Annotated in this window: 108 protein-coding genes and 3 pseudogenes (2 of these 111 only partly in view); 69 read left to right on the top strand and 42 right to left on the bottom strand. The window is 72.1% G+C overall.

The genetic code is table 11. The features are described from left to right. Window positions 1-379, bottom strand: the beginning of a protein-coding gene (gene glgX / locus JOD51_RS15685; protein ID WP_204610155.1) for a glycogen debranching protein GlgX. It extends 1,640 nt beyond the left edge of the window; 379 of the gene's 2,019 nt are visible here — the first part of the coding sequence; its start codon is at window positions 377-379; its stop codon lies beyond the left edge, outside the window. Between the two features lie 93 nt (window positions 380-472). Between glgX and JOD51_RS15680 the strand changes: the two genes are divergently transcribed. After that, entirely contained in the window at window positions 473-1,432 is a 960-nt protein-coding gene (locus JOD51_RS15680) for a helix-turn-helix transcriptional regulator (protein ID WP_204610154.1), read from the top strand. A 70-nt stretch (window positions 1,433-1,502) separates the two neighbouring features. On the opposite strand, the gene JOD51_RS15675 is transcribed toward JOD51_RS15680, so the two are convergent. The 3 genes from JOD51_RS15675 to JOD51_RS15665 are packed head-to-tail and all read right to left on the bottom strand — an operon-like array spanning window position 1,503 to window position 4,988. Then, on the bottom strand, window positions 1,503-2,273 hold the full coding sequence (locus tag JOD51_RS15675; protein ID WP_204610152.1) for a copper homeostasis protein CutC: 771 nt from the start codon (window positions 2,271-2,273) through the stop codon (window positions 1,503-1,505). Further along, window positions 2,270-3,811 carry a M81 family metallopeptidase gene (locus JOD51_RS15670; protein ID WP_259558475.1) on the bottom strand — a complete coding sequence of 514 codons (1,542 nt, stop codon included), beginning with the start codon at window positions 3,809-3,811 and terminating at the stop codon, window positions 2,270-2,272. The genes JOD51_RS15675 and JOD51_RS15670 overlap by 4 nt, the downstream gene beginning before the upstream one ends. Beyond that, on the bottom strand, window positions 3,804-4,988 hold the full coding sequence (locus tag JOD51_RS15665; protein ID WP_204610150.1) for an ROK family transcriptional regulator: 1,185 nt from the start codon (window positions 4,986-4,988) through the stop codon (window positions 3,804-3,806). The genes JOD51_RS15670 and JOD51_RS15665 overlap by 8 nt, the downstream gene beginning before the upstream one ends. Window positions 4,989-5,229: 241 nt before the next feature. Here JOD51_RS15665 and JOD51_RS15660 point away from each other — a divergent pair, with 241 nt between their 5' ends. The 7 genes from JOD51_RS15660 (at window position 5,230) to JOD51_RS15630 (ending at window position 12,915) form a co-directional block, all read left to right on the top strand. Then, a complete protein-coding gene (locus tag JOD51_RS15660) occupies window positions 5,230-7,026 on the top strand; it encodes a peptide ABC transporter substrate-binding protein (protein WP_204610148.1) in 1,797 nt (598 codons plus the stop codon). A 93-nt stretch (window positions 7,027-7,119) separates the two neighbouring features. Further along, the gene (locus JOD51_RS15655; RefSeq protein ID WP_204610146.1) at window positions 7,120-8,079 is read left to right on the top strand and encodes an ABC transporter permease; all 960 of its coding nucleotides are present in this window, start codon (window positions 7,120-7,122) and stop codon (window positions 8,077-8,079) included. Then, window positions 8,076-8,972 (top strand): ABC transporter permease, encoded by an 897-nt coding sequence (locus tag JOD51_RS15650; protein WP_204610144.1) that lies wholly within the window; start codon window positions 8,076-8,078, stop codon window positions 8,970-8,972. Before JOD51_RS15655 ends, JOD51_RS15650 begins: the two co-directional genes overlap by 4 nt. Next, window positions 8,969-10,669: a dipeptide ABC transporter ATP-binding protein gene (locus tag JOD51_RS15645; RefSeq protein ID WP_204610136.1), complete on the top strand. Its 1,701-nt coding sequence runs from the start codon at window positions 8,969-8,971 to the stop codon at window positions 10,667-10,669. Before JOD51_RS15650 ends, JOD51_RS15645 begins: the two co-directional genes overlap by 4 nt. Further along, window positions 10,666-11,610, top strand: coding sequence for an ROK family protein (locus JOD51_RS15640; protein WP_204610134.1), 945 nt, complete (start codon window positions 10,666-10,668; stop codon window positions 11,608-11,610). Before JOD51_RS15645 ends, JOD51_RS15640 begins: the two co-directional genes overlap by 4 nt. 56 nt (window positions 11,611-11,666) lie before the next feature. Beyond that, the gene (locus tag JOD51_RS15635; RefSeq protein WP_204610132.1) at window positions 11,667-12,401 is read left to right on the top strand and encodes a phosphatase PAP2 family protein; all 735 of its coding nucleotides are present in this window, start codon (window positions 11,667-11,669) and stop codon (window positions 12,399-12,401) included. 55 nt (window positions 12,402-12,456) lie between these two features. Next, window positions 12,457-12,915: a MarR family winged helix-turn-helix transcriptional regulator gene (locus tag JOD51_RS15630; protein ID WP_204610129.1), complete on the top strand. Its 459-nt coding sequence runs from the start codon at window positions 12,457-12,459 to the stop codon at window positions 12,913-12,915. Here the strand turns inward: JOD51_RS15630 and JOD51_RS15625 are convergent. Beyond that, a complete protein-coding gene (locus JOD51_RS15625; protein WP_204610128.1) occupies window positions 12,893-13,351 on the bottom strand; it encodes a hypothetical protein in 459 nt (152 codons plus the stop codon). The two genes, JOD51_RS15630 and JOD51_RS15625, sit on opposite strands and share 23 nt — an antisense overlap. A gap of 55 nt (window positions 13,352-13,406) precedes the next feature. On the opposite strand from JOD51_RS15625, the gene mgrA reads away from it, so the two are divergent. The 4 genes from mgrA to JOD51_RS15605 all read left to right on the top strand — a co-directional run bounded on the left by mgrA (window position 13,407) and on the right by JOD51_RS15605 (window position 18,427). After that, window positions 13,407-14,450: an L-glyceraldehyde 3-phosphate reductase gene (mgrA, locus tag JOD51_RS15620; protein ID WP_204610127.1), complete on the top strand. Its 1,044-nt coding sequence runs from the start codon at window positions 13,407-13,409 to the stop codon at window positions 14,448-14,450. A gap of 121 nt (window positions 14,451-14,571) precedes the next feature. Next, on the top strand, window positions 14,572-15,750 hold the full coding sequence (locus tag JOD51_RS15615) for a Fic family protein (RefSeq protein WP_204610125.1): 1,179 nt from the start codon (window positions 14,572-14,574) through the stop codon (window positions 15,748-15,750). A 178-nt stretch (window positions 15,751-15,928) separates the two neighbouring features. Beyond that, the gene (locus JOD51_RS15610) at window positions 15,929-17,152 is read left to right on the top strand and encodes an MFS transporter (RefSeq protein WP_204610123.1); all 1,224 of its coding nucleotides are present in this window, start codon (window positions 15,929-15,931) and stop codon (window positions 17,150-17,152) included. A gap of 84 nt (window positions 17,153-17,236) precedes the next feature. Next, window positions 17,237-18,427, top strand: coding sequence for an ATP-binding protein (locus tag JOD51_RS15605; RefSeq protein WP_204610121.1), 1,191 nt, complete (start codon window positions 17,237-17,239; stop codon window positions 18,425-18,427). 21 nt (window positions 18,428-18,448) lie between these two features. On the opposite strand, the gene mnhG is transcribed toward JOD51_RS15605, so the two are convergent. The 7 genes from mnhG to JOD51_RS15570 form a co-directional block, all read right to left on the bottom strand. Next, window positions 18,449-18,811 carry a monovalent cation/H(+) antiporter subunit G gene (mnhG, locus tag JOD51_RS15600; RefSeq protein WP_204610119.1) on the bottom strand — a complete coding sequence of 121 codons (363 nt, stop codon included), beginning with the start codon at window positions 18,809-18,811 and terminating at the stop codon, window positions 18,449-18,451. Beyond that, entirely contained in the window at window positions 18,808-19,218 is a 411-nt protein-coding gene (locus JOD51_RS15595) for an MrpF/PhaF family protein (RefSeq protein ID WP_204610117.1), read from the bottom strand. The genes mnhG and JOD51_RS15595 overlap by 4 nt, the downstream gene beginning before the upstream one ends. Then, entirely contained in the window at window positions 19,215-19,796 is a 582-nt protein-coding gene (locus JOD51_RS15590; protein WP_204610115.1) for a Na+/H+ antiporter subunit E, read from the bottom strand. Before JOD51_RS15590 ends, JOD51_RS15595 begins: the two co-directional genes overlap by 4 nt. After that, window positions 19,793-21,526, bottom strand: a complete 1,734-nt coding sequence (locus JOD51_RS15585) for a Na+/H+ antiporter subunit D (RefSeq protein WP_204610113.1) — start codon at window positions 21,524-21,526, stop codon at window positions 19,793-19,795. The genes JOD51_RS15590 and JOD51_RS15585 overlap by 4 nt, the downstream gene beginning before the upstream one ends. After that, window positions 21,523-22,005 (bottom strand): Na(+)/H(+) antiporter subunit C, encoded by a 483-nt coding sequence (locus JOD51_RS15580; protein WP_204610111.1) that lies wholly within the window; start codon window positions 22,003-22,005, stop codon window positions 21,523-21,525. The genes JOD51_RS15585 and JOD51_RS15580 overlap by 4 nt, the downstream gene beginning before the upstream one ends. Then, window positions 22,002-24,872, bottom strand: coding sequence for a Na+/H+ antiporter subunit A (locus tag JOD51_RS15575; protein WP_204610109.1), 2,871 nt, complete (start codon window positions 24,870-24,872; stop codon window positions 22,002-22,004). The genes JOD51_RS15580 and JOD51_RS15575 overlap by 4 nt, the downstream gene beginning before the upstream one ends. A gap of 164 nt (window positions 24,873-25,036) precedes the next feature. Next, window positions 25,037-25,915, bottom strand: a complete 879-nt coding sequence (locus tag JOD51_RS15570; RefSeq protein ID WP_204610107.1) for an SDR family NAD(P)-dependent oxidoreductase — start codon at window positions 25,913-25,915, stop codon at window positions 25,037-25,039. Between the two features lie 52 nt (window positions 25,916-25,967). Here JOD51_RS15570 and JOD51_RS15565 point away from each other — a divergent pair, with 52 nt between their 5' ends. The 5 genes from JOD51_RS15565 (at window position 25,968) to JOD51_RS15545 (ending at window position 30,655) form a co-directional block, all read left to right on the top strand. After that, on the top strand, window positions 25,968-26,720 hold the full coding sequence (locus JOD51_RS15565) for an SDR family oxidoreductase (protein WP_204610105.1): 753 nt from the start codon (window positions 25,968-25,970) through the stop codon (window positions 26,718-26,720). Window positions 26,721-26,810: 90 nt separating this feature from the next. Then, the gene (locus tag JOD51_RS15560) at window positions 26,811-27,434 is read left to right on the top strand and encodes a DedA family protein (RefSeq protein ID WP_204610096.1); all 624 of its coding nucleotides are present in this window, start codon (window positions 26,811-26,813) and stop codon (window positions 27,432-27,434) included. A 117-nt stretch (window positions 27,435-27,551) separates the two neighbouring features. Beyond that, window positions 27,552-28,454, top strand: a complete 903-nt coding sequence (locus JOD51_RS15555; RefSeq protein WP_204610094.1) for an SMP-30/gluconolactonase/LRE family protein — start codon at window positions 27,552-27,554, stop codon at window positions 28,452-28,454. A gap of 17 nt (window positions 28,455-28,471) precedes the next feature. Further along, complete coding sequence (gene rlmC, locus JOD51_RS15550) at window positions 28,472-29,623, top strand: 23S rRNA (uracil(747)-C(5))-methyltransferase RlmC (RefSeq protein ID WP_204610092.1); 1,152 nt, start codon at window positions 28,472-28,474, stop codon at window positions 29,621-29,623. 336 nt (window positions 29,624-29,959) lie between these two features. Next, complete coding sequence (locus tag JOD51_RS15545) at window positions 29,960-30,655, top strand: LysM peptidoglycan-binding domain-containing protein (protein ID WP_204610090.1); 696 nt, start codon at window positions 29,960-29,962, stop codon at window positions 30,653-30,655. Window positions 30,656-30,786: 131 nt separating this feature from the next. Here the strand turns inward: JOD51_RS15545 and JOD51_RS15540 are convergent, their stop codons facing one another. Further along, entirely contained in the window at window positions 30,787-31,806 is a 1,020-nt protein-coding gene (locus JOD51_RS15540; RefSeq protein ID WP_204610088.1) for an LCP family protein, read from the bottom strand. 55 nt (window positions 31,807-31,861) lie between these two features. Then, complete coding sequence (locus JOD51_RS15535) at window positions 31,862-32,299, bottom strand: MarR family winged helix-turn-helix transcriptional regulator (RefSeq protein WP_204610086.1); 438 nt, start codon at window positions 32,297-32,299, stop codon at window positions 31,862-31,864. 86 nt (window positions 32,300-32,385) lie between these two features. Between JOD51_RS15535 and JOD51_RS15530 the strand changes: the two genes are divergently transcribed. Beyond that, the gene (locus JOD51_RS15530) at window positions 32,386-34,521 is read left to right on the top strand and encodes an MMPL family transporter (RefSeq protein WP_204610082.1); all 2,136 of its coding nucleotides are present in this window, start codon (window positions 32,386-32,388) and stop codon (window positions 34,519-34,521) included. A 12-nt stretch (window positions 34,522-34,533) separates the two neighbouring features. After that, entirely contained in the window at window positions 34,534-35,184 is a 651-nt protein-coding gene (locus JOD51_RS15525) for a GntR family transcriptional regulator (protein ID WP_204610081.1), read from the top strand. 78 nt (window positions 35,185-35,262) lie between these two features. On the opposite strand, the gene JOD51_RS15520 is transcribed toward JOD51_RS15525, so the two are convergent. Next, the gene (locus JOD51_RS15520; RefSeq protein ID WP_204610080.1) at window positions 35,263-36,099 is read right to left on the bottom strand and encodes a YdcF family protein; all 837 of its coding nucleotides are present in this window, start codon (window positions 36,097-36,099) and stop codon (window positions 35,263-35,265) included. A gap of 136 nt (window positions 36,100-36,235) precedes the next feature. On the opposite strand from JOD51_RS15520, the gene JOD51_RS15515 reads away from it, so the two are divergent. The 3 genes from JOD51_RS15515 to JOD51_RS15505 all read left to right on the top strand — a co-directional run bounded on the left by JOD51_RS15515 (window position 36,236) and on the right by JOD51_RS15505 (window position 39,197). Beyond that, a complete protein-coding gene (locus tag JOD51_RS15515; RefSeq protein ID WP_259558544.1) occupies window positions 36,236-37,729 on the top strand; it encodes an LCP family protein in 1,494 nt (497 codons plus the stop codon). 74 nt (window positions 37,730-37,803) lie between these two features. Further along, window positions 37,804-38,418, top strand: coding sequence for a sigma-70 family RNA polymerase sigma factor (locus JOD51_RS15510; protein WP_204610077.1), 615 nt, complete (start codon window positions 37,804-37,806; stop codon window positions 38,416-38,418). Then, window positions 38,415-39,197 carry an endonuclease/exonuclease/phosphatase family protein gene (locus JOD51_RS15505; protein WP_204610075.1) on the top strand — a complete coding sequence of 261 codons (783 nt, stop codon included), beginning with the start codon at window positions 38,415-38,417 and terminating at the stop codon, window positions 39,195-39,197. The genes JOD51_RS15510 and JOD51_RS15505 overlap by 4 nt, the downstream gene beginning before the upstream one ends. 33 nt (window positions 39,198-39,230) lie before the next feature. Here the strand turns inward: JOD51_RS15505 and JOD51_RS15500 are convergent, their stop codons facing one another. Beyond that, window positions 39,231-40,070, bottom strand: a complete 840-nt coding sequence (locus JOD51_RS15500; protein WP_204610073.1) for a hypothetical protein — start codon at window positions 40,068-40,070, stop codon at window positions 39,231-39,233. 221 nt (window positions 40,071-40,291) lie between these two features. On the opposite strand from JOD51_RS15500, the gene JOD51_RS15495 reads away from it, so the two are divergent. Continuing rightward, a complete protein-coding gene (locus JOD51_RS15495; protein ID WP_204610071.1) occupies window positions 40,292-40,498 on the top strand; it encodes a hypothetical protein in 207 nt (68 codons plus the stop codon). Window positions 40,499-40,627: 129 nt separating this feature from the next. Next, complete coding sequence (locus JOD51_RS15490) at window positions 40,628-41,539, top strand: SDR family oxidoreductase (RefSeq protein ID WP_204610069.1); 912 nt, start codon at window positions 40,628-40,630, stop codon at window positions 41,537-41,539. Between the two features lie 100 nt (window positions 41,540-41,639). On the opposite strand, the gene JOD51_RS15485 is transcribed toward JOD51_RS15490, so the two are convergent. Then, window positions 41,640-41,960, bottom strand: coding sequence for a hypothetical protein (locus JOD51_RS15485; protein ID WP_204610067.1), 321 nt, complete (start codon window positions 41,958-41,960; stop codon window positions 41,640-41,642). Window positions 41,961-42,166: 206 nt separating this feature from the next. On the opposite strand from JOD51_RS15485, the gene JOD51_RS15480 reads away from it, so the two are divergent. After that, a complete protein-coding gene (locus JOD51_RS15480; RefSeq protein ID WP_204610066.1) occupies window positions 42,167-42,859 on the top strand; it encodes a TetR/AcrR family transcriptional regulator in 693 nt (230 codons plus the stop codon). A 35-nt stretch (window positions 42,860-42,894) separates the two neighbouring features. On the opposite strand, the gene JOD51_RS15475 is transcribed toward JOD51_RS15480, so the two are convergent. Then, window positions 42,895-44,397, bottom strand: a complete 1,503-nt coding sequence (locus tag JOD51_RS15475) for a threonine/serine exporter family protein (protein ID WP_204610064.1) — start codon at window positions 44,395-44,397, stop codon at window positions 42,895-42,897. A 126-nt stretch (window positions 44,398-44,523) separates the two neighbouring features. Continuing rightward, window positions 44,524-44,964 carry an OsmC family peroxiredoxin gene (locus tag JOD51_RS15470; protein ID WP_204610061.1) on the bottom strand — a complete coding sequence of 147 codons (441 nt, stop codon included), beginning with the start codon at window positions 44,962-44,964 and terminating at the stop codon, window positions 44,524-44,526. Between the two features lie 196 nt (window positions 44,965-45,160). Between JOD51_RS15470 and JOD51_RS15465 the strand changes: the two are divergent. The 5 genes and pseudogenes from JOD51_RS15465 (at window position 45,161) to JOD51_RS15445 (ending at window position 49,100) form a co-directional block, all read left to right on the top strand. Then, window positions 45,161-46,204 (top strand): annotated as a pseudogene (locus JOD51_RS15465) (NAD(P)-dependent alcohol dehydrogenase). A gap of 35 nt (window positions 46,205-46,239) precedes the next feature. Further along, window positions 46,240-47,199, top strand: a complete 960-nt coding sequence (locus tag JOD51_RS15460) for a GNAT family N-acetyltransferase (RefSeq protein ID WP_204610059.1) — start codon at window positions 46,240-46,242, stop codon at window positions 47,197-47,199. A gap of 57 nt (window positions 47,200-47,256) precedes the next feature. Beyond that, window positions 47,257-47,910: a type IV toxin-antitoxin system AbiEi family antitoxin domain-containing protein gene (locus JOD51_RS15455; RefSeq protein WP_204610057.1), complete on the top strand. Its 654-nt coding sequence runs from the start codon at window positions 47,257-47,259 to the stop codon at window positions 47,908-47,910. Next, window positions 47,903-48,451, top strand: a pseudogene (locus JOD51_RS17675) (nucleotidyl transferase AbiEii/AbiGii toxin family protein); the annotation flags it as partial. The gene JOD51_RS15455 and the pseudogene JOD51_RS17675, both read left to right, overlap by 8 nt. 247 nt (window positions 48,452-48,698) lie before the next feature. Beyond that, complete coding sequence (locus JOD51_RS15445; RefSeq protein ID WP_204610048.1) at window positions 48,699-49,100, top strand: VOC family protein; 402 nt, start codon at window positions 48,699-48,701, stop codon at window positions 49,098-49,100. A 66-nt stretch (window positions 49,101-49,166) separates the two neighbouring features. On the opposite strand, the gene JOD51_RS15440 is transcribed toward JOD51_RS15445, so the two are convergent. The 6 genes from JOD51_RS15440 to JOD51_RS15415 form a co-directional block, all read right to left on the bottom strand. Then, complete coding sequence (locus JOD51_RS15440; RefSeq protein WP_259558547.1) at window positions 49,167-49,850, bottom strand: GntR family transcriptional regulator; 684 nt, start codon at window positions 49,848-49,850, stop codon at window positions 49,167-49,169. A gap of 35 nt (window positions 49,851-49,885) precedes the next feature. Continuing rightward, the gene (locus JOD51_RS15435; RefSeq protein ID WP_372378237.1) at window positions 49,886-51,559 is read right to left on the bottom strand and encodes a dipeptide ABC transporter ATP-binding protein; all 1,674 of its coding nucleotides are present in this window, start codon (window positions 51,557-51,559) and stop codon (window positions 49,886-49,888) included. After that, on the bottom strand, window positions 51,543-53,369 hold the full coding sequence (locus tag JOD51_RS15430) for a gamma-glutamyltransferase family protein (protein WP_204611316.1): 1,827 nt from the start codon (window positions 53,367-53,369) through the stop codon (window positions 51,543-51,545). Before JOD51_RS15430 ends, JOD51_RS15435 begins: the two co-directional genes overlap by 17 nt. Window positions 53,370-53,445: 76 nt before the next feature. Continuing rightward, entirely contained in the window at window positions 53,446-54,333 is an 888-nt protein-coding gene (locus tag JOD51_RS15425; RefSeq protein ID WP_259558550.1) for an ABC transporter permease, read from the bottom strand. Continuing rightward, window positions 54,330-55,283, bottom strand: a complete 954-nt coding sequence (locus tag JOD51_RS15420; protein WP_204610046.1) for an ABC transporter permease — start codon at window positions 55,281-55,283, stop codon at window positions 54,330-54,332. Before JOD51_RS15420 ends, JOD51_RS15425 begins: the two co-directional genes overlap by 4 nt. Further along, the gene (locus JOD51_RS15415) at window positions 55,280-56,938 is read right to left on the bottom strand and encodes an ABC transporter substrate-binding protein (RefSeq protein ID WP_204610044.1); all 1,659 of its coding nucleotides are present in this window, start codon (window positions 56,936-56,938) and stop codon (window positions 55,280-55,282) included. The genes JOD51_RS15420 and JOD51_RS15415 overlap by 4 nt, the downstream gene beginning before the upstream one ends. 331 nt (window positions 56,939-57,269) lie before the next feature. Between JOD51_RS15415 and JOD51_RS15410 the strand changes: the two genes are divergently transcribed. The 8 genes from JOD51_RS15410 to JOD51_RS15375 all read left to right on the top strand — a co-directional run bounded on the left by JOD51_RS15410 (window position 57,270) and on the right by JOD51_RS15375 (window position 64,646). Continuing rightward, window positions 57,270-58,430, top strand: a complete 1,161-nt coding sequence (locus tag JOD51_RS15410; RefSeq protein ID WP_204610042.1) for a peptidoglycan DD-metalloendopeptidase family protein — start codon at window positions 57,270-57,272, stop codon at window positions 58,428-58,430. Between the two features lie 42 nt (window positions 58,431-58,472). Beyond that, the gene (locus JOD51_RS15405; RefSeq protein WP_204610040.1) at window positions 58,473-59,114 is read left to right on the top strand and encodes a DNA alkylation repair protein; all 642 of its coding nucleotides are present in this window, start codon (window positions 58,473-58,475) and stop codon (window positions 59,112-59,114) included. A 79-nt stretch (window positions 59,115-59,193) separates the two neighbouring features. After that, complete coding sequence (locus JOD51_RS15400) at window positions 59,194-60,042, top strand: cytochrome c oxidase assembly protein (protein ID WP_204610039.1); 849 nt, start codon at window positions 59,194-59,196, stop codon at window positions 60,040-60,042. Window positions 60,043-60,193: 151 nt separating this feature from the next. Further along, entirely contained in the window at window positions 60,194-61,399 is a 1,206-nt protein-coding gene (locus JOD51_RS15395) for a zinc-dependent alcohol dehydrogenase (RefSeq protein WP_204610036.1), read from the top strand. Beyond that, the gene (locus JOD51_RS15390; RefSeq protein WP_204610034.1) at window positions 61,396-62,421 is read left to right on the top strand and encodes an NAD-dependent epimerase/dehydratase family protein; all 1,026 of its coding nucleotides are present in this window, start codon (window positions 61,396-61,398) and stop codon (window positions 62,419-62,421) included. Before JOD51_RS15395 ends, JOD51_RS15390 begins: the two co-directional genes overlap by 4 nt. A gap of 154 nt (window positions 62,422-62,575) precedes the next feature. After that, a complete protein-coding gene (locus tag JOD51_RS15385) occupies window positions 62,576-63,304 on the top strand; it encodes a S1 family peptidase (protein WP_204610032.1) in 729 nt (242 codons plus the stop codon). A gap of 173 nt (window positions 63,305-63,477) precedes the next feature. Continuing rightward, entirely contained in the window at window positions 63,478-64,173 is a 696-nt protein-coding gene (locus tag JOD51_RS15380) for a helix-turn-helix transcriptional regulator (protein ID WP_204610030.1), read from the top strand. A 98-nt stretch (window positions 64,174-64,271) separates the two neighbouring features. Beyond that, entirely contained in the window at window positions 64,272-64,646 is a 375-nt protein-coding gene (locus JOD51_RS15375; RefSeq protein WP_204610028.1) for a VOC family protein, read from the top strand. A 13-nt stretch (window positions 64,647-64,659) separates the two neighbouring features. Here the strand turns inward: JOD51_RS15375 and JOD51_RS17670 are convergent. From JOD51_RS17670 to JOD51_RS17415, 4 genes and pseudogenes are all read right to left on the bottom strand, one after another. Next, window positions 64,660-64,800, bottom strand: a pseudogene (locus tag JOD51_RS17670) (hypothetical protein); the annotation flags it as partial. A gap of 135 nt (window positions 64,801-64,935) precedes the next feature. Then, complete coding sequence (locus tag JOD51_RS15370; RefSeq protein ID WP_204610024.1) at window positions 64,936-66,126, bottom strand: MFS transporter; 1,191 nt, start codon at window positions 66,124-66,126, stop codon at window positions 64,936-64,938. 647 nt (window positions 66,127-66,773) lie between these two features. Next, on the bottom strand, window positions 66,774-66,989 hold the full coding sequence (locus tag JOD51_RS15365) for a hypothetical protein (RefSeq protein WP_204610023.1): 216 nt from the start codon (window positions 66,987-66,989) through the stop codon (window positions 66,774-66,776). 289 nt (window positions 66,990-67,278) lie between these two features. Continuing rightward, the gene (locus tag JOD51_RS17415; protein ID WP_259558573.1) at window positions 67,279-67,401 is read right to left on the bottom strand and encodes a hypothetical protein; all 123 of its coding nucleotides are present in this window, start codon (window positions 67,399-67,401) and stop codon (window positions 67,279-67,281) included. 96 nt (window positions 67,402-67,497) lie between these two features. On the opposite strand from JOD51_RS17415, the gene JOD51_RS15360 reads away from it, so the two are divergent. Beyond that, window positions 67,498-71,238, top strand: coding sequence for an RHS repeat-associated core domain-containing protein (locus JOD51_RS15360; protein ID WP_204610022.1), 3,741 nt, complete (start codon window positions 67,498-67,500; stop codon window positions 71,236-71,238). A 359-nt stretch (window positions 71,239-71,597) separates the two neighbouring features. On the opposite strand, the gene JOD51_RS15355 is transcribed toward JOD51_RS15360, so the two are convergent. Further along, window positions 71,598-71,783 (bottom strand): hypothetical protein, encoded by a 186-nt coding sequence (locus JOD51_RS15355; protein WP_204610020.1) that lies wholly within the window; start codon window positions 71,781-71,783, stop codon window positions 71,598-71,600. A 261-nt stretch (window positions 71,784-72,044) separates the two neighbouring features. Here JOD51_RS15355 and JOD51_RS15350 point away from each other — a divergent pair, with 261 nt between their 5' ends. Then, window positions 72,045-72,356 (top strand): hypothetical protein, encoded by a 312-nt coding sequence (locus tag JOD51_RS15350; RefSeq protein WP_204610018.1) that lies wholly within the window; start codon window positions 72,045-72,047, stop codon window positions 72,354-72,356. A gap of 230 nt (window positions 72,357-72,586) precedes the next feature. On the opposite strand, the gene JOD51_RS15345 is transcribed toward JOD51_RS15350, so the two are convergent. Next, window positions 72,587-73,054, bottom strand: coding sequence for a MarR family winged helix-turn-helix transcriptional regulator (locus JOD51_RS15345; protein ID WP_307839497.1), 468 nt, complete (start codon window positions 73,052-73,054; stop codon window positions 72,587-72,589). A 207-nt stretch (window positions 73,055-73,261) separates the two neighbouring features. On the opposite strand from JOD51_RS15345, the gene JOD51_RS15340 reads away from it, so the two are divergent. The 7 genes from JOD51_RS15340 to JOD51_RS15310 all read left to right on the top strand — a co-directional run bounded on the left by JOD51_RS15340 (window position 73,262) and on the right by JOD51_RS15310 (window position 77,924). After that, the gene (locus JOD51_RS15340) at window positions 73,262-73,909 is read left to right on the top strand and encodes a COG1361 family protein (protein ID WP_204610016.1); all 648 of its coding nucleotides are present in this window, start codon (window positions 73,262-73,264) and stop codon (window positions 73,907-73,909) included. A gap of 95 nt (window positions 73,910-74,004) precedes the next feature. Further along, on the top strand, window positions 74,005-74,889 hold the full coding sequence (locus JOD51_RS15335) for a S26 family signal peptidase (RefSeq protein ID WP_204610014.1): 885 nt from the start codon (window positions 74,005-74,007) through the stop codon (window positions 74,887-74,889). Next, window positions 74,886-75,737, top strand: a complete 852-nt coding sequence (locus JOD51_RS15330) for a LamG domain-containing protein (protein ID WP_204610010.1) — start codon at window positions 74,886-74,888, stop codon at window positions 75,735-75,737. Before JOD51_RS15335 ends, JOD51_RS15330 begins: the two co-directional genes overlap by 4 nt. 42 nt (window positions 75,738-75,779) lie before the next feature. After that, window positions 75,780-76,445 (top strand): pentapeptide repeat-containing protein, encoded by a 666-nt coding sequence (locus tag JOD51_RS15325; protein WP_204610009.1) that lies wholly within the window; start codon window positions 75,780-75,782, stop codon window positions 76,443-76,445. Further along, window positions 76,442-76,906: a DUF6314 family protein gene (locus tag JOD51_RS15320; RefSeq protein ID WP_204610008.1), complete on the top strand. Its 465-nt coding sequence runs from the start codon at window positions 76,442-76,444 to the stop codon at window positions 76,904-76,906. The genes JOD51_RS15325 and JOD51_RS15320 overlap by 4 nt, the downstream gene beginning before the upstream one ends. Before the next feature lie 161 nt (window positions 76,907-77,067). After that, window positions 77,068-77,556, top strand: coding sequence for a fluoride efflux transporter FluC (locus JOD51_RS15315; RefSeq protein WP_204610006.1), 489 nt, complete (start codon window positions 77,068-77,070; stop codon window positions 77,554-77,556). Further along, the gene (locus JOD51_RS15310; protein ID WP_204609997.1) at window positions 77,553-77,924 is read left to right on the top strand and encodes a fluoride efflux transporter FluC; all 372 of its coding nucleotides are present in this window, start codon (window positions 77,553-77,555) and stop codon (window positions 77,922-77,924) included. The genes JOD51_RS15315 and JOD51_RS15310 overlap by 4 nt, the downstream gene beginning before the upstream one ends. Here JOD51_RS15310 and JOD51_RS15305 read toward each other — a convergent pair. Next, on the bottom strand, window positions 77,917-78,915 hold the full coding sequence (locus tag JOD51_RS15305) for an NAD(P)/FAD-dependent oxidoreductase (protein ID WP_204609995.1): 999 nt from the start codon (window positions 78,913-78,915) through the stop codon (window positions 77,917-77,919). The two genes, JOD51_RS15310 and JOD51_RS15305, sit on opposite strands and share 8 nt — an antisense overlap. A gap of 66 nt (window positions 78,916-78,981) precedes the next feature. Here JOD51_RS15305 and JOD51_RS15300 point away from each other — a divergent pair, with 66 nt between their 5' ends. Beyond that, window positions 78,982-79,587, top strand: coding sequence for a helix-turn-helix domain-containing protein (locus tag JOD51_RS15300; protein ID WP_204609993.1), 606 nt, complete (start codon window positions 78,982-78,984; stop codon window positions 79,585-79,587). A gap of 104 nt (window positions 79,588-79,691) precedes the next feature. Here JOD51_RS15300 and xylB read toward each other — a convergent pair whose 3' ends face one another. Both xylB and xylA read right to left on the bottom strand, forming a co-directional pair. Next, on the bottom strand, window positions 79,692-81,200 hold the full coding sequence (gene xylB, locus JOD51_RS15295; protein ID WP_259558595.1) for a xylulokinase: 1,509 nt from the start codon (window positions 81,198-81,200) through the stop codon (window positions 79,692-79,694). After that, window positions 81,193-82,386: a xylose isomerase gene (gene xylA, locus JOD51_RS15290; RefSeq protein WP_204609992.1), complete on the bottom strand. Its 1,194-nt coding sequence runs from the start codon at window positions 82,384-82,386 to the stop codon at window positions 81,193-81,195. Before xylA ends, xylB begins: the two co-directional genes overlap by 8 nt. Window positions 82,387-82,635: 249 nt before the next feature. On the opposite strand from xylA, the gene JOD51_RS15285 reads away from it, so the two are divergent. From JOD51_RS15285 to JOD51_RS15265, 4 genes are all read left to right on the top strand, one after another. Next, a complete protein-coding gene (locus JOD51_RS15285; protein WP_204609990.1) occupies window positions 82,636-84,807 on the top strand; it encodes a phosphocholine-specific phospholipase C in 2,172 nt (723 codons plus the stop codon). Between the two features lie 74 nt (window positions 84,808-84,881). Further along, the gene (locus JOD51_RS15280; protein ID WP_307839496.1) at window positions 84,882-86,621 is read left to right on the top strand and encodes a GrpB family protein; all 1,740 of its coding nucleotides are present in this window, start codon (window positions 84,882-84,884) and stop codon (window positions 86,619-86,621) included. A gap of 127 nt (window positions 86,622-86,748) precedes the next feature. Next, window positions 86,749-87,999: a Gfo/Idh/MocA family protein gene (locus tag JOD51_RS15270; protein ID WP_204609988.1), complete on the top strand. Its 1,251-nt coding sequence runs from the start codon at window positions 86,749-86,751 to the stop codon at window positions 87,997-87,999. 64 nt (window positions 88,000-88,063) lie between these two features. Beyond that, window positions 88,064-89,101 (top strand): LacI family DNA-binding transcriptional regulator, encoded by a 1,038-nt coding sequence (locus JOD51_RS15265; RefSeq protein WP_204609986.1) that lies wholly within the window; start codon window positions 88,064-88,066, stop codon window positions 89,099-89,101. A gap of 87 nt (window positions 89,102-89,188) precedes the next feature. Here the strand turns inward: JOD51_RS15265 and aqpZ are convergent, their stop codons facing one another. The 4 genes from aqpZ to JOD51_RS15245 form a co-directional block, all read right to left on the bottom strand. After that, window positions 89,189-89,980 (bottom strand): aquaporin Z, encoded by a 792-nt coding sequence (gene aqpZ, locus JOD51_RS15260; protein WP_204609984.1) that lies wholly within the window; start codon window positions 89,978-89,980, stop codon window positions 89,189-89,191. A 71-nt stretch (window positions 89,981-90,051) separates the two neighbouring features. Beyond that, on the bottom strand, window positions 90,052-90,252 hold the full coding sequence (locus tag JOD51_RS15255; RefSeq protein ID WP_204609982.1) for a hypothetical protein: 201 nt from the start codon (window positions 90,250-90,252) through the stop codon (window positions 90,052-90,054). Window positions 90,253-90,373: 121 nt separating this feature from the next. After that, window positions 90,374-90,820, bottom strand: coding sequence for an Asp23/Gls24 family envelope stress response protein (locus JOD51_RS15250; protein ID WP_204609980.1), 447 nt, complete (start codon window positions 90,818-90,820; stop codon window positions 90,374-90,376). Window positions 90,821-91,042: 222 nt separating this feature from the next. Next, the gene (locus JOD51_RS15245) at window positions 91,043-91,294 is read right to left on the bottom strand and encodes a hypothetical protein (RefSeq protein WP_204609979.1); all 252 of its coding nucleotides are present in this window, start codon (window positions 91,292-91,294) and stop codon (window positions 91,043-91,045) included. 173 nt (window positions 91,295-91,467) lie between these two features. Here JOD51_RS15245 and JOD51_RS15240 point away from each other — a divergent pair, with 173 nt between their 5' ends. From JOD51_RS15240 to JOD51_RS15210, 7 genes are all read left to right on the top strand, one after another. Continuing rightward, the gene (locus tag JOD51_RS15240) at window positions 91,468-92,025 is read left to right on the top strand and encodes an RNA polymerase sigma factor (RefSeq protein WP_204609977.1); all 558 of its coding nucleotides are present in this window, start codon (window positions 91,468-91,470) and stop codon (window positions 92,023-92,025) included. Continuing rightward, on the top strand, window positions 92,022-92,648 hold the full coding sequence (locus JOD51_RS15235) for an Asp23/Gls24 family envelope stress response protein (RefSeq protein WP_204609975.1): 627 nt from the start codon (window positions 92,022-92,024) through the stop codon (window positions 92,646-92,648). Before JOD51_RS15240 ends, JOD51_RS15235 begins: the two co-directional genes overlap by 4 nt. Then, a complete protein-coding gene (locus JOD51_RS15230) occupies window positions 92,645-93,016 on the top strand; it encodes a hypothetical protein (RefSeq protein WP_204609973.1) in 372 nt (123 codons plus the stop codon). The genes JOD51_RS15235 and JOD51_RS15230 overlap by 4 nt, the downstream gene beginning before the upstream one ends. A gap of 97 nt (window positions 93,017-93,113) precedes the next feature. Beyond that, window positions 93,114-93,962 (top strand): class I SAM-dependent methyltransferase, encoded by an 849-nt coding sequence (locus JOD51_RS15225; RefSeq protein ID WP_204609971.1) that lies wholly within the window; start codon window positions 93,114-93,116, stop codon window positions 93,960-93,962. A 129-nt stretch (window positions 93,963-94,091) separates the two neighbouring features. Further along, window positions 94,092-95,285, top strand: coding sequence for a Gfo/Idh/MocA family protein (locus JOD51_RS15220; RefSeq protein WP_204609969.1), 1,194 nt, complete (start codon window positions 94,092-94,094; stop codon window positions 95,283-95,285). A 35-nt stretch (window positions 95,286-95,320) separates the two neighbouring features. Next, window positions 95,321-96,013, top strand: a complete 693-nt coding sequence (locus JOD51_RS15215) for a ThuA domain-containing protein (protein ID WP_204609967.1) — start codon at window positions 95,321-95,323, stop codon at window positions 96,011-96,013. Window positions 96,014-96,084: 71 nt separating this feature from the next. Next, window positions 96,085-97,140 carry a Gfo/Idh/MocA family protein gene (locus JOD51_RS15210; protein WP_239540627.1) on the top strand — a complete coding sequence of 352 codons (1,056 nt, stop codon included), beginning with the start codon at window positions 96,085-96,087 and terminating at the stop codon, window positions 97,138-97,140. 402 nt (window positions 97,141-97,542) lie between these two features. Here JOD51_RS15210 and JOD51_RS15205 read toward each other — a convergent pair whose 3' ends face one another. Beyond that, complete coding sequence (locus tag JOD51_RS15205; RefSeq protein ID WP_204609957.1) at window positions 97,543-98,874, bottom strand: cation:dicarboxylate symporter family transporter; 1,332 nt, start codon at window positions 98,872-98,874, stop codon at window positions 97,543-97,545. A 142-nt stretch (window positions 98,875-99,016) separates the two neighbouring features. Between JOD51_RS15205 and JOD51_RS15200 the strand changes: the two genes are divergently transcribed. Further along, window positions 99,017-99,535, top strand: a complete 519-nt coding sequence (locus JOD51_RS15200; RefSeq protein ID WP_204609955.1) for a tetratricopeptide repeat protein — start codon at window positions 99,017-99,019, stop codon at window positions 99,533-99,535. Window positions 99,536-99,606: 71 nt separating this feature from the next. On the opposite strand, the gene JOD51_RS15195 is transcribed toward JOD51_RS15200, so the two are convergent. Further along, the gene (locus JOD51_RS15195) at window positions 99,607-100,875 is read right to left on the bottom strand and encodes an MFS transporter (RefSeq protein ID WP_204609953.1); all 1,269 of its coding nucleotides are present in this window, start codon (window positions 100,873-100,875) and stop codon (window positions 99,607-99,609) included. A gap of 247 nt (window positions 100,876-101,122) precedes the next feature. On the opposite strand from JOD51_RS15195, the gene JOD51_RS15190 reads away from it, so the two are divergent. Further along, window positions 101,123-102,310 carry an ROK family protein gene (locus tag JOD51_RS15190; protein WP_204609951.1) on the top strand — a complete coding sequence of 396 codons (1,188 nt, stop codon included), beginning with the start codon at window positions 101,123-101,125 and terminating at the stop codon, window positions 102,308-102,310. A 359-nt stretch (window positions 102,311-102,669) separates the two neighbouring features. Here JOD51_RS15190 and JOD51_RS15185 read toward each other — a convergent pair whose 3' ends face one another. Next, complete coding sequence (locus JOD51_RS15185) at window positions 102,670-103,437, bottom strand: glycosyltransferase family 2 protein (RefSeq protein WP_239539894.1); 768 nt, start codon at window positions 103,435-103,437, stop codon at window positions 102,670-102,672. 99 nt (window positions 103,438-103,536) lie between these two features. Here JOD51_RS15185 and JOD51_RS15180 point away from each other — a divergent pair, with 99 nt between their 5' ends. From JOD51_RS15180 to JOD51_RS15165, 4 genes are all read left to right on the top strand, one after another. Further along, window positions 103,537-104,211 carry an HAD family hydrolase gene (locus JOD51_RS15180; RefSeq protein WP_204609949.1) on the top strand — a complete coding sequence of 225 codons (675 nt, stop codon included), beginning with the start codon at window positions 103,537-103,539 and terminating at the stop codon, window positions 104,209-104,211. Between the two features lie 82 nt (window positions 104,212-104,293). After that, entirely contained in the window at window positions 104,294-104,776 is a 483-nt protein-coding gene (locus JOD51_RS15175) for a GNAT family N-acetyltransferase (RefSeq protein WP_259558610.1), read from the top strand. Window positions 104,777-104,844: 68 nt separating this feature from the next. Beyond that, window positions 104,845-105,468: a TetR/AcrR family transcriptional regulator gene (locus JOD51_RS15170; protein WP_204609947.1), complete on the top strand. Its 624-nt coding sequence runs from the start codon at window positions 104,845-104,847 to the stop codon at window positions 105,466-105,468. Next, window positions 105,465-107,210, top strand: coding sequence for an MDR family MFS transporter (locus JOD51_RS15165; protein WP_204609945.1), 1,746 nt, complete (start codon window positions 105,465-105,467; stop codon window positions 107,208-107,210). Before JOD51_RS15170 ends, JOD51_RS15165 begins: the two co-directional genes overlap by 4 nt. Before the next feature lie 88 nt (window positions 107,211-107,298). Here JOD51_RS15165 and JOD51_RS15160 read toward each other — a convergent pair whose 3' ends face one another. Continuing rightward, entirely contained in the window at window positions 107,299-108,309 is a 1,011-nt protein-coding gene (locus JOD51_RS15160; protein WP_259558613.1) for a LacI family DNA-binding transcriptional regulator, read from the bottom strand. Window positions 108,310-108,602: 293 nt separating this feature from the next. Here JOD51_RS15160 and uriH point away from each other — a divergent pair, with 293 nt between their 5' ends. The 4 genes in view from uriH to JOD51_RS15140 are tightly spaced (at most 34 nt apart) and all read left to right on the top strand, a layout consistent with a single transcriptional unit that may run on beyond the window. Beyond that, window positions 108,603-109,574 carry a uridine-preferring nucleoside hydrolase UriH gene (gene uriH / locus JOD51_RS15155; protein WP_239540624.1) on the top strand — a complete coding sequence of 324 codons (972 nt, stop codon included), beginning with the start codon at window positions 108,603-108,605 and terminating at the stop codon, window positions 109,572-109,574. Window positions 109,575-109,579: 5 nt separating this feature from the next. After that, window positions 109,580-111,064: a uridine transporter UriT gene (gene uriT, locus JOD51_RS15150; RefSeq protein ID WP_239539893.1), complete on the top strand. Its 1,485-nt coding sequence runs from the start codon at window positions 109,580-109,582 to the stop codon at window positions 111,062-111,064. Further along, complete coding sequence (locus JOD51_RS15145; RefSeq protein WP_204609943.1) at window positions 111,061-111,921, top strand: ribokinase; 861 nt, start codon at window positions 111,061-111,063, stop codon at window positions 111,919-111,921. The genes uriT and JOD51_RS15145 overlap by 4 nt, the downstream gene beginning before the upstream one ends. Window positions 111,922-111,955: 34 nt before the next feature. Then, a protein-coding gene (locus tag JOD51_RS15140) for a Ppx/GppA family phosphatase (RefSeq protein WP_204609941.1) crosses the window boundary here: on the top strand, window positions 111,956-112,790 show its 5' portion. Its footprint extends 101 nt past the window's final position; the window shows 835 of its 936 coding nt (coding positions 1-835); the start codon lies at window positions 111,956-111,958; its stop codon lies beyond the right edge, outside the window.

Below are 112,790 nucleotides of genomic sequence, written 5' to 3'. Positions count from 1 at the left end.
TGGCGGCGGCCGAGTCGGACTCGTCCATCTGCTCCGGCTCGTCCATGTCGTGGCCGAACAGCTCCTGACCCCAGCGGTACTCGCCGTCGATCGCGGTGGCGTACGGGTCGAGCAGGAGCTTCGCCGGGTTGTGACGCAGGCCGTTCGCCGGGTCCCAGGCGCCGTGCACGCGGAAGCCGTAGCGGGTGCCGACGGTGACGTCCGGCACGACGTCGTGGAAGGTGTAGCCGGTGCGGTTCGTCAGCTCGGTCCGGTGCTCGGTGCCGTCGTCGTCGAACCGGCAGAACTCGATGCGCTCGGCGGTGCTGGAGAAGACGGCGACGTTGGCGCCGCCGTCGACGAGGGTGACGCCGAGGGGGTTCCGCGTAGAGGAGGTCATGACTCCTTCTACCGGTCGGCGACTGTGCCCCGCGCCGATCGGCGTACCCCGCAGGTACTCGCGCAGGACGGACAGACATGGGAACATCAGGGCGTGACCCATCTGCGCCCGAGCTCGGGGACCCCCGACGGCTTCCGAGCCGTCCGGTTGGCGGGGACCAGTGCGACCCGACCGACGAGTCTCAGCGACACGTACGGTACCGGCGGGGGCATCGGTGACGAGCGCTCCGCCTTCCGGTACACCGGCGCCGGCGACGCCGACCTGTCGCTCCGTGGGTCCGCGGTGGAGGGCCGCCGCGCCGGCACCATGCAGCCCCGCGCCGACCACATCGTCTTCTGGATCGGCGACGGCAGTGCGGTCATCACCGCCGAGGACGGCGTCCGCACGACGATCCGCCCCGGTCAGCCGTTCCTGATCGCCGCCGCGCTCCGGTACGACTTCGACGCCGCCACCAGCCGCGTGTCGATGCTGCACCTGTCCGACCGGCTGCTGCGGTGGGCGCTCGCCGCCGAGGGCGTCCAGGTGGCCGGCCCGCTGCGGTTCCGGCGGACCGAGTCCGACGCCGACCTCGCCGAACTGCGGTCGGTCCTGCAGTCACTCGGTGGGGCGATCACCGACGAGTCGGTCGTCGGCCGCGAGCGTGCCGAGCTGAACGCCCGGATCGCACGGACCGTGGTCGCCACCTTCCCGGTGGACGCCCCCGCGACGACGAGCAGCGAGCGGCTCCGCGTCGCCCTGGCCTACATCCAGCAGCACGCGCACCGCACCGTGACGCTCGCGGACATCGCCGCCGCCGCCGGGATGAGCCCGCGCGGGCTGCAGCAGTCGTTCAACCGGTCGATCGGGGTGTCCCCGCTGGCACACCTGCGGAACGTCCGACTCGACGCCGTGCACCAGGAGCTCCGGACCGCCGACCCGTCGACCGCCGCGGTCGCCGAGGTCGCCCGGAAGTGGGGGTTCGCCCACCTCGGCCGCTTCTCCGGCGCGTACCGGACGCGGTTCGGCGAACTGCCGAGCGCGACGCTGCGGAGCGTCGCGCTCCCCGCCGACTGACCCGGCTCGGCACGGCCGGGAGGCTCGGCACGGCCGGGAGGTCCGGTGCCGCCCCGCCCCGCCGCCCGCGTCAGCCGCGGTGCGCGTCCACCGCAGCCCGCGCTGCCCGCACCACCTCGGCGTCGGTCTCGAAGTGCCCGCTCCCGGCGTCCCCGGCGCCCATCGGCACCCCGGCGTGTGCGGTGTCCGCCCGGCGCTTCGCCGAGAGGTGCACGGCGGCGGCCCCGGTGCCGAGCAGCACGGGCACGTCCGCGGGGGTGACCCCGGCACCGGCCATCACCTGCACAGGGCCGGCTGCCGTGACCATCCGGGCGATGGTGTCGGCGCCGGCGAGGGCGGTCGGGGCGCCCCCGGAGGTGAGCACCCGGGTGAACCCGAGGTCGGCGAGTCCGGCCGCGGCGGCGACGGGGTCGTCGGCGTGGTCGATCGCCCGGTGCAGGGTGACCTCGGCGTCGGGCCGCTCGGTGCGGGCCGCGGTCACGAAGCGGGTGAGTGCGGCGGTGTCGAGCGTGTGGTCCGGGCGGAGGGCACCGACCACGACGCCGGTCGCCCCGGAACGCAGCACGGCGACGAGTTCGCGCACCATCAGGTCGACCTCGTCGTCGTCGTGCACGAAGCCACCCGGACGGCAGCGCACCAGGACGTGCACGGGCAGCCCGGTCGCGACGGCCGCCTCGACGAGCCCCTGCGACGGGGTGAGTCCGCCGAGCTCGAGGGCGCTGCAGAGCTCCACGCGGTCGGCGCCCCCGGCCCGGGCGGTCGCGGCCCCGGTGACCGACGTCACGGCGATCTCGAGCGAGCGGGCCGCGACACGGCCACCGACACCGACACCGTCGGTCATGCGTGCACGCCGAGTGGTCGGTCGGACCCCGGGATGATCCGGGCGGACAGGTCGGGCGGCTCCGGGAAGGTCCGGTCGAACGGGTACATCGGTCGCTCGATCCGGTGGTGGCCGAGTCGCTCGAGGTCCTGGTCGACACCGCCCGGGGTGAGCGCGAGCATCCAGTCGGCGGCCATGTCGTACAGCTCGGGTTCGAGGTAGCCGATCTTCACGACGACCAGGTCGGCGCTGCGCGGATCGAGGTCCAGGTCGGTGAAGTCGTGCTCGTGGTGGTACGGCTTCCGGAGCTCGGTGAGGATCGCGAAGACGCTGCCGACCTGCAGCACGACCTCGGTCCGGGCGTCCCGGTCGCCGGTCTTCACCGCGTGCACGCGTCCGGTCATGGTGAGCGGTCCGGCGTGCAGGTCGTCGACCTCGGCGCCCGCGGTGACCGTGACGGTGGCGCCGACGCCGGCCGCGACGCACGCGGCGACCGCGGCGGGGCCGGGGACGCTGGCGTACAGGACGACCGGGCCGTCGGTGCTCCGGAACTCGTCGCGCGCGAGCAGCTGCGTCAGCCCCCACGTCATGTCACCCGAGCCACCGGCGGTCGGGTTGTCGCCGGAGTCGGAGACGAAGTACGGGCGTGCGGCGCCCGGGGCCAGTGCGGCGGCCAGGCACTCGTCGAACGAGCCGGCCGGCGCGACGAAGGCGAAGTCGTCGCGGGCGTCCCAGAACGACCGGGCCAGGCGCTCGGCCCCGGCACGGACGGCGGCCTCGTCCCAGCCGGTGACGACCGTGACGGCACGGTTCCGCGGCTGGTCGGCCCAGGCGTAGCCGACCCAGATCGCGGCGTCGAGCACACCCTCGGTCGACTCGACCTCGGCGACCTGTCCGTACACCGACGCGGCGGGCTCGATGCGGGTCGAGGTCTTCTCGCCCGGCAGCAGCACCGGCACCGGGATCCAGGCCTTCACCGGGCGCTGCGAGCCGACCGGCCGGGTGGTGAGCACGTCGACGAGGTTGCGGACGGCGCGCTCCTTCGTCTCGAGGGCGTCCTCGTGCGGGGCGAGCCGGTAGCAGGTGATCAGGTCGCACTGGTGGGCGAGCCCGGGTGAGACGTTGCCGTGCAGGTCCATCGACGCCGAGACGACGACGTCCGGGCCGACCACCGCGCGGATGCGGTCGAGCAGCGTGGTCTCGGCGTCGTCGAGCCCCTCGACCACCATCGCGCCGTGGATGTCGAACCACAGGCCGTCGATCGTGGTGTCGGCGGCGATCGCGGACAGCCGGTCGGTGATCTCGGCGCTGAGCTCCTCGAAGGACTCGCGGAGCACGACCCCGCCGGGCAGCGCGTGGCCGATCAGGGCGCCCCGGAAGTCGGCGCGGTCGGCGAGCGGCGCCAGGAAGTCGTAGCGGGCGACGACCTCGTCGCCACGGTCCGGGTGGAACGCGGCGGCCGGGGTCCGGGTCGGCGTGAACGTCGAGGTCTCGATGGCCAGCCCGGCGATGGCGATGACCGGACGTCGGGTGTCGGCGGTGGTGCCGGAGTCAGACACGGGTGCTCCTGTTCCTGGTGGTGCGCAGCGGGACGGGGGTGGACAGTTCCTCGAGCGACGCCGCCAGACCGCGCTGCAGGGCGAACTGGCCGGCCCCGACGAGTCCGGCGTCGGCGCCGAGCGAGGCACGTTCGATGACGAGGTGCTGGGTCACGAGCGGGTGGCAGCTCTCGTAGAGCTGGCTCCGGACGGCGGCGACGAACGGCTCGAGGGTGGACAGGATGCCGCCGAGGGAGACGGCGTCCGGGTTGAAGAAGTTCACGTTGGCGGCCAGGACCTCGCCGAGGTAGCGCCCCGCCATCCGCACCGCGCGGGTCGCCTCCGGGTGCGCGTCGGTCGCCAGTCGGACCACGTCCTGCGTGGTGCTGACGTCGACGCCGGCCTCGCGGAGGATCCGGACGAGCGCCGCCCCGGACGCCACGGTCTCGAGGCAGCCGGTGTTGCCGCACGAGCACGGGGTGTCGCCGGCGGCGTCGATGCGCACGTGCGTGATGTCGCCGGCGGCTCCGGTCGAGCCGCGGTACAGGTGCCCGTCGATGATGATGCCCGCGCCGATCGCCGACCCGGCCTTCACCGTGATCGCCTGGCGTCGGGTGGACGGCTGCACGGTCTGCTCGCCCGCGGCCATGCAGTTCGCATCGTTGTCGATCGCGGCCGGCACCCCGAAGTGCTCGGTGAGCCAGGCGGCGACCGGGAACCCGTTCCAGCCGGGCATCCGGCTCGGCAGGTCGACGACGCCCGCCTCGACGTCGACCGGACCCGGGAGGCTCAACCCGACCCCGCGCAGGCCGTCGCGTCCGCGTTCGGTCACCAGGGCGTCGAGGAGGCCCGCGAGTGCGGCCAGGCCGGCCGTCGGACCGTCGGCGAGCGCGAACGGGACGGTCGAGACGGACTCGAGCGCGCCTCCCGGCAGGACGATGCCGATGCGGACGTGACCGCCGCCGACGTCCGCGGCGACCGCGTACTCGTCCGTCCCGCCGATCCGCAGGACCTTGCGGGGCCGACCGCCGGTGGAGACGTCGGTGCCCTCCTCGGCCAGGATGCCGTGCCCGAGGAGCTGCCCGACGACGTGCGACACGGTCGACGGCGCGGCACCGAGGAGCTGGGCGATCTCGGTCCGACTCGAGGCCTGACCGCTCGCGATGAGTTCGAGCACGCGGGAGCTGAGGTCCGGCACGACTTTCTCCAATCGGCGTCAACCGGGCGCGGAGACCGCCCGACGTGACCGAGCCTACGGGGCAGAAGGACCGGTCCGCGCTTTCCGCCGTTCCGCAGAAACAGACTATTTACACGAGAACGTTTGTTTTTCCAACGACTTCGGCCATTGACTGTGCCTGGCACCCGGACCCGGTCCGGACGCCGCCTCCCGAACCTCCCCCGACGCCGCACGGTGGCGTCCTCGCACAAGGAGACACCGCATGACCAAGCCCCGTCGCTGGGCCCTCCTCACCGGAGCCGCGCTCGCGGTGAGCGCACTGCTCGCCGGGTGTTCCGGGGGCGGTTCCGCCACCACCAGCGCGAAGTCCGACGAGATCAACTACGCGCTGCCGGCGAACTTCACGCCGAACTGGATCCTGCCGATCGGGACCGCCGCGCACCTCAACACGAACAACGGCTCGATCGCGCAGTCGCTGTACGAGCGCCTGATCGCCTACGACGGGTCCACCGGCAAGATCGGGTGGGACAAGGCCGGCTCCGTCGCCACCGCCGCCGACTTCGCGCCCGACAGCAAGAGCGTCACGATCACCCTGGGCGACCGGCACTGGTCCGACGGCAAGCCGATCACCAGCCGCGACGTCGAGTTCTGGTTCAACCTGATCAAGGCGAACGAGAAGGACTGGGGCTCGTACTCCGAGGGCAAGGCGCCGGACAACTGGACGTCCTTCAAGACCGTCGACGACACGCACTTCACGATCACGTTCGACAAGGCGTACAACAAGGACTGGATGCTCGCCAACCAGCTGAGCTACATCATCCCGCTGCCGCAGCACGCCTGGGACAAGACCAGTGCCTCCGGGTCCGTGACCGACGCCGACCGCACCACGACCGGTGCGAAGCAGGTCTGGAAGTTCCTCAACACCGCCGCGGGCAAGATCGCCGACTACGACTCGGACGCCCTGTGGAAGACGATCTCCGGCCCCTACGGCCTGTCGTCGTTCACGACCGCCGGCAAGGTCCAGCTGACCGCGAACCCGAAGTACGACGGCGGTGAGAAGGCGTCGATCAAGACGGTCAACCTGCTGCCCTTCACCACCGCGGACGCCGAGACGAACGCACTGCGCTCCGGGGCGGTCGACTACGGCTACATCAACGCCACCGACCTCGACCAGAAGGACTCCTTCACGTCGAAGGGCTACGAGGTCGACCCGTGGACCGGCTGGGCGATCACGTACATGCCGTACAACTTCAACAACCCGGACATGGGCGCCGTGTTCAAGCAGCTGTACGCCCGCCAGGCCGTGCAGATGTCGATCGACCAGAAGAGCCTGTCGAAGGTCGTCTTCAACGGCACCGCCACCTCCACCTACGGGCCGATCCCGCAGGCGCAGGAGTCCGACTACGTCTCCGACGTGCAGAAGGACAACCCGTACCCGTTCAGCACGAAGAAGGCCGCGGCACTGCTGACGAGCCACGGCTGGACCAAGCAGGGCGGCACGATGGTCTGCACCGACCCGGGCACGTCGTCCAGCCAGTGCGGCGAGGGCGTGGCCGCGGGCACGAAGTTCACCATGTCGGTGCTCTCGCAGTCCGGCTCGACCGTCACCGACAACATGATGAGCGCCATCCAGTCGTCGCTCGAGAAGACCGGCATCGGCTTCACGATCAAGACGGCCCCGGTGTCGAGCGTCCTGTCGCAGACCCCGACCTGCACGTCGGACGAGTCGAGCTGCAAGTGGGACCTGTCGTTCTTCGGCACCGCGGGCAGCTGGTACTTCCCGGCCTACCCGACCGGTGAGGCGCTGTTCTCCACCGGCGGTTCGGCGAACTTCGGCAGCTACTCGAACAAGCAGGTCGACGCGCTCATCGACGCGACGACCACCTCCACCGACGCCAGCGCCGTGCAGGACTACAGCGCCGCCGTCGCGAAGGACCTGCCCGTGATCTGGCTGCCCAGCCCGGACTACCAGATCTCCGTCAAGAAGAGCGGCCTGACCGGCTTCGACCAGGACTCGCTCGCGAACTTCCACCCCGCCCAGTGGAAGTGGAGCAAGTAGCAACGTGACCACGGACGGGAGGCGCGGCGTGCGTCCGACGCGCACCGCGCCTCCCGTCCTCCCCACGTCCCGGACCCGACCATCGGAAGCCGCATGACCACTGCCCTCTACCTCACCCGCCGCCTCCTGCAGGCGCTCGCGGTGATCCTCATCGTCACGATCGTCGTGTTCTGCCTGCTGCACGCGCTGCCCGGCGGACCCGCCCGCGGCGTGCTCGGCGTCTCCGCGACCCCCGCCCAGATCGCCGCGTTCAACCAGGCGCAGGGCCTCGACCAGGCGCTGCCCGTGCAGTACCTCCGGTTCCTCGGACGGCTGCTCACCGGCGACCTCGGCACCTCGTACACGCTCAACGAACCGGTCTCGCAGCTCATCCAGGAGCGCATCCCGAAGACCCTCGTCCTCACCGGACTCTCCGCCGTGCTCGGCATCGTCATCGCGATCCCGGTCGGCATGTGGCAGGCCGCCCGACGCAACGGCGCGATCGACTACGCCGCCACCGCCCTGGCGTTCGTCTTCTACTCGACGCCCGCGTTCTTCCTCGGCCTGGTGCTCATCATCGTCTTCAGCCAGCAGCTGCCGTGGCTGCCCTCCCAGGCGCCGAGCGGCACCACCCTCGCCGAGGTGTTCCAGCAGCCCGCCGGACTCGTCCTGCCGGTGCTCACCGGCGCGCTCGCGATGATCGCCGTCTTCAGCCGGTACATGCGCGCGGCGACGCTGGAGAACCTCCAGGAGGACTACGTCCGCACCGCCCGCGCCGGTGGCTCGTCGACGGCGACGATCCTCCGCCGGCACGTGTTCCGGAACTCGCTGACGCCCGTCGTCGCGATGCTCGGCTACTACCTGCCGGTGCTGTTCGGCGGCGCGCTCGTCACCGAGCAGCTGTTCAACTACCCCGGCATGGGACTGCTGTTCTGGAACGCGGCGCAGACGTCGGACTACCCGACACTCCTCGGCTGCGTGCTCGTCATCTCCGTCGCCACCGTGATCGGCACGCTCCTCGCCGACGTGGCACAGTCCCTGATCGACCCGCGAGTGAAGGCAGGCCGCGCATGACCACCGTCCGACTCGCCCCCGAGGCCCCCGGCGCACCGGTCACGGTCGCCGCCACCGGCTTCCGGCTGGCCGCCCGGCGCTTCCGGCACAACACCCTCGCCGTCATCGGCCTGGTCGTGCTCGTCGTCATCGTGCTGTTCTGCTTCGTCGGCCCGTTCCTGTACCCGACCGACCAGACCCACACCATGCTCCAGCAGGCGAACCAGAGCCCTGGCGGCGCCCACCTGCTCGGCACCGACGCCGTCGGCCACGACGTCCTCGGCCGCCTGATGTACGGCGGCAAGGTGTCGCTCATGGTCGGCATCGCCGCCGGCATCCTGGCCACCGTCGTCGGCACGCTGTGGGGTGCGGTCGCCGGGTACGTCGGTGGCTGGGTCGACGCGGTCATGATGCGCATCGTCGACGCCGGCATCGCGATCCCGGCGCTGTTCATCCTGCTCGTCATCTCGGCGATCACCACGCCCGGCGTCTGGGGGCTCATCGTGATCCTCGGGTTCGTGTCGTGGCTCGTGCCCTCCCGGCTCATCCGCGCCGAGACCCTGACGCTGAAGAACCGCGACTTCGTGCTCACCCTCCGCGCCATCGGCGGCTCGCACGCCCGCGCCATCGGGCGGCACCTGCTGCCGAACTCGGTGTCGACCATCGTCGTCGCCGCCACGTTCCAGGTGGCCGACGCGATCCTGCTCGTCGCCTACGTCTCCTACCTGGGCCTCGGCGTGCAGCCGCCGGCCACGGACTGGGGCGGCATGCTCTCGGCGGGACTCACCGCCGCCTACTCCGGTCGCTGGTGGCTCATCGTGCCGCCGGGACTCGCCGTGATCCTCGTCGTCTGCGCGCTCAACGCCGTCGGCGACGGACTCCGGGACGCATTCGACGTGAAGGGCCGCGGATGACCGCCACCGAACCGATCCTCGCCGTCGACGACCTCGGCGTGCACTTCAGCACCGAGTCCGGCGACGTGCACGCCGTCCAGGGCGTCTCCCTGACGGTCGCCCCGGGTGAGACCCTCGCCCTCGTCGGGGAGTCCGGCTCGGGCAAGTCCACCGTCGCCCTCGCCGCGATGGGGCTGCTCAGCGGCAACGCCACCGTCACCGGCAGCGCCGTCGTCGACGGACACCAGGTCGTCGGTGCGTCCGAGCCGTCGCTCCGAGCCCTGCGCGGCCGGACCGTCTCGATGGTGTTCCAGGAGCCCGCCACCGCCCTCGACCCGCTCACCCGGGTCGGCAAGCAGATCGCCGAGGTCATCCGGAACCACCGCCCGGTGTCCGCCGCGACCGCAGCGGCCGAGGCCGTCGAACTCCTCCGCCGCGTCGGCATCCCGTCCCCGGAGGACCGCGCCAGGGCGTTCCCGTTCCAGCTCTCCGGCGGGCAGCGACAGCGTGTCGTCATCGCGATGGCGATCGCCAACGAGCCGGCGCTGCTCATCGCGGACGAGCCGACCACGGCGCTCGACGTCACGGTGCAGGCCGAGATCCTCGAGCTGCTCCGCGCGCTCGCCGCCGACACCGGCACCGGCGTGCTGCTCGTCACGCACAACATGGGCGTCGTCGCGGACTTCGCCGACCGCGTCGCCGTGATGCTGCAGGGCTCGATCGTCGAGACCGGCGGGGTCGAGGACGTCCTGCTCCGGCCGCAGCACGAGTACACCGAGCGGCTGCTGGCCGCCGTGCCGCGCCTCCAGACCGCCGCGTCGTCGGCCGAGCGGCCCGTGGTCGCGGACCGGCCGGCGTCCGCCGACGAACCGGACGGGAGGCCCGCCCCGGCCCCGGCGGTCGACCTGCGTCACGTGTCGGTCACCTTCGGCCGCGGCGCCCGCGCGGTGCACGCCCTCCGCGGCATCGACGTCGCCGTGCACGCCGGGGAGACCGTCGGCCTGGTCGGCGAGTCCGGCTCCGGCAAGTCCACCGCCGCCCGCGTCGCGCTCGGCCTGGTCCGCCCCACCGCCGGCAGCGTCCGGCTGTTCGGCTCCGATCTCCGCCGCACCCGGGGACGCGACCGACTGGCGCTGCGCTCCGGCATCGGCGTCGTGCTGCAGGACCCGGTGGCCTCGCTCGACCCGCGGATGTCCGTGGGCGAGTGCATCGCCGAACCGCTCGCCATCCACCGTCGTCGGACCTCGGCCGCCGACCGTCGCCGCCGGGTGGACGAGGTCCTGGACGCCGTCCGGCTGCCGCGCGCCCTGGCCACCCGCGCCCCGCGCGAGCTCTCCGGCGGACAGCGGCAGCGGGTCAGCCTCGCCCGGGCGCTCGTGCTCGACCCGCGGCTGCTCGTCGCCGACGAACCGACCAGTGCCCTCGACGTCAGCGTGCAGGAGGCCGTCCTCGAGGTCCTCACCGACCTGCAGGCCGACCTGGGCTTCGCGTGCCTGTTCGTCTCGCACGACCTCGCCGTCGTGCAGCAGTTCGCCGAACGGGTCGTCGTGATGCGTGCCGGAGCGATCGAGGAGCAGGGGCCGACCGGCGAGACGCTGCTGCACCCGACGACCGACTACACCCGACGTCTGCTCGCCGCGGTCCCCGTGCCGGACCCGGTGGTGCAACGGCAGCGCCGGACCGCCCGCCTGGCCTCACTGGCCGCGGTGGCCCCGTGAGTGCGGAGGTCGTCGCAGGCATCGACGTCGGCGGGACGAACACGAAGGTGCTCCTCGCCACCACCGACCTCGAGGTCCTCGACCGCATCGACCTGCCGACACCAGCGCACGACGGCGGCGACGCGATCCTGGACGCGGCCGAGGCGACGGTGCGGTCCCTGCTCGACCGGCACCGGGCCTCCCTGGCGGGTGTCGGGGTGGGCGCGGCCGGCGTCGTCGACCCGACCACGGGCACGGTGCTCGTCACCGCGAACTCGTTCACCGGCTGGGCCGGGTACGGGGTCACCGACGCCGTGACCGCACGGCTCGGGGTGCCGGCGACGCTCGACAACGACGTGAACGCGTTCCTCCTCGGCGAGGTCGCGGCCGGCGCCGTCGCGGGGGAGCCCGACGTGCTCGGGATGACCCTCGGCACCGGCGTCGGCGGCGCGCTCGTCCTCGGCGGCACCCTGTTCGGCGGACCGCACGGCGCCGCCGGCGAGATCGGCCACGTCCCCGGGTTCGGCGACACCCGCTGCACCTGCGGCCAGCGCGGACACCTCGAGACCGTCGCCGGCGCCCGCGGGATGGCGGACCGGTACGCCGCGAGCACCGGCCGACGACTCGGCACCCACCAGGTCGCGGAGGCCGCACGCGCCGGGGACCCGGACGCGCAGGCCGTGTTCGCGACCGCCGGGCGGGGCGTCGCCCGCGCCGTCCTGCTCACCGCGGGGATCCTGGACGTGACGACGGTCGTCATCGGCGGCGGGGTCGCCCGCTCGTGGGACCTGCTCGCGCCGGCCGTCGTCGCGGTGCTTGCGGACGAGCCCCCGGTCAGCGGAGCGACGATCCGGGTCGAGCAGTCGGCGCTCGGGGCGGACGCCGTCGCGCTCGGGGCGGCGGCACAGGTGCGGCGGCTCGTCGTCGGCCCGGCCGTCGAGGCCGGGCTGAGCGCTCTCTGATCTGCCGGGCGGAACTCCCGGCACGGCAGCAGTGCGTGGGCTGGGAGGATGAGCGGATGACCGACGCGCCCGCACCGACGCCTGCCCGCCAGGAGCCGTCTGCCCGCAGGGAGCACGCGCCGACCGGCATCCTCGTCCGCACGCCGTACCCGCTCGCGACGATCGCGATCGCCCTCGGCACCGTGATCGTCATCACGATCGTCGGCTTCGTGCTCGGCGACGTCGACTTCGGTCTCGCACATGCGCTGAACACCCTGCACACCGGTCCGCTCGGGGCCGTCACCACGGCGGTCTACCACGTGATCAGTCCGGCTCCGGCGATCGGCATCACGATCGTCGTCACCGGCGTGCTCTGGGCGGTGCAGCGGGACGTCCGGCCCGCGGCCGCGTTCGCCGGCACCGTGGCGATCACCTGGGTGCCCTCCGACCTCGTCAAGGAGCTCGTCCACCGCCCCCGGCCGGACACGTCGCTGCTGCCGTACCCGTTCGCCACGCAGCCCGACCCCTCGTACCCGAGCGGTCACACCGTGTTCATCCTGGCCATCGTCATCGCGCTGACCTGGGTGCTCCGCGACACCCGGTGGCACACCCTCGCGGTGACGCTCGGCACGGTCGTCGTCGTGGTGGTCGTGCTCTCGCTCACCATCGACGCCGTGCACTACCCGACGGACGTCGTCGCGTCCGTGGTGTGGGCGCTCGCCGTCGCGCCGGCAGCGCGGCTCGTCTGGGTGGACTGGGCGATGCCGCGCATCCCGCTCCTGCGCGGACCCTCCCGGACCGCCCGGCACTGACCGCTCGGCCGTCGTTCCCGGGAACGGTACCACCAGCGCCGGTTACGGTTCAGGGATGACCACCGTGACCTCCGACGACGTGCTCGCCCGGTTGGCGGACGTCGTCCTCAGCGTCGCACGGGAGCTCGACCCGACCGGTCCGCGTGCCCTCGACGTCGTGCCGCTCACGGGCACCGAGGTCATGGTGATGCGGTGGGTCGACACGAACCCGGGGACCACGCCGAGCGCCACGGCGGAGGCGACCGCGCTGCGGCGGAGCAACCTCAGCGTCGCCCTCGGGTCGCTCGTCGCGAAGGGCATGGTCGAGCGTCGTGCGCACCCGGACGACGCGCGGACGGCGCAGCTGTTCCCGACGGCCCGCGCGGCCGAGAGCGTCGCCCTGCTGCGGTCGCGGTGGGCGGCGACCCTCCGGAGCGCGCTCGACGGGCAGGGGATCGACACCGCCGCCGTGACGTCCGCCGTCGGCCTGCTCGAGCGGATCGAGGACGGACTCAGGCCGTCGCGCGCCGGATGAGCCCGGCGACCGTCTGCTCGTCGGCGTCCGAGAACTCCGGCGTCACCGCGAACGCGGTCGGCCAGAACGACCCGTCGTCGAGCGTCGCCGGGTCCTGGAACCCCAGCGTCGAGTAGCGGGCCCCGAACTTCCCGGCGTCCTGGAAGAAGAACACGACCGCCCCGTCCTTCGCGTACGCGGGCATGCCGTACCAGAGCTTCGGCGCCAGGTCCGGCGCTGCCGCCAGCGCGACCCGGTGGATGCGTTCCGCCAGACCCCGCTCGGGTTCGCGCATCGCGGCGATCTTCTCGACCACGGCCTGGGCGTCGAGCGCGGCCTTCTCGGCCTTCGTCGTCCCGCGCTTCCGGCTCGCCTTCACCTCGGTCGCGTGTTCGCGCATCGCGGCGCGTTCCTCATCGGTGAAGGTGCTGCCGGACGTCTCGTCGTGCGCTGCCATGGTCGACTCCTTCGTCGGGTGTGGCCCACGGTAACCCCGTGGCAGGCTCGGGTCCATGACCTACATCGCGGCCGACGACCGCTACGACTCGATGACCTACCGGCGGACCGGGCACTCGGGCCTCGACCTGCCGCTGCTCTCCCTCGGCTACTGGCACAACTTCGGCGACGACGTGCCGTTCGAGACCCAGCGTGCGGTGAGCCGCCGGGCGTTCGACCTCGGCATCACCCACCACGACCTGGCGAACAACTACGGCCCGCCCTACGGTGCCGCGGAGCAGAACTTCGGCCGGCTCATGCGTGAGGACTTCGCCCCCTACCGCGACGAGATGGTCGTGTCGACGAAGGCGGGCTGGGACATGTGGCCCGGCCCCTACGGACAGGGCGGCGGCTCGCGCAAGTACGTCCTCGCCTCGCTCGACCAGTCGCTGCGCCGCACCGGGCTGGACTACGTCGACGTCTTCTACTCGCACCGCCTCGACGCCTCCACCCCGCTCGAGGAGACGATGGGTGCACTGCACACCGCCGTCCAGCAGGGCAAGGCGCTCTACGTCGGCATCTCGTCCTACGACGCCGAGCGCACCCGCCAGGCCGCCGCGATCCTCCGCGACCTCGGCACGCCGCTCCTCATCCACCAGCCGTCGTACTCGATGCTGAACCGCTGGATCGAGACCGAGGGGCTGCTCGACGCAGCCGGCGAGCTCGGGTTCGGCGTGATCGGGTTCACCGCGCTCGCGCAGGGGCTGCTCACCGGCAAGTACCTGGACGGCGTGCCCGAGGGCTCCCGCGCCGCGGCCGGGAAGTCGCTCGACCCGTCCTCCATCACGCCCGAGGTCGTCGAGCACCTCCGTGCGCTCAACGCCGTCGCCGAGTCCCGCGGGCAGACGATGGCGCAGCTCGCCCTGGCGTGGGCCCTGCGGGACGAGCGCGTCACATCTCTGGTGATCGGCGCCTCCCGGGTGGAGCAGCTGGAGGACAACGTCGCCGCGCTCGCGAACACGTCGTTCTCGGACGACGAACTCCGCACCATCGACGAGCACAGCGTCGGCATCACCGACGTCGACCTCTGGGCGGGGGCCCGCTCCGGCGAGGTCTCCTGACCAGACCAGTCTCTGGAGCGCCCGCAGGTGTGACCAGCGGGTCGCGAGTTCGACACTTGGTAAGCTAAGTGTCGAACTCGCGGCCCGCGAGCTGACAGGTGACCGACGAGCGGAGCACGACATGGCATGGCCCGCGATCGACTCCGAGGAACTGTGGTTCGAGTCCCGGTACGCCGGCTTCGGTGTCGCCGTCAGCCGGAGGGCCACCGTCGGGCACACCTACCGCGCCGCCGTCCCCCCGTTCATCGCGGACCTCGACCCGACGGTGTCCTCCGCGACCGCCGCAGTGGTCGACGAGGCAACAGAGGCGCTGGTCCGCTTCGATGCCGGGCTCGGCGGCGAGATCGCTGCCTTCGCGCCGCTGCTGATGCGTTCTGAAGCGGCCGCCTCGTCGCAGATCGAGCACCTGACCGCCAGTGCGCGCGCGGTCTTCACCGCCGAGCTCGGGGACACCTCCCGGCAGAACGCCGCCCAGATCGTCGCGAACACCCGGGCGATGCAAGCTGCACTGGACCTGGCCGACGAGCTGACGACGGAGACCGTCCTGTCGATGCACGCCGCGTTGCTCGACGGCGACCCGAACCACGACGCCGGCGCCTGGCGAGACGAGCCGGTCTGGATCGGCCGGTCCGCCGACTCTCCCGACGGTGCCGACTTCGTCGCGCCCCGAGCCGAACGCGTGCCGGGGCTCATCGACGACGTCATGCGCTTCGCGCGTCGGACGGACCTGCCACGGCTCGTCCAGATCGCCGTCGTGCACGCCCAGTTCGAGACGGTCCACCCGTTCACGGACGGCAACGGCAGGACCGGACGGGCACTCATGCAGGCGATGTTCCGAGGGACCGGCGTGACGCGGAACGTGACCATCCCCGTGTCCGCCGGGCTGCTCACCGACACCGCGGGCTACCACGCTGCGCTCGACGCCTACCGCGCTGGCGACGTCGAGGCGATCGTCACAGCCACGGCCGAAGCGTGCTTCCGTGCCGTGCAGAACGCGTCCGTCCTGGTCGACGACGTGCACGCCGTGCAGGAGCGCTGGCGGGCCACGGTCCGGTCCCGCAGTGACTCCGCCGTCTGGCGCGTCCTCGAGGTCATCGCCCGACAGCCCGTCGTCACCGCCGGCACGCTCGCCGTCGCCCTCGGGCCGGCCGTGAACGTCTACCGCGCCCTCGACACCCTGGTGGCAGCGGGAGTGCTGCGGGCGAAGTCCGAGTACTCGCTCCGGTCACGCGTGTACCGGAGCGACGAGGTCCTCGCGGCCCTCGACGCGTTCGCTGCCCGAGCTGGTCGTCGCGGCTGACTCCCTCCTGACGGGAGGCCCGGCGCCGGTCCCTGGATGCGCCGTGCGTCCGGCAGGTACCCTGGACACGCAAACCAGCAACAACCGTGTATCTACCGGACGCCGGCACCCCGGCGGACAGCGGCGGCACCCGATGGGTCCGCTCGATCAGGGCGGGCCGAGAAGGCACACCCCCACCATGCTCCAACCGCGTTCCTCCAGCGCGTCCCTGATCGCCCTCGCCGGGCGGTCCTACTTCCCCATCGCCTTCGTGGCGCGACTGCCGTTCGCGATGATGGTCGTCGGCGTGCTGACGCTCGTCGTCGCCGCACGTGACTCGGTCGCCCTCGGTGGCATCAACTCCGCCTCGGTCGGCATCGGCTCCGCGCTGTTCGGGCCGCTCGTCGGTGCCGCCGCCGACAAGTACGGGCAGCGCGCCGTGCTCGTGCCCGTCGGCCTGGCCAACGCCGTGCTGCTCGGTGCGCTGCCGTTCGTCGTGCAGAGCAGCGCTCCCGACCTGGCCGTCCTGGCGATGTCGTTCCTCATCGGGGCGAGTGCCCCGCAGGTCGCGCCGATGTCCCGCACCCGCCTCGTCGCCATCATCCGGAACCGGATGGAACCGAAGCGGCACGAGCGGGTGCTCAGCGGCACGATGGCGTACGAGTCCGCCGCCGACGAGACCGTCTTCATCGTCGGACCGTTCCTGGTCGGCGTCCTGGCGAGCGCCATCGCGCCGTGGGTCGCCGTCGCCGGTGCCTCGGTCCTGACGTTCGTCTTCGTCACCGCGTTCGCCCTGCACCCGACCGGCCGGCTCACCCTCGGGCACGCGTCCGATCCGCGTCCGGCGCCGGCCCGGCAGCTCCTGCGGCCCCGACTCGTGGTGGTCGTCGTCGGCATCCTCGGCATCGGGTTCTTCTTCGGCTCGACGCTGACGGCACTGACCGCGTTCATGGCGGACCACGGCGGGTCCTCGCGGGCCGGGCTCCTCTACGGACTGATGGGCATCGGCTCGGCCGGGCTCGCGCTCGGTTCGGCGGCGTTCCCCCGGGCCTTCCGGCTCGGCTGGCGGTGGCTGCTCTTCGGCGTCGTGCTGCTCGGGTCGGCGATCGTCTTCGCCAGCGCGAGCTCCGTGCTGGCGGTGGGGATCGTCCTCGCCGTGATGGGCATCGGCATCGGTCCGACCCTCGTCACCCAGTACAGCCTGGGGTCCGACCGCTCGCCGGTGGGCCGCTCGGCGACGACGATGACGATCCTCGGCTCGGCGGTCATCGTCGGGCAGTCGATCGCCAGTGCGGTCGTCGGCGAGGTCGCCGAGCGTGCCGGCACCCCGGCCGCGATGGCGTTCCCGGCGTTCTCGGCCGCCGTCGTCGTGCTGGCGGGTGCGGCCAACCTGGTGCTGTCCCGCCGCGACGCGCTGCGCTGAGTGGGGGCGCGCCCGTCCAGCTCAGGCCGCCGGGGGTTTATAGCGTTTTCGCTATACGCTCCGATACTTCGGTAGAATCCGACGATGGACCCGCTCATCAACCCCTATCGACCCGGTGCGGGGATCCGCCCACCGGAACTCGTGGGCAGACAGGCCGAGATCGATCTCGTCGACTTGATGGTCGCACACAGCCACCGTCGTCGGAACGACGGTGGGCTGATCCTCTACGGACTCCGGGGTGTCGGGAAGACCGTGCTGCTGTCGAGGTTGCAGCACATCGTCGAACGAGCGGGATGGGTGACGGTGCAACTCGAAGCACGGCCAGGCGAGCCCGGGAAGGTCATCGCTCGCCACTCCCTCGCCCGCGGCATCGCGATGGCTGGTCGGAAGATGGCCCGCTTCAAGCACGCCACAGCAGAGGTGCGCGAAGCACTGGCGAGCATCACTTCGTTCTCCGCGACGATCGGCGGCACAGGAGTGACGCTCGGCGTGGACGCCTCGCTCCATCGAGCGAACTCTGGACTCATCGAGGTCGACCTCGAAGAACTCATCGCGGACCTCGTCGTGCCATTGCAGAAGAACCAGAGCGCGTTCGCGATCTTCATCGACGAGATGCAGGACCTCGACCAGGACCTGCTGACGGCCCTCCTCGCAGTGCAGCATCGCGCCGGTCAACAGGATTGGCCCTTCTACATCATCGGTGCAGGCCTCTCGACGCTCCGGCGGACCCTCGCCGAGGCCCGGTCGTACGCCGAACGGTTCACGATCCGGGAGGTCGGCGCGCTTCCTGCGGCAGCCGCTGCAGCCGCGCTGACCAAGCCGGCGGAGGACCTCGGCGCTCGCTTCACGAGCGGAGCGCTCGATGAGCTCCTCGGCGCCGCCAACGGGTACCCGTTCTTCCTGCAGACGTACGGGAAGGCCGTCTGGGAGCTCGCTCCCGATCGTGTCATCGACGCGATGTCCGCCATGGCAGGGATCGAGGAGGGCAACGCCGATCTCGACCAGGGGTTCTTCCCAGCACGATGGGACCGGACGACTCCTTTGGAACGGCGGTACCTCAACGCCATCGTGGCGGTCAGCGGCAACACCGCGAGTACCGCATCGATCGCTGCAGCGCTCGAGAAGCCTGCCTCCTCGCTGAGCCCGGTGCGTCAGTCCCTGATCGACAAGGGCATCATCTTCTCGGAGCGCCGCGGGTACGTCAGTTTCACGGTGCCGAACATGGATGCGTTCATCAGACGCCAGAACGACGTCGACGACGCCGACGAGGACTGAGACGACCGTCCCGCTCCGGCGTCACTCCGTGTCGTCGACCAGCAGGTCCTCGTGCCGGTAGTCGCCCGAGCGGAGTCCCGCGCGGGCGATCATGTGCGTCGACACCGGCACGAGCGCGAGCTGGAACACCATCGCCGGGATCACCATCCACAGCACGGACCAGGTCCACACCGCGACGACGACGGCCGCCAGACAGCAGGCCAGCCCGAGCACCTGCGGCTTCGACATCGCGTGCAGTCGGACCAGCGGGTCGGGGAAGCGGACGATGCCGATCGCCGCACCGAGTGACAGCGCGGCGCCGACGAGCAGCAGGCCGAGGGCGATCCACGCCCGGATGCCGGCGTCGTCGAGGAACGCCTGCAGCACGTCGGTCATCTCGGTCATCGCTGGCCTCCTGCGGTGTGGCCGTCGTCGGTGGCGTGCGCGTCGTCCGCCTGACCGTCGGCCGTGGCCTCGTCGGCGGCCTGCACGGCGTGCTCGGGTGTGGTGGCGTCCATGCCCTCGTCGTCCGGGTCGGTCGACGGGGTGACGGCGCGGGCGACGGCGACGGTCGCGAAGACGCTCGTCGCGGCGATCACGACCAGGACCGGCACGGCGCTCGGGTCCTGGCGGACGACGATGGCTGCGGCGATGACGAGCAGGACGGTGGTGAGCACCATGTCCGACCCGATCATCCGGTCGAGGATCGTCGGACCGCGGACGATCCGCCCGACCGCCAGCACGAGGGTGGCACCGAGCAACGCCAGGACCAGGGCGATCCCGACGGCCAGGACGATCACGGCGGCGCTCACCGGACGACCTCGGGCAGCGGCTCGGACAGCTCGGAGACGTCCTGCGCCGAACCGATCGCGCGGATCACGAGTGCCTCGATGCGCAGGGCCTCGCGGCGGGCGTCGTCCACCTGCTCGGTCCGCTCGGTGTCGAGCACGTGCAGCAGCAGACGTCGGCGGCGCAGGTCCTCGTCGATGACGTAGGAGCCGGGGACGAGCGAGATCGCGATGGTGGACAGCGTGAAGGTCATCTCCGAGGTGGTGTGCAGCTGGACCAGGACGATCGAGCTCTTCCGGACCCCGCGCGGCCGGATCGCGACCCAGGCGACCCGGAAGGACGCGACGACGACGTACCCGGCCCAGACGAGCAGGAACCGGACGACGTGCACGACCGAGAACCGGGCGGACAGCGGGACCGGCGGCAACGGCAGCGACTGGGTGACGAGCAGGGCGACGACGACACCGCACAGCAGCGTCAGCGGGGTCCAGCTGCCCCAGAGCAGTGCCCACAGCACGGTGAGCCCGAGGACGAGCGGCACGTCGTACCGCCACGCCAGCGCCATCCGGCGGGCGTTCGTGAACCGCCTGACGTCGCTCATCGGGTCGCACCGCCGAGGACGGCCTGCACGTACCGGTCGGGGGACTCGAGCGACTCTGCCGCCCGCGTCGCGTAGCCGTACAGCGGCCCGGCCAGGACCGTCAGCGCCACCGAACCGAGCACGGCGACGGTGGTCACCGCGACGAGCATCGGCGGCAGCTTCGCCCGCGCCTCCTCGTTCGTCGGCGCGCTGCCGTGGTCGTGGGCGTCCGACCGCGTCGGGTCGTCGAGCGTCGCGACCGAGCCGTCGCCGGCCGGGGCGCGGACGACCGCAGCCGGTGCACCCGCGTCGGACGGGCCTCCTGGCCGGCCCTCGGTGTCCGTCTCGGGGACCGTGACCGGCGCGGGTTCCGGGGCGCGCAGGTGCTCGTGCGGCTCGGCGACGCTGGCGTGCGGGGCGGCGGCCTCGGCGGCCGGCTTGGGCCGCCAGAACGCCGCGTCCCAGACGCGCATCAGCGCGTACAGGGTCAGGAGGCTCGTCACGACCCCGGCACCGATCGTCACGTAGGCCAGGGGGGAGCCGTCCTCGGCCGCGGCGCGGAACAGCCCGAGCTTGCCGATGAACCCGGAGAACGGTGGGATGCCGCCGAGGTTGAACGCCGGGATCAGGTAGAGCGCCGCGAGCAGGGGTGCCGCCTTCAGGAGGCCGCCCAGCGAGCGGGTGGACGTGGTGCCGCCGACCCGTTCCATCAGGCCGGAGACCAGGAACAGCGTGGTCTGCACGACGATGTGGTGCACCGTGTAGAACACCGCGGCCGCGGTGCCGACCACCGAGCCGAGGCCGATGCCCATCACCATGAACCCGATGTGGCTGATGAGCGTGAAGGACAGCAGCCGTTTCACGTCGGTCTGCGACACCGCGCCGAGCACCCCGACCACCATCGTCAGGACGGCGACGACGAGCAGGACCCCGTTGAGCTGCGGTCCGGGGAAGATGATCGTCTCGAGCCGGATGATCGCGTAGATGCCGACCTTCGTGAGCAGACCCGCGAACACCGCGGTGACCGGTGCCGGGGCGGTCGGGTACGAGTCGGGCAGCCAGAACGCCAGCGGGAACACGGCGGCCTTGATGCCGAAGCCGATGAGCAGCATGGTGTGCAGCAGCAGCTGGACGTGGTCCGGCAGCTCCGCCACCCGCTGGCTGATCTGCGCGATGTTCACGGTGCCGGTCGCGCCGTAGACCAGGCCGATGGCGGCGAGGAAGATCGACGACGCGATGAGGCTCGTGACGATGTACGTCGTGCCGGCGCGGACACGCTGCACGCTGCCGCCGACGGTGATGAGCACGTAGCTCGCCACCAGCAGCATCTCGAACGCGACGTAGAGGTTGAACAGGTCGCCGGCGATGAACGAGTCGAGCACGCCCGCCGCCAGGACCAGGTAGGTCGGGTAGAAGATCGTGACCGGGGCGTCCTCGTCGTCGTCGGCCAGGCCCTGGCCGATCGAGAACAGCAGGACGACGAGCAGCACCGAGCTCGACACGGTGAGGAGCAGGGCGCTCAGCCGGTCGACGACGAGCGAGATGCCGTACGGGGCCTGCCAGCCGCCGACCTGCACGACGATCGTGCCGTGCCGGTCGACCAGGACCATCAGGGTGACGGCGACCGCGACCGCGATGACCAGCACCGCGACCGTGATGGCGCGCTGCAGCTGCTGGTGGCGGAGCAGGCCGAGCGCGACGGCCGCGCCGAGCAGCGGGACGAGGACCAGGAGCGGGACGAGGAAGGTCACGTGCGGGGCCTGCTCTCGGTCTCGTGCGGGGTGGTCTCGTGCGGGTCGTCCGCGTCCTCGGGGGACTTCGGGTCGTGCCGCGTCGGGCTGTCGTCCTCGGCGAGCTCGGGGTCGTCGTCGGCCGGGTCGTGCCGGTCGGTGCGGATCGCGACGTCGGCCTCGTCGACCTGGACCTCGTCGGCGCGGGACAGCCGCCACGAGCGGTGGATCAGGGCCAGCAGGAACGCGCTGACCGCGAAGGTGATGACGATCGCGGTCAGGGCGAACGCCTGGGGCAGCGGGTCGGTGATCCCGTCCGCGGTCGTGCCGATCGGCGGGTCGCCCGCGGCGCCGGACATCGTCAGGAGCAGCAGGTTCAGGGCGTTGCCGAGCAGCAGGAACCCGAGCAGCATCCGGGTCAGGGAGCGTTCGAGGAGCAGGTAGACGCCGCACGAGAACAGCACGGCCATCGCGATGACGAGGACGAGGGTGACGGTCATGCGGGTCCCTCCAAGGTGTCGGCGGTGGGGACGCGGCGGTCCTCGAGGCGCTGGCGGTCGACCTCGGCCCCGAGCGAGCGGAGCACGTCGAGCACGAGTCCGACGACGACCAGGTACACGCCGATGTCGAAGAACGTGGCGGTGACGAACTCGACGTGGCCGAGGACGGGGACGGTCGCCTCGAAGAACTCGGAGTACAGCGCGTCCTTGCCGAAGAACATCGGCGTGATGGCGGTGATGCCGGCGGTGGCGACCCCGAGCCCGAGCAGTCGACCGGCGCGGATCGGTGCCGCGGCCCCGAGTTCCGCCGGACCACCGGCCAGGTAGCGGGCGGCGAGGGCGATGCCGGCGACGAGCCCGCCGGCGAAGCCGCCGCCGGCCGAGTTGTGTCCGGCGAACAGCAGGTACACCGACAGCACGACGAGGCCGTGGAACAGCAGGCGGACGACGATGTCGAGCAGCGCCGAGCGGCCGGTCGGGATCGCGGCGCTCGTGGGCAGCCAGGCCCGCGGCTCGCCGTCGGCCCGGTCGTCGCCGCTGGCCACCGCGGACGGCATGTCCCGGAGCCGGGGCAGGGTGTCCTCGCGGGACCGCACGAAGATCAGGCTCGCGACACCGGTCGCTGCGGCCACGACCACGGTCAGCTCGCCGAGGGTGTCCCAGCCGCGCAGGTCGACGAGGGCGACGTTGACGACGTTCAGGCCGTGCCCGAAGGAGCTGGTCAGCGCCGGCAGGTCGGGCCAGAGCGGCTCGGCGGTCCGGGCGGACGCGGCGACGACGACGACGATCGCCAGGGTCAGCCCGGCGAGGGCGGCGAACAGTGCCCGGAGCACCCGGAAGCGCGACGGGTTCGCGGTGCCGATCCGCGGGGGCAGTCGGCGCAGCACCAGGACGAACGCGATGAGCGTGACGGTCTCGACGACGAGCTGGGTGAGGGCGAGGTCGACCGCGCCGTGCAGCAGGAACAGGATCGCGGTGCCGTAGCCGGTCACGCCGACCAGGACGGCAGCGGCGAACCGGGTCTTCGCGGCGAGGACGGCGATCGCGGCCATCGCCATCACGACGACGACGGGCAGCTGGCCCCAGGTGTCGGCGAAGCGGATGTGGAACGCCCACGGACCGCCGACGACGAGGTTCGCCAGGGCGCCGGCGACGAACACCGACAGGATCACGGTCAGGTAGTAGGGCAGCGAACCGCGCTGCAGGCTGGCGGTCAGCCAGGTCGCGAACCGGTCGAGTCCGCGCATCAGCCGCCGGTAGTTGGCGGACGCGGACGGCGACCCGGCCAGGCGGTGCTGGACGGCCTCGACCCGGGTGCGGAGCAGGAACAGGACGCCACCACCGACCAGGGTCAGGGCGGAGATGCCGAGCGCCGGCTCGAACCCGTGCCAGAGCGCCAGGTGCCCGACCTCGCCGCTGCCGTGTCGTGCGGCGGTGGCGGCGGACTCGAAGCCGTGCGCGACGAACGGGGTGGCGAGCCCGAGGACGAGCCCCGCGACACCGAGCACGGTGGGGACGACCCAGAGCCCGTGCAGCGCGTGCGGCTCGGTCTGGGCGACCCCGGACTTCCGGGCGAAGGTGCCCCAGAAGAACCGGCACGAGTACGCCACGGTCAGGACCGATCCGATCGTCACGCCGACGAGTGCGACCCAGGCCCAGCCGGCGTCCGCACCGTGCAGTTCCTCGAGGAAGCCGCCGAGCACGGCTTCCTTCGCGACGAAGCCGATCAGCGGCGGGATGCCGGCCATCGAGGCGAGCGCGAGCACCGCGACGACCGCCAGCCCGGGCAGCCGTCGACCGACACCGCTGAGCTTCCAGAGATCCCGGGTGCCGCTGACGTGGTCGACCGTGCCGACGACCAGGAACAGCGTGGACTTGAACGTGGCGTGGGCGACGAGCAGGACGACCCCGCCGAGGGCGATCTCCGGCACGCCCCAGCCCGCGGTGAGCACGAGGAACCCGAGCTGGGCGACGGTGCCGTAGGCGAGCAGCAGCTTGAGGTCGGTCTGCCGGAGCGCCCGGTACCCGCCGACGAGCATGCCGAGGACCCCGAGCACGGTGATCGTCTCGCGCCAGCCGTCGAGCAGCGCGAACGCGGGGGCCAGGCGGGCGACCAGGTAGATGCCGGCCTTCACCATCGCGGCGGCGTGCAGGTAGGCGCTCACCGGGGTCGGCGCGGCCATCGCGGCGGGCAGCCAGAAGTGGAACGGCACGATGGCGGACTTCGTCAGCGCGCCGACCAGGACGAGGATCACGGACACCGTGACCGCCGTGCCGGTCGGCGGTGCGGCGATGATGCCGGAGAGCGAGGTGGTGCCGGCGGCGACCGAGATCACGACGAGCCCGGCCAGCATCGCGAGTCCGCCGGCCGTGGTGACGACGAGCGCCTGCATGGCGGCGGCCCGGCTCGCCCGCTTCATCGCGTCGTGCCCGATGAGCAGGTAGGAGAAGACCGTCGTGGCCTCCCACAGGACGAAGAGCACGATGACGTCGTCGGCGATCACCAGGCCGTACATCGACCCGGCGAACGCGGTCAGGACGCCGGCGAAGCGACCGAGACCCGGTTCGTCGTCGGGGAAGTACGACGCGCAGTAGACCAGCACGAGTGCGCCGACCACGGTGACCACGAGGGCGAGCACCCACGACAGGGCGTCCACCCGGAAGGCCAGGTCGAGCGCGAGTTGCGGGATCCAGCGGACGCGTTCCGTGACGCCGGCTCCGAGCGCCGGAGCGGTCTGGGTCAGCGTGAGGACCGCGGCGGCGGCGGGTGCGAGGGCGGCGACGAAGAAGACGCGACGCCCCAGCAGGGGAGTGAGCGCGGGGACGACGAGTGCGATGACGCCGAACGCGATGAGGACGGTGAACACAGGGGCACCTCCTCGGGGGTCGGGCTGCAGTCCGGCTCTCTTGGCACCTCACAGCCTACGGAGAGCCGCATGGGCAGATCCTGTGCGAGCGGACAGGGTCCGTCGCGGTGGTCCAGACTGCTGCCGACTCTGCCCGCTCGCGGCCGTGGTTGTCCGGCCCTGGCTCAGTCCTCGTACGCCCGCGACGGGATCTGGGTCGCGAGCTTGCCGCCGGACACGTCGAGCAGCGTCCCCGTGACGTACCCCGACAGGTCGCTCGCCAGGAAGAGCAGCACGTCGGCCACGTCGTCGGGCGTCTCCCACCGCCGGATCGACAGGGTGTCGAGCAGTCGGTCCTGGTCCGCGGTCGGCATCGTCGCGAAGCCGTTCATCGCGGTCGGCACCATGCCCGGCGCGTAGGCGTTGACCGTGATGCCCCACGGCCCGAGTTCCGACGCGAGGACCCGGGTGAACTGCACGACGGCCGCCTTCGACGCCGCGTACGCCGCACTGCCCACGCTCGGCACGATCGCCGCGAAGGACGCCGCGTTGATGATCCGGCCGCGCCCTGCCCGCTGCATCACGGGCGCCACCGCCTGGCTCATGAGGAAGGTGCCGCCGAGGTTCACGTCCATGCACCGCCGCCAGGCGTCCCACTCCAGGTCCGCCACCCGGCCCTCGACGTTGATGCCGGCGTTGTTGACGAGGACGTCCACCGTGCCGTGCCGGGCGACGACCTCGTCGACGGCGGCACGCACCGACGCCGGGTCGGTGACGTCGCAGGCGAGCACCTCGAGCGGGTGAGCCGCGACCGCGTGGGCACCGACAGCGTGGGCACCGACAGCGTGGGCACCGACAGCGTGGGCACCGACAACGTGGGCCGCGTCGGGGACGCTGGGCGGGCCTCCCGGCTGGTCGTCCGTCGCGCGGTCCGCGAGCGCCGCGGCCAGGTCGAGCGCGACCACGTGCGCGCCCTCCCGGCGGAACCGCTCCGCGATGGTCCGGCCGATCCCGCGGGCGGCGCCGGTGACGACCACCACCCGGTCGCTGAGGTCGAGGTGCATCGATCGCTCCTTCGGGGCGTCCGTCGACGCCGACGCGTCTACTGTCCCACCCATGACGGACGAGCGCACGGCAGAGGAGCAGGCGGTGGACGAGCGGGTCCTGTGGGTGACCGGCGGTGGCAGCGGCATGGGTGCCGCCGCCGCGCAGGTGGCGGCACGGTCGGGCTGGAGGCTCGTCCTCAGCGGCCGACGCACCGACCGTCTCGACGCGGTCGCCACCGGCATCCGCGCCACGGGCGGCACCGCGGACGTCCTGCCCCTCGACGCCACCGACCCGGAGGCCGTCACCGCGGCCCGCGACACCGTCCTCGAGCGACACGGCCGGATCGACGGGCTGGTGCTGTCGGCCGGGCTGAACTCCCCGCGGCGGCGGTGGGACGACCAGTCGATGACGGACCTCCGCGCCGTGATCGACACCAACCTGACCGCGGTGGTGCAGGTCGTCGACGCGGCGCTCCCCGCGCTCCGGCGCTCCGGCGGGGTCGTCGTGGTCGTGTCCTCGTACGCCGGGTGGTCGTCGCAGCCGGGCGCCGGGGTGGCGTACTCGGCGAGCAAGACGGCGCTCGGTCCGGTCGTCCGCACGCTCAACCAGCAGGAGGCGCGGCACGGCGTCCGCGCCACGCACCTGTGCCCGGGCGACGTCGCGACCGACTTCCTCGAGCAGCGCCCGAACGTGCCGGACGCGGCGGCCCGCGCGGTGATGCTCACGCCGGAGGACGTCGGCCGGGCGATCGGCTTCGTGCTCGACGCCCCGGCGCACGTCCGGATCGACGAGCTCGTCCTCTCACCGGTGTCGCAGCACTGACCGCCGGACACCGCAACCGGCGCACCGGGCGGCGCCGGACCTGAGATGATCGACAGCGGCGCGTCAGGCTCGTGCCGTGGAGGGTGCGCAGTGGACGCAGCAGAACAGGTGGTGCTGCAGCTCGTCGGCACCCCGTGGGCGTTCCTGGTCGTCGGCCTCGTGCTCGCCGTCGGCAGCATCGCGGTCTTCCTGCCCAGCCAGGCGATGGTCGTCGCGATCGGCACGCTCCTGGTGGGCGGTGACGGTGGACTCCTGCCGGTCCTGCTCCTGGTCGTCGCGGCCACGATCGGCATGGTGCTCGGGGACCTCGCGCTCTACCAGCTGGCCCGGTCGGTCGACCTCGGCTCGAAGTCCTGGTTCGCCCGGCCCAAGGTCCGGAAGGCCCGGGAGTCGATCGACGAGCGGTACCGCGCGGCCCCGGGTCGCATCGCGGTCCTCGGACGCTTCATCCCGATGGGCCGGCTGACGACGAACCTGGTCGGCGCCGACAGCGGGCTCGACGTCCGGCGGTTCCTGCTCAGCTGCGCGCTCGCCGACGTCGTCTGGGCGGCGTACTGCGTCGGGATCGCCGCGGCCACCGGGCACTGGAGTCGGGAGCAGCCGTTCCTGGTGACCGTGCTCGCGGTCGTGGCCTCGATCCTGCTCGGCCTCGGGATCTCCGCGATCGAGAAGGCCGTGCGTCGACGCGGCGAGGCGGCTGCCGCGGCGGCCTGACCCACCCAGCCGTCGCTCGTGCCCGTGCCCGTGCCCGTGCCCGTCGGGGTCGGGGTCGCGGTCGCGGTCGCGGTCGCGGTCGCGCACTAGCGTGGACGCACGTTCGAAGGAGAACCCGTGCCGCGCCTCACCGACCTCGTCCCCGACCCCACCGCGCTCGAGACCCTGCACACCGGCAGCACCTGGGCCGAGGGGCCGTGCTGGGTCCCGGCGACCCGGACGCTCCGCTGGTCGGACATCCCCGGGGACCGCGTCCTGCAGTGGGCAGCGTCGGACGGCACGGTCTCGGTGTACGCCGACGGGGTCGAGTTCACCAACGGCCGGACGCTCGACCACGACGGCTCGGTGGTGCAGTGCTCGCACGGACGACGGCGGGTCGAGCGTGACCGGGACGGCGTCGTCACACCGATCACGACGCGGTGGGGTGCGGTCGCCTACAACTCCCCGAACGACGTCGTCGTCGCACGGGACGGCAGCGTCTGGTTCACCGACCCGGCCTACGGCATCACGCAGCCGCGCGAGGGACACCCCGGCGAGCGGGAGTACGGCGACCACTGGGTGTTCCGCTGCGGCCCGGACGGCGAGGACCTGCGCCCGGTCGTCCTCGACGTCGACGAGCCGAACGGTCTGGCGTTCTCGCCCGACGAGCGGGTGCTGTACGTCGCGAGCTCGGACGGCGACCGCCCGGTGATCCGCGCCTACGACGTCGTCACCGACGCCCCGGCCGCGCCCGGCGTCCCCGGGGTGCGGGTGAAGAACGGCCGCGACCTGGTCCGCTTCGCCCCGGGCGAGGGCGTGCCCGACGGCCTCCGGGTGGACGAGGACGGGCGGATCTGGACCTCGGCGGCGGTCGGCGTGTTCGTCCACGAGCCGGACGGTACCCGGATCGGCGTGGTCCCGGTGCCCGAGACCGTCGCGAACCTGTGCTTCGGCGGCGACGACGGCCGCGACCTGTTCATCACCGCGACGACCTCGGTGCACCGCATCCGGACCACCACCCGGGACGCCGCCCGCCGCTGACGTATCCTGACTCGGCCATGCAGTGCGACTACTTCGACCGCGGGGTCTGCCGGTCGTGCACCCTGATGGGTCAGCCATACGGAGACCAGGTCCTCGACAAGGAGCTCCGCACCCGGGAACTCCTGCACGACGCCGTCGACGCGGCGGGTGGTCCGGGGGCGGTCGAGTGGCTGCCGGCGATCACCAGCCCGGAGTCCGGCTACCGCAACAAGGCGAAGATGGTCGTCGGCGGCACGGTGCAGCAGCCCACCGTCGGGATCCTCGACGAGCGGCAGCGCGGGGTCGACCTGCGCCACTGCGGCATCTGCACGCCCGGCATCCAGCACGCGCTGCCGGTCCTGGCCGACTTCATCGCGTCCGCCGGGTTCATGCCGTACGACGTCCGGCAGCGCCGCGGCGAGCTGAAGTACGTGCTCGTCACCGAGTCACCGGACGGCGAGCTGATGGTCCGGTTCGTGCTCCGCAGCGAGGGGCAGCTGCCGCGCCTGCGTGACCGGCTCGACGACCTCCGTCGGGTCCTGCCGCAGGCCGTCGTGGTCACGGCGAACCTGCTGCCCGAGCACAAGGCCGTGACCGAGGGGGACCGGGAGGTCGTCCTCACCGAGCAGCAGACCCTGCCGATGCGCCTGGGCCCGGTGACCATGCACCTGCGCCCGCAGAGCTTCTTCCAGACGAACACGTCCGTGGCCACCCAGCTGTACGCGCAGGCGTCGGCGTGGATCGACGAGGTCGACCCGGCCTCGATGTGGGACCTGTACTGCGGCGTCGGCGGGTTCGCGCTGCACGCCGCACGTCCGGGTCGATCGGTCACCGGCATCGAGACCAGCCGCGAGGCGATCGTGTCTGCGAAGCAGTCCGCCCGCGAGGCCGGCCTGACCGACGTCCGCTTCGCCGCCGCCGACGCCACCGCCCACGCGCTGCGCGCCCGCCCCGGTACCGCCCCGGAACTCGTCGTCGTCAACCCGCCGCGGCGCGGTATCGGTGCGGAGCTCGCCGGGTGGTTGGAGGCCTCCGAGGTCCGGCACGTCGTCTACTCCAGCTGCAACCCGGTGACGCTCGCCCGCGACCTCGCGGTGATGCCGTCGTTCCGGCTGCGCCGGGTCCGCGTGCTCGACATGTTCCCGCAGACGGGGCACCTCGAGGCCGTCACCCTGCTGTCGCGGGACTGACGAACGGGAGGCGCGGTGCGGGCCCGCCCCGCGCCTCCCGTCCGCCGATCGGTCACCCGGATCCGCGATTGTCAGGGAATTCGGAAGGTCGGAGGCCGGGGGACGGCCGATCGCCGTGCTCATGGGCATCGATGCGTACAGGGTCCAGAAGGGGTACATAGCACTGCTGGGTAGAACCGTTGGTCTCAGTTTGATAACGGGCGCGAGTTTCCTATGGTGGCCCACCGTGACGCCGGCGCGGAGGCTGCCCCCGGCGACACCATCAGACTGACCGCGATCGGTCGGGGTGGGCAGCCGGCGTCGGGAACGACGAGGCGACCCCGGTGGAGCAACGACATGAAGAACCACACCCGAACTCGCGCCCTCGTCGGCGGACTCGCCTTCGCCGGCATCGCCGCCACGGGCGTCGGTCTCGCGGCTGCACCGGCCAGCGCGGCCGACGGCTCGACCTGGGACGCCCTGGCGGCCTGCGAGTCGAGCGGCAACTGGGCCGCGAACACCGGCAACGGCTACTACGGCGGACTGCAGTTCACGCAGAGCACCTGGACCGCCAACGGCGGCACGGGCAGCCCGGCCGGCGCGAGCCGCGAGACGCAGATCGCCGTGGCCGAGAACGTCCTCGCCTCGCAGGGCTGGGGCGCCTGGCCCGCGTGCTCCGCGAAGCTCGGTCTGAGCGGCACGACCGGCGCCGCGCCGGCCCCGGTCGCCCAGCAGGCGGCCCCGGCTCCGCAGGTGGCTGCCCCGGCGGCACCGACCCGTCAGGCTGCCCCGGCACCGCAGGCGGCGGCGCCGAAGGCCACGGCCCCGAAGGCCGTCGCGAGCACGCCGGCCCCGTCGGCGACCGCGACCAAGCCGGCCGCGGTCCCGACCAGTGGCAAGACCTACACGGTGGCCTCGGGCGACACGCTCGACACCATCGCGACGAAGCTCGGCGTCGAGGGCGGCTGGAAGCAGCTGTGGGCGGCGAACACGTCGACCGTCGACGACGCGAACCTCATCTACGCAGGACAGACCCTGCAGCTCCCGGCCTGACGCACCGCGTCTCGCGCCGATCGGAAGCGCCCCACGACCTCGGTCGTGGGGCGCTTCGTCGTCCGGGTGGAAGGGGGACACCCGGAGTCACGGGGCCGGCCGGCAGCCGTGCGGCGACCGGGAGGCGCGGATCACCCGGACGGGTGCGTCGCGATCCAGCCGGACAGGTCGTCGGACCGCAGCGCGATCGACAGGCTGGCGACAGCGGACTGGTCGACCCGGACGTAGGACTGCCCGTCGTCGCTCGTGCCGCCACCGGCCGTCGGCAGGGTCACGGTGTCGAGGTCCTGCACGCGGAAGTCACGGAGCGACCACCCCAGTCCGACGAGTGTCGAGAAGTCCAGGCCGGGGTCCACCGAGAGGTACTCGCTGCTCGAGGACACGAACTGCCGGATCCGCCCCGGGCTCGTCAGGGTGTCCTCGGACAGGACCCGCTGGACGAGGGCGCGCAGGAACGCCTGCTGGTTCCGCACCCTGGTGTGGTCGGCGTCGGCGAAGGCGTACCGCTCCCGGACGAAGGCGAGCGCCGCCGCCCCGTCGAGGTGGTTCGGTCCGACCCGGAAGTGGTGTCCCCGGGCGTCGAACGCGGTCGAGGACTCGACGGTGACACCGCCCAGTGCATCGGTCATGCCGGCGAAGCCCGCGAAGTCGATCTCGGCGACGTGGTCGATCCGGACGTCGAGGAGCTGCTCGACGGTCTGCACCGTCAGGGGGACGCCGCCCCACGAGTACGCGGCGTTGATCTTCGCGGTGCCGTGACCGGGGACGTCGACCCAGGAGTCGCGGAGGACCGAGACCAGGGAGACGTGCCGCCGGTCACCCGACACGTGCGCGAGCATCAGCACGTCCGACCGGCCGCCGTCGGTGCGGTCGTGCCCCGGGTCGAGTCGGGCGCGGGAGTCCGAGCCGATGAGCAGCACGGTGACGGCGTCCTCGGCGTCTCCGGCGGGTGCGGGCCGACCGGCATCCGGGAACGCGGACTCGATGACCGTCCGCCCGGCGTCGTAGCGGTCCGCCAGTCCGCTGACGAAGGCGCTCACCACGACGGCGAGGACGATCGTCACGACGGTGAGCAGCCCGGTGGCGACGAGCAGGGCGGTGCGGAGTGGGCGTCGACGGTCGTTCGGGGCGAGGGCTCGACGGCCGGACATGGGACTCCCTGGGGACAGGCCGGCCGAGGCACCGACTCATCCAGGGTGACACATCTCACATATCAGGTGCAAGTACCTCGTGGGGAGCGGACCGCTGCACGCCGGCCACGATCGCGCTGAGCCGGGCGCGGAGCTCCGGGTCGTCCGGCAGCACCTCGCGCTCGATGTGCCGCGCGGTCTCCCACATCCGCCGCCCGTGGTCGGTGACCGTGACGAGTCGCCGACGGCCGTCCTCCGGGTGCGGGCTGCGCTCGATCATCCCGTCGCGCTCCAGGCGCTCGAGGGTGCGGGACATCGTCTGCGGCTGGACACGCGCGGTCCGGGCGATGACGTCGGCGCCGGTCGGCCCGGTGCGCAACGCGATGTCGAGCGCGATGAGGGCGGCGTGCTGCAGCCCGATGGCCCGGAGGCGTTCGTCCCACTCGCGTTCCACGGCACGGGACGCGGCGGCGAGCAGGCGTCCGATCGGCCACTGCGCGGACTGGTCCTCCATGCCCCGAGTCTACGGTGGAGCAGTCCACCGGTCCCGGCCTCCGGAAAAGTGTTCAGCATGCTGACGATCGGTGTACGCTCGCCGTCGTGCCCCGTTCCCTCCGCATCGCGATCCCCGCGCTCGTCATCCTCGTCTGGCTGGTCGTCGCCTCGGTCGGCGGCCCGTTCTTCGGTCGGATCGCCGAGGTCTCCACGAACGACCAGACCTCGTTCCTGCCGGCCTCTGCCGACGCCACCGCGGTGCAGGACCGCAGCAGCGACTTCCGGGACGCCAGCGGGGCACCGGCCATCGTCGTGCTCGAGCGGGACGGCGGGCTGACGTCCACCGACACCGCCGCGGCCGGACGGATCGCCGCGGCCCTGGGGGACCGGGACGACGTCGACCAGGTCAGCCCGGTCATCCCGAGCGAGGACGGCGACGCGGTCGAGGTCGTCGCCACGCTGACCGCCTCGGCCGAGACCGGGGACGCGGTCGCCGCGATCCGGACGGACGTCGAGGGCGCCCTGCCGGACGGGCTCCGCGGGTACGTGACCGGGCCGGCGGGCTTCACCGCCGACCTGACCGAGGCGTTCGCGGGCATCGACGGCCTGCTGCTCGGGGTCGCGCTCGTCGCGGTGCTCGTCATCCTCATCGTGGTCTACCGCTCACCACTGCTGCCGTTCCTGGTGCTCGCCACCGCCGTGTTCGCCCTGACCGCCTCGATCCTCGTCGTCTGGGCGCTGGCGAAGGCCGGGGTCGTCACCGTGAACGGGCAGGTGCAGGGCATCCTCTCGATCCTGGTGATCGGGGCCGCGACCGACTACGCACTCCTCTACACGTCCCGGTACCGCGAGGCCCTCCGTGACCACCGCACCGGGTGGGACGCCACGAAGGCCGCACTCCGCGGCAGCCTCGAGCCGATCATCGCCTCGGGCGGCACGGTCATCGTCGGCGTGCTGTGCCTGCTGCTGTCGGACCTCAACTCGAACAAGGCGCTCGGCCCGGTCGCGGCGATCGGCATCGCGTTCAGCGTGCTCGCCGCCCTCACCCTGCTGCCCGCGCTGCTCCTCTGCTTCCGTCGAGCCGCGTTCTGGCCGCTGCGCCCCGCGTTCGGCAGCGCCCACCCGGTGCTCACCGGCCCGGACGCCCGCGGACTCTGGGCACGGGTGGGCCGGCTCGTCGGGCGGCGCTCCCGCGTGGTCTGGGTGGTCTGCACCGTCGGGCTGCTGGCGATGGGCACCGGTCTGCTCGGCCTGCGCGCCGACGGGGTCCCGCAGAGCGACCTGGTGATCGGGCAGTCGCAGGCCCGCGACGGCCAGGACGTCCTGGCCGACCACTTCCCCGGTGGTTCCGGCAGCCCGGCGCTCGTGCTCGGGGACGCCGACCGGATCGACCGGCTCGCCGCCGCCGTCACCGGTGTGACCGGGGTCGACGGCGTCACCGCGGCCGCGAAGGACGCGCCCTCCGGCACCACGACCGTCGGCACGGACGCCACCACGAGCACGACGCCCGGCGCCCCGGCTGTCGAACCGACCGTGTCACGGGGCCAGGTGCTCCTCGAGGCGACCCTCGCCGACCCCGCCGACTCGGCCGCGGCCGAGCGCACCGTCCGCGACCTCCGGACGGCGGTCGAACGCGTCGACCCCGGTGCCCGTGTCGGTGGGGTCACCGCGACCGCGATCGACACGAACGACACCGGCATCCGCGACCGGACGCTGATCATCCCCGTCGTCCTGGTCGTGATCCTGCTCATCCTCATGCTGCTGCTCCGGAGCGTCGTCACGCCGCTCGTCCTCATCGGCAGCGTCATCGTGTCGTTCGCGGCCGCGCTCGGCGTCGGCGCGCTCGTCTTCGACCACCTGTTCCACTTCCCCGGAGCCGATCCGTCGGTGCCGCTGTTCTCGTTCGTCTTCCTGGTGGCGCTCGGCGTCGACTACAACATCTTCCTCATGACCCGCGTGCGGGAGGAGACGCTCCGCCACGGCCCGCGCGAGGGTGTCCTGCGCGGGCTCGGGGCCACCGGCGGGGTGATCACGTCCGCGGGCGTGGTGCTCGCCGCCACCTTCGCGGCCCTCGGCGTGATCCCGATCCTGTTCCTCGTGCAGATCGCCTTCGTCGTCGCGTTCGGCGTGCTGCTCGACACCGTGGTGGTCCGCTCGTTGCTCGTCCCCGCGCTCGTGCTCGACCTCGGCCGCCGGGCCTGGTGGCCATCGCGGCTCTCGCGCCGACCCCGTGACATGTGACACGCTGAGCGCATGCCCGTACCCTCCACGCAGCCCGCCGCCGAGCGCAAGCTCCTCCGCGACACCGTCCAGGACAAGATCCGGGACGCGATCATGGACGGCACGCTGGAGCCCGGCGAACGGCTCAACGACGACGACCTGATCGCCTGGCTCGGTGTGTCCCGCACCCCGATCCGCGAAGCGCTCGCCGAACTGGCCCGCGCCGGACTCATCGAGATGGCCCCGAACCGGTACACCCGGGTCGCCGCACCCACCAAGGGCGAGCTGCTCGACGCGTACCAGACCCTCGGCGTGATCTACGGCGGCGTCGTCCGGCTGGCGGTCCCGCGCTTCAGCGACGCCGAGCGACGCACGGTCGTGGCGACGCTCGACCAGGTGCTCACGCGCCTCGGCAAGGGGGAGCAGGCAGCCCTGGCGCACGACGGCGCCGACGTCTACGCGATGTGGGCGGACGCGTGCGGCAACGCCTCGCTCGCGCAGTTGTGCCGGGCGACGACCGACGGGCTGTCGTTCAAGCTGCGCGTGCCGGAGATCGCCGAGGTCGTGCCGGTCGACGTCGTCGCGCCGCGGATCGCCGACCTCCGTGACGCCGTGCGCGCGACGGACCCGATCGCCGCCGAACTGGCCATGGAGGCCGTGCACCTGCTGCCCGAGCGGAGCTGAGCAGCCGGCACCGAGCGGAGCTGAGCGGCCGGCACCGAGCGGAGCTGAGCAGCCGGCACCGAGCGGAGCTGAGCGGCGTCAGGCCGGGAGCGCCCCGGTCGCCAGCCCGACGCCCCACAGCACCACGATCGCGGCCAGCGCCCCGAGGTGCCACCACCCGTGCATCACGAGCACGGCCGCGAACTCGCGGAGGAACGCACTCGGCACCGACTGCCGAGCCGTCGGTGCCCCGAGCACGCGGGCGTCGAGGCCGGTCCGTCGCGCCGTCATCGCCGTGCGCACCACGTGGTAGTCGTTCGTGACGACGAGCGTCCGGCCGCCCGCCCCCGCGTCGCGCAGGACCTCCTGCGAGAAGCGGAGGTTCTCGCGGGTGTTCGTCGACCGGCCCTCGCGGTGGACGAGCTCGGCCGGCACCCCTCGGGCGACCAGGTACTCCGCCATCGCGTCGGCCTCGGTGCGGTCCTCGTCCTCACCCTGACCCCCGGAGGCGACGACGACCGGGGTGCGGCCGGCGGCGACGGAGCGGTGGAACACCTCGAGCGTGCGGTCCAGCCGGGAGCGCAGCATCGGTGAGACCGCGCCGTGCACGAGCCCGCAGCCGAGGACCACGAGCGACTCGGCCTGCTCCGTGACCCGGACGAGGCCGCAGGTCAGGGCAGCGCCGAGGAAGACGAGGAACACCAGCGCCAGGTACCCGGCCAGGGCCAGGACCAGCAGGAGCAGCGCCGTGCTCACCGTCGTGCCGACCGCCGCGAGCACCGCGACGAGGACGCCCAGCGCCAGGACGGCCAGGCCGGCGACGAGCGTGAGCAGCCGGGTCAGGCTCCGCGCGCCCCGTCGGGCGGCCCGGACGCCGTTCACCAGCAGGGGGACCGCCACCGCGGCGCAACAGACGGCGACGACGGTCAGGAACACCCCACCGACAGTACGGGGCGACCATGCGCGGACGGGAGGCGGTGCGCGTGTTGCGGCACCGGGCCTCCCGGAGGGCGTACAGGTCGTCCAGGCGGAATCCATGTCATCTGCGCGCTCCACGGTTATGGTTCTCCCCGTGACGAACGCACCCGAGGAGACCAGGCCGCGCCGGGCCGATCGCGCCGTGCCGCCCCGCCACGGACGCCGCAAGCGCCACTGGGGAGTCGTCCTCCCCGCGGTCGCCGGTGTCCTCACCATGGCCGTGCTGCTGAGCGGCGGGTACGCGGCGTACGCGTACAACCGCCTGGCCAGCAGCGTCACGAAGGTGGACGCCATCGGCAGCGCACCGCCCGCGAAGGACGACGTCGACGGCCAGGCGATGAACATCCTGCTCGTCGGCGACGACCACCGCCCGGACAACGCGACGCCGGAGCAGATGGCCGAGCTGAACACCGAGTCCGACGGCGGTGCGACCAACACCGACACCATGATCGTGCTGCACATCGCCGCGGACGGTCGGAGCGCGACGATGATCTCGTTCCCCCGCGACTCGTACGTCGACATCCCGGGCGTCGGCAAGGGCAAGCTGAACAGCGCCTTCTCGTACGGCACGATGAACGGCGGTGGTGACTCCGGTGGTGCGAAGAAGCTGATCGCGACGATCCAGGGCCTCAGCGGGCTGACGATCGACCACTACGTGCGCGTCTCGCTGCTCGGCTTCTACGAGATCGTCAAGCAGCTCGGGCCGGTGAACGTCTGCCTGAACCAGGCCGTCAAGGACGACTACTCCGGCGTGGACCTGCCGGCCGGCGTCTCGGAGCTGAGCCCCTCGCAGGCGCTGTCGTTCGTCCGCCAGCGGCACGGTCTGCCGAACGGCGACCTCGACCGCCAGGTGCGGCAGCAGTACTTCCTGTCGCAGGAGGCGCGGAAGATCCTCTCCGCCGGCACCCTGCTCAACCCGGTGAAGACCACGAACGTCATCGACGCGATCGGCAGCTCGGTGGAGACCGACCAGGGGCTCGACATGCTGACCCTGGCGCGGCAGATGAGCAACCTGCGCCCGTCGAACATCAAGTCCGCGACGATCCCGATCCTCGGCACCCCGACCATCTACCCGAACGGGTCGGCGCTGTCGATCGTCCAGGTCGACACGGCCGGCATGCCCGCGTTCGTGCAGAGCCTGGTCGGCGAGCCGCCGGCGTACACGAAGGCGACCGCGGCTGCCGCGGGGTCCGTCGCGGTGACGGTCTCGAACGGCAGTGGTGTCACGGGCGCCGCAGCCGCCGCCTCGTCGGTCCTCGCCGGACGCGGGTTCCAGGTCGGCGCCCCCGGCTCGTCGGAGACCACGGCGACGACCATGGTGCAGTACCCGGCCGGCATGGAGGCGCAGGCCAAGGCCCTGGTCGCCGTCGTGCCCGGCGCGGTGCCGGTCCAGAGCACCGCCGTGCAGGGGGTCACCCTGGTGCTCGGCACCGACGGCAAGACGCCGCAGGCCGCCGCCCAGCCGGGCACCGAGACGACCTCCCCGGCCGAGCCGTCGAAGGAGGCCGCCGCGCCGCAGCCCGCCGAGCCGAGCCCGTCGTCCACCGCCGTCCACGAGTACGGCCAGGACGGCGTCTGCATCAACTGACGCCGACCGCGTCCGCGCGGCACCGCCACACCCTTCGCCGCTGCCGTCCAGGCTGACATGTCACATTGCACGGTGTGGACGACGAGCTGTGCCGACGACGAGACGAGGAGCGCGCCCTGCTGCTGCGGGTCGCCGCGGGGGACCGGCAGGCCTTCCGTCAGCTCGACGAACGGTTCCGGCCGCTCGTGCTGCAGGTCGCCCGGCGGCAGCTGCACGACGCCTGGCTCGCCGAGGACGTCACGCAGGAGGTGATGCTCGAGGTCTGGCGGCTCGCACCCCGCTACGACCCGTCGCACCCGGCGATCGCCTGGATCCGGACCATCGCGACCCGTCGGGCCATCGACCGGGTGCGGAAGACCCAGGCGGACCGCGAGCGCGACCGGCGCCTCGGCATCCGCGACCACGAGGCCGTCGACCACAGTTCGCTCGACCGTGCCGAGGCGGTGCTCGACCGGCTGGCACTCCGCCGGGCACTGGGGTCGCTGCCGGAGCGACAGCGGCGCGCGGTCGTCCTGCGCTACCTGGCCGACCTGTCCGGGCCCGAGCTCGGGCTGGCGCTCGGGGTCCCCACCGGCACGGCGAAGTCCCGGGCGCGCGACGGTGTGCTGACGCTCCGGCGGACCCTGGTCGGTCCCACCGGCGAAGGCCGCGGAGGCTCCGGGGAGCGTGTGGGTAGGTTCGACGGGTGACCAGCACCGCACGCCCGATCACCCTCATGACCTACAACATCAAGAACCCGGACCCGGTGCACGACTGGCCCGCTCGACTGCCCGTCGTCCTCGACGTCATCCGCCGCAACGACCCGGACCTGCTCTGCGTGCAGGAGGCCTTCGACCACCAGATGGACGCCCTCCGCGCGGGCCTGCCCGACCACGACGCCGTCGGCCAGGGGCGCGAGGGCGGGACCGCGGGCGAGCACGCTGCGGTGTTCTACCGGCGCGACCGCTTCCGGCCGGTCGAGTCGGGTTCGTTCTGGCTGTCGGACACCCCGGACGAGCCGGTGTCGAACACCTGGGGCAGCCTGTACCCGCGGATCGCGAACCACGTGCGGTTCCTCGACACCGACGGCCCCGCGTTCACCCTGCTGACCACCCACATGGACCACGAGCAGGGCCCGCACGGCGACGAGGTCCGCGCACGCAGCGCCGCGCTCATCGTGCAGCGGCTGTCGGTCGTCGACGGTCCGGTGCTCTTCGCGGGGGACTGCAACGAGCCGGCCGGGTCGGGTGCGGCGTCGCGGGTGTTCGCCGACGCCGGGTACTCCGACGCGTGGACGGTCGCGGGGGACCCGGAGGACCGCACGGCCTCCTACAACGAGTGGGCGCCGCCGGTGGCGACCGGGGAGCGCATCGACTGGGTGTCCACGCGTGACGTCGCCGGGGTCGACCGGGTGCGGATCGACCACGACGGGCCGGAGACCTGGTTCGCGAGCGACCACTTCCCGGTGATCGCGACGATCCGGATCTGAGGCGTCAGCAGCCGCAGCGGGCGTGCCGGTTCGTCAGCAGCCGCGGGCGGGCCGGATCGGCATCGGCGACCCGATCACAGTGACGGTGGAGTCGTCGGTCAGGACCGAGACCCCGTTGGCGCCGTCGGACGACCGCGCGCCGCCGGCCGACCCCGCGCCGTCGGCCTGACGGTCACGGTCGGTCGAACGCTCGTGGTCGGCCGCGCCGCCGTGGTCGCCGTCACCATCGACAGCGTGGTCGTCGGACCACCCGCGCTGGAGCAGCAGCTGCCACGCCTGGGCGTCGTCCGACCCGAGGGACTCCCGGTCGCTCTTCGGTGCGTCGTCGATCTGCTCCGACACGTCGTCGCCGACCTGCACCCCGTCGGGGCCGGACAGCTCGATGACGTCGCCGAGGCGGGAGCGGACGTGGTCGCGGAGCACCCGGATCTCGACCCGGTTGCCGGCAGTGCCGGGCTCCGACAGGGCGGCGACGCGGAGGGCTCCGCCCCACGTCGAGGTCGTGCTGGCCGGGACGCACCTGCCGGCGTCGCCGACAGCGGTCTGGGTCCGAGCCGGGGTGCCGAGGATGCGGTCGAGGACCCCCACGGTGTGCTTGGCGTCCCGCATGGACACGGTCGTGACGGTGTGGTCGTCGGAGCTGAGGACGATCGACTCGGCCCGTAGCTGGACGGCGTCGACGGACCGCAGCGCGTCGGCCGACACCGGGCGCCACGTCGGCACGGGATCGGCGGTGCGGGTGGCGGACGCGGTCGGCTCAGCGGCAGCGGCGCGGTCGGCGTCCTGGCCGGACCAGTGGTCGACCGACTGGCCGTTGCCCACCACGAGGGCGAGCGCAACGGCGCCGATCGTCATCACAGTCCTGGGAGTCACTCGCTCGACCGTAGCCGCCCCTCCCGGACCGGGCGACGGGTGTTACCGAAACGCGTCCGCACCGTCATCGGACCGTGACATTCCCGCGGCCACCGGCACCGGCGTCGGCACAGCGGGCCCCGCCCGCCACCGGCGGCCCCCGCCCCGGAACGGGAGGTCCGCCCCACGACGTGTGCCGCGCCTCCCGGCCGTGCGGGGTCACCTCGCGTACCGTCACCCGCATGGCTGAGTACGTGGTGGACAGCACCGGAGACAACGCGGCGCACGGCGTCGACCTGATCGACGGCGACCAGCCGGCCGTGCGGATGATCGTGCACGGCGACCTGCCCGCCACGATCGACCACGACGGACGGACCTGGGCGCCGACCGGCCACGCCGAGGACCAGGGCGACGACGCCCCGCCGATCGCCGTCTACCGGCCGGTCTGAGCCGCCGATCGCCGTCTACCGGCCGGTCTGAGCCGCCGCGCGTCCGTACCCCGACCGGGCAGCCGGACTGCGCGGCGGGGGACAGCCTCCTGAGCGGGGGCGCGTGCGGCCGTGCGTACCGTCGCAGCCATGACGGACCAGCGGATCGACCAGTACACCATGCAGGACCCGACGAAGCTCTACGCCGACAAGAAGCCGGACGAGCAGTACCTCGAGGGTGCCGGCACCGACGCCGAGATGGCGGAGAACGTCCCGGCCGACCACGGCGAGGACACCTACCGTGGCTCCGGCCGACTCGAGGGCCGCAAGGCGCTCATCACCGGTGGTGACTCCGGCATCGGCGCCGCCGTCGCCATCGCCTACGCCCGCGAAGGCGCCGACGTCGCGATCGGCTACCTCCCCGAGGAGCAGGAGGACGCCGACCGCATCGTCGCCCTCATCGAGGCCGCCGGTCGCAAGGCCGTCGCCCTGCCGGGTGACATCAAGGACCTGGCGTTCTGCGAGCAGCTCGTCGCCTCCGCCGTGGAGCGGCTCGGTGGCCTCGACATCCTGGTGAACAACGCCGGCAAGCAGCAGAACGTCGACGACATCACGGAGATCTCCGACGATGAGTTCGACGAGACGTTCAAGACGAACGCGTACGCCACCTTCCGCATCACGAAGGCCGCCGTGCCGCACCTCAAGCCGGGCTCGACGATCATCAACACGACGTCGATCCAGGCCTACGCGCCGTCCCCGCACCTGGTGCACTACGCGGCCACCAAGGCGACCGTGAACAACCTGGCGAAGGGCCTCGCCGCGCAGCTCGCGCCGAAGGGCATCCGCGTCAACGCCGTCGCACCGGGCCCGATCTGGACCCCGCTGCAGCCGGCCGGCGGGCAGCCGTCCGACGCCCTGCCGTCCGCGGGCGAGCAGACCTACCTCGGACGCTGGGGCCAGCCGGCGGAGCTCGCGCCGGCGTTCGTGTTCCTCGCCAGCGGCGAGTCGTCCTACGTGGTCGGCGAGACGCTGCACGTCGACGGCGGCATGCCGACGCCGTAGTCGGTGGGACCGGCGGTGACGCCGGAACGGACGGGAGGCCCGTGGCTGCGCAGCCACGGGCCTCCCGTCCGTCGTGTGCCGGGCTCGCGCCGGCCCGTGGTCAGCGCGTCCCGCAGGTGCGCGCCATCGACTCGAGCAGTTCGCGGGCCGCGAGGGCCGCGGCCAACTCCACCTCGACCGGGTTGATGCCGACGGCCTGCTCGAACTCGCGGCGCCGGGCCTGCAGCGCGACCGGCACCTCGGGTCGTTGCGGCAGGGCCGCGATCGCCGCGGCGGCCGCCTCGAAGGCGCCCTCGGGTCGACCGAGGTGCTCCCACATGGTGCGGACGTCGTGTGCCACCTGTTCCGGGGTGCTCGCGAACTCGAACCCGGCGGAGGCCATGGTCGCCAGGCCCTGGGCGGTGGAGTCGTTCGGGGACATCCCGGCATCGTCACACACCCGGCCGCGGACACGCCCAGGCAGCCACCCCGGCACGTCCGTGCACTTGTCCCCCATGTTGCCGACCCCCGGACCGGGGATGCGCGTCACCCCCGATCTCCGCCAGGATCGACGTGCGGACAGGACGTCCGCATCGCCTGGACGCGACGGCCACGACCTGACCGTGCGTCCCGGACACGGAGGGCACGATGCTCGAGGACACCAGCGCCGACACGATGGCTGCCGCTGCGGCTGCGGCGACCCTGCACCTGCGGATCCGGATCGTGGCGGCCACCGTCGACCTGCTCCGTGACGTCCCCTTCCACGAGGCACGCGCTGAGCACGTCGCCGAGCGGCTCGACATCTCGACGCACGAGCTGCACCAGCACTTCCCGTCGTGGGACGGACTCGTCCTGGCCGCGGTGGACCGGTGGAACGGCGCCCGGATGGACGAGGTCACCCGCGAGGTCGGCGACGGCAGCACGGTCGAGCTCCTCCGGGCGATCGTCGCCTCGAACGCCGACGACCCGGCCCTGATGCGTCTGCTCGTCGCGCTGCTCAGCGTCGCCGGCAACCCCCAGCACGCCATGTCGAGCTACCTGCGGTCCCGCTACCAGCTGTTCTTCTCGCAGGTGCGGCGGGGGCTCGAGCGCGACATCGCGGTCGGCCGTGCCCCGCACACGATGGACCCGCGCCGTGGTGCCGAGCAGCTGATCGCCCTGTACGAGGGACTGCAGCTGCAGGCGCTCCTGCGCAGCGACCTCGACCTGGTGGCGGCCTTCGACCGGGCCGTCGCCCGGCTCGAGCGCGGCTGGATGGAACGGTACGAGGCGACTGCGCAGCGCCGGCTGTCGACCTGGGGCGACGTGTCCTGGTCCGACGACGAGACCTGGTCGGTCTGACGCCCAGCGCGAAGCTCGGCGGCACCGCAGCCGGCTCACCAGCGCGGGACGCTGCCGTTGCCCGGGTCGTAGCCGGAGTCGCGGATGACCGGCAGCGCGGTGGTGTCGCTGTGGACCGAGTGCACCTCGATCCGGCGCCCGCGACGCAGTGCACGCCGGGCCCCGGGGGTCGCGAAGAGCCCACCGAGCACGAGCCCGGCCCCGATCGCGAGCGCCACGGTCACCGCCGACCCGAAGTCCAGCACCGAGCTCGACGACCCGCTCATCACGTTGAGCAGCGCGTTCGACACGGCGACACCGGGCAGCAGCGCACCGCAGAACGCCGGCACCGCGATCGCCGAGACCGCCGTGCGCATCCGGACGGCCGCGTAGGTCGAGAGCGCGCCGAGCAGCACGGCCGCGACGAAGGTGGCGCCGAGCAGCGGCAGGCCGAGCGCCTTGAGCTGCCAGAGCGCCGCACCGGCCGCGGCCGAGAACACCATCGCGACCGGGATCACGCGCGCGCTGGCCTGCTGCACGAAGCAGTTCGCCCCCGCGGACGCCACCGTCAGGGCCAGGGACGCCCAGAGCGGCAGGGTCTGGGTGACGATGCCGGACGGTTCGACCTCGAGCCGGAGCCAGTGCGTCACCGCGATGCCGGCCGGCACCCCGACGACGATCGCCGCGATGAGCATGCCGATCGTGAACGCCCGGGCGACCGCCATCGCCCGGAACCCCGAGATCGCGTCCTGCGCCCAGGTGACCAGTTGCACGTGCGGCAGGAGCAGCACCACCAGGGCGGCCACCATCGTCGCAGCACCCGTCGGGGTGAGCACGCCGGCCCAGATCGCGAGCGTGCCGATCACCGACGCCACCGCCCCCTGCGCACCCGACACGAAGAACTGCGGGTAGCCGCGGCCGGTCAGCCACCGGCCGGAGACGATGATCCCGAGCATCAGGACGAACGCACCGACGCCGGCACGCCAGCCGCCGCCCGCCTGCAGGGCGATCGAGGTCCCGAGGACCGACAGCCCCACGTCGGCGAGCCACATCGGCCACCGCGGGGGCATCCGCAGCACCGCCACGAGTGCGCTGACCGCGCTCGTCATGTCCCGGTCGTCGTGGATGACGTCGTCCACGATCTGGTTCGCCCACGTCAGTCGTCCGAGGTCGGCGCCGTCGGAGCGCGTGCTGCGGACCTTGACGAGCGGCGGGCCCTCGGTCGGCGAGTACTGGATCGTCACGGCGCTGCCGGAGAAGTCGAGGTCGAGCGGTGCGAGGTTCCACTTCGTCGCCACCGCGATCACGGCGGTCTCGACGCTCCGGGTGTCGGCACCGGAGGCGAGCATCACCTCGGCCAGGTCGAGGCAGAAGTCGACGATCTGCCGGGCGGAGTACTGCTCCCGCAGTGAGCGGGTGTCCGGGGCGACGTGCTCGTAGATCGTGCCGCGCAGCCGCGCGCGGATGTCCCGCATGTCGTGCTGGGCGACGCTCCGGGCCTTCGGGCGCGGGCGGGGTGGACGGCCCGGCCGCGGGCCGGGGAGGAGCGGTTCGGCCATCGGACCATTGTGCCTGGCGTCGTCGTGCGCCGCCTGGCACGGGTGGGGACGACGGACGGGAGGCTGCCCACCGGTCCGGTGGGCAGCCTCCCGTAAGTGCGGTGCGCGGTGGTCACCGCGCGGTCGTCACTGCTCGAACGTGGCGTGCAGTTCGATGTCGACGCCGGTGAGCGCCTTGCTGACCGGGCAGGTCGCCTTGGCCTCGTCGGCGGCCTTCAGGAAGGTCGCCTCGTCGATGCCGGTGACCTCGCCGTGCACGGTGAGGACGATGCCGGTGAGCTTGAAGCCGCCGGCCGAGTCCGGGCCGAGCGAGACGTCGGCCTTGACGTCGAGGGACTCGACGGTGCCGCCGGCCTCGCCGAGGACGGCGGAGAACTGCATGGCGTAGCAGGACGAGTGCGCTGCGGCGATGAGCTCCTCGGGGCTGGTGGTGCCGCCGGCCTCGTCAGCGGCGCGCTTCGGGAAGGACACGTCGTAGGTGCCGACCTTCGAGCTGGAGAGTTCGACCTGGCCGGAACCGTCGTCGAGGCCGCCGTTCCAGGCGGTGCGTGCGGTGCGCGTGGGCATGGCCGCTCCTTTCGTTCAGGGGTGCGGGCCGGGTGCGGCCCTCGGCGCCGAGTCAATCGGAGAACGTTCGTTCTCGCAACCGGTTCCCGGGGAAGACGCAGCCTGGTGACCCCGCGGGCTCAGGTGGCGCGCAGGTCGGACTGTCGGTCGGCCGTCACCCCGGTGGTGACTTCGGCGACAGGTGTAGTTTTGCGGCATGCGTGCAGTCGTCTTCGAGCAGTACCAGACCTTCCCCGCCCTGACCGACGTCGAGAAGCCCACCCCCGGCCCGGGCGAAGTGCTCCTCAAGGTGGCCGGCGCCGGTGCCTGCCACTCCGACGTCGCCGTCTACCGCGAGTTCTAGGAGGGCCAGCCCGGCGCGCAGCAGCCCGCGTTCGTCCTGGGCCACGAGAACTCCGGCTGGGTCGAGTCCGTCGGGGAGGGCGTCACCGGGTTCACCGAGGGGGACGCCTACCTGGTCTACGGCCCGGTCGGCTGCGGGCACTGCCGGTACTGCTCCAAGGGGCAGGACACCTACTGCGAGAACGCCGCCACCAATCCGTACATGGGCATCGGCCTGGGGCGCGACGGCGGCATGGCGGAGTACGTGACCGTTCCGGCCCGCAACCTCGTCCCGCTCGGTGACGCCGACCCGATCGCCGCCGCACCCCTCAGCGACGCGGCCCTCACGCCGTACCACGCGATCAAGAACTCCCTGCCGAACCTGGCGGGCGGCGGCAAGTACGCGCTCGTCGTCGGGCTGGGTGGCCTCGGGCAGATCGCCGTCCAGATCCTCACTGCCCTCACCGGAGCCACCGTCATCGCGACGGACATGAAGGAGGACGCGATGGCGCGCGCTGCCGAGCGCGGCGCGATCACCGTCCCCGGGGGCCCCGACCAGGCCGACCGGATCCGCGAGATCACCGGCGGCAAGGGTGTCGATGCGGCGTTCGACTTCGTCGGCGCGACCCCGACCGTCAGGCTCGCGCAGGCGTCGATGGCCGTCGGCGGCCGGTTCACGGTCGTCGGGATCGCCGGCGGCACCACCGAGTGGAACTTCTTCTCGACGCCGTACGAGTCGACCATCACGAACACCTACTGGGGCACGATCGAGGACCTGCACGACGTCGTCGCGATGTACCGCGCGGGTCAGATCGAGCCGGACATCGAGCGGTTCGCCCTCGCCGACGCGCTCGAGGCCTACCGGAAGCTCGAGGCCGGCGAGCTGAGCGGCCGCGCGGTGGTCGTGCCGACGCTCTAGCGTCCGTCGGTCACCGGGCCGTAGGGTCGGGTCCGATGACCGACGCAGCCGTCCTCTCCGCACTCGAGACCTGGTCCCCGGCGCAGCTGCGGGACTGGAACCCGTCCTGGCGTCAGGACCTGGCGGTGTCGGCCGAGCCGGCGCTCGCCCTGGTCGGTGACGCCTCGTGGGGCGCGGCCGTCCGCGATGCCGTGCAACTCCCGGTCGCCGATCCACTGCTGTGGGCGAACCGACGCCTCGAGCTGTCGTCCGGGCACTGGGCGATCACGGGCATCCGGTTCCGCGGGCGGGACGTCGCGAAGCCCTTCGTCGACGTGATCGCCACGGACGTGACTCCGGACGCCGCCGGCATCGCCGAACTCGCCGAGGTCCTCGCCGCCTCCCGGGAGTTCGCCCCGCTGTGTCTCCGCGTGCACCTGCCCGGCGACCACCGGACAGCGCCGGTGTCCGAGGAGTTCACCGCCGTACCGGACCTGCTCGTGGTCGCGGCCCCGGTCTCGCGGGTGGCCGACGGCGCCGCGAGCACCGGTGCGGACGTCGAACTCGTCCGGGCCGAGCCGGCCGGCGCCGCGGTCCGGGTCGCCGACGCCTACGACGGACTGCGGCGGTCGGTGCCGGACCTGGACCAGTGGGCGACCGCCGCCGACCAGGACTCGCTCGCCGACGCGGACGAGGAAGGGCTGCTGTTCGACGTGCTGATCGCCGGGCGTACCGCCGGGGTCGTCGCTGCCACGCGCGACGACGTGGACGGCTTCACCGGCTTCACGGTCGAGGAGATCGTCCTGGACGCCGAGCACCGCGGGCACGGGTACGGGCCGCTCGTCCTGCGGCAGCTCGCTCGTGCGCTGCCGGCCGGCCCCTCGGACGTGCTGCGCGGGCACATCCACCCCGACAACACCCGGTCGCTCCGGAACGCCCTGGCGAGTGGGCGCGAAGTGGTGTCGTCGCTGGTGTGGATCACCCCGACCGGCTACCCGGGCATGCCGACGGTCTGATGGACCGCAGCGCACGCATGAGCAACATTTGTCTTTATTTCTGAATACAATCGTTGCATGGCAGGTGCGGTGACGGGGCGGCTCGCGGAAGTCGCAACACAGCGGTGGGGACTGGTGACCACAGCGCAGGCAGCGGCCGTCGACGTCGGTCGCAACGCGCTGACGCGGCTGACGTCGACGGGCGTCCTGGTGCGGGTCGCGCAGGGTGTGTACCGGATGGCCGGCGCGCCCGAACTCGAGCACGAGGCGATCTACGCCACGTGGCTCGCACTCGGCGGCGCGACTCGGCCAGCTACCGGTGCGGACGTGCCGGCGGTCGTCGCGGCGGGGGTGACGGCCACGGTCCTGCACAACATCGGTGACTTCTCCCTGGAGCAGTCGGACTTCATCGTGCCGACTCGACGTGCCACACGGCTGCCAGCCCGGCTGCGTGTACGGGCGCTGACATCGGCCGAGGTGACCTTCGCAGAGAGCGTGCCGACACTCACTGTCGAGCGCACGATCGCGGACCTCGTCGGACTCTCGACCGATCGGTCACTGGTGGTCGACACCCTCGCGTCGGCGCACGAGCAGGGCAAGTTCAGTCGTCCGCGGCAACTCGCGCAGTACCTCGATCCCCTTGCTCGGGGCTCCGGGTTCCGTGACGGGAGCGAGTTCGCCGCCGACCTGCTCGCTCGCGCGTCGATCGACCGTCCGATCACAGATGCCTGACGCCGCGTACGCCAGTTGGACCGCGATCGCCCAGGCGATCAAGGCCGCCGCAACACGAGCCCGAGCGGAGGGCATCACGAGCCAGGACGTCGCGGCACAGATCGCCCAGGCGCGGCAGGACCGGTTCCTGGCGCGGGTCTTCGCCGACGGTGAGTCGTCGGATTGGCTGCTCAAGGGCGGAGGCGCGATGCTGGCCCGGGTGCCGCACACCCGAGCAACGAAGGACGTCGATCTGGCCGCGCGGATCGGGCACCTCGACGAGGCGCAACGAGCCCTCGAGCGTGCCGTAGGACGGCAACTCGACGACCACCTCCGCTTCGATCTCATCGGCGTCCGTCACACCGGCCGTGGTGAGAACCAGCCCGGCGTGCAGACCCGCAGGCTGTTGTTCTCGTGCCTCGATGCACAGACGGGTCGGAAGGTAGGTGAAGTCCCGGCTGACGTCGTCGTCGGGCCAGCGCCGGTCGGCACGGTCGAGACGGTGACACCGGTCAACCGACTCGCGCTGCCACGCAGCCTCCCGGCGCCGCAGTACCGGCTGTTCCCCGTCGCCGACCAGGTCGCGGAGAAGGTGTGCGCCACACTGCAGCCGCAACGCCGTCCGCCGGCGGCATCACGGACGTCCGTGATGCCGAACGGTTCGTGCGATCCCTCATCGAACCGGCCCTCGACGGTGACGGTGGAACGACCTGGGTCCCGGGACGGGGTTGGCTCGCGGCAGATGAGGTCCCACCCCCGGTCCTGCCAGGACCTTGACGGGGGACCTCGGCAGCAGGAGTCTTGCGCGCATGACCCTCTTCATCAGCTGTCCGGTCGCGAGCGTCGAGCGTGCGACCGCGTTCTACACGGCGCTCGGCTGGACGCAGAACGCCGAGATGTCCGGCGACGCCGTGTCCTGCTTTGCGATCGCCCTCGAGCAGTACGTCATGCTCGCCAGTCGGGAGATGTACGCCAGCGTCGGCGGCACCGAGGACCTCATCGGTGGCCCGGACACCCCCTCGAAGACGACGGTGTCGTTCGACCTCCCCAGCCAGGAGGCCGTGGACGAGCTCGTCGACCGCGCGGCCGCGGCGGGCGGCACGATCGGCGACACCGACGACTACCCGTTCATGTACCAGCGCCAGTTCGACGACCCGGACGGGTACCACTGGTCGCCGTTCTGGATGAAGTCCGTCGCCGCGACCGCCTGACGGCCAGCGCCTCCGGGAGTCAGCCGACGCGCTCGGTGCAGGCGGACGGCACCCTGGTGCAGTCCGTCAACCGCGAGGCCACTGCGCGCGGTCCGGGGTCCGTGCCGCGTACCCGACGCGGCTCTGCTGGACGTGCGCTGCCATGCGCGCGACCGCCGTCTCGACGTCCCCGGCGTCGATCGCGGACAGGATCCGTCGGTGCTCGGGCCAGAGCCGGGCGCCGCGGGAGAACGTGTCCATCGCGTAGAGCCACTCGATCTTCCGCGAGAGCTGTCGCAGCAGCGTGGCGAGCGTGGTGCTGCCGGAGAGCGCGGCGACGAGCAGGTGGAAGCGCTCGTTGAGGTCGACGAGCAGCTCGAGTTCGTCGTGTTCCACGGCGGCGTCCCCGGCGTCGAGGACCTCGCCGAGCTCCCGACGCACCCGCCACCAGTCCTCGGGCAGGGCGTCGCCGTCGAACAGCGTCCGGGCACGGGTCGCCGCACGCCTGGCGGTGGCGACCTCGAGCGACTCACGCACCGCGAACAGGTCGTCGGCCTCGTCGAAGGGGATCGCCGCGATGCGCGAGCCCACGTTCGGCTGCGACACGACGAAGCCCTCGCCCTCGAGCCCGCGGAGCGCCTCGCGCACGGGCACCCGGGAGACGCCGTAGCGCTCCGCCAGGAACGCCTCGGTCACCCGGGTGCCGGGCAGCAGGTCACCCGCGACGATGTCGCGGCGGATCGCGTCGAGGACACCGGCACCGTTCAGCACGGGGCCAAGCGTCCCACAACCGGCCGGGACGCTCGTCACACCGCGCTCTCCGCGAGGGAGCGGCCCGGGATCGCGTCGAGCAGGTCCTTCGTGTACTGCTGCTGCGGGTCGTCGAACACCGCCGCGACCGAGCCCCGCTCGACGACCTGTCCGCGCCGCATCACCACGACGTCGTCCGCGATCCGCCGGACCACCCCGAGGTCGTGCGTGATGAACAGGTAGCTCAAGCCGAGTCGGTCCTGCAGGTCGTCGAGCAGGGCGAGGATCTGCTCCTGTACGAGCACGTCGAGCGCGGACACCGCCTCGTCGAGGATGAGCAGCTCCGGTTCGAGCGCCAGCGCCCGGGCGATCGCGACGCGCTGTCGCTGGCCGCCGGAGAGCTCGTTCGGCCGCAGCTGGGCGACGGCCCGGGGCAGGGCGACCTGGTCGAGCAGGGTCGCCACCCGCTCGGTGCGCGCGGCCCGGTCGCCGATGCCGAACACCCGGAGCGGTTCGTCGATGACCCGCTCGATGGTGGACGTCGGGTCGAGCGACCCGTACGGGTCCTGGAACACCGGCTGGACCCGTCGCCGGACGCCCCGCCGCTCGGCCCCGCGGGCACTGCCGATCGAGAGCCCGTCGACCAGGGCACTGCCGGACGTCGGTGCCTCGAGCCCGAGCACGATGCGTGCGACGGTCGTCTTCCCCGAGCCGGACTCCCCGACGACGGCGGTGGTGGTCCCGCGGCGGACCGCGAACGACACCCCGTCCGCCGCCCGGAGCGTGCCGGCACCACGACCGCGGATCCGGTACTCCTTGACCAGGTCCGACACGACGAGGATCGGCTCACCGGTGACGGTCGGCTCGGGCGGCAGCCCGGACAGTGCCGGTGCGGCCGCGATGAGCCGCTTCGTGTACTCGTGCTGCGGGTTCCGCAGGATGTCGCCCGGCGCGCCCTGCTCGACGACCTCGCCGTCGAGCATGACGACCACCCGGTCGGTCCGGTCCGCCGCGACCCCGAGGTCGTGCGTGACGAACAGCAGCGTCGTGCCGTGCTGGTCGACGAGCGTCTGCAGGTGGTCGAGGATCTGCCGCTGCACCGTCACGTCGAGTGCACTCGTCGGCTCGTCCGCGATGAGCAGCTCCGGCTGGCGGGCCAGCGCGACCGCGATGAGGATGCGCTGCCGCATGCCCCCGGAGAACTCGTGTGGGAACTGGTCCGCACGCCGGCTCGCCTCCGGGATCCCGGCCTCGGTCATCAGCGCCACGACGCGCTCGCGGATCGTGGCCCGCCCGCGCATCCCGCCGGCGCGGAGCGTGTCCGCGATCTGCGCCCCGACGCGCATCGACGGGTTGAGGTTCGTCGACGGGTCCTGCGGCACGAGCCCGATCCGGCCGCCGCGAACCCGCCGCATCGCGGACTCGTCGGCCCCGGTCACGTCGAGGTCCCCGAGCCGGATCGACCCGCCCGTGACGTGCCCGGCGCCCGGCAGCAGCCGCAGCACCGCCGCGATGAGCGTCGACTTGCCGGAACCGGACTGGCCGACGATCGCGACGCGCTCGCCGCGGCGGACGTCGAGGTCGACGCCGTGCAGCACCTCGGTGCCGCCGAACGCGACCCGCAGGTCGCGCACGGAGAGCAGGGGGTCACCGGGGGCGGCCGGGAGGCTCGGCTCGCGTCCGTCGGTCGTCGTCCGGTCGGTCATCGGTGCGTCAGCGTCCCGTGGCATGTCCCTGGGCTCCTCTCGGGTTGGCGGCGGCGCCGAGGACGCCGGTTGCGGGGTCCCGCGTCACGCAGGACAGTCGGCCGAGCGACCAGTCGCCGGCGCGGGTGACGACGTGGCCGAGCGCCTCGAGGCCGGCGATCACCTCGTCGCCGAGGCGGTCCTCGACCACCAGGCCACCGGGCGTCCAGGTCCGGGGCCAGAACGAGCCCGGGAACGACGTGGTGTGCAGCGCGGGAGCGTCGATGGCCTGCTGGGGTGTGTACCCGCCGACGATCGTCCGGAGCAGGAACAGCAGCTGCCACTGGTCCTGTTGGTCGCCACCCGGGGAGCCGAGCGCCATGACGGGTGCGCCGTCGCGGAGCACCAGGGTCGGCGTGAGCGTCGTCCGCGGGCGCTGGCCGGGGCGCAGCGTCGACGCGGTGCCCTCCTCGAGCCAGACCATCTGCAGGCGGGTGCCGAGGCAGAAGCCGAGCTCCGGGACCGTCGGCGAGGACTGCAGCCAACCGCCGGACGGGGTGGCGCTGACGATGTTGCCCCAGCGGTCGACGACATCGATGTGGACCGTGTCGCCCCGGGTCTCACCGGTCGCCATCACGATCGGCTCGCCGCGGTCCTCGGTCAGGGCGTCGTCCTCCGCGGGGGCCGCGACCGCGGTCCCACGTGCGCCGGGCACGGTCGGCTCCCCGACGCCGGCGACGGGTTCGCCCCTCGGTGTGTACGTCTCGCGGAGCGGCGGGAGCGCCCCGGCGGCGACGGACACCGACCCCGGACGGAGCTCGTGCGAGGCGCGCTCGCCGATGAGGGCGCGGCGCTCGTCCGAGTACGCGTCGGAGAGCAGCTCGGCCATCGGGACGACGCCGTCGCCGTAGTACGCCTCGCGGTCGGCGAGGGCGAGCTTCTGCGCCTCGACGATCGTGTGCGCACCGGCGACGGTGGACGGGTCGAGCAAGGCGTCGTCGAGCGGGTCGAGCAGCCGCAGCGTCTGGAGCAGCGCCGGCCCCTGCCCCCACGGCCCGGTCTTCGCGATCGTGCAGCCGCGGAACTCGGCCGTCGTCGCCGGTTCGTACGAGGCCCGGAACGCGGCCAGGTCCTCGGCCCGGATGACCCCGGCGTGGTCGGTCCCCGAGGCGTGGCGGTGCGGGGTCCGCACGAAGCGGTCGATCGCCTCGGCGACGAACCCGGTCGCCCAGGCGTCCCGGGCGGCGTCGATGCGGGCGACGCGGCCGTCGGCGGCCGCCCCGTCGTGCACGGAGCCGGCGTCGACGAGCCGCTCGAGCACGGAAGCCCACGTCTCGTTCCGGACGACGTCCCCGGCGACCGGCACCGAGCCTCCCGGCATCCAGCGGTCGGCGGAGGACGGCCAGTGGTCGCGGAACAGGCTCTGCACCGTCGCGATCGTCGCGGCCACGCGCGGCGCGATCGGGTGCCCGTCGCGGGCGTAGCCGACGGCCGGCGCGAGGACGTCGACGAGTTCCCAGGTGCCGTGGTCGCGGAGCAGCAGGAGCCAGGCGTCGACGGCTCCCGGGACGGCCGCGGCGAGCGCGCCCGCGCCGGGGACCAGGTCGAGGCCCTCGGCACGGAAGTGCTCCGGCGTCGCGCCGGCCGGAGCCGGCCCCTGCCCCATGAGGACCCGGGGCGTCGGGTCGTCCGCGGTGGCGAAGATCCCGGTCATGTCGCCACCGGGGCCGTTCAGGTGCGGTTCCACGACGTGCAGGACGAACGCGCCGGCGACGGCGGCGTCGAAGGCGTTGCCACCGCGCTCGAGGACGGACTGCGCGGTGGCGGTCGCGATCCAGTGCGTGGACGCGGCCATGCCGAACGTGCCCAGCAGGTCCGGCCGGGTGGTCTCGACACTCGGTTCGACGAAGGCGGGGTTGGTGCTCACGGTGTCACTTCCGGTCGGAGGCGGTGGGGTCGAGGGCGTCGCGCAGGGCGTCCCCGAACAGGTTGAAGCCGAGGCAGATGACGGCGATCGCGACCCCCGGCACCACGGCGGCCCACGGCGCCTGCCCGAGGTACTGCTGGGCGTCCGAGAGCATGATGCCGAGGCTGGGCGTGGGCGGCTGGATGCCGAGTCCGAGGAAGGACAGCAGCGCCTCGCCGATCACGGCGACCGGCATGATCACCGTCGCCTGCACGATGATCGCCGACACGCAGTTCGGCAGCACGTGCTGGGCGATGATGCGGGCGCCGCCGGCGTCGAGGGTCTTCGCGCTCGTGACGAAGTCGGCGCTCGTGATGCGGAGCGTCTCACCGCGGACGATGCGGATCATCGCCGGGACGTGCGAGACGCCGATCGCGATGACCGCGTTCGTCAGGCTCGGGCCGCTGATGGCGGCGAGGCCGACCGCGATGATGAGGAACGGGAACGCGAGTGCCACGTCGGTCAGGCGGGAGATGATCGCGTCGAGCCACTTCCAGTACCCGGCGAGCAGGCCGAGCGGCGTGCCGACGACGACGGACACCAGGACGGACAGCGCGCCGACGATCAGCGAGACCTGCACGCCGTAGAGGGTGCGGGACAGGATGTCGCGCCCCAGGTCGTCGGTGCCCAGGCCGAACCCGACCGTGAACGGCACCTGGAACGGCAGGTCGAAGTGCGTCTCGGTGGGGTCGTGCGGGGCGACGAGCGGCGCGGTGAGCGCTGCGAGGACGACGACCGCGAGCATGACGCCCCCGGTCATGCCGAGGCGGTTCGATCGGACCTGCCGCCAGACACGGCCGCGGCTGGAGCCGAGGTCGAACGCGGCGGCTTCGGTCGGGGTGAGCGTGGTCACTTGGTCCCTCCCACGCGGATCTTCGGGTTGATGACGGAGTAGAGCACGTCGACGGCGAAGTTGATGAGCACGTAGCCGAGCGTGATGACGAGGACGACGGCCTGGATCACCGGGTAGTCCCGGGTGAACACCGAGTCGAGCGTGAGCTTCCCGAAGCCGGGCAGCGCGAAGATGCGTTCGGTGACGACGGCGCCCGAGATGAGCCCGCCGAGCTGCAGCCCGACGATGGTGACGACCACGATCATCGAGTTCCGCAGCCCGTACCGGAACAGCACCCGACCGCGGGAGAGGCCCTTGGCCCTGGCGGTCCGGACGAAGTCGGTCTTCATCGTCTCGATCATCGACGCCCGTGTCTGCCGCATGATCACGGCCGCCAGGGACGTGCCGAGGATCAGCGCCGGGAGCGTCAGGTGGTAGAGCGCGCTCAGCGGGTTCGTCGTCATCGGGACGTAGCCCGAGGCGGGGAACCACCCGAGGCCGGCCGCGAGCCACACGATCGCCAGGATCCCGAGCCAGAAGTTCGGCACCGACAGCCCGACGAGCGCCGCGGCGTTCGCGATCCACTCCGGCCACCCGCCCCGGTACCGCTCGGCGAGGGTGCCGAGGGCGACGCCGACCAGCACCGCGACGACGATCGCGTAGAGCGCCAGCCACAGCGTGACCGGGAGCGTCGCGCCGAGGAGCTCGGTGACGGGGGTGCCGGTGCGGGTCGAGCGGCCGAGGTCGCCCTGCAGCGCGTTGACGACGAACCGCCAGTACTGCACGACGATCGAGTCGTCGAGGCCGAGCGAGGCCCGGACCGCGGCGAGGCGGGCGGGGCTCGCCTCCTCCCCGGCGAGTGCGAGCGCCGGGTCGCCCGGCAGCTGCCGGACGCCGACGAACACCACGATCGACGCGAGCACGAGGGTGAGCGCCGCCTGCCACAGGCGGGTCGTCACGTAGCGGATCACTTCTCGGTCCCTTCCACGAACGCGGCCTGGCTGAGCCGGACCACGCCGTCCGCGTACGTCGAGACGCCCGCGACGTCGTTCCGGAGACCGGTGATGCTGCGGGTCCGGTAGAGGTAGATGATCGGGTCGTCGCGCTGCACGAGCTCGGTCATCTGCCCGTACAGGTCGGCGCGCTCCTTGGCGTCGGTCGCCTGCGCGGCGCGGTCGATCAGGTCGTCGACGTCGGGGTCGCTGTAGCCGGCGTAGTTGTTGCCGCCGCCGGTCGCCAGGAACCCGCCGATGTTGCCGTGCGGGTCCACGCGGCCCGACCAGCCGAGCTGCAGCGCCTGGAAGTCGCCACGGGTCTGGTCGTCGAGCAGCGTCGTGTACTCCACCGGGGTGATCGTGATCGCGAAGCCACCGGCACGGGCCTGCGCCTGCAGGGCCTGGGCGAACCGGACCGTGTCGGGGGTGTTCGTCACCTCCATCTCGATCGGGAACGGCTGCTGCACGCCGGCCTTCCGCAGGATCTCCTTCGCGGCGTCCGGGTCGTAGGCGGGGCAGGCCTTGCTGGCGTCGCTCGCGAAGATGCTCGTGTCCGGCACCGGGGAGCACGCGACGTCCGCCCAGCCGTGGAACACGCTCTGCACGAGCTCGGCGCGGTTGATCGACATGGACAGTGCTCGCCGGACGTCCGCACGCTTCGCCAGCGGGGTGTCGATCTGCCGCGGCTCCGTGCCGACGCCGTCCTGGTTGCCGATGTTCACCGTGATGCCCTGGTACCCGAGCGACCCGGTGCGCAGGACGGTCAGGTCCTTCCGCTTCCGCAGGTCGTCGACGTCCTGGGTGGAGATCGTGTCCGCGACCTGTACGTCCCCGGACTTCAGGTTCGCCGCGCGGATGCTGGCGTCGGTGATGATCCGGTACGTGATCGTGTCGAAGTGGGCGCTCGCCGGGTCGTAGTACTCCGGGTCCTTCTCGACCTGGATCGAGGTCTGCGGCACGCGCTTGACGAACTTGTACGGCCCGACGCACACCGGAGCGTCCCCGAACCCCTCGCCCTCCCGCTCGAGCGCCGTCGGCGACATCACCATGCCGGCACGGTCCGCGAGCGCCGCGGTGATCGGTGCGAACGGGGTGTCGTAGTGCAGCCGCACGGTGTGGTCGTCGACCGCCGTGACGTCGGACACCGGCCCCATCTCGCTCTTCCGGCTGGAGTCGGCCTTGGTGAGGTTCCGCTCGAGCGTCGTCACCACGGCCGCCGCGTCGAACGGGGTGCCGTCGGCGAACCGGACGCCGGTCTTGACGGGGAACGTGACCGTCTTCCCGCCGTCGGACACCGTGGGCAGCGCCGTCGCGAGCATCGGGACGATCGCGCCCTCGTCGTCGATGTCGTACAGCTTCTGGCACATCGTCTCCATGACGTACCGGGTGTACAGCGACGACGAGGTCGTGGGGTCGAGACGGTCCGGCTCCGCGGAGAGGGCCATCACGAGGTCACCGCCCTCGCGGACCTGGCGGTCGCCGATCGGTGCGGTGGTGACGGTGCCGGCGGTCGTGCCGCCGGCCTTCGAGCGTTGGACGGGCACGCACGCGGTCAGGGCGAGCGTGGCGGCGATGACGACCGCCGGCAGGGCGATGAGGGTGCGGCGGCGACGGGGACTGATCGGGGACATGGGGTTCCTGATGCGGTGTGTGGCGTGGCGTTCCTCGTGGGATCGCGCTCAGGAGCGGGCTTGATTGCATACAATCACGGATGCCAGCCACTGCGTGTACACAATCTGTTTCGATCGTGTAAACCATCGCGGCAGGACGAACGCCCCCGAGACGGCCGCGTCGGGAGCAGACGGACGTCCGCCGCGCACGTCCCCGGTCCGGGGGCTAGCCGGGGACGGTTCCGGCTGCGACCCTTGACCGTCGGTGTGTGCAGGGACGCGCCGCACAGGACACGCACCGCGCTGGCGCTCGGCGCCCGCGGTGGGCCCACCACGAGCAGGGACGACCACCATGATCAGGGCACGAGCACGCTTCGCCGCGGCCGTCACCGCCGTCGCGATCGCGGCCGCGGGACTCGTCGCGGTCGCCGCGCCGGCGCACGCAGCGACCACCTACACCCGGACCGCCCCGGCGGGCACCTGGCTGCGGGACGGTGACCAGGTGACCTCACCGAACGGGCAGTTCCGCCTGGTGATGCAGGCCGACGGCAACCTCGTCGAGTACGGCATCGGCAACGTCGTGCTCTGGGCGTCGAACACCGCGAACCAGTACGGTGCCGCCGCGGTCGTGCAGAAGGAGGGGCCGCTGTCGATCATCAAGAACGGCAAGCTGCTGGCGCAGTGGGGCCCGACGAGCTCCCCGACGAAGGGGCTGCGCGTCGGCGTCGACGGCACCCTCACCCTGCTGAACACGTCGAACGCGACCACGTGGAAGCTGCAGACGTTCCAGAACCGGGTGCCCGCCGGGACGACGATCCTGCCCGGCACCGTGCTGCGCTCCGGGGCCGGTCGCCACCAGACGTTCACGATGCAGGCCGACGGCAACCTCGTGCAGTACGTCAACAGCACCGCGCCCTGGTCGTCCGGCACCTTCCGGCACCCCGGCGCGACCGCTGCGGTGCAGGCCGACGGCAACCTCGTCGTGTACCCGAAGGGTGGCGGCAAGGCGCTCTGGGCCTCGAACACGTCCAACAAGGGCGGCGGGGCGTTGCTCGTCCAGCTCGACAGCAACGTCGTCCTCTACGGCAAGGCGGACACCCGCTCCTGGTCGACGAGGAAGGTCACCGGACTGCAGTGGCCGGTCGCCGGCACGACGATCACCGGACGCTACGGCGACGACCGCGGCGCCGGACACGTGCCCCGCTACCACCAGGGCACCGACGCGCCGGTGAAGGTCGGCACGCCGGTCTACGCCTCGGGGACCGGGCGGGTGACGACGGTGGTGCGCAACCACGCCAGCTACGGCAACTACGTCGTCGTGACCTACGGCCTGACCACGGTGTTGACGGCACACATGAGCTCGATCGCGGTGAAGAAAGACCAGGTTGTCTCGCTGGGCACGCAGCTCGGCAAGTCGGGGAACACCGGGCAGTCGACGGGTCCGCACGTGCACGTCGAGACGCGGGTCAACGGCACGCTCAAGGACCCGCTGACGATCCTCGCGTTCCGCTGACGCCGGACGGTCTCGCCGTGCCCCGGCCGTAGGGTGGTGGCGATGTCACGCTCCACCGCCGAGGACGTCCTCGTCGCGTTCGCCCGGACGCCGGGCGACGTCGGTGCCGCACGCCGGGTCGCCCGACGCTTCGCCGACCTGGACCCGGGGGAGCGGTCGGCGCTGCTCTGGAGCGAGGACCCCGGCGGCCGACTCGTCGCCGTGGTGCTGCTCCTGCAGGCAGCGCGCGAGCTGCAGGCGGCACACCACAGCCCCGACCCCGACCTGACCGACGAGTACCTGTCGGCGCTCCGGGCCGAGCGGATCGACGACCCGGCGCTGGTCGACCTGGCCGCCGAGGACCTGGTCGGTGCCCCGCTGCTCGGCGGCTCGACGGGCCCGCTGTTCGCGCTCGCGAAGTCCGACGTGGCACTCGTCCGGCGGGCCGCGGTCGTGGCGACGCTGGCGTTCGCGAAGCAGGGCGACGCCGAGGTCCCGCTCGCCGTCGTCGGCCGGCTCGTCCGGGAGCGCGGGGACGTCGTGCAGTCCGCCCTCGGCTGGGTGCTGCGCGAGACCGGCAAGCGGGCGTCCGAGGCGGAGCTGATCGGGTTCCTCGAGCGCCAGGGCCGGTTCCTCGGCCGTCCGGCGCTCGAGACCGCCACCGAGCACCTACCGGCGGTGGAACGGGACCGATTGCGCGGCTGACCAGTCGTCGCACCCGGTGGCACCGAACACCGCGCGCCGGTCTCCGACAGGATGGTCGGAACACGACAGGAGCTCATCGGTGCACTCTCACGGCGGCACGCTCGGGACCTTCACCCTCATCGCCCTCACCGTGGCGGGCGCGGTGTACATCGCCGGCACCGCCGGACAGCGGCGTCGTGGGCACACCGCCTGGCCCCTGGCCCGCACGGTCTCCTGGATCGCCGGCCTGCTCGCCGTCGCCGCGGTCCTGGTCGGTCCGCTCGGCCACGCCGGCGGTCACGACCTCACCACCCACGTCCTCGGGCACGTCGTCATCGGCATGGTCGCCCCGGTGCTGCTCGTCCTCGGCTCGCCCGTGACGCTCGCCCGCCGCACGCTCGAACCCGTCCCGCTGCAGCGCCTCGGTCGCCTGGGCCGCAACCCGCTGACCCGGGCACTCGCGTTCCCGGTGGTCGCCGCGGTCCTCGCCGTGGGTGGGTCCTGGCTGCTCTACACCGGCACCACCGCGGCCGACTCGACCCGCGACCCGGCGCTGCACTCGGTCGTGATGATCGGGTTCCTGCTCGCCGGGCTGCTCCTGACCGCGGGGGTGGTCGGCGTCTCGGCCGGCATCCGTCGCAGCCCGCGGTGGCTCCGGGTGAGCGTCGCGGTGCTGTCGACCGCCGTCCTCTGCGTCGAGGCCGCGCTGATGGACACCGCCGGGGTGCCCGGCATCCCCGCCGACCAGGTCCGGTCCGCCTCGGCAGCCCTGTGGATCGGCGCGGTGCTGTACGCGGTCGCGCTCGGTGTCGTGGTCGCCGGCGAACGGGGTCGCGACGAACGGGCAGCACGGGACGAACGGGCCGCCCGCGACGTCCAGACGGCAGGTCCCGCCCGGGAGGCCCGCCCCACGCCCGACACGCCCGTCGCCTCCGACCCGGCACGCTGAACCGCGCCCCGGCGCGTCCGGTGCGCCGTCGGTCGGTGCGCAGCGCGCACCGACCCACGCTGGGAGCTCCCCACGAGGCGGAGGCGTACCGATGGGACCACGCGCGCCGGGCCTCCCGTCCGGCCGCGACCGCGACGAGAGGAGCGCACGCATGCGCGCACTGACCTGGCAGGGCACCGAGAAGGTGTCCGTCGAGACCGTTCCCGACCCGACCATCCAGGAGCCGACGGACGCGATCGTCCGGATCACCTCCACGGCGATCTGCGGCTCCGACCTGCACCTGTACCGCGTCCTCGGCCCGTACATCGACAAGGGCGACGTCCTGGGCCACGAGCCGATGGGCATCGTCGAGGAGGTCGGCTCGGCCGTCACGAACCTCAAGGTCGGCGACCGCGTCGTCGTCCCCTTCAACATCTCCTGCGGCCACTGCTACATGTGCCAGCGCGGCCTGCAGTCGCAGTGCGAGACCACCCAGGTCACCGCGTACGGCAGCGGCGCCTCCCTGTTCGGCTTCACGAAGCTCTACGGCCAGGTCCCCGGTGGTCAGGCCGAGTACCTCCGCGTGCCGCACGCCGACTACGGGCCCATCAAGGTGCCCGACACCGGTGCCGACGACCAGTGGCTCTTCATGAGCGACATCCTGCCGACCGCATGGCAGGGCGTGCAGTACGCGAACGTGCCCGAGGGCGGGACGCTCACGGTGCTCGGTCTCGGCCCGGTCGGGCAGTTCGCCGCCCGCATCGGCAAGCACCTCGGTTACCGCGTGCTCGCCGTCGACCCGGTGCCGGCGCGTCGTGACCTCGCCGCGAAGTACGGCATCGAGACGTTCGACATGTCGAAGGACCTGGTCGCCGAGCTCGTCGACCTGACCGACGGCCGCGGCCCGGACGCCGTCGTCGACGGTGTCGGCATGGAGGCGCACGGCAACCCCGTCGCCGACCTCGCCCAGCGCGCCGCGGGTCTGCTGCCCGACAAGCTGGCGCAGAAGGCCATCGAGACCGCCGGTGTCGACCGCCTCGACGCCGTGCACACCGCGATCGACCTGGTCCGCCGCGGTGGCACCGTCTCGCTCAGCGGCGTCTACGGCGGCATGGCCGACCCGATGCCGATGATGACGATGTTCGACAAGCAGATCACCATCCGCGAGGGCCAGTGCAACGTGAAGCGCTGGATCGACGACCTGATGCCGCTCGTCGAGGACCCGTCCGACCCGCTCGGCACCCTCGACCTGACCACGCACCGGGTCTCGCTCGAGGACGCCCCGCACATGTACGAGGTCTTCCAGAAGAAGGAGGACGACTGCATCAAGGTCGTCCTCGACCCGGCACTGCCCGCGGGATCACCGGCCGCAGCATGACCCGGGTGGTCGTCGTCGGCGCCACCGGGAACGTCGGGACAGCGCTGCTCCGTCGTCTTCGGGACGCCGGCGTCGACCTGGTCGGCGTCGCGCGTCGACAGCCCGACCTGCGCGCCCAGCCGTACGACAGTGCGCTCTGGCACGCGGTCGACGTCGGCGCCCCGGACGCGATCGACCGGCTGACGGCCGTCTTCCGCGGTGCCGACGCCGTCGTCCACCTGGCGTGGGCGCTGCAGCCGACGCACGACATCCACGCGCAGCACCGCACCGACGTCCGCGGCACCGCGAACGTCCTGGCTGCCGTCGCGGCCGCGGGCGTGCCGCAGGTCGTCGTCGCGTCCTCGGTCGGCGCCTACCGCGGGGTCGACGCCGACGGCAAGCGCACCCCGGTCGACGAGTCCTGGCCGACCGACGGCATCCCGACGGCGACCTACTCGATCCACAAGGCCGAGAACGAGCGGGCCATGGACGGCTTCGAACGTGAGCACCCGGACGTCGTCGTGACCCGGCTGCGCCCCGGGCTGGTCTTCCAGCGGGACGCCGCCGCCGAGATCCGCGGACTGTTCCTCGGGCACCTGGTGCCGATGCGGATCGTGCGCTGGATCCGCTGGGCGGTGCTGCCGCTGCCGTACCCGTTCGTGTTCCAGGCCGTGCACGCCGACGACCTGGCCGACGCCTACTGGCGGGCGATCGACCGGCGGGCCGCCGGGGCGTTCAACATCGCCGCCACCCCCGTGCTCACACCGCCGCGGATGGCGCGTGTGTTCGGGATGCTCGGCGCGGTCCGCGTCCCGCTCGGCCTGGTCCGCGGGCTCGTCACGCTGACCTGGCGGCTGCGCCTGCAGCCCACCGACGCCGGCTGGGTGGACATCGCCGCCGGGGTGCCGATCATGCGCACCGACCGGGCGCGCGACGTGCTCGGGTGGGAGGCGCGGCACAGTGCCGAGGACGCCATGCGTGACCTCGTGGCCGGGTTCGCGGACGAGCACGGCGTGCCGGCGTCGCCGCCGTTGCGGGGCTGAGGGCCGGTTCGGCCGGTCGGGCCGGCTGGGCGGTTGGGCGGTCGGGCGCCCGGGTCCGCTGAAGAGCGGACTGGTGCGACCCGCTGTCGCGGGTGAGGATACGAGTCAGTTGCAGTGCGCAACTGTCTTGTGCTTCACCGACAGAGGAGTCGACATGCAGAAGTCCATCGCGGCCGCAGCCGTGGCCACCGTCATCGCCGCCGGCCTGTTCGCCGCCGCGCCCGCCTCGGCGCTCACCGCGTCCACCAGGGTCGTCGGCGGCGAGAAGGCCCCGGCGACGGCGTCGATCGTCCAGCTGCAGGCGACGGGAGGCACGATCCCCGCGGGCTACGCCAGCTCGTGCACCGGCGAGCAGATCAGCGCGTCCTGGGTCCTCACCGCCCGGCACTGCATCGACGGCATCGGGGCGATGAACGTCTACCACTCGAACTCGACGGCCAACCGCGGCACCCCCGTCGCCGTCGACCGGATCAGCGCCGCCCCCACCGGCGACGTCGCCCTCGTGCACCTGCGCACCGCGTACGCCCTGTCGTCGTACACGCAGCTGGACCTGGCCGCGACCGCGAAGTCGAGCGGCACCGGCACGATCCAGGGCTACGGCCTCCGTGCGAACGCCGTGCAGTCCGACGGGCTGTACCAGGCGTCCGTGTCCCTGACCGGGGCGAGCACCGACGCGTTCGGCGGCCGGGCGCAGCACGTGACCGGCGTCTCGGGAGCCTCGAACCACGGCGACTCCGGCGGGCCGCTCATCGTCAACGGCAAGGTCGTCGGCGTGTGCTCCACCGGTGACAGCGCCGACCCGGGGGCGAACACCCGGGCCGGGTCGAACTACGCGCTGCTCGCACAGGCGTCCTCGTGGATCCGGAGCACGGCGGGCATCTGACCGCCTGCGCGTCTGCGCGGAGCAACGGGCGTCACGGTCGTCGACCGTGGCGCCCGTTCCTCTGTCCGCGTCAGGGAGTACGGGGCCGTCCCCGACCTGACGGTCTGTCCCCGCAGCGGAACGAGGTGGCGTGGTCTGCACCGCACCGGGCCGACCTGGCGGATGATGGGACGGTGAACCGCACCGATCGTCTCTACGGTGTCGTGGAGGAGCTGCGGGCAGTGTCACCGCGGCCGCGGAGCGCGCGTCGTCTCGCAGAACGGTTCGACGTGTCCGTGCGGACCATCGAGCGGGACCTCGCCGCACTGCAGCAGTCCGGTCTGCCGATCTGGGCGGAGCCCGGCCGGACCGGTGGGTACGTCATCGATGCCGCAGCCACGCTCGGCCCCGCGGGTTTCACGCTCGACGAAGCCCTCGCGGTGGTGATCGGACTCAGCGCGCTGCAGCACAGCCCGTTCCGGCAACCCGCCCGGACCGCCGCCCGGAAGGTGCTCGCGGTCATGCCGGACCGGGACGCGGGACGGGTCAACGCCGTCGCCTCCCGGGTGCACTTCCTCGAGAGCGGAGACGAGCCGGTCGTGCCGGCCGAGTTCGCCGAGGCGCTGCGCGCCGATCGTGTCGTGCGGCTGCGCTACCAGGACGCCAGTGGTGCGGAGTCCACCCGGGACGTCGAACCGCTGGGGTCGATCGCGAAGGACGGCCAGTGGTACCTCATCGCCTGGTGTCGGCTGCGGGACGGCGTGCGGGCGTTCCGCGGCGACCGGATGCTGTCGGTGACGGTCACCGGTGAACGGCCCCCGGTCCGCACCGTCCGGCCCGAGGACCTCGCGATCCAGTACGGACGACTCCGCTCGGTCGTCGACGACTGATCCGCAGCCGACGGATCCCGCGGAACACCGACAGGACGGTGTCGCGACCACCGGTGAGGCTGGTGTCTCCGACTCACCCACTCCCTTGGAGGATCCCCGTGTCGTTCACATCCGTCCGCATCGTCACCGACGACCTCGACGGCCTCGTCGCCTTCTACGAACGGGTCACGGGCCAGCAGGCCGAGCGCCCCGCCCCGGTCTTCGCGCAGTTCAGCGGCCCCGGCGCGGACCTCGCGATCGCCAGCACCGCCACCGTCGCGATGCTCGACGGCGCCGTCACTCCCGCTGCCAACAGGTCGGTGATCATCGAGTTCGAGGTCGCCGACGTCGACGGTGAGTTCGCCAGGCTGCAGCTCGGCAGCGACGACGTCGTGCTCGAACCGACGACGATGCCCTGGGGCAACCGCTCCGCGCTCGTCCGTGATCCCGACGGCAACGTCGTCAACCTGTTCAGCAGGCCGGCGACCGACTGAGCGACCGATCTCGTCAGGCGCGCAGTCGCTGCAGTTCCTCGCGCAGTGTCTCGACGGCCCAGTCTCCTTCGCCCGCACGGAGGAGGAGGTGCACGGCCAGGCCGTCGACCAGTGCGTGCAGGCGGCGGGCCGCGTCGAGCAGCTCTGGCCCCGGAGGGTGGCGGTCCGGTCCGACCGGGCGGCCGGGTGAACGTGGACGTCGCCCCGGCCGCCGTGCTCAGGGGGTGACCCGTGCGCTCGTCCTCGTCACCCGGTCCCCGCTCGATCCGCCCGGGTCAGTGGAGCGCGATCATCGTCGCCGGGCGAGCACTCCGGAGACGACGAGCAGCAGGAGCGCGACCGTCGCCATCACCGCGACGGCGAACGGCGTGCCCGCGGCCGCGATGAGGACCCCCGCCAGTGCGCTGCCGATCGCGCCGCCGACGTTGTGGCTCGTGTTGACCCAGGTGGTCGCCGCGTTCTGACGGTGCTCACCACCGGCAGTGTGCGCGGCCATGTACGCGACGATCATGACGGGGGAGAAGAAGACGCCGGCGGCCGCGACCACGACGCTGACCGCCACGGCACCGGTGACCACCGCGATGAGTGACGAGAGCGTCAGCAGCCCGAGCGCGAGTGCGACGAGTTGCCGCGCGGGGGAACCGGGCACCTTCACCGCGCCGTAGACCAGTCCACCGACGGCACTCCCGCCCGCGAACAGCCCGAGCGCCACACCGGCCGCAGCTGCACCCCCGTGGTCGGACAGGACCGCCGGCACGGCGACGCTGAGACTGCCGGAGATGCTGCCCGCGACGAGCGCCGGCAACAGGACGGCGACGAACCGACGTTCTGCGAGCAGGGAACGACGACGTTCGACGGTCTCGCCACGAGGACGCCCGCCCATCGCTCCGACGGTGGGAGTCGCGACGAACAGCAGACCGCCGACGACGACGAGCACGGCCGGGACGAACAGTGCGAGTCCCGGGTCGACCACCGCGAGCGCCAGCCCGGCGACGGCCGGACCGACGAGGTAGAGCAGTTCCTCGACGACGGCATCGAAGCTCAGTCCCTTGCGCAGCAGGTCCCCTTCCGGGACGAGCGCTCCCCAGGCGACGCGCATGGTCGGTCCGATCGGCGGAGCGACCGCGCCCGCGGCAACGGCGAGGACCATGAGCAGCGCGTTCGGACCGTCCGCCAGCGATGTGATCGCCAGCGCGGCGACCGCCCCGCCGAAGAGGAGCACGAGGGCCCCGAGGACCGGGCGGGCACCGTGCCGGTCGATGAGCCATGCGCGGGCAGGGGCCAGGAGGCTCGCGCCGGCGCCGTAGAGGGCGACCGCGACGCCTGCCTGTGCGATCGAGCCGGTGGCATCGGAGACGGCGTAGAGGAGCGGGAGGAGGACGAGTGCGTACGCCGCGCGGCCGGTCAGTGCGGCGGAGAAGGTCGGGAGGACATGTGGTGTTGCGAGCGCGTCACGAAGACGCGCAGTCCGTGTGGACATGAGCGTGGGACTCCAGGGGCACGAGCACGCCCTGGGGGCGTGCTGATGAAGTGGATCGGAAGGCCGCGCGCTCAGAGACGAGCGCGGCTCCCGATCAATCCCCTGCAGTGAGCATCTCTGAAGCCTATCGACCGTTGCGATGCGGGTGCGTCAGTCGAAGCTGGAGTCTCACTACCGATACCGTTCAAGTGGATGCACAGCGCCGTCACGGGGACTGCAGAGCTGCGTGCATCACTTTGAGGGGTTCTTGGCCTGTTTGCTGCGCCGACAGCAACAGTGCGCTGCACAAGACCTGGAGAAGCTACTTCGGCACGTCCGACGAAGCAGCCCTCGACTGTTGAGGAATGATGACAAAATCAGTAGTACTCGGCGCCATGCTTGCCGCCGTGAACCCCAATCAAGGCAACTCAATCCCTCCAGTTCTCTGGTTTGCCGGGGTGGCGATCCTCGTTGTGGTCTGTGGAGTAGTTGTGTTCATGCGCCGTCAGCGATGATCTCCTGAAGGAGTCGGCGGCGGAGTGAGCGCGCACAGGCTTTCTCATGTGGTCGACAGTGCGTTGGAAACGCCCCAATGATCGAAATGGACAGCTCCGAGCTCCTCGCAACAGTTTCGGCTGGCTGTGGAACAGCACGCGTCGGTAGCCGATCTACGACGCGTTCGCTGCAACGCCCAGGACGAGCATGCTCACGAAGACCACCCTGATCCCGGCGGTCCGTCGCTGCTCGGGCATACGAGCGAGTGTGGTGGTTCTTCCGCCGACGTCCTTCAGGAACTCCGCGACCCGACGCGGCCAGAGGGCGAACGTCAGGCCGGCGCAGAGCAGGGCCGCTCCGGCCAGCCATGCCCCGATGGCGTCAGGCATCTCGACCTCCACGCCGGCGGCTGTGCAGGTTCGGCGTGAGCCGGATGAACTGCTCGATCGCGACCCGGACCATCGTCACCGGCTTGTCGCTCGTCTCCCGCTCATCTGCGGCGGCTCCTGATGATGGTCACGGCGATGATCACAGCAGCCAACACTGCGACGATCGCCGTGGGGATCGGTTCGAAACCCACGCCGGTGAATGCGGCAGTCAACGTGTCCTCTCGGTGAGCGGGTCGGTGTGTGCTCCCCCGGAACGGTACGCCGACGCCGCTGCTGTCCGGCGGTGGAGTCAGTCCGGGGAGTCCACCGGTGCCGGGCCGGCCGTCGCGGCCTGCTCGAACAACCCCGTGGCCAGGTCGTTGAGGACCGCGTGCAGGTCCCCACGGTGGCCGGAGTCGACCGCGCGGAGCATGGCGGCGCGATCCGCGTCTTCCCCTCGACCGGCGCCGGTAGTTCTGGCCGGCTTTCGTACTCGTCCGACCCGGGCAACACGTCGTTCTCGTCGCAGGTGTCCCTTGGGGACGCCGGCAAGCTGACGGTCGACAACACCAGCGGCGGTGCGACGTTGGACCTCGTCGTCAGCATCCAGGGCTACTTCGTTCAGAACAACCCGGGTGGCGGATTCACCCCGCAGACCGGCCGGCTGGCGGACACTCGTACCGGCACAAGCATCCCCTCGGGGAGCTCCATCGCGGTGCAGGTCGCCGGCGCACGCGCAGGAGTGCCGACGGTCGAAGCCGGCCTCTCCGCAGTTGCGATGACCGTCACCGCCGTCAATCAGGACACTCGTGCCGCTTCGGCGAAGGTCTGGGCGGATGGTGCGGCTGAGCCGGGGATCCAGTCGCTGTACAGCGAGGAAGGGTCGATACAGACGACCACCGTCATCGCTCCGGTCGGTTCCAACGGCAACATCCGCATCAAGAACCAGGGTGCGGGCACCTTGAACTTCGTCGTCGACCTGCAGGGCACCTACAACTCCCTGCCCGGCGGCCCGGCAGACACGAACCAGACGGGCCAGCGCACGTCCGCGACTCGGTTGCCGTTCACCGTCTCTGACCAGACCTCCGCTTCTGTCGATGTCGGTACGGGCAACCTGATGGTCTCGACCGCAGCAATGAGCCTGCCGGGTGCGACGTCGTCGGCGCCGATCGGCGCCGCCTACAACTCTCGGTCCACGCACGAGGCGAACACCGCGACGATGGACGCCAACCGGTGGCAGTACAGCCTCGCCAGCGCAGGTACCCTCACGGCGAACGCGCTCGGTGTCGTGTACCTCGACGCACAGGGCACCGCGTGGCAGTTCACACGTGCCGGCACCGGCGCCTTCACAACCCCGGCCGGGCTGCAGCAAACCCTCACCCGCACCCTCAGTGCGACAGACGAATACCAGCTGAAGGGGTGGACGACGAACCAGATCATCCACTTCAACCTCGCCGGCTTGCCGAAGTCGATCGAGGACCGCAACAGCAACACGGTCCGCTTCACGTACGACAGCACCAAGACCTTCGCGTTCACCTCCATCGTCTCCACCGCCGGTTCTGATGGCGCCAAGACGTTGCAGTCGTCCTACGCGAACGGTGTGCAGACGTTCACGCAAACCAGCGGCAGCTCGTCGCGGTCGGTCTCGTGGACGAAGAACGCCACCGGGGACATCACCACCTACACCGACGCGACCGGCAAGAAGACGACGTTCGGGTACACGAGCGGCGACCTCACCTCGATCACTGCACCGAACGGCGGCGTCACGTCGTTCACCTACGACGGCAACGACCGGGTGACGAAGGTCTCCCAGTCGAACACGACGGCCGGTTCGCCCGGAACCGCAGTGACCCGGCTGTCCTACGTCAGCGACACCTCCACCCAGGTCGCGGACCCCCGCTCGGACCAGAGCGCGACGGTCGCGAACGCGAAGCACACCACGTACACGCTGGACAGCAAGGACCTGGTCACCAAGACCGTCGACCCGATCAACCGCGAGCGGTCGAAGTCGTACAACTCGGCCAACAACGGTGTCGCCACCTCCCAGGTCGGCGCGGCCGGCGCCGACAGCACCGGCACGACCTCGAACAAGTACGACAAGAACGACAGCCAGTCCCTGACGGCATCCCAGTCGGGCTCCGGTTCGTCGTCGTCAGCGGAGTACGGCTCGTCCTCGTCCGCCGCGGCGTACCTGCCCTCGAAGGTCACGAGCAGCTCCAGCTCGAGCTCGAGCATGGAGTACGACGACTACGGCAACCAGACGTCGTCCCAGTCGGGCTCGGTCGCCGGGTCGAAGGCGACGATCGACTACAACGGTGACGGCACCGTGAAGCAGGCGACCGCGCCGGGCAACTCCGGCAACCCGACGAAGTACACCTACGACGCGAACAAGCAGCTGTCGAAGATCACGCCGCCGACCGGCACCAGCGTCGGGGTGAAGGACTACACCTACGACGCGTTCGGTCGGGTGAAGACCGAGACGGACGGCCGTGGCAACACGACCACGTTCGGCTACGACAACGACGACCGGGGCACCACGACGTCATTCAGTGACGGCACCGCCACCGTGACGAACACGTACGACGCGAACGGCAACCAGACCGGTCAGGCTTCAGCGACCGGCACGATCACCAACGGCTACGACCAGCAGAACCGGATCGTCAGCACGGTGAACTCTGCCGGGGGCGGGCAGGTGTCGTACGGCTACGACCTCGCCGGGAACACCGTCACGGTCACGGACGCGCAGGGCACTGTCACGCACGACTACGACTCGTCCGGTGCGCTGACCACGACGACGTACCCGAGTGGCGCCGGCACCGCGAAGCAGCTGTACAAGACCGATAAGAACAGCGGCCGCCGCACGGACGTATGGCTCAACGCAACTCCCAACCCGGACACGTCGAAGGATCCGGAGGTGTGGGAAGCGCACCAGAAGACGACCTACGACAAGTCCGGCAAGATCACACGCATCCAAGCGTGGGGCGACGAGAACCGGTCGAACCCGATCGTTGACACCACGTACTGCTACATCGCGGACACCACTGCGGGCGGCACCTGCGCCGCGAACGAGGCAAACGACCGCGACAAGCTGCAGTGGTCCAAGGACAACACCACCAACCAGGCCGACTCCGGCCTGGTCACGGAGTACGGATACAAGTCCGACGACGACGCCCCGACGGACCGGCTCACCTCGGTGACCCAGACCGGCGGCTCCAAGCCGACCAACTGGAAGTTCACGTACGACGACGCTGGCAACCGCACCCGCGCTCTCGCCACCGACGTTGCGTCGGGTGATGTGAAGACCGACACAAAGTTCAGCTTCAACGCCGTCGGTCAGATCACCACCGCCGGCTACCAGTACGACGGCACGGGCAACATGACCGCCGCTCCGGGGGAGACCTTCACATACAACGGTGCGCAGCAGATGACCGCCTCCACAAAGGACGGCGTCAAGACCAGCTACACCTACGCCGGCGCCGACATGAACAAGCTGCTCTCCCAGGCCACCGACGGCGGCAAGGCGTACCAGTACACGTATGGAACGTCCGACCGCAACGGTGTCCCCGTGATCACCGCGCGTATCGTCGCTGGTGTCGGGACCGCGTCCGTGTTGAGTGACCCGGCAAGCGGCCGTCCGCTGGATCTTCGGACCACGGACGGGACCACGAGCATGTGGGTCATCGACGGCATCGGTAACCCCGCCGCCGCGATCACGGACAAGGGTGCGAAGGCGTATGTCGTGTCGTACTCCCCGTACGGCGGCGAGACCGTCTCCTACGGCGACACCAGTGCGCAGTGGCAGCAGAACCCCTATGGGTTCAAGGGCGGAATCCGTTCCAGCAGCACCAGCAACGGACTGACCAAGTTCGGGTACCGCTGGCAAACCGCAAAAACCGGCACCTGGACTGAACGTGACACCCTCGACGCGCCGCTCAGTCCGTCGAACGCTAACCGCTACTCGTATGCTGGTGGTAATCCAATCAACTTGTCCGACTCGACTGGGCGTGTTGCTGGGGTGAAGTATTTGGACGAAGTCATTGGTGGCGTGATCACCGGCCAACAGCTGGACCAAGCCGTTGGCACTGGCGACTCAAAGCAGGTAGCCCAGGCCGTTACTGGAGAGATCGTCGGCACTGCAGTTAGTGCCACTTGCGCCGGCGTCACCGCAAGTTTGACAGGTGGTGCCGCGCTCGTTGCAGTGGGCGGATGTTTCGCTGCTGGCGAGATCGCAGGTTCATACGCATCCACCGGAAAGGCTCCTTGGCAATGAAAAACACCAACAGCGTGAAGCTTGAAATATCGATTGGCGTTGTGTTCACCATCATTGGCGCAGTAGCCTTGCTTGGTCCACTTCAAAATTCCTTCCGTGGTGCGCCGATGTGGATTCTTGGCATCTTGCTCCTACTTGCCGCTGGATATATGTTCATTGACGCGGCAAGAAACCATCGAAGGAATAAGCAGCGGTAAGCCCTGACGCACACGCTGGTTTGCCAGCAATGGTGCATAGCTGTTGCTGATGACGATGCCCCGACTCGTTCTGAGAATCGGGGCATCGTTGTGCTAACGGGCCGGTTCACGGCATGAAACACCGCGGTACGCCGGCACTGACGTCCGGTCGCATCGACTTGCTCACAGGTCGTGGTCGACGAGCGTGACCACGATTGGAAGTTCGACCGGCAGGGCGATATCGCCCGGTGCCGGTGCCGGTGCCGGTGCCGCGTCAGGGGTGACGGCCACTGCGCCCTGCAAGCGGCGCAGTCGGCGCCACGTTTCGTGGCGCTCTGGCCGGAGCCCGGGGAGGTGCTGTTCGATCATGGGCGGCATCACCGGTTCACGCGACGACGAAGAAGTCGGCGTAGGGCGGCCAGGACAAAGAAGGTTCCGGTGCCGTCGAAGCGGGCGACGACGATGGCGTTGAGTTCCGAGGGCGGTGTCAGGCCGCTGCGTCGCCATTCGATTAAGTTGATTGTTTTTTATTCTGGTTTTGACAATTGCGACGTTGGCCAACGTTGCTTTGATTCTGGTCGTTAGGCACTTCAAGTCATAAGCAGACCGGTGGCACCGGGGACCGCGTCGATGAAAGATGGCGTCAAGACGAGCTACACCTACGCCGGTGCCGACATGAACAAGCTGCTCTCCCAGGCCACCGACGGCGGCACGGCGTACCAGTACACATATGGAACCAACGACCAGAACGGGGTGCCGGTGATCACCGCACGAACCGCCGCCGGTGTCGGGACCGCGTCGGTGCTCAGCGACCCCGTGACGGGTCAGCTGCTGGACCTCCGCACGACGGACGGCACCACGAGCATATGGATCATCGACGGCGGTCCGCATTTTGGTCAATTGGCCTGGTCGCGGGGCCAATTGTTGCAATCACTGGTCTAGTGCTGTTATTGATTGGCTCCAACTGGGCGATAGTGATCGCAATCCCGGGGGCAGTGCTCACCGCGTTCTTTATCTTCGGATGGTTTCGGAATCGGCACCCCCCGTGTCTCAGTGGGACTGCGATGACGCGCACCTGACCGGCGCCGCGATCGGAGCGCACCGCGACGATCGACCTTCGGGTGCACGTTCGTCGCCGGTGACGCCAACGCTGCTGCTGTCCGGCGGCGGGGTCAGTCCGGGGCGTCCGCCGGGGCAGGGCCGGCGGTGGCGGCCTGCTCGAACAGCCCCGTGGCCAGGTCGTTGAGGACCGCGTGCAGGTCCCCACGGTGGCCGGAGTCGACCGCGCGGAGCATGGCGGCGTAGCGCTCCCGGTAGTCCGCGACGACGGCCTCGCCCGCTGGACGCAGACGCAGCAGTGATCCGCGCCGGTCGGTCGGGTTCGGCGTGCGCTCGAGGAGTCCCGCCGTCGAGAGCCGGTCGACCATGTTCGTCACGGCCCCGGAGGTCAGGCCGAGGAACCCGGCGACCTCGGTGGGGGTGGAGTAGCCGGTGTCGCTGATGAGCACGAGTGCACGGAGGCCGCTCTCGTGCACGCCGGCGCGGGCGCTGAGCTGCCCCACCAGGCTCGCGTTGGCGCGCACGACGGCGTCGAACGCGGTCATCAGGTCCATCGCGTCGTGCTCGTCCTGCTCGCTCACGGGCTGGTCTCCAGATCTCTCTCGTTGCGGGAGGTTACCGGGCCGACGCGTGTCTGCCGGGCGCCGGTGCGCCTCCCGTCCGTCGTGTCCCCCGCTCTGGGGGCCGCGCGGCGGTTCCGTCTTGTTGAACCGGTGACTATCTTAATCATTGAGCAATCGGCCGAACGGAGGTTGCGAACCAGCCCCCCACGAACATCGAGGTACCCCGTGTCCAACCAGCTCCGCACCTCCCCGCTGAAGCGCATCCGTTTCGCACCCGTGGCGCTCCTCGCGGGCATCTTCGCCGCCGTGCTCCTCTCCCTCTCGCTCACCGGCACCCTGTCCGGGTTCGCCGCGAGCATCACCAACAGCAGCAACACCGCTGCCAGCGGCACGCTGATCATGCAGGAGCAGAACGCCAACGCGTCGGTCACCTGCCTCAGCACCGATGGCGGCTCGGTCTCGACCAACGCCGCGACCTGCTCCACCATCAACAAGTTCGGTGGCAGCACGACGATGACCCCGGGCAACACGGTCAACACCCCGATCACCATCAAGAACACCGGCACCGCAGCCGCCAGCACCTTCACCCTGACCCCGGGCGCCGCCTGCACGCAGAGCGCGAACGGCACGTCGAACGGCACCGCGACCGACCTGTGCGCGAAGATGAACCTCGTCGTCACCTCGGGCTCCGCCACCGTCTTCTCCGGCACCCTCGCCAGCTTCAAGGGCGGCGCCGCGATCACCTTGCCGACCGCTCCCGCCGCCGGTGCGAGCGTCCCCTTCAACTTCGCGGTCACGCTCGACTCCTCGGCCGGCAACACCTACCAGGGCCTCGCCGCCGCGGTGCCGATGACCTGGACCTTCACGGCCTGATCAGCAGTACCCCTGACCGGCGACGCTCGACCGACCCCCCTCCGGTCGAGCGTCGCCATTCCCCGTGACCACGACCGACCAGGACGGAGCAGCACATGAGCCTCACCCCGGCCATCCCGCTCAGCGGGACCCTGCCGCGGCCGTTCCTCGGCGGACGCCCGGTCAGCCGCTCCGAGACCGTCATGGCCTGGTCGGTCGCCACGATCGCGGCGCTGCTCCTCACCGCCGCCGTCCTCTTCCTCACCAACGGCGGCCGCTGGTTCGTCGTCGAGACCCCGTCGATGGGTGAAGCCGCCCCCGTCGGCACGCTCGTCCTCGACATGCCGGTGCAGGCGTCGTCCCTCCGGATCGGCGACATCGTGTCCTACTGGACCCCGGCGAACCCCGACGTCACCTACACGCACCGCGTCGTCGCGATCGACCCCGACGGCGGCATCCACGCCCGCGGTGACGTGAACGGTGCCGAGGACCCGTGGACGCTCACCCAGGAGAACCTGGTCGGCTCGCCGGTCCTGCTCGTCCCGCACCTGGGCTGGCTCTTCCGGGCCGCCCCGATCCTCCTGATCGGCACGCTCCTCATCTGGGCCCTGACCAGCGCCTTCACCGACCGGATCACGCGCGGCAGCCTGCGCATCGCCGGCAGCGCGCTCACCGTGTCGTACGCCGCGTTCCTGCTCAAGCCGTTCGTCAACGTCACGACGATCTCGAACGCATCCGCGAAGGGCACCGTCGAGGCGACCGTCGTCTCCTCCGGCATGTTCCCCGTCCGCATCGACGCCGTCGGCGGCAACACCGTGCACCTGGTCGACGGCGAGGTCGGTCGGGTCACCATCCACGAACTCTCCCACCACGGGCAGTACCAGCTGATGTCGAGCATCGACCTCGACCCGATGGGCTGGGCCGCGCTCATCGCCGCCTGCCTGCTGCCGCTGCTGTTCTGCCTGGCGTTCGGCCGCGTCGAGGCGGTGCGTGCCGCGTGAACCTGCACCGACTCCGTGACGGCAAGGTCATCGCCGTCCTGCTCGTCGTCGCGCTCGCCGTCGTCATCGTGTTGAACCAGTTCGCGCCGACCCGGTCCGCCTTCAGCGCGAAGGTGACGAACGGGTCGAACAGCGCCGGTACCGCCAGCTACTTCACCTGCGCGAGTGCGGTCGACGTGGACAACGCCAACGCACTGTTCACCTACCAGCTCACCGAAGCCTCCAACGCGAAGACCGCCGTCGACGACTCCGGCAAGGCCGCGAACGGCACGTACCAGGGGTCGATGACCACGGCGACGACGACCCCCAAGGCCTGCCCCCGCGACACCGGCGGCGCGTACGTGCTGGACGGCTCGTCGAGCTTCGTCTCCACCCCGACCATGTACCGCAACCCGACCACCTTCAGCGAGGAGGTCTGGTTCCGCACCACGGTCGCCGGCGGCCTGCTCATCGGGTTCGGCAGCAACCAGGTCACCGTCTCCGGGCAGCACGACCGCCAGGTGTACCTCAACACCAGCGGGCAGCTCGTCTTCGGTACCTACAACAACACGACGCAGGTCGTCACGTCGCCCAAGGCCTACAGCGACGGAGCCTGGCACCACGTCGTCGCGACGATGTCCGCCTCGACGGGGATGCGGCTCTACGCCGACGGAGCACTCGTCGCCTCGAACGCCGCCTTCACCACCCCGGAGACCGCGAACGGGTACTTCCGCGTCGGCTACGACACGATCACCGGGTGGCCGGGGGCGGGTGCCTACTACTTCGCCGGCTCGATGCGGTTCGCCGCCGTGTACAGCTCGGTGCTCTCCGCCACGCAGGTCGCGAACCACTACAACGCCGGGCGCTGAGGCGCGTCCCCGCTCGTCGGTGCCGCGCGCCAGACTGGGGGCATGGCACGGAAGACCGGCGTCACGGCGCCCCGCATCACGCTCACCGAACCGACGGACCTGGAGGACTGGACGCCCGGCCCCGGCGACGTCCTGACCGGCGACCGCATCGAGGGCAAGCGCATCGGCGTCCTCGAGCTGTCCGGTGAGCGGCTGCCCGACCTGGAGGTCGAGGAGTGCGTCATCGAGACCCTCCGCGCCGGCGACGCCGAACTCCGTGGCTTCCGGATCCGCGACAGCGTCGTCGAGGTCCTCGACGCCCCCGTGCTCCGCGCCGTCAGCGGTGCCTGGCGGGAGGTCCGGATCGCCGGCGGCCGGGTCGGCTCGGCCGAACTGCACGACAGCTCCCTCGCCGGCGTCGAGTTCGTCGGACTGAAGCTCGGGTTCGTCAACCTCCGCGCCTCGACGCTCACCGACGTGGTCTTCCGCGACTGCGTCATCGACGAGATCGACATCGCGGACGCCCGACTGCTGCGGGTGTCGTTCCCGGGCAGTACCGTGCGGGAGTTCGCGGGCACGAACACCCGCATCGAGGACGTCGACCTGCGGGACGCGGACCTCGACCGCCTGGAGCGGCTGGACGGCCTGCGCGGTGCGACGATCGGCGGCGAGCAGCTGTTCACGCTCGCGCCGCTGCTGGCCGCCCAGGCCGGCTACCGGGTCGAGTGACCGGCGCACTCGCACCCACCGACCTGCTCGGGCAGTGGGTGCTCGAGCGGACGGTGCACGACCGGCTCGCCGACCTGCGCGGCACCGTCACGGGTACGACCGAGCTCAACGCGGTCGACGACGACACCGTGCGCTGGCACGAGACCGGCACGATGGTCCTCGGTGACCGCACGACCCCGGTGTGGCGGACACTGGCGGTCCGGCGCGGCGCGGCCGCGGTCACCGGCGGCGGCCCGGCCCGCGGCGGTCCCGATGCCCCGGACGGCCGGTGGCGGGTCTGCTTCGCCGACGGTCGCCCCTTCCACGACTGGGTGTGGGGAGCTCGCGTCGAGCACGCCTGCGACCCCGACGACTACACGGGCCTGCTCGCCGGGACGCCCGAGCGGTGGACCGTCCGCTGGCACGCACGGGGCCCCGCGAAGGACCTGCTCCTCGCGAGCACGCTCACCCCGATGCGGTGACGGCCGGTCGGCACACGATCGCGCGGTGCCCGGTCGGAGGTGCATACTGGTGTCGTCATCCGACCCGGCAGTGGGGCTTGCCGGACCCAACCTCGACGTCCGTCGACAACAGTCCCTATCTCAGCTGGTCGCGTTCCGACGCGCCTGAGGTAGGGAGAGCCATGTCCGAACCCGTGGGGACCGACCCCGACATCGACGATGCGTCCACCGATGCGTCCACGTCCGCGACACCGCGACCGGTGCACCTGCGGTGGCGCTACCTCGGCCTCGTGGCGGTCGGGGGTGCGATCGGCACCGCCGCGCGCGAAGCGATCAGCACGGCGTTCCCGGCGCAGCACGGAGTGTCGTGGGCGATCTTCTGGATCAACGTCTCCGGTGCGCTCCTGCTGGGGCTGCTGCTCGAGCACCTCGCCCGCCGGGGAGCTGATGCGGGCCGCCGCCGGACGATGCGGCTCCTGCTCGGCACCGGAGTCCTCGGCGGCTTCACCACGTACAGCACCCTCGCGACGAGCACCGCGGTCCTGTTCCGCGACGGCCGCGGGCTCGACGGGACCGGGTACTCGCTGCTGACGGTGCTCACCGGTGCCGTGGCGACCGGTGTCGGCATCGCCGTCGCGGGCCGGATCCGGTCGAACGGAGCGCGGGCATGAGCGCGGTGGTCTTCCTCGGCGTCGCGGCTGCCGGCGGTCTCGGTGCGGCGCTGCGCTTCGTCCTGGACGGGGCGGTCAACCGGGGGCGGGAGTTCCGGATCCCGGTCGGGACGCTGACGATCAACGTCACCGGTTCGTTCCTCCTGGGCGTCGTCACCGGCGCCGCCGGGCACCTCGGCGTCGTGCCGGTCGCGGTCCTCGGCACCGGGCTCCTGGGCGGCTACACGACGTTCAGCACCGCCAGCTTCGAGACCGTCCGCCTGGCCCGCAGCGGCCGCACCACGGCCGCCGCGGTCAACGGGCTCGGGATGCTCGTGGTGTCGGTGGCCGCTGCTGCCGCGGGTGTCGCGCTCGGCGCCCTCACCTGACCGGGAAGGGCGCATCGACTCCTTCCGCTGCGCGCCCCCGGACCGCGGCCGCGACGTCCGCCTGCAGCAGGTCGCCGTGCACGGCCGCCCCGGTCTGCGACCCCGCCGCTGCCGCGACGACCACGGTGTGCATCGCGTTCGCCGCGTTGCCCGCCGCGTACACGCCGGGCACGTCGGTCCGTCCGACCGCGTCGACCGCCAGCACCCGGCCGATCACCGTGCCGTTGACCTCCTGGTCCACCGGTGTCAGCCCGAGTCGGGCGGCCCACTCGACCCGGGCCTCGACCCGGCTCGCAGCCGCCAGGGCATCGAGCCCGACGACGGTCCCGTCCGCGAGCTCCACTCCGGACAGCGCGTCGCCGTCGGAGAGCACACGGACGATCGGGGTCCGGACCACCCGGATGTCGCGGGCTGCGAAACCGGCCAGCACGGTGTCGTCGAGCAGGTCGGGATCCGCCACGAACGCCGTGACGTCGTCGCTCAGCGCGCGGAACAGCTGTACCTGGTGCGCGGCCGCCGCCATCGTGACGAGGACCCCGATCCGGCGGTCGCGGACCTCCCACCCGTGGCAGAACGGGCAGTGCACGACCCCGCGGCCCCACTGCTCCGCCAGCCCCGGGACGTCGGGCAGGACGTCGACCGCCCCGCCGGCCACGACCACGCGGCGGGCGGCGACGACCTCGCCAGAGGCCAGGGTCAGCCGGAAACCGACCGGGTCGTCGGCGGTGACGGGTGTGGCGGACGCGGCCACGATCCTCCCGTCCGTCACGGTGACCCCGTAGCGGGCGACCTCCTGGCGCCCGATCCGGACCAGCTCGCGGGGTGCGGTGCCCTCCTGGCCCAGCAGGTTGTGGACGCCCTCGGCGGGTGCGTTGCGGGGCTCACCCGCGTCGACGACCAGGACGGAGCGGCGCGAGCGCCCGAGGATGAGGGCGGCGGACAGGCCGGCGGGACCGCCGCCGACGACGATGACGTCGAAGTGTTGAGACATGCGGTGATCCTCGGTCGCCCGTGATGAAAGCGGCAAGTGCTGTTGCCGGTGTGGCAAGCTCGGCGCATGACACCCGGCCGGGAGGCACGCCCCACCGAACCGACGACGGCCGACGTCGTCGACGCGGTCGGCCCGCGCCTCCGGGCGCTCCGCACCCGACGCGACGTCACCCTCGCGGCACTCGCAGAGCGGACCGGGATCTCGATCAGCACCCTGTCCCGCCTGGAGTCGGGGCAGCGGAAGCCCACCCTGGAACTGCTGCTGCCACTGGCACGCGCGTACCAGGTGCCGCTCGACGACCTGGTCGGGGCGCCGGCGACCGGCGACCCGCGGGTGCACCTCAAGCCGGAGCGGCACGGTCGCCGCGTGGTGATCCCGCTGACGAAGCGGACCGGGGGAGTGCGGTCGTTCAAGCAGCTCATCGAACCGAACGACCACGGCTCGGACACGACGCTGAAGACGCACGAGGGCTACGAGTGGCTCTACGTGCTCTCCGGCCGGCTCCGACTGGCGCTCGGCGACGAGGTGTTCGACCTCGGCCCGGGTGAGGTCGCCGAGTTCGACACCCACACCCCGCACTGGGTCGGCAACGTCTCGGACCAGGTGACCGAGGTGCTCTGCCTGTACGGGCCGCAGGGGGAGCGGGCGCACGTGCGGTCGAAGCCCGCCTGATCGGCGACCGCAGAACGCAACGTCGGCGGCGAACCGCAACGCGATCGCGTTGCGGTTCGCCGCCGACGTTGCGTCTTGCGGTCAGCCGACGGTGCGTCGTGCGGTCAGCCGACGGCGGCGCGGTAGCGCTCGAGCACCTCGGGGTGCGGGTCCGCCGGGATCGACGTCGTCGGGATCGACCAGCCGGGGAGCTCCCCGGTGACGACCCACGCCGCCTGCCGCGCAGCACCCGCGGCGACGTACTCGCCGGGTTCGGGCACCAGGACCTCGCGGCCGAAGACCTGCGCCGCGACGACACGGACGGCCTCGTTCTGCGCGGCCCCACCGATGAGCAGCAGTCGCTCCACGGTGACGCCGGTGCGCTCGACCGCGGCCAGGCCGTCGGCGAGGGCGCAGAGCATGCCCTCCACCGCGGCACGGGCCAGGTGCGCCCGGTCCGTCGTGCCGGGCGTCATGCCGAGCAGCGACGCGGTGGCGTCCGGCCGGTTCGGGGTGCGCTCGCCGACGAAGTACGGCACCAGGACGAGGCCGTCGGCGCCGGCCGGGGCCTGCAGCGCCAGTCGACCGAGCTCGGCGTGGTCGACGCCGAGCAGGCCGCCGATCACCTCGAGCACCCGCGCGGCGTTCAGCGTGGTGACGATCGGCAGTCGGGAGCCCGTGGCGTCCGCGAACCCGGCGACGGTGCCGGACGGGTCCTCGATCGCGGTGTCGGTCACGCCGAACACGGTGCCGCTCGTGCCGAGGGACACCGCGACGTCGCCAGCGGCCAGGCCGAGGCCGAGCGCGGCACCGGCGTTGTCCCCGGCGCCCGCTGCGACGACGAGCCCACGGGAGGCCCGTGCACCGCCCGGCAGGTCGACGTCCTGCTCGAGGGTCCCCATCGCCTCGGCCGGCTCCACCACGCGCGGCACGACGACGGCGTCCCCGTCTTCGGCGGTCCCGGCGACCCGGAGCGGGCGGCCGAGCGCGAGCGCGAACAGCTCCGGGTCGTACTCGCGGCGGGCCGGGTCCCAGTAGGCGGTGCCGCTGGCGTCGGAACCGTCGGTCGCGAGCGCGTCCAGGTCCGGGCCGAGCGGGCTCTCGTCCGCCGGGCCGTAGCCGCGGAGGCGCCAGGACAGCCAGTCGTGCGGCAGCGCGACGGCGGCCACGCGGGCCGCGTGCGAGGGCTCGGCGTCGCGGAGCCAGCGCAGCTTCGTGGCGGTGAACGAGGCCACCGGGACCAGACCCGTGCGGGCGACCCATGCCTCCCGGCCGAGTTCCTCGACCATCTCGGCAGCGGCGGCCGCACTGCGGACGTCGTTCCAGAGCAGTGCCGGGCGGATCACGCGACCGTCGGCGTCGAGCACGACCATGCCGTGCTGCTGCCCGCCGATGCCGATCGCGGCGACGTCGTCCAGGCCGCCGGCGTCGGCGACCGCGGTGCCGAGGGCGTCCCACCAGGCGGCGGGGTCGACCTCGGTGCCGTCGGGGTGCGTGGCACGGCCGGAGCGGACGACCTGGCCGGTCGAGGCGCGGCGGACGACGACCTTGCAGGACTGCGTGGACGAGTCGACCCCGGCGACGAGGAGGTCCTCGCCGCCGGGGTCGGTCGCGCTGGAGGCGATCTCAGCCACGAGCGCCCATCAGGTGCTCGACGGCGAGCTGCTGCAGCCGGACGAAGCCGAAGCCCTTGCCGCCGAAGTAGGCGTCGGTGTCGAAGTCCTCGTACGCCGAGGTGTCGGCGAGGAACGCGTCGTAGCTCTCGCCCGGGTTCAGCGTCGGCTTGGCGAGCTCGGAGACCTTGGCGGCCTCGAGCGCTGCCTGGACCTCGGGGTCGGCGCGGAAGGCCTGCGCGCGCTCCTTGAGGAGCAGGTACATGCGCATGTTCGCGGCGGCCGAGTCCCAGACGCCCGTGATGTCCTCGGTGCGGCTCGGCTTGTAGTCGAAGTGCCGGGGGCCGTCGTAGGCGCGGCCACCCTGCGGTGCGCCGTGCTCGAGCAGGTCGACGAGCGAGAACGCGTTCTGCAGGTCACCGTGACCGAAGACGAGGTCCTGGTCGTACTTGATGCCGCGCTGACCGTTGAGGTCGATGTGGAAGAGCTTGCCCGAGTACAGCGCCTGGGCGATGCCGGCGGTGAAGTTCAGGCCCGCCATCTGCTCGTGGCCGACCTCGGGGTTCACGCCGAAGAGCTCGGGGCGCTCGAGGGTGTCGATGAACGCGATGGCGTGGCCGAGTGTCGGCAGCAGGATGTCGCCGCGGGGCTCGTTCGGCTTGGGCTCGATGGCGAACTTGATGCCGTAGCCCTTGTCGGTGACGTACTGGGCGAGGAGGTTGACGGCCTCGCGGTAGCGCTCGAGCGCGGCCTGGACGTCCTTGGCGGCGTCGTACTCGGCGCCTTCGCGGCCACCCCACATGACGAAGGTCTCGGCGCCGAGCTCGGCGGCGAGGTCGACGTTGCGGAGCACCTTGCGGAGGGCGAAGCGGCGGACGTCGCGGTCGTTCGAGGTGAAGCCGCCGTCCTTGAAGACCGGGGCGGAGAAGAGGTTCGTGGTCACCATCGGGACGACGACGCCGGTCGACTCGAGCGCGCCCTTGAGGCGGTCGATCTGGGTCTGCCGCTCGGCGTCGGTCGAGCCGAACGCGAACAGGTCGTCGTCGTGGAAGGTGAGGCCGTAGGCGCCGAGCTCGTCGAGCTTCTCGACCGCCTCGACCACGTCGAGCTGGGGGCGCGTCGGGCCGCCGAAGGGGTCCGAGCCGTTGTAACCGATGGTCCAGAGACCGAAGGAGAACTTGTCGTCGCGGGTGGGCTGCACTGCCATGAGGGTCTGCCGATCGTCGTCGAGCGGATTTGTTGTCAGCCAGAACATATCCCGTGCGAGGGGCGTCCGCAACCCCCGATCGCCCCTCCGACACTGTGAGGACGGTCATCGGATGGCCACCCGCTGTTCGACCCGACGCCGCGAACCGGACGAGCGCGCGGGGCGCTCCGTTCACCCCGCGCGCCGAAGCTCCTGCCGGAACCGCGTCCACGACGCCGGGACCGCATCCGCCACGACGAAGGAGCCCCGATGAGCCGGCCGAAGCCCGAGCAGCACGCACCCGACGTCACCCTGGGCGCGGCACCGCCGCTCGCTCCCGGCGCCACGCACCCCGCCGCCGTCCGACACGGCGTCAGCCGCCGGACGGTGCTGCTCGGCGGTGCGGCCGCGATCGCCGCGGGCGTCGCCGCCGGGTCACTGACGGGAGGCCCGTCCTCCGCCACCGCGCAGGCTGCGACTCCGCGACACGGTCGGCACGGATCGATCAAGGACGTGCAGCACGTCGTCGTGCTCATGCAGGAGAACCGGTCCTTCGACCACTACTACGGCACCTTCCCCGGCGTCCGCGGCTTCGGCGACAAGCAGGCCGTCGAACTGCCCGGCGGGACCGACGTCTTCGCCCAGCCCGACCCCACCCGCACCGACGGGGGCGTCCTGCTGCCGTTCCCGCTCGACTCCGCGAACCACGACGCCCAGAACGCCGGCGGACTCGACCACTCGTGGGGTGGCGGGCACACCGCGTGGAACGGCGGTGCGTGGAACCGCTGGGTCACCGCGAAGAGCGGGCAGACGATGGGCTACTTCACCGGCGAGGACCTGCCGTTCCACCACGCGCTGGCCTCGGCGTTCACCGTCGCCGACCACTACCACTGCTCGCTCATCGGACCGACGACCCCGAACCGGCTGTTCCAGTGGTCCGGCACGATCAACCCGCAGGGCGGACTCGGCGGCCCGGCGACCGACAACCCCGACGACTACCTGCCCGTGTACCACTGGACGACCTACCCGGAGCGGCTGCAGCAGGCCGGGGTGACGTGGAAGACCTACGCGAACGCCGAGGTCGGCGACGACGGCTCCCACCCCTACGTCGGCGACTACGGCGACAACCCGCTCTGGCTGTTCCAGCAGTACCACGACGCCCTCGCCTCGAAGGACCCCGCGGTGCACGACCTGGCCGACCGCGGTGGGCTGCACGACGGGTGGCTGCCGGACTCGGGCAAGGGGCTCGACGTGCAGCACCTGCTCAGCGACTTCGGCCGTGACGCCGCCGCGAACACGCTGCCCGCCGTCTCGTTCGTCGTCGCGCCCTACGGCTGGAGCGAACACCCCGCCGCGAGCCCCGACTACGGCGCCCACTACACGAACGCGGTCATCCAGGCGCTGATGAGCAACCCGGACACCTGGGCCAGCACCGTCCTGCTCATCAACTACGACGAGAACGACGGCTACTTCGACCACGTGCTGCCGCCGCTCGCCGAACCCGGGACCCCCGACGAGTACGTCGCCGGACTGCCCGTCGGCTACGGCACCCGCGTGCCGCTGACCGTCGTCTCGCCGTGGTCCCGCGGCGGATGGGTCGACTCGCAGGTGTTCGACCACACGTCGGTGATCCGCTTCCTCGAGACCTGGACCGGCGTCCACGAGCCGAACATCTCCGCCTGGCGCCGGACCATCTCGGGCGACCTGACCTCGTGCTTCGACTTCGCGAACCCGGACTTCTCGATCCCCACCCCGGCCGAGGTCCCGCCGCTCAGCGAGACGCAGAAGCTCGTCGCCGCGGCCGACGCCGACCGTGGCAAGCCGAAGGTCACCGAGCCGGCCGTCGGTGCCCAGCGTCGGCCGACGCAGGAGCCCGGCACCTCGACGCGGCACCGGTCGCTGCCCTACCGGCAGTCCGCGGACGTCGCCGTCGACCGGACCCGCGGCCTCGTGACGCTGACGATGCGCAACGACGGACGGCAGGGTGTCTCGCACCAGGTCTTCCCGAACACCGGGCTGCCGTTCGTGTCCAGCCCGCACACCGTCGCCGCCCGCTCGACCGCCACCTACGAGTGGGACACCGCAGCGCACGACGGTGCCTACGACTTCAGCGTCTACGGTCCGGACCGCTTCCTCCGCCGGTTCGCCGGGAAGGTCGTCGCCGGTTCCGACCGGGACCTGGCACTGCCGGAGGTCACGGCGACGCCGCGCACCGGTCGCGACGCCGGACTGCTCCTGCGACTCGGCAACGGCGGGCGGAAGCCGGTGCGGTTCACCCTCACCGCGAACGACTTCGTCGAGCACCACGAGACCGTCGTGCTCGCCGGACGGCACTCGGACGCGGTGCGGTGGCCGCTCGACGCGTGGGGCTACTACGACGTCGTGGTGACGGCCGACGACGGTACCGGGTTCCGGTACCGGTTCGCTGGCCGAGTGGAGTGACCCGGCACCGGCACTCGTCCACAGATCCGCTGCGCAGCCGCCGGCAGCCCGACCCGCCCTGGGATACTCGGCACATGTCCACCGACCCCGCGGAACAGTCCGGCTCCCGCCCCACGCTCGAGGCCCTCGCGCGCCGGGCATCGGTGTCCCCGGCCACCGTGTCGAAGGTCCTGAACGGTCGGCCCGGCGTCTCCGGGCCGACCCGGGAGCGCGTGGAACGCCTGCTCGCCGGCTCCGGCTACGCCCAGCGGGACACCCCGCCCGGCCCCGGCTCGCTCGTCGAACTCGTCGTCGAGGACCTGGCCAGCGAGTGGTCGATCGAGATCGTCCGCGGGGTCGAGTCCGTCGCCCGCGAGCACGGGTACGCCCTGTCCCTCTCCGCCCTCGGCCCGGACCACGCCGTCGGCGAGGACTGGATCACCGGCGTCCTGCACCGCCGACCCGCGGCGATCGTGCTGCAGTTCTCCGCCCTCACCGCGGGCCGTCGCGACCAGCTCCGCGCCCGCGGCATCCCGTTCACGGTCGTCGACCCGGTCGGCGACCCGCCCGCCGACGTCCCCGTCGTGGGTGCGACCAACACCGCCGGGGGCGCGGCCGCGACCGAGCACCTGCTGGACCTCGGCCACACCCGCATCGCGGCGATCGCCGGGCCGCTCGACATGGCCTGCGCGGTCGACCGGTTGGCCGGGCACCGTGCGGCGCTCGCCGCAGCCGGACTGGAGGCCCGCCCCGCCGCCGCCACGCCCGTCCCGGCCGCCATGTCCGACCCGGCCGCCATGTCCGTCCCGTCCGGCGCGCCCGCCCCGTCCGGCACGCCCGATCCGTCCGTCGTCGTCGCCCGGTTCAGCCGGGAGGACGGCGAACGCGCGGCTCGCGAACTGCTGGCGCTCCACCCCCGGCCGACGGCGATCGTCACCGGCAACGACCTGCAGGCCCTCGGCGTGCTCGACGCCGCGCGGTCGTTCGGGCTGCGGGTGCCGGAGGACCTGTCCGTCGTCGGGTTCGACGACGTCGCTCCGGCACGGTGGGCGCGGCCCGCGCTGACGACGATCCGGCAGCCCCTGCAGGAGATGGCGGAGCGGGCGACCCGGATGGCGCTGCGCCAGCACGCCGGTGCCGGCGTCGACGAGCCCGCGGGTGGCGCGCCGGACGAGCCGGTCCGGGTCGAGCTCGCCACGACGCTCGTGGTCCGCGATTCGACGGCCGCACCCGGTGTCGGGGCGGGGGACGAGCCTCCCGTCCGTGATCACGTGCTGGCCGACGAGCCCCGTGACGTGACCACCGTCGAGATCGTGGGCGGACCCGAGGCACTGCGTGTCGGACTGCACGAGCACGACCCGGCCTGGGCGGTGACGTTCGCGGAGCACCGGGAGCGGATCCTCCGCGCGGTCGGACCGCTCGACGTGCGGGTCGAGCACATCGGGTCGACCTCGGTGCCGGGGCTCGCCGCCAAGCCGATCGTCGACCTGGTCGTCGTCGTGCCGGACATCACCGACGAGTCCGCGTACCTCGACCCGCTGCTGGGTTCCGGCTACGAGCTGCGGGTGCGGGAGCCCGGCCACCGGCTGGTGCGGACGCCGACGCGGGACGTCCACGTGCACGTCTACGAGCGAGGCGCGACCGCGGTCGAGGACTACCTGCTGCTGCGCGACCGGCTGCGGAACGACCCGGACGACCGGGCACTGTACGAGGCGACGAAGCGGGCCCTGCTCAGCGGGACGTGGGACGACATGAACGACTACGCGGACGCGAAGACCGACGTGATCCGCGCGGTGATGGACCGGGCGCGGGCAGCGGTGACGTTACCCGGGTAACACCGTGCGACCGCTGGTTCGTAAACCAGAACACACCACGGGTTGACACGAGTAAACCCGTACCGCCACACTGGCCGGACGCTCCGCCGGACCCGGCGGTGTGCAACGACGCACAGGAGGACAGCACATGACGTTCACCCTCGGCATGGTCGGTGCCGGCCAGTTCTCGTCCCACTTCGCCGCACTGTTCCAGCTGCACCCCGGCATCTCGGCCGTGTACGCCACCGACGTCATCGAGGGCCGCGCGCAGCGACTGGTCGACGACCTCGGCCTCGCCGGCACGTACGCCGACCTCGACGCGATGCTCGACGACCCCGCGATCGACGCCGTCGCCGTCTTCACCCAGCGCTGGACGCACGGGCCGATCGTCGCCCGGGCGCTGCAGGCCGGCAAGCACGTGTACTCCGCGGTGCCGATGGCCGTGACGCAGCAGGAGATCGCCGAGGTCATCGACCTGGTCACCGCGACCGGGCTGACCTACATGATGGGTGAGACCAGCCAGTACAACCCGGCGACGGTCTTCGCGCGGCAGAAGGTCGAGCAGGGTGCGTTCGGCCGGGTGTTCTACGCCGAGGGCGACTACCTGCACGACATGGACCTCGGGTTCTACGACGCGTACAGGTTCAGCGGCGGCGACGACTGGAAGGCCACTGCCAGCTACCCGCCGATGTGGTACCCGACGCACGCGATCGGGGGCGTCCTGGGTGCCATGCCCCGGCACGCGACGAGCGTCAGCTGCATCGGTGTCCGCGACGACCGCGACGACGGGGTGTTCGACAAGCAGGTCAGCATGTTCGACAACGACTTCTCGAACATGACCGCCCTGTTCGAGCTCGACGGCGGCGGGTCCATGCGCATCAACGAGTTCCGTCGCGTCGGCTACCCGTCCCCGATCCGCGAGAGCCGGTTCCGCTGGTTCGGCACCGAGGGCAGCTTCGAACAGCTCGCGGAGACCTCGGTCTGGCAGGACAAGGACGGGGTGCAGGACGTTTCCGACCTGCTCGCCTCGGAGCCCGCGATCGGCCTGGACGACCCGCTGCTGGCGGACATCGCGCCGTCCCTCCGCGAAGCCTTCAGCTCCGGGCACGCGGAGGTCCACCAGGCGGAGGCCGAGCGCCTGCCGTCCGAGTTCGACGTCGCCCCGGACGGCCACGAGGGCAGTCACCGGTTCCTGGTCGACGACTTCGTCCGCGCGGTCGCCGGCGGCACGCTGCCCACCGTCAACGCCTGGGTCGCGGCGCGGTACACGCTGCCCGGACTGATCGCGTTCCAGTCCGCCCTGCAGGACGGCGCACGGCTGCCGATCCCCGACTTCGGGGACGCCCCGGTGCCGGTCGGGTCGCCGCTGCCGGTCCGGAGCGCATCGTCCGGAGCGTGACCGGTCGGGCGGCGCGACCGCGTGCGCGCCGCCCTAGGCTGGCCTCCGTGCGGAGCAGCAGGGCATGACGGGCGGGACGCCGACGCCGCGGAAGGCGACCCGACGGGACGTCGCCCGGCTCGCCGGGGTGAGCGACGCGGTCGTCAGCTACACCCTGAACGGCACGGCGCCGGTCGCCGCCACGACGGCGGAACGGGTCCTGGCCGCCGTCGAACAGCTCGGCTACCGGCCGAACCAGGCCGCACGCGCCCTGCGCTCCGGCTCGGCCGACACGCTCGCCTTCCTCGTGCCGAGCAGCAGCGACCCCGTCTTCACCAACCCGTTCTTCGGTGAGTACGCCAGCACCCTGGAGGCTGCTGCCCGCGACCGCGGGTACGCCCTGTACACGACGGCCACGTCCTTCCACCCCGACGAGGTGCTCGCCCGGTTCCGCGAGTTCGCCGCGCGCCAGATCGACGGCGTGCTCGTGCTGGCAGGGGACACCCCGCTCGACAGCACGGCCCTCGACCGTGTCGGCCTGCCGTGGATCGCCCTCAACGTCGCCACCCGCGAGCGCGGGGTCGCGAGCCTCGGCACCGACCTCCGCGCGGGGGCGGTCGCGACGACGACGCACCTGCTCGAGCACGGCCACGGATCCGTCGGGTTCGTCGGTCAGGACGACCCGAGCGAGCCGCGGTACATCGGGTGGCTGCAGGCCTGCGCCGCCGCCGGGGTGCCGGCCGGGCCGTTCGTCGCGGCCGAGGTCACCCGCCCGGGCGGTCGGGATGCCGGGCACCGGATCGTCGACGACCGGGCAGCGGACCCCGGTCGTGCGCCGCGGGCGTTCTTCGTCGCGTCCGACCGGACCGCGGTGGGCGTGCTGCGGGCCTTCCACGAGCGCGGCATCCGGGTGCCGGAGGACATCGCGATCGCGTCCTTCGACGGCTCCTCGGAAGCGGAGTACGCCTGGCCGGGCCTGACCACCTTCCGGCAGCCGGTCGACGAGATGGCGCGGAGCGCGGTCACGCGGCTGCTGGCGACCGATCGCGACCACGCGCACGAACTGTTCCCCGGCGAGCTCGTCCTCCGACGCTCGTGCGGGTGTCCCGACGCAGGTCGCTGACGACGGGAGGCGGCCCACCGGACCGGCGACCGCCTCCCGTCATCCGCATGCGGACCGAGCCGTCAGTGCCGGTCGCGGACCGAGCCGTCAGTGCCGGTCGCGCCGACGCACGAGGCGGACGACGATGCCGGCGACGACACCACCGACGATCGGCGCGACGATGAACGCCCACAGCTGCCCGAGCGGCACCGCCCCGCCGTAGACCGCGGTCGCGATCGACCGCGCCGGGTTCACCGAGGTGTTGCTGATCGGGATGCTCACCAGGTGGATCAGGGTGAGCGTCAGGCCGATGCCGGTCGGGGCGAGCGCCTGGTACTCCTGCTTCGCCGTCACCGACAGGATGACGGCGACGAAGACACCGGTGAGCACGGCCTCGGCGAGCAGCACGGACCCGAGCCCGAAGCCGCCCGGGCTCGAGGCGCCGAAGCCGTTCGACGCGAAGCCGGAGTCGACCGCCGCGGCGAACGCCCCCTGCTTGCCGGACAGCACGGCCGCGATCACGCTCGTCGCCGCGAGTCCACCCAGCACCTGGGACACCAGGTACCCGGGGACGTGCCGGCCGTCGGTGCGTCCGGCCGCGAGCAGTCCGAGCGTCACCGCGGGGTTGAAGTGCCCGCCGGAGATGTGGCCGACGGCGGCGATGCCCGCCATGACCGAGAGTCCGAACGCCAGCGCGACGCCGAGGAACCCGACGCCGGTCTGGTTGTCCGTCGTGCTCGGGAACCCGGCGGTAAACAGTGCCGTGCCGACACCGCCCAGGACGAGCAGGAAGGTGCCGAAGAACTCGGCCAGGTACCGGGCAGTGGGTGACCAGGCGGCAGCGTCTTCTCGACGCTGCTCGGAGGTCGACGTGCTGACGGGTTCACGATCGCGGGCCACTGGTGTTCCTCTCGCTGGTCTCTCGGTGCGGTGTGGTGCGGGGCTGTGCTTTTTTTTTTGGGGGGGGGCGGTCAGCGGCGGTTGCGGGCGGCCTTGACGAGCTTCTCGCCGAGCTTCTTGCGTCCCTTGCGGGCGCGGGGGTCGTTCCAGATCCGGCGGGCGGTCTCGCGCTTCGACTTCTTCCCGTTCTGCACGACCGGTCGGTTGGACCGGGAGCCCAGGAAGAAGCCGATGAGGGTGATCACACCGGTGACGATGAGGCGGTTGCGCATGGGGGTACTCCTTGTCGGTGGTGCTCCGAGCACGGCCGGTCGGCCGGTCCCGCGTCACCCGGTCGGTCGACCGCGGTGAGGGTCGGGGCGGCACCGTCGTGGTGCCGCCCCGCGTGCGCGGCTACTCGACCCGCGATTCCTTCTTCTCGTCGTTGTCGTCGTCGTCACCCGGGATGTAGACGTCCTGGATGGTGACGTTGACCTCGGCGACCTCCATGCCGACGATCTGCTCGAGCGCGCGGGAGACCGACGAGCGGACGCCCTCGGCGACCTGCTGCAGCTTCACCGGGTACTCGGCGACGATCGTGATGTCGGCGGCGACCTGCTTCTCGCCGACCTCGACCTTGACGCCCTGACCGAGGTCGCGCTGGCCGATGGCGTCGCGGATCGCGCCGATGGCACGGGCGGCACCGCCGCCGAGGCCGTGCACGCCGTTGACCTCGCGGGCGGCGATGCCGGCGACCTTCGAGACGACGGTGTCGTCGATGACGGTCTTGCCCGAGGCGGCGTGGGTGCCCGTGTTCTTCGCGCTGGTGGCGAGGGTGTCGGGGGTGGTGGTGTCGGCCATTGCTGTCTCCTTCCGAATGGCCCGCCGGGCGTTCCCAGCGGGTGCTGTTCACGGATGAGACGGGCTGGAGAGGACGTTCGTCACGGCGCCGTCACGACTTCCAGCAGCGTTCCAGGAAGTGCGTCAACCGGCTGGCCCCTTGTCCCCCGACGGCCCGATCGGGCGGCCCGGGCGTTCGGGAACCGTCTCCCGCTGTTCGCCGTCCGGCACCACGCGTCGGGGTCAGAGAGCGCTGAGGTCGCGGCCGTCCAGGGCGTCGTTCCAGGTGGTCCGACCCTGCTGCTCCTCGGCGACGTGGAGCCCGGCGTGCCCCTGCTGCAACCCGCAGTGCCAGCGGTCGAAGCGGCTCGGGCAGCGGTCGTCGTCCGGTGTCGGGCCTCCGCGGGATGGGTCGCGGGGCGCGGCGTCGGGTGCTTCGTCGGGCGCTTCGTGGGGCGTCTCGAGCCGGAGAACGGCGGTCGATCGGTCGTGCATCGTCTGCTTCCTGTCGTGCGGTCCTCCAGTGAGACGAGTCGACGGGCCGTTCCGTCACGAACCGGCTGCGCGCGGGCGCTTCCGGGGATGACGGTGCATGCTCGGATGCGGCCGTCGACCCGGACGGCCGCCGTCCGTGGAGCGCGGACGGTCCTGGACCACGGAAGGTGCGGATGACCGACGACGACCCGCTCGGCCGCGCCGAGGACTCGACGCTCGTCGTGCGTGCCGCCGACGGCGACGTGCCGTCCTTCGCGGTCCTCGCCCGCCGTCACGGTCCGCTGATGCGCGTCTACGCCGAGCAGATGCTCGGGTCGAACGTCGAGTCCGACGACGTCGTGCAGGAGTCGTTCCTCACCGGGTGGCGCCGCCTGTCGGACCTCGACACCCCCGCCCACTTCCGGCCGTGGATGATGCAGATCGTCACCCGCAAGGCCATCGACCGCCTGCGTCGACGCCGGCACCACGACGACATCGACGGGTACGAACGGCCGGCCGACCCGGCACAGAGCCCGGAGCGTATCGTCGAGGCGCGGCTGCAGCTCGACGCGATGTGGGCTGCGCTGGACCGGCTCCCTGCCGACCAGCGTCGCTGCTGGCTGTTGCGGGAGACGGCCGGGTACAGCTACCAGGAGATCAGCGAGGCGCTGGAGCTGCCGGTCTCGACGGTCCGAGGGCTCCTCGCTCGGGCACGGCAGTTCCTGCTCCGGGAGATGGAGGCGTGGCGATGAGCGACGACGACCAGACCCTGCCCGCGGACGCCCTGCCCGCCGACGGTCTGCCCGATGCCGACCTCGACGGCCACACCTTCGACGAGCTCGCGGAGTACCTGGACCGCGGCCGCACCCCGCGTGACCCCGACATCGAGTCCTCGGCCGCCTGCCGCCTCGCCCTGTCGAACATGCAGCGCCTCCGCGAACTGTCGGTCGGCGCCATGCAGCGCCGGGCCGACACGGACCCCGACCCCGCCCGCGAGGACGCCTGGATCGACGGCCTCCTCGCCACCATCCGGGCCGAGATCACCTCCGGCCGCGACGTCCCGGTCAGCCACCCGGACCCCCGGCTCCGGCTCACGCTCACCGAGGCCGCGGTCCGCAACCTGGTCCGTCGCGCCGGCGACACCACCGGCGGGATCGTGATGGGACGCTGCACCCTGACCGGCGACGTCTCGACGCCGGGGACACCGATCACGGTCGACCTGACCGCGGCGATCGCGTACGGGCAGGTCGCCGACGAGACCGCCGAGCGCCTCCGTCGACGGGTGGCCGACGTCCTCACCCGGCACACCGAACTCGTCATCGAGCAGATCGACGTCACCTTCGACGACGTCTACGTCCCCCAGGAGCACCCGTGACCGACGACCAGGAGCTGTCCCGCCGCTTGACCGACGTCGCCCGCGCGACGGACGGCGTCGGCCACGTGTTCCCCGCGCAGTCCCTCGTGCAGGTCGCGGCGGACGTCGTCGCGGCGCAGCTCGAGATCCGCGACCCGGGGACGATGGTGGACGTGCACCGCGGCGACGGGGCCGTCCGGATCACGGCCGAGGTCGCGGTCGACGGGGCCCGGCCGGCGACCGAGACGGTGCGCGCGGTCGGCGAACGCATCCGCTCCGTCGTGGACGCCGAGCCCGGCCCGCGCCCGGACACCATCACGGTGGTCGTCCGGCTCGTCGAGGACACCGTCGGGATCACCGCCGCGGACGTCGCGGCCGACCTGGTCTGACGGCGGCCGCGACCGCCGGACCGGCCGCGACGGCTGGACCGGCCACGACCGCTGGCCGGGTCGCGGCGGGGACGTACGGCTCGCTAGGGTCGGGCGCATGAGCATGGACCACGTCGACGTCGACTGGGAGCACGCCCGCGACACGAACCGCGCCAACTGGGACGACCGCGTGCCCATCCACGAGGGCGCCTACGGGCTCGACGCCTACGCCGACCCGGCGCACCGTTCCGACGTCGTCCGGCAGGACCTCCCGGTGCTCACCCCGTGGCTGCCGGGCGGTTCGCTCGCCGGACTCGACCTGTGCCACCTGCAGTGCCACATCGGCACCGACACCGTCTCGCTCGCCCGCGAGGGCGCCCGCGTCACCGGCGTCGACTTCTCCCACCCGGCGCTGGTGTCCGCCGCCGCCCTGGCCGAGCGCTCCGCCGTCGACGTCACCTGGGTGGAGGCCGACGTCCTCGACGCCCGGGCCGCGGTCACCGGGGACTTCGACGTCGTCTACACGAGCATCGGCACGATCTGCTGGCTGGCGGACCTCGACCGGTGGGCCGCACAGGTCGCCGGACTGCTCCGACCCGGCGGCGTCTTCTTCATCCGCGACGGCCACCCGGCCCTGTTCGCGCTCGACGAGGCCGCCGACGAGCTCGTCACCCGCCACCGGTACTTCCCGGACGGCACCGCCCAGCAGTGGGACGACGCCAGCACCTACGCGGGCGACGGCACAGTGGCCAGGACCCGGACCTACGAGTGGCCGCACCCGCTGTCCGAGATCGTCAACGCCCTGCTCGGGGCCGGCCTGCGCCTCCGCCGACTCGACGAGGGCCGCACGCTGCCGTGGCGGTTCAGCCCACGGATGGAGCAGGCGGCGGGCGGCGACTGGGTGTGGCCCGCCGCGGACCGCGACCGGATCCCGACCACCTTCACCATCGTCGCCACCCGCGACTGAGCGGCCGGCCCGGCCACGCGCGGGCGCGACCGGTCCCACGAAAGTTTTCCGATCCTCCCGTCCGGCTTGTCCCGGCCACCCGAGCGTCCGTAGCGTCGTCGTCGGACGCACGATGCGAGGGAGCATGCGATGACGGAGGACCGGTTGCGGGTCGCGATGGTGGGACACGGCTTCATGGGGGCCGCGCACTCGCAGGCCTGGCGGGTCGCCCCGCGCTTCTTCCCGCTCGACCGCGAGCCCGAGATGACCGTCGTCGTCGGCCGCGACCCGGAACGCACCGAGGCCGCCCGCGCCCGCTTCGGCTGGCAGCGCGCCGAGACCGACTGGCGCCGTGTCGTCGAGGACCCGGACATCGACGTCGTCGACGTCTGCTCGCCCGGCTCCTCGCACGTCGAGGTCGCGATCGCAGCGCTGGCGGCCGGCAAGCACGTCCTCTGCGAGAAGCCGCTCGCCAACACCGTCGCCGAGGCGGAGGCCATGGTCGCCGCCGCCGAATCGGCCGCCGCGCGCGGGATCCGCTCGATGGTCGGCTTCAGCTACCGGCGCGTCCCCGCCCTGGCGTTCGCCCGCCAGCTCGTCCAGGCCGGCCGCATCGGCGAGGTCCGCCACGCCCGCGCCCTGTACCTGCAGGACTGGCTCACCGACGCCGACGGCCCGATGACCTGGCGGCTGGACGCAGCGCTCGCCGGGTCCGGCTCGCTCGGCGACATCGGCGCGCACGCCGTGGACCTCGTCGAACACATCACCGGCGCGACGCTCGGCACGGTCAGCGGCACGCTCGAGACGTTCGTGCACGAGCGCCCGCTGCTCGCCGACGGTGTCGGCCTGTCCGGCACCGCCTCCGACCAGCGCGGGCAGGTCACCGTCGACGACGCCGCCTGGTTCACGGGTCGACTGACGGGAGGCGCGGCCCGGCCGGGCGGGACCGTCGCCACGTTCGAGGCCACCCGGTACGCGACCGGGCGGAAGAACGGCCTGACGATCGAGATCAGCGGGTCCACCGGGGCGATCGCCTTCGACCTCGAGGCCCTGAACGAACTCCGCGTGTACGACACGGACGCACCCGCGGGGGAGCAGGGGTTCCGCCGGGTCCTCGTCACCGAGCCGGAGCACCCGTACATGGCGAACTGGTGGCCGACCGGACACCCGATCGGCTACGAGCACACCTTCGTCCACGAGGTCGTCGACTTCGTCACGGCGATCACCACCGGGCAGCAGCCCGAGCCGTCCTTCGCCGTCGGGCTGCACGTGCAGGACGTCCTGGACGCCGTGCAGCGGAGCGCCGCCGCCGGCAGCGCTTGGACCCCGATCCCCACCCGATGACCTCACCCGTCCGCTCGACCACAGGAGCAGCACCGATGCAACGCCAGGCACTCGTCGTCCGCGGCGGTTGGGACGGGCACATGCCCGTCGAGACCACCGAGCTCTTCATCCCCTTCCTCCGCGAGAACGGGTTCGACGTCCGCGTCGAGGAGGGCACCGCCGTCTACGCCGACCCGGCCGTGATGGACACGATCGACCTCATCGTGCAGGTCAACACCATGTCGACCATCGCGAAGGAGGAGTTCGACGGCCTGCAGCGCGCGGTCCTCGCCGGCACCGGGATGGCCGGCTGGCACGGCGGCATCGCGGACTCGTACCGGGACAACGCCGACTACCTGCACATGATCGGCGGCCAGTTCGCCCACCACGCGGGCAAGCACCCGGACGAGCGGGTGGGCGAGCAGTCGGACAACTACATCCCGTACACCGTGCACGTCACCGACCTCGGCCGCGAACACCCGATCATGCAGGGCATCGACGACTTCGACCTGGTCAGCGAGCAGTACTGGGTGCTCAGCGACGAGTACGACGACGTCCTCGCCACCACCACCCAGGAGGCCCGTGCCTGGGACGCGTGGAACCGTCCCGTGACCGCGCCCGCGATCTGGACACGGCAGTGGGGCGAGGGGCGCATCTTCGTCTCGGCACCCGGGCACCGGATCGAGATCGTCGAGTCGCAGCCGGTCCGCACCATCATCGAGCGCGGCCTGCTGTGGGCAGCCCGATGAGCGCCGGGGTCGAGAGCGGCGCCGGTGCTCGTGCCGCCGCTCCTCGGGCCGCCGCTCCGCTGCGGGTCGGGATGGTCGGGGTCGGGAACATCAGCAGGCAGTACCTCGAGCAGTTCCCGTCGCTGCCGGACCTGCGCCTCACCGCGGTCGCCGACCTCGACACCGCCCGGGCAGCAGCCGTCGCCGGCGAACAGGGCGTCCAGGCGCTCGGTGTCGACGAGCTGCTGGCGTCCCCGGACGTCGACGTCGTCCTCAACCTGACGATCCCCGCCGCCCACGCCGACGTCGCGCGCCGGGCGCTCGCCGCGGGCAAGCACGTCTACGGCGAGAAGCCGCTCGCGCTGAGCACCGCCGAGGCCGCCCCGGTCCTGGCCGCCGCCGACGCCGCGGGCCTCCGGGTCGGCAGCGCCCCGGACACCGTGCTCGGCACCGGGATCCAGACCGCACGGGCCGCGATCGACGCCGGCCGCATCGGCACCCCGGTCGCCGCCGCGGTGTCCTGGAGTGCTCCGGGCCACGAGCTCTGGCACCCGGCACCCGGCTTCTACTACCAGCCGGGCGGCGGCCCGCTGCTCGACATGGGCCCGTACTACCTGACGAGCCTCGTCACGTTCTTCGGCTCCGTGGTGCGGGTCAGCGGCAGCACGACCCGCTCGACCCGACAGCGCACGGTCGCCACCGGGCCGAACGCCGGGCAGGTGCTGCCGGTCGACGTGGACACCCACGTCGTCGCGGTGCTGGAGCACGAGGACGGCGTCGTCTCCACGGTCACGCTGTCCTTCGAGGTCTGGGCGACCGAGTCCCCGCTGTTCGAGGTGCACGGCACCGCCGGGTCCCTGTCGGTCGCCGACCCGAACCGCTTCTCGGACCCGAGCCGCATCGCCACCGCCGAGGACCGGACGTTCCAGGAGCTCCCCGTCCTCGCCGGCCACCGTGACGCCGGCCGCGGGGTGGGCCTGGCCGACATGGCACGGGCGATCGCCTCGGGGGAGCCGCACCGGGCCTCCGGCGAGCTGGCGTTCCACGTGCTCGACGTCATGGAGTCGATCGCGACCGCGGGGCGGGAGCGCGCCGTCGTCGAGGTGGCGAGTCGCGCCTCCCGGCCGGCGCCGGTCCCGCTGGGGTAGCCGGCGCGCGTCCTCGTGCGCGCTGCCGGCGGAGAGCACCGGCAGGGTCAGCGAACGAGTCGGCGGAACGTGGCGACCGCCGCTCGCCACCGATCACCCGTGCTCGTCGGCCCGCCGGATGCGGAGCAGGCCCTGCCTCCGTCGACCCGCGGGATGATCACGTACCGTCCGGCGGCGTCCCGGCTCAGCTGACGGTCCGTTCCCTCCAGCTTCTTCCCACCTTCGCAGCGAGCCCGTGTGCGAGCCGTTTGGTCTCGTCGCTGTACTCGGTCATGGTCGTGCGTCCTCCCGTGGTGTCGGTACCGATTCGCCGGACGCGCCGATGTCGGTGATCACGTTGACGATCTCCACTGTGGGATCGCTCGTGCGGTGCAGAAGCTGGCGACGATCGCGGCGCGCGGGTCAGGAGAGGGACGTCGTCGCCTTCGGGAGGAGCGTCTCCTCCGGCGATGCCTGCTGCGGGCGGAGCACGGTGTCGACACGCTCACGGTCGAGCGCGCCCTGCCACCGGGCCACGACGAGTGCGGCGACGCAGTTGCCGAGCAGGTTCACGCTCACGCGCATCGAGTCCATGATCCGGTCCGCGCCGAGCAGCAGCGCGACGCCCGCGACGGGGAAGAGGCCGAGGCTCGTCGCGGTGGCCGACAGCGCCAGGAAGGACGACCCCGGGACGCCCGCCATGCCCTTCGAGGTCAGCAGGAGCACCCCGAGTGCGGCCACCTGCTGCTCGAGGGTGAGCGGTACCCCGAACGCCTGGGTCAGGAAGAGCAGCGCGATCGACAGGTAGATCGCCGCCCCGTCGAGGTTGAACGAGTAGCCGGTCGGGACGACGAGGCCGGCGACGCTGCGGGAGACGCCGACGTCGGTGAGGCGCGTGATCATCCGCGGCAGCACGGCCTCGGTCGATGCGGTCCCCAGCGCGAGTCCGAACTCGGCACGGGTGTGCCAGACGAACCGCCAGACGGGGACGCCGGACAGGAGCTGCCCGACGACGAGGAGCACCACGATGAACACCGCCGCCGCGGCGTAGCACGCCATGATCAGCAGCCCGTACGAGCTGAGCGTCGCGATGCCGTACTGCCCGACCACGGACGCCATCGCCCCGAAGGCTCCCAGCGGCGACAGGCGCATCACCCATCCCAGGATCCGGTAGACCACCTCGAGACAGAGGTCGAGTCCGCGGACCAGCGGGCGGGTCCGCTCCGGCCCGATCGCCGCGATGGCCGCGCCGACGAACACCGCGAAGACGAGCACCTGCAGGATGTCGTTCGTCGCGAACGCGTCCACGACGCTGGACGGGATGAGGTCGAGGATGAACGTGCCGGCGTCCGGGATCTTCCCACCGGCCGTCTTCGCCGTGACCGCCGACGCGTCCAACGAGGACGGGTCGATCCGGAGGCCCGCGCCCGGGCGGACCAGGTTGCCGACCAGCAGGCCGAACACGAGCGCGCACGTCGACGCGATGACGAAGTACGTCATCGCCTTACCGGCGATGCGGCCCACGGATCGCAGGTCCCCGACGTGCACGATGCCGGTGACGACGACGATGAAGACCAGCGGTGCGATCACCATCTCGATCAGCCGGATGAAGCCCTGACCGACGATGCCCAGCGCCGTGGCCGCCGACGGGACGAACGCCCCGACGAGGATGCCGAGGACCACCCCGATCGCGATCTGCACGAAGAGCGAGCGGTACCAGCGAGCGGGGGCGCGTTCCGGTTTCGTGAGGTCCATGCCTCCACCCCAGCGCGGTCCCGTTTCGCCCGCGTTACGTCCGTGTTCCCACTGCGGGAACGGCACCGGCGGCGGAACGGCTCCTGGGTACTGTGTCGTCGTGGCCGCCGGAGCCACCCGATCCCACCGGGAGGACCCGACCGTGACGAACGCACTCGAGGCGCAGCTGGACAGCATCTTCGCCGCTCGGGACCGGGAGGACATGGGCCCGACCATCGAGGCACTGCTCCCGATCCACGACGCGCACCCCGAGGACCCGCGTGTGCTCTACGAACTCGGCGGCGCGTACGACACCGCAGGCGACGAGGCGACGGCCCTGGGGTTCTACGAACAGGCCATGGAGCAGGGACTGGCGGGGGACGTCCGCCGTCGCTGCTTCCTCCAGTGGGGCAGCACGCTCCGCAACCTCGGCCAGCTCGACGAATCGCGGCAGGTGTTCGCGCGGGGGCGCACGGAGTTCCCGGACTCCGTCGCGCTCGGAGCGTTCGAAGCCCTCACCCTCCACGCCGCTGGGCAGGTGGGCACCGCGCTCGGGAGCCTGCTCGAACTCCTGGCGGACCACGTCGGCACGCCCGAGCTCGAGCGGTACGACGCAGCGCTGCGCGGCAACGCCCGGTACCTCCGCTCGCTCGACGCCGACGGTGCAGGCCCGAGCCGGTAGGCCCGCAGCCGCCGCGTGGGGTGGCGCCTCGCCCGCCTCTGGTGCACCCGCGCGCCGTCCCGACCGGTGCCTCAGGCAGCGACGACCCGCGGCGGACGAGTCCGAGCGAGCGCCACGAGGAGGCAGCCGTAGGCGGCCAGCACCGGCGCGAGGACCCACACGCCGGCCGGTGTGGCGGTGAAGACCACGAAGAACGTCAGGTACACGACGAGGTTGATCGCGAGCGTCACCTGGGAGGCCCAGGTCCACATGGCCTTCGTGGTGTCGGCGCCACGGCCCTCGAACGACGCATTGAGCCACGCGCGAGCGGTGCCCGACAGCCAACTCCCCCCGAACCCGAGGAACCCGAAGGACAGGATCGCGATCGGGGCGGTGGCTGGCGTCGGCGTCGCGCCCGAGGCGATGACGACGAGCAGGGCGAACCCGACTGCCAGTGCCGACCCGGACAGCGTCGTCCCCCGCCGTTCCGCCGTGCGTCCGGTCCGTGCGCGACCAGCGGTCCGCAGGTTGTGCACCAGCACCAGGAGCCCCCCGACCCCGTAGGCCGCGAGCATCCACCCGAAGGCCGTCTCGTCGAGGTGCACCACGCTGAAGACGAGGGGCGTCTCGACGATGTTCAGGACAGCGCCGCCGATGAGCAGGAGCATCCAGAGCCTCGTGAACGGGTGACGCCACGAGCGCAGGTCCGCGCCCTCGACCCGGACGAGCGCGGCGAAGCCCGGTAGTCGGAACCAGGAGCCGTTCGGACGCAGCTCGGTGCTGTGCTCGCGGTGTCGTCCCTCCGTGTCTGGTGGCGCAGCCGAGAGCCGCGGGTGCAGGAGGACCGCACCACCGACGCACAGGAACAGTGCCGCGTTGACGAGCAGCAGCCAGGTCGGTCCGACGACGGGCAGGAGCGAGCCGCCCAGTGCCGGAGCGACCGCGAGCGTGACCGCCGACGTCGCGCTGACGGAGCGGAGGACCGCGGATCTCTCGGCAGGCTCGACCGAGGCGCTCACCAGGGTGAGGAGCAGTGGGTTCGCGACCGCCCGGACGATCATGCTCGTCCCCGCGTAGGCGTAGACGACCCACAGGTGCGACACGAAGAACGCTGCCGGAACGGTCATCGCCGCGAGGACGACCTGGCACGCGACCCAGGCCGAGCGCACGCGCGTCGTCGGGACCGCCCGGGCGATCTGGCCCGAGACCAGTAGCGCGGGCACGGTCTGCACCAGGAACAGCCCCGCGCTCGCCGACGATCCCGCCTGTGTCTGGACGTAGACGATCAGCGCCAGGTAGGTCAGCCAGTTGCCGACGCCGTAGGTGAGCGAGATCAGGGGGAAGACGATCCTGAGCGGCATCCGGGCTCCTCGATGCTGACGAGTCGTCGAGGTCGACGTCGTTCGACCGTAGAACGACTCGTCGACCCGCCACCATGAACAGACGGCAAGGTGGCCGGCTCCGGCAGGCGGGCGTGCGTGCGCGCGCCGAGCCTCGGCCCTGCGGACACTCTGCGCCTCCCGGAGGCCGCAAGATGTCCGCCAGGCCGAGGCTCGGCCCCGGCGGCGCCCGCCGCACTACGCTGGCGGGACGACGAACGGAGCGGACATGTCGGAGGCGAGTACGGCCTCCCGTCCGGTGCGCACCACGGACGTCGTCCGCCGCCGCAACCTCGCCCGGGTCCTGCGCCTGGCGCACGAGCGCGGACCCATGCCCCGCTCGGCGCTGACGCGTGAGACCGGCCTGAACCGCTCGACGGTCGCCGCCCTGGTCGGCGAGCTCGTCGACCTCGGCCTCGTCGTCGAGGGGGACGCACCGCCCGCCACCGGCGTCGGTCGGCCGAGCGCGACGGTGTCGGCCTCCGCCGAGGTCGTCGCCCTCGGGATCGTGCCCGAGATCGACGCCGTGACCCTGGCGGTCATCGGTCTCGACGGCACCGAACACGAACGCCGGACGGTCCGCACGTCCTCGGTCTCGACGCCCGACGAGGCCCTCGCGATAGCCACCGACCTCGTCGCCTCGGCCGCCGCACGGCAGCGGGACGCGGGCCGTCGGGTGGTCGGCACCGCCGTGTCCGTCCCCGGGATCGTCCGCGTCGGCGACGGCGTCGTCCGGTACGCCCCGCACCTGGCCTGGCGGGACGAGGCCTTCGCCGCACCCCTCGCCGAGCGCACCGGGCTGCCGGTCCGCGCCGCGAACGACGCCAACCTCGGTGTCACGGCGGAGTTCCTCTACGGCGCCGGCCGCGGGGCGACCGACGTCGTCTACGTCAACGGCGGCGCGAGCGGCATCGGCGGCGGCATCATCACCGGCGGCCGACCCCTCGCCGGAGCCGCCGGGTACGCCGGCGAGCTCGGTCACACCTTCGTCGCCGCGAACGGCATCCGCTGCCACTGCGGAGCGGTCGGGTGCCTCGAGACCGAGGCGTCGCAGGCTGCACTGCTCGACGCCGCCGGCCTCGGCATCGACGAGGCCGACCGACTCGGGGACGTCCTCGCAGCCGGTCCCGCGCCGGTCCTCGCGGCGGTCGTCGAGCGGCAGGTCACCGCGCTCGCCGTCGCGATCCGCAACGTCGTGCACACCGTCAACCCGGACGTCGTCGTCCTGGGTGGGTTCCTCGGCACGCTCCTCCGGCACGTCGGGACTCGTCTCGAGGACGCCGTCCGCGCGCAGACGATGACGGCGATGGGCGAGGACCTGCGGATCGTGCCCGCGGAACTCGTCGGCAGCGTGCTGTTCCGCGGTGCGGCCGAGCTGGCGTTCGCGTCCCTGCTGGCCGACCCCGCAGCGGGCTGAGCGCGGCGACGGCACCGGCGACGGGCGCGGGACGCGTCGTGCTTGACGTGTCGTGCTTGACGTTTCGGGCGGGAGGCTCGACACCCGACCGCGGGGCAGCCTCCGGGCCGGCAGGTGGCCGAGGTGGGATCGCGGACGCCCGCCGCCGTTCGGGTCAGGGGCGGGCGTCCGCGGCCTGCGCGTGCCTCCGGGAGTGGCAGGCGCGGGTTGTCGCTCCACGAGGTCAGGGTCCCTCGGGTGCCTTCCGGCAGGGCGACTGAGGCGACGCTACGCCGTCCGTCCGGACTGTGCACGGCCTGCGCCGAACGGATCATCCCGTCGGTCGGTGGTCCCGCCTGCCGCTCGTCGGTCGGAACCGGTCAGCGACCGCGCCACCACGCGTGCGCCTGGTCGCGGTTCCGCCAGTCCGTGCGCAGCCGTCGGGCCCACCGCCGCGGCGGCGAGCCCCGCCGGCCGTTCACCCGGAACGTGTGGAACGCACGCCGGGCACGCCGGACGGCGGACGGGAGGCTCGCGAACGGCCGCGCGGACACCCGCACCGTGAGCGCGGGGTCGGCGAGCACCCGCCACTCGGGGTCGAACTGCATGCTGAGGTCGATGTCGTCGTGCACCTCGGGGTCGTCGCGGTGCACCCGGTCGCGGACGGCGAGCCACGTCGACCGGCGGAGGGCCATCGCGGACCCGAACAGCGGCGGCCGGGAGAGCGCTCCGCGCATGAGCACGAAGTACGGCCGCATGTAGAGGACCGGCCAGACGACCCGGACGAGTCCGCCGGCGTCGGACGGCCGACCGGGCCCGGTGACGGCGACGACCGACGGGTCCTCGAGCAGCGCGAGCGCGGTGGCGATCCAGTCCGGCGGCGGGACGGAGTCCGCGTCGAGCCGGACGATCACGTCGCCGTGCGCGGTGTCGTAGCCACGGGACGCGGCCCGGGCGATCCCGCGCACCGGTTCGCTCCGGACGACGGCACCGGCAGCCCGGGCCACGGCCGCGCTGTCGTCGGCGCTGCCGTTGTCGACGACGACCACCTCGTCGGCGGGCCGGGTCTGCGCCTCCAGGGCGGCGAGACAGCGCCGGAGGTGCGCGGCGTCGTCCAGCACGGGGACGACGACGGACACGGACGGCATGTCCCGAGCCAACCGGAGCGTCGCTGTGAGGGGTGGCCGTTTCGTCCCGACGAGGCGGGCCTGAGGCACCGGCCGCCACCCACGGAGCAGGGTGGAGGCATGTCCGACACCTCCACCACCGCCGTCCTGTTCGACATCGACGGCACCCTGGCCGACTCGAACTACGCCCACATCGACGCCTGGTGGCGGGCGTTCCGCGCGGCGGGGGAGTCCGTCGACGCCTGGCGCATCCACCGGGCGATCGGCATGGACTCGGCGAAGCTGCTGGAGTCGCTGCTGCCGGACGCCTCCGACGAGGTCCGCGACACCGCGAAGCAGTTCCACACCGCCTTCTACTCCGAGCACATGCCGCAGCTGCGCCTGCTGCCCGGCGCCCGGGACCTGCTCGAGGCCGTCGCCGGCCGCGGGCACGCCGTGGTCCTGGCGACCAGTGCCCCGCAGAACGAACTCGACCGGCTGCTCGAACTCCTGGACGCCGAGCAGTGGATCACCGCCGTCACGAGCAGCGAGGACGTCGAGCAGGCGAAGCCGGACCCCGGGATCATCGAGGTCGCCCTGCGGAAGGCCGGCGTCGACGCGGAGCACGCCGTGATGGTCGGCGACGCGATGTGGGACGTCGAGTCGGCGAAGCGGGTCGGTGTGCCGTGCATCGGCGTGATGACCGGCGGGATCGGCGGCGACGAACTGCGCGGTGCGGGTGCTGCCGCCGTGTACGACGACGCGGCGGCGCTGCTCGAGGATCTCGACGCCAGCCCGATCGGTGCGCTCGGCTGAGCCCACCGCTCCGACGCGGGGTCGGCCGTGGTGCGCACCGCGGTACGCCGGCTGTCGTCCGTCCGTGTCAGGATTGACGACCGTGATCACCATCGAGCGCGTGCCCTGGGAAGACCCGCGCGGAGTCGCACTCCGCGCGACCATGGACGAGGAGATGCACGAGCGCTACGGCGACGGGAACCCCGGTGAGGCCCCCGAGATCGCCGCGGAGCGCAGCCGCGTGCTGTCCGTCGACCCGACCACCGTGGTGACCTCCCTGCTCGCCGTCGACGAGGACGGCACGGTCCTCGGCCACATCGCCGTCCGTCGGCTCGGGGACGAGATCGAGCTGAAGCGCCTCATCGTCCTGGCCGCCGCGAGGGGCAAGGGCGCCGCGACCGCGCTCCTCGACGAGTGCGCCCGGGTCGGCCGCGAGCAGGGCGCCAGTCGCCTGATCCTGCAGACCGGTGACAAGCAGCCCGAGGCCGTGGCACTGTACGAGAAGACCGGGTGGGACCGCATCGACGTGTACGAGCCGTACGCCGAGACCATGCCGTGGTCGTACTGCTTCGCGAAGGCGATCTGACCCAGACATCGCTGGGAGTTCACCAACGGTGAATTGCACTCTCGCAGAAGGAGTGCAAGTATCACCCGGTGACCACCGCTGAACGCACCCGCGCCCTCCGGCGCAGCATGGTGTCCGAAGCGCGCCGCGCGGTCGTCGACGGCGGGCTGCAGGGCTTCACCATCGAACAGCTCTGCGAACGGGTCGGCGTCTCCCGCCGCACCTTCTTCAACCACTTCGCGTCGAAGGAGGACGTGGTCCTCGGCATCGAGCTGAACGCCGACACCGCACTCCTCGCCGCGTACGCCGAGGGCACCGTCGTCCCCACGACCCTCGCCCCGCTGCCGTCCGTGATCGCGCTCATCATCGAGCAGCTGCACGTGGCCGGCATCGACCGCGCCGACGAGGCCCTGGTCCGGCACGTCTTCGAACGGGAGCCCGCCCTCACCGCGCGGTTCCTCTCCGCCACGGACACCCAGATCAAGAAGGTCGCCGACGCCGTCCGGCAGCGCTTCGCCTGGCACGACCCCGCGGACCCGCGCGCCCGTCTGGTGGCCGAGGCCGCCGTCGGGGTCATCCGGGTCAGCGCCGGCACGTACTTCGCCGACGACTTCGACGAGGCGTCCGGACCCCGGTTCGACGAGCTCCTCGACACCAACCTCCGTCTCATGACGGAAGCCATCACCATCCCTGCCCAGGAAGGCACCTCATGAGCGCATCCGCGCCGAGCACCACCCGCCGGGGTCGCCAGCAGGCCGACGGGCCGCTGCTCCTGACCCAGCGCCGCATCTGGATCATCTTCTCGGCGCTCATCGCCGGGATGCTGCTGTCCAGCCTCGACCAGACCATCGTCTCGACCGCCATGCCGACCATCGTCGGCGAGCTCGGAGGCGTCGCGCACCAGGCCTGGATCACGACCGGGTACCTGCTCGCGTCGACCATCGTGATGCCGATCTACGGCAAGTTCGGTGACGTCATCGGCCGCCGCAACCTGTTCCTCGTCGCCATCGCACTGTTCACGTTGGCGTCCCTCGGCTGCGCACTGTCGACCGGCTTCTGGCAGTTCGTGGTCTTCCGCGCCCTGCAGGGCCTGGGCGGCGGCGGGCTCATGATCCTGTCGCAGGCGATCATCGCGGACATCGTGCCCGCCTCGCAGCGCGGCAAGTACCTCGGCCCGCTCGGTGCGATCTTCGGCCTCTCCGCCGTCGGTGGCCCGCTGCTCGGCGGGTTCTTCGTCGACCACATGACCTGGAACTGGGCGTTCTGGATCAACATCCCGGTCGGCATCGCGGCCTTCGCCGTCGCGTGGTTCGCCCTGACGCTGCCGAGCAAGAAGGCCACGAAGCGGATCGACGTCCTCGGGGTCGCGCTGCTCTCGGCCACCACGGCCTGCCTGGTCTTCTTCACCGAGTTCGGCGGCAACCGCCAGCACGGCTGGGGTGCTCCCGAGACGTGGGCGTGGGGTGCCGGCTTCCTGGTCGCCGCCGCGTCGTTCGTGCTCGTCGAGTCGCGGGCGCAGGACCCGATCATCCCGCTGTCGTTCTTCCGCAACCGCACGTTCGTCATCGCGACGGCGATCGGCTTCGTGCTCGGCCTCGGCATGTTCGCGGCGATCGGCTTCGTGCCGACGTTCCTGCAGATGGCCTCGGGCACGTCCGCCGCGGTCTCCGGGCTGCTGATGCTGCCGATGATGGTCGGCCTGATCGGTACCTCGATCCTGTCCGGCACGCTCATCACGAAGACCGGCCGCTACCGCGCGTTCCCGATCATCGGGACGATCGTGGTGGGGATCGCGATGCTCGGCATGACCTCGCTGGCCGCCAGCACCCCGATCTGGCTGATCTGCGTCTACCTGTTCGTGTTCGGCGCCGGCCTCGGCCTGATCATGCAGGTCGTCGTCCTGGTCGCGCAGAACGCCGTCCCGCCGGAGCAGGTCGGGACCGCCACCTCGACGAACAACTACTTCCGCGAGGTCGGCGCCTCCCTCGGCGTCGCCGTCTTCGGTGCGCTGTTCACCTCGCGGCTGACCGACGCGCTGACCGACGTCTTCCGTGGCGCCGGTGGCAGTGCGACCGACGCGGCGAGTGCGAGCTCGAGCATCGACCCGACCTCGCTGTCGAAGCTGCCGCAGGCAGTGCAGGACGGCATCGTGAACGCGTACGCCGACTCGCTGTCGCCGGTGTTCTGGTACCTGCTGCCGTTCATCGCCGCCGCGTTCGTGCTCGCGCTCTTCATCCCGCAGATGCGGCTGGCGGACGTGGCCGGCATGGTCGCCCGTGGCGAGGCCGTCGGTGGCGATGAGGCCGACGCCCTCGAGCGGGCACGACGGGACGGGTCGGCACCGGCCGCCGCGTCGGCGGACGCACCCCGGGCGGACGCACCCGAGCCGGTGGGCTCGCCGACGAGGTCGGTCTCGACGACCGGTCCGGTCTCGACGACCCGCCACGACGAGTAGTCGCGACCGGCTGACGGACGGGAGGCGCGGTGCCAGCGGGCACCGCGCCTCCCGTCCGTCGTCCGCTGCGGTCGTCGTGTGGACTGGGTCAGGCCCCCGTGCTCGCACGGGGGACCAGGCGGGTGGGCAGGGCCGGGTCCGGCGCGTCGACACCGTCGAGCGTCGCGAGGAGCCGGAGCGCCGCCGCCCGCCCGAGCTCGGCACCGGGCAGGGCGACGCTCGTCAGGCTCGGCGCGGTGACCGAGGACGACGGCAGGTCGTCGAACCCGGCGACCGCCAGGGCGGCCGGCACCGCGATGCCCCGCTCGGCGGCCACCCGGAGCACCCCGTAGGCCAGGGTGTCCGCGGCCGCGACGACGGCGGTGACCCCGTCGGCGAGCCACGCGTCGACGACCTGCCCGACCGCGCTCGCCGCCGCGTCGATCGTCAGGTCGGCCTGTGCCTCGAGCTGGGACACGGAGATGCCGGCCGACACGCAGGCCTGCCCGAACAGCGCCCGACGGACCGCGAACGTCGTCGCGCGTGAGGTCCCGTCGAGGTAGGCGACCCGACGGTGTCCGGCGGCCGCGAGGTGGGCGACCAGCGCCTCCACCCCGGCCGTCAGGTCGTAGTTGACCGCTCCCGGGCCGCCCGGGGCGTCGAGCAGGACGACGGGGACGCTCGCGGCCATCGACGCGTGCTCGGCCGGGGCGTCGACCAGGATCCCCGCCGGCCGGAGCCGCTCGAAGCGGCGGACGTCGGCGTCCACCGGCTGCTCGCCGCGCTCGGTGACGGACAGCACGAGCTGGAAACGGTCGCCGATGGTGTCGCGGACGCCGCGGATGACCTCGGCGAAGAACGGGTTCGACAGGTCGGGCGCGATGAGCACCACCAGGTCGCCGCTGCCCCGCGCCAGGGAGCTCGCCGCGTGGTCGACGACGTAGCCGAGCTGCTCGACGGCGTCGCGGACCCGGTCGGCGATCGGCGTCGAGACGCGTCCGCGGTCCTTGCCGTTCACGACGAGGGAGACCGTGGCGATGCTCGTGCCGGCGCGTTCGGCGACCATCGCGGCGGTCACCCGGCCGGACGGAGCGGGGCGACTGCGCGGGGTCGTGGGCACGGGTCGATGCTAGCGACGGCCGTGCATGCGGAATCCGCACGACTTGACGTCAAGCGCTTGATGCTGTGTGATGTCAAACGCTTGACGCGGCGTGCATGGCGCGTCAGGTACCGACCTCCTGCCGGCCGCCCGCACCCCGGGCACCCGGCTCCCCGACGAAGTGGAGCACCCCAGTGTCCGACGCCCCGCGCACCTCCGTGTCCGACGCCCCGCGCACCTCAGCGCCCGACGCCCCGCGCACCCCCGCCAAGATCATCCTGGACTGCGACCCCGGCCACGACGACGCCGTCGCGATGCTGCTCGCCCACGGCAACCCGGACATCGAGCTCCTCGCCGTCACCACCGTCGTCGGCAACCAGACCCTCCCGAAGGTCACCCGGAACGCGCTCGCCGTCGCCCGGATCGCGGGGATCACCGGCGTGCCCTTCGCCGCCGGTGCCGCACGGCCGCTGCTCCGCCAGGTCGAGGTCGCCCCCGAGATCCACGGCGAGAGCGGCCTGGACGGGCCCGTGCTGCCCGAGCCGTCGTTCGCCCTCGACGAGCGACACGCGGTCGACCTGATCATCGACACCGTGATGGCCCACGAGCCCGGCACCGTCACCATCGTGCCGACCGCCGGCCTGACGAACATCGCGCTCGCCGTCCGCAAGGAGCCCCGCATCGTCGAGCGCGTCAAGCAGGTCGTGCTGATGGGCGGCGGCGTCCACGTCGGCAACTGGAGCCCGGTCGCCGAGTTCAACATCGTCATCGACCCCGAGGCCGCGTCGATCGTGTTCGACGCCGGCTGGGACGTCGTCATGGTCGGGCTCGACCTCACCCACCAGGCGCTCGCCACCCCCGAGGTCGCCGCCCGCATCGCCGCCGTCGGCACCGGACCGGCCGCCTTCGTGGGGGAGCTCCTCGACTTCTTCGGTACGGCGTACCAGGACGTGCAGGGCTTCGACGCCCCGCCCGTGCACGACCCCTGCGCCGTGGCGTACGTCATCGACCCGACGATCGTCCGCGCCGTGAAGGTCCCGATCCGCGTCGAGACCCAGGGCACGCTGACCCTCGGCATGACGGTCGCGGACTTCCGCTCCCCGGCGCCGGCGGACTGCCGCACGAGCGCCGCGCTGGAGCTCGACCACGGCCGGTTCTGGGACCTGGTCGTCGACGCCCTCGAGCGCATCGGCGAGACGCCCGACACCGGCTGGACGCCCCGCGCCGCCGCCGACGGCATCGACGCCGGCCTGACCACGCAGCCGACCGCCGCGACGGAGGCCTGAGCACGATGCCCACCCCCTCGACGTCGACGCCGACCGGCTCGATGCCGGCGAAGTCGATCGCCGCGCTCACCGCGGCGCTGCTGGCCGCGTGCATCGCGTTCCAGCTGAACGCCAGCATGCTCAGCCCCGCCCTCGTCACGATGGCGCGCGAACTCAAGACGGACGACGCCACGATCGGCCTGTCCCAGACGCTGTACTTCACCCTCGCCGCGCTGTTCTCGCTGTTCCTGCCCCGGCTGTCGGACATCGTCGGCCGCAAGCGGGTGCTCGTCGCCATGCTCGCCGTGATGTTCGTCGGCAGCGTCGTCGCCGCCCTCGCGGTGAACGTCCCGATGCTGTTCACCGGTCGGATCATCCAGGGCGTCACCGGCCCGGTCGTCCCGATCAGCCTGCTCGTCCTGCGCAACGAGATCCGCGACCCGAAGCGCTACGGCGCCGCCCTCGGGCTGCTCACCGCGGTGAACGGCGGCATCGCCGGCATCGACGCCCTCGCCGGCGGGTGGATCGCGACGCACTTCGGCTTCCGCGGCATCTTCTGGGTGATCGCCGTCGTCACGGTCATCGCCCTCGCGCTCGTCGCGAAGTGGGGCGTCGAGTCCCGCCCGTCCTCCGGCACCCGGATGGACTGGGTCGGCGTCGTGCCGCTCGTGGTCTCGGTCGGCGCGCTGCTCACCGCCTTCAACGAGGCCGGCAAGCTCGGCGACGCGGACCCCGTGCTCGTGGTCGGTGGGGTCGTCGTCGCACTCGTCGCGTTCGCCGTGTTCTGGGCCGTCGAGTCCCGCGTCCGTGAGCCGCTCGTCGAGACCCGGTTCCTCCGGCGCCGGGCCACCTGGGCGCTGCTCGCCACCACGTTCCTCACGATGACCGGGGTGTTCGCCGTCGTCAACGGACTGGTCACCTCGCTCGCGCAGAACGGCGACGCGGGCTTCGGGATGGAGGCCGACCTCGCCTCCCTCGTGTTCCTCACGCCGTACGCACTGGTCGGCTGGGTCGTCGGGCCCTTCGCCGGCCGGCTCGCCCCGACGCTCGGCTACCGGGCCGTCCTGCGCGTCGGTCTCGTCGGCAGCATCGTCGCCACCGTCCTGATGGCGGTCGTCGGGGTGCACTCGCTGCCGGTGCTCGTCACCGCCACCGTGCTGATCGGCATCACCTACGCCGGCATCGCGAACATCATCCTCAACGGCCTGGGCATCGTGCTGTCCCCGGACTCGAACCCCGGCTTCCTGCCCGGGCTCAACGCCGGCGCGTTCAACCTCGGCGCCGGTGTCAGCTTCGCCGTGCTGCCGGCACTGCAGATCGCGCTCGGGGTCGGCGGTTCCTCGGGCACCGCCGGGTACTCCGGTGGCATGCTGCTCGGTGCCGCGATCACGACCGCCGCCCTGGCGACCTCGTTCCTCATCCCCCGACCGGAGTCCGCCGAGACCGGTACCGCCCACCCCGGTTCCGCGCAGCCCGGTACCGCCGACCCGCAGAAGGAGACCGTCCGATGACCGACACGATCGTGATCGTCGGGTCGCTGAACGCGGACCTCGTCGTCCGCACCGAGCGCTTCCCGCAGCCGGGCGAGACCCTGCACGGGTCCGACCTGGCCACCCTGCCCGGCGGCAAGTCCGCCAACCAGGCCGTCGCGGCCGGGAGGCTCGGGGGCACCGTCCGCATGGTCGGTGCGGTCGGCGACGACGGCAACGGCACGCTGCTCCGCGACTCCGTCGCGGCCTCCGGTGCGGACACCACCCACGTCGTCGTCCGGCCCGACACCGCCACCGGCACCGCCGTCATCACCGTCGACGGCCGCGGCGAGAACACCATCGTCATCTCCGGCGGCGCCAACGCCACGTTCTCACCCGCGGACCTGCCCGCCGACGTCTTCCACGACGCCGCCGTCCTCGGACTCTGCCTCGAGGTCCCGATGGACGCGGTGCTCGCCGCCGCCCGGGCCGCACACGCCGCCGGGGTGACCGTGCTGACGAACCTGTCCCCGTTCGGCGCCGTCCCGCCGGAGCTCCTCGAGCTGACCGACGTCCTGCTCGTCAACGAGCACGAGGCCGCCGCGCTCGGCGACCACGGGGTACAGCGCTCGATCGTCACCCGCGGCGGCGACGGCTCGGTCGTGCACGACGGGGACGCTCAGCCGGTCGAGGTCCCCGCCGTGCCCGTGGACGCGGTCGACACCACGGGGTGCGGGGACGCCTTCATGGGGGCGGTCGCACTGCGGCTCGCCGCGGGGGACTCGCTGGTCGAGGCTGCGCGCTTCGCCGCCGGGGTCGGCGCGTACGCGGCGACCGGCGCCGGCGCACAGGCGTCCTACCCGACCACCGCCCAGCTGGAGGCGTTCCTCGGGACGTGATCCGGGCCTCCCGCCCGACCACTAGCGTGGGCGCATGCGCGTCGGAGTCCTCGACATCGGTTCGAACACCGGTCACCTGCTCGTCGTCGACGCCCACGGCGGTGCGGCGCCGCTGCCCGCGTCGTCGTTCAAGCGGCCGCTGCGGCTCGCCGAGCACCTGGACGACCAGGGCGCGGTGACGCCGGTCGGCATCGACGCGCTGACCGACTTCGTGGCGGAGTCCGTCCGCGTCGCCGAGGACCGCGGCTGCGAGGACATGCTCGGGTTCGCGACCTCGGCCGTCCGTGACGCCGTGAACTCCGAAGCGGTCCTGGCGCACGTGCGGGAGCAGACCGGGGTCGAGCTCGCCGTCCTCTCCGGGTCGGACGAGGCCCGGCTGACCTTCCTGGCCGTGCGCCGCTGGTTCGGCTGGTCCGCCGGACGGCTGGCCGTGTTCGACATCGGCGGCGGCTCGCTCGAGATCGCCGGCGGCGCGGACGAAGCACCCGACGTCGCCTGGTCGATGCCGATCGGCGCCGCACGACTCGCCCGCACGTACTTCGCCGCCGGCACCCCCAGCCCCGAGGAGCTGCGCCGGGTCCGGCACGAGGTCCGCGTCGAGATCGCCCGCGAAGCCGGACGGCTGCTGCGGTCCGGAGCGCCGGACCGTGCCGTCGCCACCTCGAAGACGTTCCGCTCCATCGCCCGGATCTGCGGCGCAGCGCCGTCGGCCGCGGGGCCGCTCGTGCCGCGGGTGCTCGACGGGGTGGCGCTCCGCGACCGGCTGCCGTCGCTGCTGACCATGTCGGTCGACGAGCTCGGCACGCTGCCGGGGGTCTCGCCGAGCCGGGCGCACCAGGTCGTGCCGGGGGCGCTCGTCGCCGAGGCGT

This window comes from Curtobacterium herbarum, from assembly GCF_016907335.1.
Classification (GTDB): Bacteria; Actinomycetota; Actinomycetes; order Actinomycetales; family Microbacteriaceae; genus Curtobacterium; species Curtobacterium herbarum.
Note: the sequence above shows the minus strand (reverse complement) of the source record. Positions and strands in the feature narration are given on the sequence as shown.

What these genes read in the sequence shown, in the direction of transcription:
- JOD51_RS15675 (WP_204610152.1), bottom strand. Translation starts at nt 2,273, where the DNA reads ATGACCGACGGTGTCGGTGTCGGTGGCCGTGTCGCGGCCCGCTCGCTC.
- JOD51_RS15660 (WP_204610148.1), top strand. Translation starts at nt 5,230, where the DNA reads ATGACCAAGCCCCGTCGCTGGGCCCTCCTCACCGGAGCCGCGCTCGCG.
- JOD51_RS15655 (WP_204610146.1), top strand. Translation starts at nt 7,120, where the DNA reads ATGACCACTGCCCTCTACCTCACCCGCCGCCTCCTGCAGGCGCTCGCG.
- JOD51_RS15650 (WP_204610144.1), top strand. Translation starts at nt 8,076, where the DNA reads ATGACCACCGTCCGACTCGCCCCCGAGGCCCCCGGCGCACCGGTCACG.
- JOD51_RS15645 (WP_204610136.1), top strand. Translation starts at nt 8,969, where the DNA reads ATGACCGCCACCGAACCGATCCTCGCCGTCGACGACCTCGGCGTGCAC.
- JOD51_RS15635 (WP_204610132.1), top strand. Translation starts at nt 11,667, where the DNA reads ATGACCGACGCGCCCGCACCGACGCCTGCCCGCCAGGAGCCGTCTGCC.
- JOD51_RS15630 (WP_204610129.1), top strand. Translation starts at nt 12,457, where the DNA reads ATGACCACCGTGACCTCCGACGACGTGCTCGCCCGGTTGGCGGACGTC.
- JOD51_RS15625 (WP_204610128.1), bottom strand. Translation starts at nt 13,351, where the DNA reads ATGGCAGCGCACGACGAGACGTCCGGCAGCACCTTCACCGATGAGGAA.
- mgrA (WP_204610127.1), top strand. Translation starts at nt 13,407, where the DNA reads ATGACCTACATCGCGGCCGACGACCGCTACGACTCGATGACCTACCGG.
- JOD51_RS15615 (WP_204610125.1), top strand. Translation starts at nt 14,572, where the DNA reads ATGGCATGGCCCGCGATCGACTCCGAGGAACTGTGGTTCGAGTCCCGG.
- JOD51_RS15610 (WP_204610123.1), top strand. Translation starts at nt 15,929, where the DNA reads ATGCTCCAACCGCGTTCCTCCAGCGCGTCCCTGATCGCCCTCGCCGGG.
- JOD51_RS15605 (WP_204610121.1), top strand. Translation starts at nt 17,237, where the DNA reads ATGGACCCGCTCATCAACCCCTATCGACCCGGTGCGGGGATCCGCCCA.
- mnhG (WP_204610119.1), bottom strand. Translation starts at nt 18,811, where the DNA reads ATGACCGAGATGACCGACGTGCTGCAGGCGTTCCTCGACGACGCCGGC.
- JOD51_RS15590 (WP_204610115.1), bottom strand. Translation starts at nt 19,796, where the DNA reads ATGAGCGACGTCAGGCGGTTCACGAACGCCCGCCGGATGGCGCTGGCG.
- JOD51_RS15580 (WP_204610111.1), bottom strand. Translation starts at nt 22,005, where the DNA reads ATGACCGTCACCCTCGTCCTCGTCATCGCGATGGCCGTGCTGTTCTCG.
- JOD51_RS15570 (WP_204610107.1), bottom strand. Translation starts at nt 25,915, where the DNA reads ATGCACCTCGACCTCAGCGACCGGGTGGTGGTCGTCACCGGCGCCGCC.
- JOD51_RS15565 (WP_204610105.1), top strand. Translation starts at nt 25,968, where the DNA reads ATGACGGACGAGCGCACGGCAGAGGAGCAGGCGGTGGACGAGCGGGTC.
- rlmC (WP_204610092.1), top strand. Translation starts at nt 28,472, where the DNA reads ATGCAGTGCGACTACTTCGACCGCGGGGTCTGCCGGTCGTGCACCCTG.
- JOD51_RS15545 (WP_204610090.1), top strand. Translation starts at nt 29,960, where the DNA reads ATGAAGAACCACACCCGAACTCGCGCCCTCGTCGGCGGACTCGCCTTC.
- JOD51_RS15540 (WP_204610088.1), bottom strand. Translation starts at nt 31,806, where the DNA reads ATGTCCGGCCGTCGAGCCCTCGCCCCGAACGACCGTCGACGCCCACTC.
- JOD51_RS15535 (WP_204610086.1), bottom strand. Translation starts at nt 32,299, where the DNA reads ATGGAGGACCAGTCCGCGCAGTGGCCGATCGGACGCCTGCTCGCCGCC.
- JOD51_RS15525 (WP_204610081.1), top strand. Translation starts at nt 34,534, where the DNA reads ATGCCCGTACCCTCCACGCAGCCCGCCGCCGAGCGCAAGCTCCTCCGC.
- JOD51_RS15495 (WP_204610071.1), top strand. Translation starts at nt 40,292, where the DNA reads ATGGCTGAGTACGTGGTGGACAGCACCGGAGACAACGCGGCGCACGGC.
- JOD51_RS15490 (WP_204610069.1), top strand. Translation starts at nt 40,628, where the DNA reads ATGACGGACCAGCGGATCGACCAGTACACCATGCAGGACCCGACGAAG.
- JOD51_RS15485 (WP_204610067.1), bottom strand. Translation starts at nt 41,960, where the DNA reads ATGTCCCCGAACGACTCCACCGCCCAGGGCCTGGCGACCATGGCCTCC.
- JOD51_RS15480 (WP_204610066.1), top strand. Translation starts at nt 42,167, where the DNA reads ATGCTCGAGGACACCAGCGCCGACACGATGGCTGCCGCTGCGGCTGCG.
- JOD51_RS15475 (WP_204610064.1), bottom strand. Translation starts at nt 44,397, where the DNA reads ATGGCCGAACCGCTCCTCCCCGGCCCGCGGCCGGGCCGTCCACCCCGC.
- JOD51_RS15470 (WP_204610061.1), bottom strand. Translation starts at nt 44,964, where the DNA reads ATGCCCACGCGCACCGCACGCACCGCCTGGAACGGCGGCCTCGACGAC.
- JOD51_RS15460 (WP_204610059.1), top strand. Translation starts at nt 46,240, where the DNA reads ATGACCGACGCAGCCGTCCTCTCCGCACTCGAGACCTGGTCCCCGGCG.
- JOD51_RS15455 (WP_204610057.1), top strand. Translation starts at nt 47,257, where the DNA reads ATGGCAGGTGCGGTGACGGGGCGGCTCGCGGAAGTCGCAACACAGCGG.
- JOD51_RS15445 (WP_204610048.1), top strand. Translation starts at nt 48,699, where the DNA reads ATGACCCTCTTCATCAGCTGTCCGGTCGCGAGCGTCGAGCGTGCGACC.
- JOD51_RS15435 (WP_372378237.1), bottom strand. Translation starts at nt 51,559, where the DNA reads ATGCCACGGGACGCTGACGCACCGATGACCGACCGGACGACGACCGAC.
- JOD51_RS15430 (WP_204611316.1), bottom strand. Translation starts at nt 53,369, where the DNA reads ATGGCCGCGTCCACGCACTGGATCGCGACCGCCACCGCGCAGTCCGTC.
- JOD51_RS15415 (WP_204610044.1), bottom strand. Translation starts at nt 56,938, where the DNA reads ATGTCCCCGATCAGTCCCCGTCGCCGCCGCACCCTCATCGCCCTGCCG.
- JOD51_RS15410 (WP_204610042.1), top strand. Translation starts at nt 57,270, where the DNA reads ATGATCAGGGCACGAGCACGCTTCGCCGCGGCCGTCACCGCCGTCGCG.
- JOD51_RS15405 (WP_204610040.1), top strand. Translation starts at nt 58,473, where the DNA reads ATGTCACGCTCCACCGCCGAGGACGTCCTCGTCGCGTTCGCCCGGACG.
- JOD51_RS15395 (WP_204610036.1), top strand. Translation starts at nt 60,194, where the DNA reads ATGCGCGCACTGACCTGGCAGGGCACCGAGAAGGTGTCCGTCGAGACC.
- JOD51_RS15390 (WP_204610034.1), top strand. Translation starts at nt 61,396, where the DNA reads ATGACCCGGGTGGTCGTCGTCGGCGCCACCGGGAACGTCGGGACAGCG.
- JOD51_RS15385 (WP_204610032.1), top strand. Translation starts at nt 62,576, where the DNA reads ATGCAGAAGTCCATCGCGGCCGCAGCCGTGGCCACCGTCATCGCCGCC.
- JOD51_RS15370 (WP_204610024.1), bottom strand. Translation starts at nt 66,126, where the DNA reads ATGTCCACACGGACTGCGCGTCTTCGTGACGCGCTCGCAACACCACAT.
- JOD51_RS15365 (WP_204610023.1), bottom strand. Translation starts at nt 66,989, where the DNA reads ATGCCTGACGCCATCGGGGCATGGCTGGCCGGAGCGGCCCTGCTCTGC.
- JOD51_RS17415 (WP_259558573.1), bottom strand. Translation starts at nt 67,401, where the DNA reads ATGCTCCGCGCGGTCGACTCCGGCCACCGTGGGGACCTGCACGCGGTC.
- JOD51_RS15355 (WP_204610020.1), bottom strand. Translation starts at nt 71,783, where the DNA reads ATGATCGAACAGCACCTCCCCGGGCTCCGGCCAGAGCGCCACGAAACG.
- JOD51_RS15350 (WP_204610018.1), top strand. Translation starts at nt 72,045, where the DNA reads ATGAAAGATGGCGTCAAGACGAGCTACACCTACGCCGGTGCCGACATG.
- JOD51_RS15335 (WP_204610014.1), top strand. Translation starts at nt 74,005, where the DNA reads ATGAGCCTCACCCCGGCCATCCCGCTCAGCGGGACCCTGCCGCGGCCG.
- JOD51_RS15325 (WP_204610009.1), top strand. Translation starts at nt 75,780, where the DNA reads ATGGCACGGAAGACCGGCGTCACGGCGCCCCGCATCACGCTCACCGAA.
- JOD51_RS15315 (WP_204610006.1), top strand. Translation starts at nt 77,068, where the DNA reads ATGTCCGAACCCGTGGGGACCGACCCCGACATCGACGATGCGTCCACC.
- JOD51_RS15310 (WP_204609997.1), top strand. Translation starts at nt 77,553, where the DNA reads ATGAGCGCGGTGGTCTTCCTCGGCGTCGCGGCTGCCGGCGGTCTCGGT.
- JOD51_RS15305 (WP_204609995.1), bottom strand. Translation starts at nt 78,915, where the DNA reads ATGTCTCAACACTTCGACGTCATCGTCGTCGGCGGCGGTCCCGCCGGC.
- JOD51_RS15300 (WP_204609993.1), top strand. Translation starts at nt 78,982, where the DNA reads ATGACACCCGGCCGGGAGGCACGCCCCACCGAACCGACGACGGCCGAC.
- xylA (WP_204609992.1), bottom strand. Translation starts at nt 82,386, where the DNA reads ATGGCAGTGCAGCCCACCCGCGACGACAAGTTCTCCTTCGGTCTCTGG.
- JOD51_RS15285 (WP_204609990.1), top strand. Translation starts at nt 82,636, where the DNA reads ATGAGCCGGCCGAAGCCCGAGCAGCACGCACCCGACGTCACCCTGGGC.
- JOD51_RS15280 (WP_307839496.1), top strand. Translation starts at nt 84,882, where the DNA reads ATGTCCACCGACCCCGCGGAACAGTCCGGCTCCCGCCCCACGCTCGAG.
- JOD51_RS15270 (WP_204609988.1), top strand. Translation starts at nt 86,749, where the DNA reads ATGACGTTCACCCTCGGCATGGTCGGTGCCGGCCAGTTCTCGTCCCAC.
- JOD51_RS15265 (WP_204609986.1), top strand. Translation starts at nt 88,064, where the DNA reads ATGACGGGCGGGACGCCGACGCCGCGGAAGGCGACCCGACGGGACGTC.
- JOD51_RS15255 (WP_204609982.1), bottom strand. Translation starts at nt 90,252, where the DNA reads ATGCGCAACCGCCTCATCGTCACCGGTGTGATCACCCTCATCGGCTTC.
- JOD51_RS15250 (WP_204609980.1), bottom strand. Translation starts at nt 90,820, where the DNA reads ATGGCCGACACCACCACCCCCGACACCCTCGCCACCAGCGCGAAGAAC.
- JOD51_RS15245 (WP_204609979.1), bottom strand. Translation starts at nt 91,294, where the DNA reads ATGCACGACCGATCGACCGCCGTTCTCCGGCTCGAGACGCCCCACGAA.
- JOD51_RS15240 (WP_204609977.1), top strand. Translation starts at nt 91,468, where the DNA reads ATGACCGACGACGACCCGCTCGGCCGCGCCGAGGACTCGACGCTCGTC.
- JOD51_RS15235 (WP_204609975.1), top strand. Translation starts at nt 92,022, where the DNA reads ATGAGCGACGACGACCAGACCCTGCCCGCGGACGCCCTGCCCGCCGAC.
- JOD51_RS15225 (WP_204609971.1), top strand. Translation starts at nt 93,114, where the DNA reads ATGAGCATGGACCACGTCGACGTCGACTGGGAGCACGCCCGCGACACG.
- JOD51_RS15220 (WP_204609969.1), top strand. Translation starts at nt 94,092, where the DNA reads ATGACGGAGGACCGGTTGCGGGTCGCGATGGTGGGACACGGCTTCATG.
- JOD51_RS15215 (WP_204609967.1), top strand. Translation starts at nt 95,321, where the DNA reads ATGCAACGCCAGGCACTCGTCGTCCGCGGCGGTTGGGACGGGCACATG.
- JOD51_RS15210 (WP_239540627.1), top strand. Translation starts at nt 96,085, where the DNA reads ATGGTCGGGGTCGGGAACATCAGCAGGCAGTACCTCGAGCAGTTCCCG.
- JOD51_RS15205 (WP_204609957.1), bottom strand. Translation starts at nt 98,874, where the DNA reads ATGGACCTCACGAAACCGGAACGCGCCCCCGCTCGCTGGTACCGCTCG.
- JOD51_RS15195 (WP_204609953.1), bottom strand. Translation starts at nt 100,875, where the DNA reads ATGCCGCTCAGGATCGTCTTCCCCCTGATCTCGCTCACCTACGGCGTC.
- JOD51_RS15190 (WP_204609951.1), top strand. Translation starts at nt 101,123, where the DNA reads ATGTCGGAGGCGAGTACGGCCTCCCGTCCGGTGCGCACCACGGACGTC.
- JOD51_RS15185 (WP_239539894.1), bottom strand. Translation starts at nt 103,437, where the DNA reads ATGCCGTCCGTGTCCGTCGTCGTCCCCGTGCTGGACGACGCCGCGCAC.
- JOD51_RS15180 (WP_204609949.1), top strand. Translation starts at nt 103,537, where the DNA reads ATGTCCGACACCTCCACCACCGCCGTCCTGTTCGACATCGACGGCACC.
- JOD51_RS15165 (WP_204609945.1), top strand. Translation starts at nt 105,465, where the DNA reads ATGAGCGCATCCGCGCCGAGCACCACCCGCCGGGGTCGCCAGCAGGCC.
- uriH (WP_239540624.1), top strand. Translation starts at nt 108,603, where the DNA reads ATGCTGCTCGCCCACGGCAACCCGGACATCGAGCTCCTCGCCGTCACC.
- uriT (WP_239539893.1), top strand. Translation starts at nt 109,580, where the DNA reads ATGCCCACCCCCTCGACGTCGACGCCGACCGGCTCGATGCCGGCGAAG.
- JOD51_RS15145 (WP_204609943.1), top strand. Translation starts at nt 111,061, where the DNA reads ATGACCGACACGATCGTGATCGTCGGGTCGCTGAACGCGGACCTCGTC.